This is a genomic window from Salmonella sp. NW884 (assembly GCF_051700745.1).
Taxonomy (GTDB): domain Bacteria; phylum Pseudomonadota; class Gammaproteobacteria; order Enterobacterales; family Enterobacteriaceae; genus Salmonella; species Salmonella enterica.
Map to the genome: position 1 here is coordinate 1 of NZ_JAMMDE010000014.1, position 86295 is coordinate 86295.

Annotated in this window: 74 protein-coding genes and 2 pseudogenes; 48 read left to right on the forward strand and 28 right to left on the reverse strand. The window is 52.3% G+C overall.

Going from position 1 to position 86295, the window contains the following annotated elements:
• The first annotated feature begins 201 nt into the window (after positions 1 to 201).
• Both NA197_RS21160 and mdtD read left to right on the forward strand, forming a co-directional pair.
• Positions 202 to 906 carry a FadR/GntR family transcriptional regulator gene (locus NA197_RS21160; protein ID WP_001131144.1) on the forward strand — a complete coding sequence of 235 codons (705 nt, stop codon included), beginning with the start codon at positions 202 to 204 and terminating at the stop codon, positions 904 to 906.
• Positions 907 to 917: 11 nt separating this feature from the next.
• Positions 918 to 2345 carry a multidrug transporter subunit MdtD gene (gene mdtD / locus NA197_RS21165; protein ID WP_000202071.1) on the forward strand — a complete coding sequence of 476 codons (1428 nt, stop codon included), beginning with the start codon at positions 918 to 920 and terminating at the stop codon, positions 2343 to 2345.
• Here mdtD and rbsR read toward each other — a convergent pair.
• The 7 genes from rbsR to kup form a co-directional block, all read right to left on the reverse strand.
• On the reverse strand, positions 2311 to 3309 hold the full coding sequence (gene rbsR / locus NA197_RS21170; protein ID WP_000224487.1) for a ribose operon transcriptional repressor RbsR: 999 nt from the start codon (positions 3307 to 3309) through the stop codon (positions 2311 to 2313). The two genes, mdtD and rbsR, sit on opposite strands and share 35 nt — an antisense overlap.
• Positions 3310 to 3312: 3 nt before the next feature.
• The gene (gene rbsK / locus NA197_RS21175; protein ID WP_000844730.1) at positions 3313 to 4242 is read right to left on the reverse strand and encodes a ribokinase; all 930 of its coding nucleotides are present in this window, start codon (positions 4240 to 4242) and stop codon (positions 3313 to 3315) included.
• A gap of 132 nt (positions 4243 to 4374) precedes the next feature.
• Complete coding sequence (gene rbsB / locus NA197_RS21180) at positions 4375 to 5265, reverse strand: ribose ABC transporter substrate-binding protein RbsB (RefSeq protein WP_001056260.1); 891 nt, start codon at positions 5263 to 5265, stop codon at positions 4375 to 4377.
• 24 nt (positions 5266 to 5289) lie between these two features.
• Positions 5290 to 6255 (reverse strand): ribose ABC transporter permease, encoded by a 966-nt coding sequence (gene rbsC / locus NA197_RS21185; protein ID WP_000211345.1) that lies wholly within the window; start codon positions 6253 to 6255, stop codon positions 5290 to 5292.
• 5 nt (positions 6256 to 6260) lie between these two features.
• Entirely contained in the window at positions 6261 to 7766 is a 1506-nt protein-coding gene (rbsA, locus tag NA197_RS21190; RefSeq protein WP_000339366.1) for a ribose ABC transporter ATP-binding protein RbsA, read from the reverse strand.
• A 7-nt stretch (positions 7767 to 7773) separates the two neighbouring features.
• Positions 7774 to 8193 (reverse strand): D-ribose pyranase, encoded by a 420-nt coding sequence (gene rbsD, locus NA197_RS21195; protein WP_000715944.1) that lies wholly within the window; start codon positions 8191 to 8193, stop codon positions 7774 to 7776.
• Positions 8194 to 8409: 216 nt separating this feature from the next.
• Positions 8410 to 10278 (reverse strand): low affinity potassium transporter Kup, encoded by a 1869-nt coding sequence (kup, locus tag NA197_RS21200; protein ID WP_000102338.1) that lies wholly within the window; start codon positions 10276 to 10278, stop codon positions 8410 to 8412.
• A 347-nt stretch (positions 10279 to 10625) separates the two neighbouring features.
• Here kup and ravA point away from each other — a divergent pair, with 347 nt between their 5' ends.
• Both ravA and viaA read left to right on the forward strand, forming a co-directional pair.
• Positions 10626 to 12122: an ATPase RavA gene (ravA, locus tag NA197_RS21205; RefSeq protein ID WP_000940975.1), complete on the forward strand. Its 1497-nt coding sequence runs from the start codon at positions 10626 to 10628 to the stop codon at positions 12120 to 12122.
• Positions 12116 to 13567: an ATPase RavA stimulator ViaA gene (gene viaA, locus NA197_RS21210; RefSeq protein WP_000956592.1), complete on the forward strand. Its 1452-nt coding sequence runs from the start codon at positions 12116 to 12118 to the stop codon at positions 13565 to 13567. Before ravA ends, viaA begins: the two co-directional genes overlap by 7 nt.
• A gap of 4 nt (positions 13568 to 13571) precedes the next feature.
• Here the strand turns inward: viaA and asnA are convergent, their stop codons facing one another.
• Complete coding sequence (asnA, locus tag NA197_RS21215; RefSeq protein WP_000845121.1) at positions 13572 to 14564, reverse strand: aspartate--ammonia ligase; 993 nt, start codon at positions 14562 to 14564, stop codon at positions 13572 to 13574.
• Positions 14565 to 14714: 150 nt separating this feature from the next.
• Between asnA and asnC the strand changes: the two genes are divergently transcribed.
• The 20 genes from asnC (at position 14715) to stgD (ending at position 36254) form a co-directional block, all read left to right on the forward strand.
• Entirely contained in the window at positions 14715 to 15173 is a 459-nt protein-coding gene (gene asnC / locus NA197_RS21220; RefSeq protein WP_000433018.1) for a transcriptional regulator AsnC, read from the forward strand.
• Between the two features lie 89 nt (positions 15174 to 15262).
• Positions 15263 to 15706, forward strand: coding sequence for an FMN-binding protein MioC (mioC, locus tag NA197_RS21225; RefSeq protein WP_000763722.1), 444 nt, complete (start codon positions 15263 to 15265; stop codon positions 15704 to 15706).
• Between the two features lie 378 nt (positions 15707 to 16084).
• Positions 16085 to 17974 (forward strand): tRNA uridine-5-carboxymethylaminomethyl(34) synthesis enzyme MnmG, encoded by a 1890-nt coding sequence (gene mnmG, locus NA197_RS21230; RefSeq protein ID WP_023234301.1) that lies wholly within the window; start codon positions 16085 to 16087, stop codon positions 17972 to 17974.
• 102 nt (positions 17975 to 18076) lie between these two features.
• On the forward strand, positions 18077 to 18700 hold the full coding sequence (rsmG, locus tag NA197_RS21235; protein WP_001528235.1) for a 16S rRNA (guanine(527)-N(7))-methyltransferase RsmG: 624 nt from the start codon (positions 18077 to 18079) through the stop codon (positions 18698 to 18700).
• A 615-nt stretch (positions 18701 to 19315) separates the two neighbouring features.
• Entirely contained in the window at positions 19316 to 19696 is a 381-nt protein-coding gene (gene atpI / locus NA197_RS21240; protein ID WP_000116685.1) for a F0F1 ATP synthase subunit I, read from the forward strand.
• An 8-nt stretch (positions 19697 to 19704) separates the two neighbouring features.
• Complete coding sequence (gene atpB, locus NA197_RS21245; RefSeq protein WP_000135632.1) at positions 19705 to 20520, forward strand: F0F1 ATP synthase subunit A; 816 nt, start codon at positions 19705 to 19707, stop codon at positions 20518 to 20520.
• 46 nt (positions 20521 to 20566) lie between these two features.
• Positions 20567 to 20806: a F0F1 ATP synthase subunit C gene (gene atpE, locus NA197_RS21250; RefSeq protein WP_000429386.1), complete on the forward strand. Its 240-nt coding sequence runs from the start codon at positions 20567 to 20569 to the stop codon at positions 20804 to 20806.
• Between the two features lie 59 nt (positions 20807 to 20865).
• Positions 20866 to 21336 carry a F0F1 ATP synthase subunit B gene (gene atpF / locus NA197_RS21255; protein ID WP_001052212.1) on the forward strand — a complete coding sequence of 157 codons (471 nt, stop codon included), beginning with the start codon at positions 20866 to 20868 and terminating at the stop codon, positions 21334 to 21336.
• Positions 21337 to 21350: 14 nt separating this feature from the next.
• Positions 21351 to 21884 carry a F0F1 ATP synthase subunit delta gene (gene atpH / locus NA197_RS21260; RefSeq protein ID WP_001288957.1) on the forward strand — a complete coding sequence of 178 codons (534 nt, stop codon included), beginning with the start codon at positions 21351 to 21353 and terminating at the stop codon, positions 21882 to 21884.
• Between the two features lie 12 nt (positions 21885 to 21896).
• A complete protein-coding gene (atpA, locus tag NA197_RS21265) occupies positions 21897 to 23438 on the forward strand; it encodes a F0F1 ATP synthase subunit alpha (RefSeq protein ID WP_001176751.1) in 1542 nt (513 codons plus the stop codon).
• Positions 23439 to 23488: 50 nt separating this feature from the next.
• Positions 23489 to 24352, forward strand: coding sequence for a F0F1 ATP synthase subunit gamma (atpG, locus tag NA197_RS21270; RefSeq protein ID WP_000896506.1), 864 nt, complete (start codon positions 23489 to 23491; stop codon positions 24350 to 24352).
• Positions 24353 to 24378: 26 nt separating this feature from the next.
• Positions 24379 to 25761: a F0F1 ATP synthase subunit beta gene (atpD, locus tag NA197_RS21275; protein WP_000190499.1), complete on the forward strand. Its 1383-nt coding sequence runs from the start codon at positions 24379 to 24381 to the stop codon at positions 25759 to 25761.
• Between the two features lie 20 nt (positions 25762 to 25781).
• On the forward strand, positions 25782 to 26201 hold the full coding sequence (locus tag NA197_RS21280; RefSeq protein WP_001251971.1) for a F0F1 ATP synthase subunit epsilon: 420 nt from the start codon (positions 25782 to 25784) through the stop codon (positions 26199 to 26201).
• 229 nt (positions 26202 to 26430) lie between these two features.
• Complete coding sequence (locus NA197_RS21285) at positions 26431 to 27129, forward strand: Bax inhibitor-1/YccA family protein (protein WP_000009904.1); 699 nt, start codon at positions 26431 to 26433, stop codon at positions 27127 to 27129.
• A gap of 319 nt (positions 27130 to 27448) precedes the next feature.
• The gene (gene glmU / locus NA197_RS21290; protein ID WP_058116066.1) at positions 27449 to 28819 is read left to right on the forward strand and encodes a bifunctional UDP-N-acetylglucosamine diphosphorylase/glucosamine-1-phosphate N-acetyltransferase GlmU; all 1371 of its coding nucleotides are present in this window, start codon (positions 27449 to 27451) and stop codon (positions 28817 to 28819) included.
• A 188-nt stretch (positions 28820 to 29007) separates the two neighbouring features.
• A complete protein-coding gene (gene glmS, locus NA197_RS21295) occupies positions 29008 to 30837 on the forward strand; it encodes a glutamine--fructose-6-phosphate transaminase (isomerizing) (RefSeq protein WP_000334058.1) in 1830 nt (609 codons plus the stop codon).
• Between the two features lie 410 nt (positions 30838 to 31247).
• Positions 31248 to 31823, forward strand: coding sequence for a Stg fimbria major subunit StgA (stgA, locus tag NA197_RS21300; protein ID WP_064043235.1), 576 nt, complete (start codon positions 31248 to 31250; stop codon positions 31821 to 31823).
• Between the two features lie 109 nt (positions 31824 to 31932).
• Positions 31933 to 32619 (forward strand): fimbrial chaperone, encoded by a 687-nt coding sequence (locus NA197_RS21305; protein ID WP_239698483.1) that lies wholly within the window; start codon positions 31933 to 31935, stop codon positions 32617 to 32619.
• Between the two features lie 21 nt (positions 32620 to 32640).
• Positions 32641 to 35175: a fimbria/pilus outer membrane usher protein gene (locus NA197_RS21310; protein ID WP_064043233.1), complete on the forward strand. Its 2535-nt coding sequence runs from the start codon at positions 32641 to 32643 to the stop codon at positions 35173 to 35175.
• Positions 35176 to 35222: 47 nt separating this feature from the next.
• Positions 35223 to 36254, forward strand: coding sequence for a fimbrial protein StgD (gene stgD, locus NA197_RS21315; RefSeq protein WP_243765094.1), 1032 nt, complete (start codon positions 35223 to 35225; stop codon positions 36252 to 36254).
• A 30-nt stretch (positions 36255 to 36284) separates the two neighbouring features.
• Here the strand turns inward: stgD and NA197_RS21320 are convergent, their stop codons facing one another.
• A complete protein-coding gene (locus tag NA197_RS21320; protein ID WP_064043231.1) occupies positions 36285 to 38042 on the reverse strand; it encodes an SgrR family transcriptional regulator in 1758 nt (585 codons plus the stop codon).
• Positions 38043 to 38136: 94 nt separating this feature from the next.
• On the opposite strand from NA197_RS21320, the gene NA197_RS21325 reads away from it, so the two are divergent.
• From NA197_RS21325 to phoU, 7 genes are all read left to right on the forward strand, one after another.
• Positions 38137 to 38955, forward strand: a complete 819-nt coding sequence (locus tag NA197_RS21325; RefSeq protein WP_000166716.1) for a shikimate 5-dehydrogenase — start codon at positions 38137 to 38139, stop codon at positions 38953 to 38955.
• A gap of 48 nt (positions 38956 to 39003) precedes the next feature.
• A complete protein-coding gene (locus NA197_RS21330; RefSeq protein ID WP_072103814.1) occupies positions 39004 to 40377 on the forward strand; it encodes a fructose-specific PTS transporter subunit EIIC in 1374 nt (457 codons plus the stop codon).
• A gap of 165 nt (positions 40378 to 40542) precedes the next feature.
• Positions 40543 to 41583: a phosphate ABC transporter substrate-binding protein PstS gene (pstS, locus tag NA197_RS21335; protein WP_000867131.1), complete on the forward strand. Its 1041-nt coding sequence runs from the start codon at positions 40543 to 40545 to the stop codon at positions 41581 to 41583.
• Between the two features lie 135 nt (positions 41584 to 41718).
• The gene (gene pstC / locus NA197_RS21340; RefSeq protein ID WP_000741630.1) at positions 41719 to 42678 is read left to right on the forward strand and encodes a phosphate ABC transporter permease PstC; all 960 of its coding nucleotides are present in this window, start codon (positions 41719 to 41721) and stop codon (positions 42676 to 42678) included.
• Positions 42678 to 43568, forward strand: coding sequence for a phosphate ABC transporter permease PstA (gene pstA, locus NA197_RS21345; RefSeq protein ID WP_064043230.1), 891 nt, complete (start codon positions 42678 to 42680; stop codon positions 43566 to 43568). The genes pstC and pstA overlap by 1 nt, the downstream gene beginning before the upstream one ends.
• Before the next feature lie 86 nt (positions 43569 to 43654).
• The gene (gene pstB / locus NA197_RS21350) at positions 43655 to 44428 is read left to right on the forward strand and encodes a phosphate ABC transporter ATP-binding protein PstB (RefSeq protein ID WP_000063118.1); all 774 of its coding nucleotides are present in this window, start codon (positions 43655 to 43657) and stop codon (positions 44426 to 44428) included.
• Positions 44429 to 44442: 14 nt separating this feature from the next.
• Entirely contained in the window at positions 44443 to 45168 is a 726-nt protein-coding gene (gene phoU / locus NA197_RS21355) for a phosphate signaling complex protein PhoU (RefSeq protein WP_000377800.1), read from the forward strand.
• Between the two features lie 94 nt (positions 45169 to 45262).
• Here the strand turns inward: phoU and yieH are convergent, their stop codons facing one another.
• The gene (gene yieH, locus NA197_RS21360; RefSeq protein ID WP_064043229.1) at positions 45263 to 45928 is read right to left on the reverse strand and encodes a 6-phosphogluconate phosphatase; all 666 of its coding nucleotides are present in this window, start codon (positions 45926 to 45928) and stop codon (positions 45263 to 45265) included.
• Between the two features lie 168 nt (positions 45929 to 46096).
• Here yieH and adeP point away from each other — a divergent pair, with 168 nt between their 5' ends.
• Positions 46097 to 47434 carry an adenine permease AdeP gene (gene adeP / locus NA197_RS21365; RefSeq protein ID WP_001519317.1) on the forward strand — a complete coding sequence of 446 codons (1338 nt, stop codon included), beginning with the start codon at positions 46097 to 46099 and terminating at the stop codon, positions 47432 to 47434.
• Positions 47435 to 47478: 44 nt separating this feature from the next.
• Here adeP and NA197_RS21370 read toward each other — a convergent pair whose 3' ends face one another.
• The 13 genes and pseudogenes from NA197_RS21370 to NA197_RS21430 form a co-directional block, all read right to left on the reverse strand.
• Positions 47479 to 48063 carry an NADPH-dependent FMN reductase gene (locus NA197_RS21370; protein ID WP_001575173.1) on the reverse strand — a complete coding sequence of 195 codons (585 nt, stop codon included), beginning with the start codon at positions 48061 to 48063 and terminating at the stop codon, positions 47479 to 47481.
• Entirely contained in the window at positions 48063 to 48818 is a 756-nt protein-coding gene (locus NA197_RS21375) for a 4'-phosphopantetheinyl transferase family protein (RefSeq protein WP_000190678.1), read from the reverse strand. The genes NA197_RS21370 and NA197_RS21375 overlap by 1 nt, the downstream gene beginning before the upstream one ends.
• A 157-nt stretch (positions 48819 to 48975) precedes the next feature.
• Positions 48976 to 49935, reverse strand: a complete 960-nt coding sequence (gene yidZ / locus NA197_RS21380; protein ID WP_064043228.1) for an HTH-type transcriptional regulator YidZ — start codon at positions 49933 to 49935, stop codon at positions 48976 to 48978.
• Positions 49904 to 51091 (reverse strand): MFS transporter, encoded by a 1188-nt coding sequence (locus tag NA197_RS21385; RefSeq protein ID WP_064043227.1) that lies wholly within the window; start codon positions 51089 to 51091, stop codon positions 49904 to 49906. Before NA197_RS21385 ends, yidZ begins: the two co-directional genes overlap by 32 nt.
• A gap of 801 nt (positions 51092 to 51892) precedes the next feature.
• Positions 51893 to 52828 (reverse strand): retron St85 family RNA-directed DNA polymerase, encoded by a 936-nt coding sequence (locus tag NA197_RS21390; protein ID WP_000353754.1) that lies wholly within the window; start codon positions 52826 to 52828, stop codon positions 51893 to 51895.
• A complete protein-coding gene (locus NA197_RS21395) occupies positions 52828 to 53790 on the reverse strand; it encodes a retron St85 family effector protein (protein ID WP_000461379.1) in 963 nt (320 codons plus the stop codon). Before NA197_RS21395 ends, NA197_RS21390 begins: the two co-directional genes overlap by 1 nt.
• 324 nt (positions 53791 to 54114) lie before the next feature.
• Positions 54115 to 54962 (reverse strand): annotated as a pseudogene (locus NA197_RS21400) (tyrosine-type recombinase/integrase).
• 255 nt (positions 54963 to 55217) lie between these two features.
• The gene (gene mnmE / locus NA197_RS21405; protein ID WP_000019081.1) at positions 55218 to 56582 is read right to left on the reverse strand and encodes a tRNA uridine-5-carboxymethylaminomethyl(34) synthesis GTPase MnmE; all 1365 of its coding nucleotides are present in this window, start codon (positions 56580 to 56582) and stop codon (positions 55218 to 55220) included.
• Between the two features lie 141 nt (positions 56583 to 56723).
• The gene (gene yidC / locus NA197_RS21410; RefSeq protein ID WP_000378278.1) at positions 56724 to 58370 is read right to left on the reverse strand and encodes a membrane protein insertase YidC; all 1647 of its coding nucleotides are present in this window, start codon (positions 58368 to 58370) and stop codon (positions 56724 to 56726) included.
• Between the two features lie 2 nt (positions 58371 to 58372).
• Positions 58373 to 58630, reverse strand: a complete 258-nt coding sequence (gene yidD, locus NA197_RS21415) for a membrane protein insertion efficiency factor YidD (protein WP_001307474.1) — start codon at positions 58628 to 58630, stop codon at positions 58373 to 58375.
• Positions 58594 to 58953, reverse strand: a complete 360-nt coding sequence (gene rnpA / locus NA197_RS21420) for a ribonuclease P protein component (RefSeq protein ID WP_000239725.1) — start codon at positions 58951 to 58953, stop codon at positions 58594 to 58596. The genes yidD and rnpA overlap by 37 nt, the downstream gene beginning before the upstream one ends.
• 16 nt (positions 58954 to 58969) lie before the next feature.
• The gene (rpmH, locus tag NA197_RS21425; protein ID WP_000831330.1) at positions 58970 to 59110 is read right to left on the reverse strand and encodes a 50S ribosomal protein L34; all 141 of its coding nucleotides are present in this window, start codon (positions 59108 to 59110) and stop codon (positions 58970 to 58972) included.
• 228 nt (positions 59111 to 59338) lie between these two features.
• The gene (locus tag NA197_RS21430) at positions 59339 to 59431 is read right to left on the reverse strand and encodes a hypothetical protein (protein ID WP_418142141.1); all 93 of its coding nucleotides are present in this window, start codon (positions 59429 to 59431) and stop codon (positions 59339 to 59341) included.
• A 339-nt stretch (positions 59432 to 59770) separates the two neighbouring features.
• On the opposite strand from NA197_RS21430, the gene dnaA reads away from it, so the two are divergent.
• From dnaA to gyrB, 4 genes are all read left to right on the forward strand, one after another.
• Positions 59771 to 61171, forward strand: a complete 1401-nt coding sequence (gene dnaA / locus NA197_RS21435; protein ID WP_000059093.1) for a chromosomal replication initiator protein DnaA — start codon at positions 59771 to 59773, stop codon at positions 61169 to 61171.
• Positions 61172 to 61175: 4 nt separating this feature from the next.
• Positions 61176 to 62276: a DNA polymerase III subunit beta gene (gene dnaN / locus NA197_RS21440; RefSeq protein ID WP_000673474.1), complete on the forward strand. Its 1101-nt coding sequence runs from the start codon at positions 61176 to 61178 to the stop codon at positions 62274 to 62276.
• Positions 62277 to 62423: 147 nt separating this feature from the next.
• The gene (recF, locus tag NA197_RS21445; protein WP_000060081.1) at positions 62424 to 63497 is read left to right on the forward strand and encodes a DNA replication/repair protein RecF; all 1074 of its coding nucleotides are present in this window, start codon (positions 62424 to 62426) and stop codon (positions 63495 to 63497) included.
• A 28-nt stretch (positions 63498 to 63525) separates the two neighbouring features.
• Positions 63526 to 65940 carry a DNA topoisomerase (ATP-hydrolyzing) subunit B gene (gene gyrB, locus NA197_RS21450; RefSeq protein ID WP_000072047.1) on the forward strand — a complete coding sequence of 805 codons (2415 nt, stop codon included), beginning with the start codon at positions 63526 to 63528 and terminating at the stop codon, positions 65938 to 65940.
• A gap of 6 nt (positions 65941 to 65946) precedes the next feature.
• Here gyrB and NA197_RS21455 read toward each other — a convergent pair whose 3' ends face one another.
• The 3 genes from NA197_RS21455 to NA197_RS21465 all read right to left on the reverse strand — a co-directional run bounded on the left by NA197_RS21455 (position 65947) and on the right by NA197_RS21465 (position 69439).
• Positions 65947 to 66855 carry a LysR family transcriptional regulator gene (locus tag NA197_RS21455; RefSeq protein WP_023243348.1) on the reverse strand — a complete coding sequence of 303 codons (909 nt, stop codon included), beginning with the start codon at positions 66853 to 66855 and terminating at the stop codon, positions 65947 to 65949.
• 114 nt (positions 66856 to 66969) lie between these two features.
• Complete coding sequence (locus NA197_RS21460) at positions 66970 to 68163, reverse strand: mandelate racemase/muconate lactonizing enzyme family protein (protein WP_000975828.1); 1194 nt, start codon at positions 68161 to 68163, stop codon at positions 66970 to 66972.
• 13 nt (positions 68164 to 68176) lie between these two features.
• Positions 68177 to 69439, reverse strand: coding sequence for an MFS transporter (locus NA197_RS21465; protein ID WP_000061246.1), 1263 nt, complete (start codon positions 69437 to 69439; stop codon positions 68177 to 68179).
• A gap of 288 nt (positions 69440 to 69727) precedes the next feature.
• On the opposite strand from NA197_RS21465, the gene yidA reads away from it, so the two are divergent.
• From yidA to NA197_RS21495, 6 genes are all read left to right on the forward strand, one after another.
• Positions 69728 to 70573: a sugar-phosphatase gene (yidA, locus tag NA197_RS21470; protein WP_000985570.1), complete on the forward strand. Its 846-nt coding sequence runs from the start codon at positions 69728 to 69730 to the stop codon at positions 70571 to 70573.
• 260 nt (positions 70574 to 70833) lie between these two features.
• The gene (gene dgoR, locus NA197_RS21475; RefSeq protein ID WP_000174317.1) at positions 70834 to 71523 is read left to right on the forward strand and encodes a D-galactonate utilization transcriptional regulator DgoR; all 690 of its coding nucleotides are present in this window, start codon (positions 70834 to 70836) and stop codon (positions 71521 to 71523) included.
• Positions 71520 to 72398, forward strand: coding sequence for a 2-dehydro-3-deoxygalactonokinase (locus NA197_RS21480; RefSeq protein ID WP_000127128.1), 879 nt, complete (start codon positions 71520 to 71522; stop codon positions 72396 to 72398). The genes dgoR and NA197_RS21480 overlap by 4 nt, the downstream gene beginning before the upstream one ends.
• Entirely contained in the window at positions 72382 to 72999 is a 618-nt protein-coding gene (locus NA197_RS21485) for a 2-dehydro-3-deoxy-6-phosphogalactonate aldolase (protein WP_001198744.1), read from the forward strand. Before NA197_RS21480 ends, NA197_RS21485 begins: the two co-directional genes overlap by 17 nt.
• Positions 72996 to 74144 (forward strand): galactonate dehydratase, encoded by a 1149-nt coding sequence (gene dgoD, locus NA197_RS21490; protein WP_000704735.1) that lies wholly within the window; start codon positions 72996 to 72998, stop codon positions 74142 to 74144. The genes NA197_RS21485 and dgoD overlap by 4 nt, the downstream gene beginning before the upstream one ends.
• A gap of 84 nt (positions 74145 to 74228) precedes the next feature.
• Complete coding sequence (locus NA197_RS21495; RefSeq protein ID WP_000253524.1) at positions 74229 to 75566, forward strand: MFS transporter; 1338 nt, start codon at positions 74229 to 74231, stop codon at positions 75564 to 75566.
• A 25-nt stretch (positions 75567 to 75591) separates the two neighbouring features.
• Here the strand turns inward: NA197_RS21495 and torS are convergent, their stop codons facing one another.
• On the reverse strand, positions 75592 to 78327 hold the full coding sequence (torS, locus tag NA197_RS21500) for a TMAO reductase system sensor histidine kinase/response regulator TorS (RefSeq protein ID WP_079849419.1): 2736 nt from the start codon (positions 78325 to 78327) through the stop codon (positions 75592 to 75594).
• 79 nt (positions 78328 to 78406) lie between these two features.
• On the opposite strand from torS, the gene torT reads away from it, so the two are divergent.
• Positions 78407 to 79447: a TMAO reductase system periplasmic protein TorT gene (gene torT / locus NA197_RS21505; protein ID WP_001202045.1), complete on the forward strand. Its 1041-nt coding sequence runs from the start codon at positions 78407 to 78409 to the stop codon at positions 79445 to 79447.
• On the opposite strand, the gene torR is transcribed toward torT, so the two are convergent.
• Positions 79420 to 80112, reverse strand: coding sequence for a two-component system response regulator TorR (gene torR, locus NA197_RS21510; RefSeq protein WP_001747553.1), 693 nt, complete (start codon positions 80110 to 80112; stop codon positions 79420 to 79422). The genes torT and torR overlap by 28 nt on opposite strands.
• Positions 80113 to 80241: 129 nt before the next feature.
• Here torR and torC point away from each other — a divergent pair, with 129 nt between their 5' ends.
• From torC to NA197_RS21535, 5 genes and pseudogenes are all read left to right on the forward strand, one after another.
• The gene (gene torC / locus NA197_RS21515) at positions 80242 to 81426 is read left to right on the forward strand and encodes a pentaheme c-type cytochrome TorC (RefSeq protein ID WP_001230254.1); all 1185 of its coding nucleotides are present in this window, start codon (positions 80242 to 80244) and stop codon (positions 81424 to 81426) included.
• Positions 81416 to 83968, forward strand: a complete 2553-nt coding sequence (torA, locus tag NA197_RS21520) for a trimethylamine-N-oxide reductase TorA (protein ID WP_064000774.1) — start codon at positions 81416 to 81418, stop codon at positions 83966 to 83968. Before torC ends, torA begins: the two co-directional genes overlap by 11 nt.
• Positions 83961 to 84593 carry a molecular chaperone TorD gene (torD, locus tag NA197_RS21525; protein WP_000595421.1) on the forward strand — a complete coding sequence of 211 codons (633 nt, stop codon included), beginning with the start codon at positions 83961 to 83963 and terminating at the stop codon, positions 84591 to 84593. Before torA ends, torD begins: the two co-directional genes overlap by 8 nt.
• 189 nt (positions 84594 to 84782) lie before the next feature.
• On the forward strand, positions 84783 to 86183 hold the full coding sequence (locus NA197_RS21530; protein ID WP_000724469.1) for a cytochrome-c peroxidase: 1401 nt from the start codon (positions 84783 to 84785) through the stop codon (positions 86181 to 86183).
• Positions 86184 to 86188: 5 nt separating this feature from the next.
• A pseudogene (locus NA197_RS21535) lies at positions 86189 to 86295 on the forward strand (cytochrome c biogenesis heme-transporting ATPase CcmA); the annotation flags it as partial.

The following is an 86295-nucleotide window of genomic DNA, read 5'->3' on the forward strand; positions in this document are numbered from 1 at the left end:
GTTCCGTGTCAGTGGTGGCGCATTATAGGGAGTTATTTCTGCCTGACAAGAGGAAATTTAAAATAATTTTCTGAGTGTCTCTTTTTTCATCAATAGCGTGCTTAACGTGCCATAAAATAAGCAAATTGCCGTTATTGCAACTGCAATCACACTTCCAGGTGGCATACTAATAACCAAACGAAAGAGAAAGGAAGAACATTCATGCCTTTAAGCGCACAACAATTAGCCGCACAGAAAAATCTATCCTATGTTCTGGCTGAAAAGCTGGCGCAGCGGATATTAAAGGGTGACTACGCCCCCGGTACGATTCTTCCCGGCGAAATAGAACTGGGCGAGCAGTACGGCGTAAGTCGAACGGCAGTTCGCGAAGCGGTGAAAACGTTGACGGCTAAAGGTATGGTGCTCCCCCGTCCGCGCATTGGTACGCGGGTGATGCCGCAGGGAAACTGGAACTTTCTGGATCAAGAGCTGCTGACCTGGTGGATGACGGAAGAAAATTTTCATCAGGTGGTAGATCATTTTCTGGTGATGCGTATTAGCCTGGAGCCGCAAGCCTGCCTGCTGGCGGCGACTCTTGGCACACCGGAGCAGAAAGCGCGGCTTAATGCCTTAATGGAAGAGATGGTCGCGCTGAAAAAGCATTTTAAGCGTGAACGCTGGATTGAAGTGGATATGGCGTGGCACGAGCATATCTACGAAATGAGCGCCAATCCCTTTCTAATCTCTTTTGCGACGCTATTTCATTCGGTTTATCACACTTACTTTACCTCAATCACCTATAACGAGGTGGTAAAGCTGGATTTGCACCAGGCCATTGTTGATGCCATCGCTGATGGCGACGGCGAACGCGCTTTCCAGGCCTGCCAGGCGTTGTTAATAGCGCCCAATGAGAGACCAGATAATTAACAGGATATTGAATGACCAGCAAAAAAGCGCGCAGTATGGCTGGCCTGCCGTGGATCGCGGCGATGGCCTTCTTTATGCAGGCGCTAGACGCCACCATTTTGAATACCGCTTTACCGGCTATTGCGCATAGTCTTAACCGTTCCCCACTCGCCATGCAGTCCGCTATTATCAGTTATACCCTGACAGTAGCCATGTTAATTCCGGTAAGCGGCTGGCTGGCTGACCGCTTCGGTACGCGTCGCGTCTTTATGGTTGCCGTAAGTCTGTTTACGTTAGGCTCGCTGGCCTGCGCGCTCTCCAGTTCACTATCTGAATTGGTTATTTTTCGCGTCGTACAAGGCGTCGGCGGAGCGATGATGATGCCAGTGGCGCGACTGGCGTTATTGCGAGCCTATCCGCGTAGTGAGCTGCTGCCCGTTCTTAACTTTGTCACTATGCCGGGGCTGGTAGGTCCGATTCTGGGGCCGGTATTAGGCGGCGTACTGGTGACCTGGGCAAGCTGGCACTGGATCTTCCTGATTAATATTCCCATTGGGGTTGCAGGCATTCTGTATGCCCGCAAATATATGCCCAACTTCACCACGCCGCGTCGCAAGTTTGACATGACCGGCTTCTTTCTTTTTGGGTTAAGTCTGGTTTTATTTTCCAGCGGAATGGAACTGTTTGGCGAAAAGATTGTGGCGACATGGATCGCATCCGCCATTATTTTTTGCAGTATCGTTCTACTATTGGCCTATATCCGCCACGCCCGCCGTCATCCGACACCGTTAATATCGCTATCGCTGTTTAAGACACGCACATTTTCCGTTGGCATTGCCGGCAACCTCGCCACACGTCTGGGGACAGGCTGCGTACCTTTTTTGATGCCGTTAATGCTACAGGTTGGTTTTGGCTACCCGGCTCTGATCGCCGGCTGCATGATGGCGCCGACGGCTTTGGGTTCTATTATCGCGAAATCGACCGTAACGCAGGTTTTACGACGTTTGGGATACCGGAAGACTCTGGTCGGCATTACGGTATTTATCGGTCTGATGATTGCCCAGTTTTCGTTTCAATCTCCCGCCATGCCGATCTGGATGCTCGTACTGCCGCTATTCATTCTTGGAATGGCGATGTCCACTCAATTTACGGCAATGAATACGATTACTCTTGCGGATCTGACGGACGATAACGCCAGCAGCGGCAACAGCGTTCTGGCGGTTACGCAGCAATTGTCTATCAGTTTAGGCGTGGCGATCAGCGCGGCGGTGTTACGTATTTATGAAGGTTTTGCGGGCACCAGTACCGTGGAACAGTTCCACTATACCTTTATCACGATGGGGGCGATCACTATCGTGTCCGCGCTGATGTTTATGCTGCTAAGAGCCAAAGACGGCAACAATCTGATTAAAGAACGGCATAAATCTAAACCGACCCACGCACCGTCAAAACCGGAGTAAGCTGAAGTCGCTGTTGTTGCAAGGCGGGCTGCGCCATCCGATGAATCAACACATCAATAGCCAGCTCGCCCAATTCATCTTTCGGCTGATGGATAGTCGTCAGCGGCGGCGTCATATAGCGCGCCAGCTCAATATCATCATAGCCAATGACCGCCATATCCTGCGGAATACGAAGCCCCGCCTGATATAGCGCCTGATAGGCGCCGACAGCCATCGCATCGTTTCCGGTAAAAACCGCTTGCGGTCGCTGTTGATGGGCGAGTAACGCCTGCATGGCGTCAAAGCCGCCGCCAAATTCAAAATCGCCGGTGATCTCATAGCCTTGCGGAATAGCCAGCCCTGCACGTTTCATCGCCGCCCGATACCCTTCCAGCCGCAAACGCGCAGGCGTTTTGTCCAGCGGGCCGGTAATACAGGCTATTCGGGTAAATCCTTTATCGATAAGGTGTTGGGTCGCAAGATCGCCGCCTAACAACGAGTTATCCTGAATGAGATCGCTATCGCCCTCACCATCAAACGGCGACCAGTCCATCATGACGGTAGGAATAGACGGATAACGTTCCATGATTTCACGAGAAGGCTGATGCGTTTCGGTACACAGCAGCAGTAAACCGTCTACCCGTTTTTGCATCAGCGTCTCCAGGTTGCGGTTCATCCGTTGCTCATCGCCTTCGGTATTACACAGCACCAGACTATAACCGCGCTCAAAACAGCTTCGCTCAACGCCGCGCACCAGTTCGGAATAAAAAGGGTTGGTACTGGCGGTAATCAGCATACCAATCGTGCGGGTCTGGTTTAACTTGAGGCTTCGCGCCAGCGCGGAAGGCGCATAGTTAAGTGATTTAATCGCCGCTTCAACTTTTTCAGTAATCGTCTCACTCACAAAGCGATCTTTGTTAATAACGTGAGAGACCGTCGATGTAGAGACTCCCGCCAGGCGGGCAACATCTTTCATAGTAGCCAAGCGTTACCCCTGCTGATGTAAAAACGCTTCTATCTCTTCGCGCCACGGAACGGAAGGTTGCGCGCCTTTACGCGTTACGGCAATCGCGGCGGCGGCATGGGCAAAGCGAATCGCTTCCGGCAACGGCGTCTCCTCCAGTATCGCGGTGATAAAGGCGCCGTTAAACGTATCTCCGGCGGCAATGGTATCGACAGCCTCAACGCTAAATCCAGGAACGCGGCGGCCCTCGCCGTTTACGCTGGCCCAGACGCCACGGCTTCCTAAGGTAATTAATACGGTTCGAATGCCTTTATCATGCAAAACCTGCGCAGCTTTCGCGGCATCGTCGTCATTTTCCACACGCACGCCCGTCAGCTTTTCAGCTTCCGTTTCATTTGGCGTGATGATGTCCACCAGCGCCAGCAGTTCATCCGGTAACTCACGGGCAGGCGCCGGGTTAAGCGCAACAGTAGTATGATGTTGATGGGCGATTTTCGCCGCCGCCAGTACGCTTTCCAGCGGCGATTCCAGCTGCATCAGTAACGCATCCGCCTGCGCGATACGTTCACGTTGCGCATCAACCAACGCCGGCGATAACGCGGCATTCGCTCCGGCATGAATACCGATGACGTTCTCGCCTTCGCCGTTAACGAAAATCAGCGCCACCCCGGTAGACTCGCCTTTAATGACGCTAACTGGCGCGATATCAATACGATCGCTGACTAATTGTTTACGAATACTGTCGCCAATATCGTCATCGCCCGTGCAGGCGATAAACGCAATATTTGCCCCGCTACGTCCCGCAGCAACCGCCTGATTCGCGCCTTTCCCGCCAAACGCGACCTGATAATGGCTACCGGTTACCGTTTCACCCGGGGTAGGGAAGGACTCAAGATTAAGGATATGATCGGCATTAATGCTGCCAAGGACGATGAGATTACCTGCGGTTTTCATATTCGGGGTTCCACGTCAAAGTGCGCCACCGGTTAGGGTGGCGCGTGCCCTGCTTTTCTTTTTTTACGTTCACCTCAGCGGAGGCTCGCGTATTTCTGTCGCCATCAGGCCATAGTTGACCCGTGTCGTTTATTACTGCTTGATGACCAGTTTCAGGTCAACCGGATATTTGGCCTGAACTTTTTCGCCTTTCAGCACCTTATCCGCCACTTCAACGCCTTTGGCGCCGATTTGATCCGGTAACTGAGCGATAGTCGCTGCCAGTTTGCCATCTTTTACGGCCTTTTCGCCATCCGGCGTACCGTCAAATCCAACCACCATCACATCTGCTTTACCGGCAGTTTGCAGCGCGCGCAGTGCGCCCAGCGCCATTTCATCATTCTGGGCGAAGACAGCCTGAACATCCGGATGCGCGGTCAGCAGGTTCTGCATGACGTTCAGACCCTTAGTACGGTCGAAATCAGCAGGCTGGCTGGCCAGGACATTAAATTTGTGGGCGGCTACCGCCTGCTGGAAACCTTCGCCACGCTCACGCGCCGCAGATGTTCCGGCAATGCCTTGCAACTCAATCACTTTGGCGCCTTCGCCAGCTTTTTTCGCGATATAGTCGCCAGCGATCTTACCGCCCAGCACGTTATCAGACGCGATATGGCTGACGACATCGCCTTTGGTTGCCTGGCGGTCAAGAGTGATAACCGGAATCTTCGCCTGGTTCGCCATCTTCACCGCGTTACCCACCGCATCGGAGTCAGTCGGGTTGATCAGCAGAATTTTGGTCCCGCGAACGGTTAAATCCTGCACGTTCGCCAGCTCTTTGGCAGGGTTGTTCTGGGAGTCCAGCACCACCAGGTTATAACCCAGTTTATCCGCCTCTTTTTGCGCCCCGTCTTTTAACGACACGAAGAAGGGATTATTGAGGGTAGAGATCACCAGCGCAATGGTGTCTTTCGCCATTGCATTCGCGCTCACGGTGGCGCTCAGCGCAACAGCAGATACCAGGGTAGCCAGTTTTTTCATGTTCATATTTCAGATGTCCTGTAGTCGTTGTTACTGCTTTTTGTTGTCTACCAGTACCGCCAGCAAAATCACCACCGCTTTGACGATCATCTGGTAATAGGAGGAAACACCTAACAAATTCAAACCATTATTAAGGAAGCCGAGAATCAATGCGCCGATCAATGTCCCAACAATGCGTCCTTTACCGCCTGCAAGGCTGGTGCCGCCCAGCACCACGGCGGCAATAGCATCCAGCTCATAGCCGGTACCCGCCGTCGGCTGCGCGGAAGAGAGGCGCGCCACTTCAATGATGCCCGCCAGCGACGCTGTCAGGCCGCAAAGTGAATAGACGATAATTTTCACTTTGCTCACGCTAATGCCAGACAGGCGCGTCGCCGCTTCGTTACCGCCCAGCGCGTAGATATAGCGTCCCAGACGGGTGTGATGCAGCATATACCAGGCGGCGATAAAGACGATAGCCATGATCCAGACCGGCGTAGGAACGCCCAGCGGACGGCCGATACCGAACCAGCCAAACAGATCGGCGTTATCGGTAAAGCCAGTGTTGACCGGGCTACCGTCGGTGTAAACCATCGTCACGCCGCGCAGTAGCAGCATCATCACCAGCGTAGCGATAAACGCCTGTACGCGGCCTTTCGCGACGATAACGCCAGTGACGGCGCCAATCGCAGCGCCCAGCGCCAGCGCGGCGGCAACCGCGACCAGCGCATTCACTTCAACGCCGACGATTGAAGCGGCAACCGCGCCGGTGAGCGCCAGCAGGGAACCGACGGACAGATCGATCCCCGATGTCAGAATCACCAACGTCATCCCCACCGCCATAATGGCGTTGACGGAGGTCTGTTGAAGAATATTGAACAGATTATTAACGGTAAAAAAGTTGGGGCTCAACGTCGAAACAATCGCGATCAGCACCAGCAGGGCAATGAGCGACTTCTGCTCAAGAAGCCACGCTTTAGTGAAATAACGGCGACCAGAAACAGCCTGGGTTGTCATCTTTTTTACTCCTGATTCACGCGATTAAGCTTGCCCACTGCGGCAGCCATTAACACTTCCTGGGTGGCCTGCTCGCGAGTAAATTCACCGCTGAGATGCCCTTCATGCATGACGATGATGCGATCGCTCATGCCTAATACTTCTGGCATCTCAGATGAGACCAGAATGATGCTCAGGCCGTCGGCCTTAAACTGGTTGATAAGCTGATAAATCTCTTTCTTGGCGCCGACGTCCACGCCGCGGGTCGGCTCGTCGAGAATGAGCACTTTCGGGCGCGTCATCAACCCGCGGGCAATCGCCACTTTTTGCTGATTACCGCCAGAAAGCAGGCCTATCGCCTGTTCCATTGACGGCGTCTTGACGTTGAACAGACGGATAAAATCCCCCACCGCCTGCTGCTCATCTTTGTGTTTCAGGCTTCCGCCAGCGCGGCTGAAATAGTCCAGCGCCGTCAGCGACATATTCTCTTTAACTGACATGCCGAGCACCAGTCCATCGCGCTTACGGTCTTCAGAGATATAAACGATGCCATTGGCCAGTCCGTCCTGCGGAGAACGCGTCACCACTTCGTGTCCATCAAGCGTCACATAACCGCTGGTTCGCGGCATCGCGCCGTACAATACTTTCATCAGCTCGGTGCGACCGGCGCCCATCAGGCCGGAGATGCCAAGAATCTCGCCTTTTCGCAGCACAAAAGAGACATCATTCACGCCCGGTCCGCACAGATTATCGACCTTCAGGCGAATCTCACCCGGCGCGTTATCCAGATGCGGGTACTGATCTTCCAGCTTACGTCCCACCATCATTTCGATAAGAGAATCTTCGGTCAACGTGGCCACTTCACGCTCGGCGATAAATTGCCCATCGCGGAAGACCGTCACGTCATCGCAAATTTCGAAGATCTCTTTCATACGGTGGGAGATATAGACAATGCCGCGCCCCTGCGATTTTAATTCGCGGATAACGCGGAACAGAGAGTCGGTTTCAGTGTCGGTCAGCGCATCGGTCGGTTCATCCATAATGATGACTTTGGATTCGAAGCTCAGCACTTTGGCGATTTCCACCATTTGCTGATCGCCGATAGAGAGTTCGCCCACCAGCTTATCGCTCTTAAAACGCAGATTGAGTTTGGCTAAGAGCTGGTCGGCTTCGGCATACATCTTTTTCCAGTCGATTTTGCCAAAGCGATTCACAAACTCACGGCCCAGGAAGATGTTTTCCGCAATGGTCAACTGCGGGATCAGGTTCAGTTCCTGATGAATAATGCCGATCCCGGCTTCCTGAGACGATTTAGGCCCATTAAAGGTGGTCTCTTTACCCAGCCATAACAACGATCCCGCATCTCGCGTATAGATGCCGGTTAATACTTTCATCATGGTGGATTTTCCGGCGCCGTTTTCCCCCACCAGCGCCATAACGCGGCCAGGATAAACGTTTAACGCGGCGCCGGAGAGAGCCTTCACGCCGGGGAACGCTTTATCGATCCCTTTGAGTTGCAGTAATGCGTCCATAGCGGCCTCAGAAAGTGACGCCAGCGCAAAGAATGACGTTCGCATACGGGGAACACTCCCCGCTGCGAATCACCGCCTGACTGTCTGCAGTCAATTTTTTGAATTGTTCGTGTGTCGTATAACTAATTTTTATGGTGTTTCCCTGGTGTTGCTGCAGTTGCTCAAGGTGAGTGAGCAACGTTTCGTGGAGCTGCGGATTCTGTTGTTTGATTTCCGTTGCAAGAATCGCCGCCTCAACCTGCATTTCCCGGGTCACGACATCCACCACCTGCATAAAAGAAGGTACGCCCTGGGTTAGTGCCATATCGATACGCGCGGTGCTATTCGGGATGGGTAAACCCGCATCACAGACCACCAGAGTATCAGTATGCCCCAGACGGGAAATGACCGACGAGATTTCAGAGTTGAGTACGGTGCCTTTCTTCATTTTTCTGCTCCACTAGCGAAACGTTTCGCTGGCCGCAGTGTAACCCTGGATGTGTTCATAAAACCATCATGACGTAACAGAATTGTGATCGCCGTCGAAACGTTTCGCTAGCGGAAATCAGGTGAAGATAATCGCCCAATGGCGATTATCTTGTGGGAATCTACGGATTGGCCAGGCCGGGTAAGCCAACGCGGCCCCCGGCATGTTGATGAGAGGTTAAATCTCGACCTGCGTACCTAACTCAATCACGCGGTTAGGCGGGATCTCGAACTGATCCGGCGCGCGCAGGGCGTTGCGTTGCAACAACAAATACAGCTTGCCGCGCAGACGCAAATACCACGGGCGTTTGCCGACAATCAACGACTCGTGCGACATAAAGAACGACGTTTCCATCATCCGACAGCTAAGGCCTTCCAGACCGCAGCGGTGGAACACCTCTTCAACGTTTGGCGTTTCGCGCCAGCCGTAGCTGGCCACCACGCGCCAGAATGTCGGAGACAACTGCTCAATCTGCACCCGGCGAACGTTATGCACATAAGGCGCATCTTCCGTACGCAACGTCAGTAAGATTACGCGCTCATGCAACACTTTGTTGTGCTTCAGGTTATGCAATAAAGCAAAAGGGATCACACTGAGCGCGCGCGACATGTATACGGCAGTACCCGGCACCCGAACCGGCGGTGACTTCTCCAGTGAAGCAATCATCGCTTCCAGCGAATTACCGTGTTCATGCATACGACGCAACAGACGGAAACGCTCGCTCTTCCAGGTGGTCATGATCGTGAACATGATCAGGCCCAGGCTCAGCGGCAGCCAACCGCCGGACAACAATTTATCGAGGTTAGCCGAGAACAGCGGGATATCCACGCACAGGAATGCGATGAGGATCAGCGCGACAAAATATTTGTTCCAGTGCCAGTTCTTACGCGCCACGGTCGTAGAAAGAATAGACGTCAGTACCATCGTGCCGGTCACGGCGATACCATAGGCCGCCGCCAGGTTGCTGGAGTGCTCAAAGCTAACGATAACAACCACGACCGCGAAATAAAGCAGCCAGTTAACGAAAGGGATGTAGATCTGACCGGACTCCATCTCGGAGGTATGGATAATGCGCATTGGCGACAAATAGCCAAGACGCACGGCCTGACGCGTCAGCGAAAAGACGCCAGAAATAACCGCCTGGGAGGCGATCACTGTCGCCAGCGCGGCCAGAATCAGCAGCGGAATTAACGCCCAGTCCGGCGCCAACAGGAAGAAGGGGTTTTTAATCGCTTCCGGATGCTTAAGTAGCAATGCGCCCTGACCAAAGTAGTTCAGTACTAACGACGGCAATACCACGGTAAACCACGCCAGGCGAATCGGGAACTTACCGAAGTGTCCCATATCGGCGTACAACGCCTCTACGCCGGTAATCGACAGCACCACCGCGCCCAACGCAATAAATGATACGGTTTTATATTCAAGGAAAAAACGTACCGCCCAGACAGGATTCAGCGCATGTAACACTTCGGGATTGGCGATAATACTGCGCAGGCCAAGTACCGCCAGGATTAAAAACCAGGTCAGCATGATCGGCGCAAAGAGTTTTCCTACCATTCCCGTACCGTGCTTCTGAATCATAAACAACAGAGTCAGCACAATAATGGAGAGCGGGACAATCCAGGTATCCAGCTGCGGCGCGACAATCTCCAGGCCTTCAATCGCCGACATCACCGAAATCGCCGGCGTAATGACCACTTCGCCATAGAAAAAGCTGCCGCCTATCAGTCCCATGATAACTAACATGGATGTGGTGCGCGCCGAGGTATTACGCCCGGCAAGCGACATCAGCGTCAAAATTCCACCTTCACCCGCGTTATCGGCGCGCATCACGAAGGTGAGATATTTGATGGAAACCACAAAGATGAGTAGCCAGAAGATCAGCGACAGAAAACCAAACACGGCATCTCGTTCAACGCCAAAACCAAACTGACCGGACAAACATTCACGAAGCGTATAAAGCGGGCTGGTACCAATATCACCGTAGACAACCCCAATAGCTGCGAGGGTAATCGCAGGCAACGATTGCTTATTATCAGTGCTCATAGACTCATCTTTCGTTTATACACGTCACCCTTCACGCTACCTCCTTGTCGGCTGCATTCGCTTACCCCAGTCACACGTTTAAGTCAGTGCCAGGGGATTCACTCCTTTGCCGCCTTGATGTAGTTTGAATGAATGAGTGTATAGATATGAAATGTGTGCTTAGTCCCTTGGCCCACAAAAAAGCGCACAGTATGCACGATTAATCATAAAATCGTACCCCTAAATGAAGCCAGATTAACCTGGCTCAAAGAAAAATAAACAGCGCGTCAGACGATTACAGCCCCGGTGGTGAAACGTCTATACTCGCAATTAGCATGATCCATTTGTCGAAAGGACGCCTCTTTATTATGGCTCACCCACATTTATTAGCGGAAAGAATTTCCCGTCTGAGCAGCGCCCTTGAGAAGGGGCTGTATGAACGTAGTCACGCCATACGCCTGTGCCTACTGGCGGCGTTAAGCGGTGAGAGCGTCTTTTTGTTGGGCCCGCCCGGTATCGCCAAGAGTCTGATTGCCCGCCGCCTGAAGTTTGCTTTCCAGCGCGCCCGCGCTTTTGAATATCTGATGACACGCTTTTCCACGCCGGAAGAGGTGTTTGGCCCGCTCTCTATTCAGGCGCTGAAAGATGAAGGTCGCTATGAACGCTTAACGACCGGCTACCTTCCCGAAGCCGAAATCGTTTTTCTGGATGAAATCTGGAAAGCCGGGCCCGCTATCCTGAACACATTGCTGACCGCCATTAACGAACGCCATTTCCGCAACGGCGCATTTGAGGAAAAAATTCCGATGCGGCTGCTGGTGGCGGCCTCTAACGAACTGCCCGAAGCGGACAGCAGCCTGGAAGCCTTGTACGACCGAATGTTGATTCGCCTGTGGCTGGATAAAGTTCAGGATAAAGCCAATTTCCGCTCCATGCTGATTAGTCAGCAGGATGAGAGTGATAACCCGGTCCCCGCCTCGTTACAGGTTAGCGACGAAGAATATCAACAGTGGCAAAAAGATATCGGCGCGATTTCACTGCCTGATCCGGTCTTTGAGCTGATATTTACTCTGCGCCAACAGCTGGATAATTTGCCGAATGCGCCTTATGTCTCCGACCGTCGCTGGAAGAAAGCCATCCGCCTGTTACAGGCCAGCGCCTTCTTTAGCGGACGCGACGCGGTTGCGCCGATTGACCTTATCCTGCTAAAAGATTGCTTGTGGTATGACGCGCAGAGTCTGAATCTCATGCAACAGCAACTGGAAATATTGATGACCGGACACGCCTGGCAGCAGCAGGCCATGCTGACTCGCCTCGGCGGTATCGTCCAGCGCCGCCTCCAGTTGCAGCAACAGCAAAGCGATAAAACCGCCTTCACCGTCATTAAAGAAGGCGGTATGTTCAGCCGTCGCCCGCATTACACTTTACCGCCGGAAGCCAGTGCGTCAACGTTGACGTTATTGCTACAAAAACCGCTAAAACTGCATGATATGGAAGTGATCCATATTACCTTTGACCGCAGCGCGCTGGAACTTTGGCTGACCAAAGGCGGCGAGATCCGCGGCAAACTGAACGGGATCGGCTTTGCCCAAACGCTGAATATGGAAGTCGATAACGCTCAACATCTGGTGGTGCGCGACATCAGTCTACAAGGTACCCGTCTGGCGTTACCGGGAGCGGCTGAAGACAGTATGCCTGCGGAGATCAAACAGCAGCTGGAAACGTTAGAAAACGACTGGCGCCAGCAGCATACCCGCTTCAGCGAGCAGCAACATTGCCTGTTTATTCACAGCGACTGGTTAGGGCGCATTGAGGCCAGCCTGCAGGATGTAGGAGAACAGATCCGCCAGGCGCAACAATGCTGACGCTGGATACGCTAAATACCATGCTGGCCGTCAGCGAAGAGGGAATGGTCGAAGAGATGATCCTCGCGCTACTGGCTTCCCCACAACTGGTCATTTTCTTTGAAAAGTTTCCGCGTTTAAAAAACGCCGTGACCGCCGATCTCCCGCGCTGGCGGGAAGCGCTACGCAGCCGTCTTAAAGACGCACGCGTTCCGCCGGAACTCACGGAAGAGGTCATGTGTTATCAGCAAAGCCAACTTCTCTCTACCCCACAGTTCATCGTGCAACTGCCGCAAATACTGGCGTTGCTTCACCGCCTGCATTCACCGTATGCCGCGCAGGCGAAGCAGTTGACGGAGAGCAACAGTACCTTTACCCCTGCGCTACACACGCTTTTTTTGCAACGCTGGCGGTTAAGTCTGGTCGTGCAGGCCACCACGTTAAACCAGCAACTACTGGAAGAAGAGCGCGAGCAGTTGCTGAGTGACGTACAGGAACGGATGACGCTGAGCGGGCAACTGGAACCGACGCTGGCGGAAAATGATAATGCCGCAGGCCGCCTGTGGGATATGAGCGCGGGCCAGCTTAAACGTGGTGATTATCAACTGATCGTAAAATACGGCGAATTTCTCGCCGCCCAGCCGGAACTAATGCAACTGGCGGAACAACTGGGACGTTCGCGGGAAGCCAAATCGGTACCGAAAAAAGACGCGCCGATGGAAACCTTTCGTACACTGGTGCGCGAACCCGCAACGGTGCCGGAGCAGGTTGACGGTATACAGCAAAGCGATGATATTCTGCGCCTGTTGCCGCCAGAGCTGGCGACGCTCGGCATCACCGAGCTGGAATATGAATTCTACCGCCGATTAGTGGAAAAACAGCTCCTCACCTATCGCCTGCATGGCGAAGCATGGCGTGAGAAAGTGACCGAACGGCCGGTAGTACACCAGGATGTCGACGAGCAGCCGCGCGGACCGTTTATTGTCTGCGTCGATACTTCAGGCTCGATGGGAGGATTTAACGAGCAGTGCGCAAAAGCGTTCTGCCTGGCGTTGATGCGCGTTGCGCTGGCGGATAACCGCCGCTGCTTTATTATGCTGTTTTCCACTGACGTTGTGCGTTATGAACTCTCCGGCCCGGAAGGTATTGAGCAGGCCATCCGCTTTTTAAGTCAACGTTTTCGCGGCGGCACGGATATCGCCAGCTGTTTTCGCGCCATTATTGAAAGAATGCAGGGACGGGAATGGTTTGATGCCGATGCGGTGGTCATTTCGGATTTTATCGCCCAGCGCTTGCCGGATGACGTGGTGAGCAAAGTGGGAGAGTTGCAGCGTCTTCACCAGCATCGATTCCATGCGGTGGCGATGTCGGCGCACGGCAAACCCGGCATCATGCGCATTTTCGATCATATCTGGCGCTTTGACACCGGGATGCGAAGCCGCCTGCTGAGACGCTGGCGGCGCTAACGGCTTATAAAATAGCAGGAATGCTTTCGCGAACCTGCGCGGGCCATACGCCGCACTGCACCTGACCAATATGCGGCAATTGCAGCAGCAACATCGTCAGACGCGACTGCCCAATCCCGCCGCCGATGGTCTGCGGCATTTCGCCGCGCAGCAGCGCCTGATGCCACTCCAGTTGCAGACGATCTTCATCACCGGTCAACGCCAGCTGGCGCATCAGCGTATCGGCATCTACGCGGATACCCATAGAGGAAAGCTCAAACGCATCTTCCAGCACCGGGTTCCACACCAGGATATCGCCGTTCAGACCGGCGTAGCCCAGCTCAGATGCGGAGCTCCAGTCATCATAATCCGGCGCGCGTACATCATGGCGGTGGCCATCGCTCAGTTTACCGCCGATCCCCACCAGGAAAACGGCGCCAAGTTCTTTGGCGATCGCGCGTTCGCGCCCTTTCGCATCCAGATCCGGGAAACGCGCCAGCAGTTCCTGACTGTGAACAAACTGAATTTGCTCTGGCAGGAACGGCGCCAGACCAAACTGTTTATGCACTTCTGCTTCCGTCGCCTTAATTCCTGCCCATATAGCCTCTACTGTGCTTTTCAGGGTGGAAAATTGGCGCTCGCCATCGCCCATGACACGCTCCCAGTCCCACTGATCCACATAGACCGAGTGGAGCGGAGAGAGTCGGTCTTCATCGGGGCGAAGGGCTTTCATGTGCGTGTACAGCCCTTCGCCCGCGCTGAAGTCATGTTGCCCCAGGGTTTGACGTTTCCACTTCGCCAGTGAATGCACCACTTCGAACTGGGCGTCAGGCAACGCTTTCACTTTTACCTGCACCGCTTTTTCACAGCCGGACAAATTATCCTGCGTACCATCCCCTACGCGACTCAGGATCGGCGCCTGGACCTCAATCAGACCCAGACGCTCCTCCAGCTGGCGAGAGAAATGTGATTTCACGAAGCTAATTTGACGTTGTTTGGCAATGTAAGCGGTTTTCATTTTTTTACTCCTGCGTCCTGTTGCCTATGATTAAGCAACAAAACGAGAGCACTATTCAATAATCAACAGATAAAAAGCTAACTTCGATTTTGATTCGTTAAAAATAATGGCTAAAATAGAGATAATCATTAATCTGCATAAGAAAAAGCGATGGAAAATTATCAGATCGACAATCTGGACCGCGGCATCCTTGACGCCTTAATGGGAAATGCCCGCACTGCCTACGCCGAACTGGCCAAACAATTTGGCGTTAGCCCTGGAACCATTCACGTTCGCGTCGAGAAAATGAAGCAGGCCGGGATCATTACGGGCGCACGGATTGACGTCAGCCCTAAACAGCTGGGCTACGATGTGGGCTGCTTTATTGGCATCATCCTCAAAAGCGCCAAAGACTATCCTTCCGCACTGGCCCGGCTGGAAAGCCTGGATGAGGTGACGGAAGCGTATTACACCACCGGTCACTACAGCATCTTTATAAAAGTGATGTGCAAATCAATCGACGCGCTTCAGCACGTACTTATCAACAAGATCCAAACAATTGATGAAATTCAGTCCACTGAGACACTGATCGTCTTGCAGAACCCGATCATGCGCACCATCAAGCCATGATCGGCTTTTTTAATCCCACATTTTTCCACAGGTAGATCCCAGCTCGTTCACAGAGTACAATGCAGCCTCTTTACCTGAGCGAGCGATCAATGGCAGACATTACTCTTATCAGCGGCAGCACCCTGGGCGGCGCCGAATACGTCGCGGAACATCTGGCGGAAAAGCTGGAAGCTGCCGGTTTTTCAACCGAAACGGTGCATGGTCCGTTATTAGAGGATCTGTCAACTTCCGGGATCTGGCTGATAATCAGCTCAACGCACGGCGCCGGAGACATTCCGGACAACCTGACCCCTTTCTATGAAGACCTTCAGACGCAGAAACCTGATCTTTCCGCGGTACGTTTCGGCGCAATTGGCATTGGCAGTCGAGAATACGACACGTTTTGCGGCGCGATTGAGAAAATAGAAGCGGAACTGAAAGGCGCTGGCGCAAAACAGGTTGGGGAAACACTGAAGATCAACATCCTTGAACATGAGATTCCGGAAGATCCAGCGGAGATTTGGCTCGGATCCTGGATTAATTTACTCAAATAAGTGTAAAGATCGTGCGATCCATTGTGGATAAATCTGGTGGAAAGCTTGGATCAACCGGTAGTTATCCAAAGAATAACCGTTGTTCACTTTTTGAGTTGTGTATAAGTACCCGTTTTGATCCCAGCTTATACGGGCCACGATCACCGATCATTCACAGCTAGTGATCCTTTCCAACGCATTGATCTTTATCACAGGATCCGGGTTATCCACAGCCTGGCGCGATCCTAATAAGAGATCACAATAGAACAGATCTCTAAATAAAAAGATCTTCTTTTTAATAGCCCGGATCCCGGGGCTTTCTCCATCGGCTAAAGTTGAGTAGAATCCACCGCCCGGGCTTCAATCCATTTTCACACCGCGTTATGCGAGGCAATTACCATGTTTTATCAGGATCCTTTTGACGTCATTATTATTGGCGGGGGTCATGCAGGCACTGAGGCCGCGATGGCCGCAGCGCGTATGGGTCAACAGACTCTGCTTTTGACACACAATATTGACACGTTGGGGCAGATGAGCTGCAACCCGGCGATCGGCGGTATTGGAAAGGGACATCTGGTAAAAGAGGTGGATGCGCTCGGTGGTCTGATGGCGAAAGCGATCGATCAGGCAGGTATTCAGTTTAGGATACTAAACGCCAGCAAAGGTCCGGCCGTTCGCGCTACCCGGGCTCAGGCGGATCGAGTCTTATATCGCCAGGCGGTGCGTACCGCGCTGGAGAATCAGCCGAATCTGATGATCTTCCAGCAAGCTGTTGAAGATCTGATTGTCGAAAACGATCGCGTTGTCGGCGCCGTGACCCAAATGGGGCTCAAATTCCGCGCGAAAGCGGTGGTACTGACCGTCGGGACCTTCCTGGACGGCAAAATTCATATTGGTCTGGATAACTACAGCGGCGGTCGTGCTGGCGATCCGCCATCTATCCCGCTGTCTCGCCGTCTGCGTGAGCTCCCGCTACGCGTCAGTCGCCTGAAAACCGGCACACCGCCGCGTATTGATGCGCGTACTATCGATTTCAGCGTGTTGGCTCAACAGCATGGCGATAACCCGATGCCGGTTTTCTCGTTTATGGGGAATACTTCTCAGCATCCGCAACAGGTGCCGTGTTACATCACGCATACCAATGAGAAAACCCATGACGTGATTCGTAATAACCTCGATCGTAGCCCAATGTACGCTGGCGTGATCGAAGGGATCGGCCCACGCTACTGTCCTTCGATCGAAGACAAGGTGATGCGTTTTGCCGATCGTAACCAGCATCAGATCTTCCTTGAGCCGGAAGGACTGACCTCTAACGAGATTTACCCTAACGGTATCTCCACCAGCCTGCCGTTTGACGTGCAGATGCAGATTGTCCGTTCCATGCAGGGCATGGAGAACGCGAAGATCGTTCGTCCTGGTTACGCGATTGAGTACGATTTCTTCGACCCTCGCGATCTGAAACCGACTCTGGAAAGTAAATTTATTCACGGCCTGTTCTTTGCTGGTCAAATCAACGGTACTACCGGCTATGAAGAGGCTGCGGCGCAGGGCTTGCTCGCTGGTCTGAATGCCGCGCGTCTTTCCGCCGACAAAGAGGGCTGGGCGCCTGCGCGTTCTCAGGCTTATCTCGGCGTGCTGGTGGACGATCTCTGTACGCTGGGCACCAAAGAGCCGTATCGCATGTTTACCTCCCGCGCCGAATATCGCCTGATGCTGCGTGAGGACAACGCCGATCTGCGTCTGACCGAAATGGGCCGCGAGCTGGGTCTGGTGGATGATGAACGCTGGGCGCGATTCAACGAGAAGCTGGAAAATATCGAACGCGAACGTCAGCGGCTGAAATCGACATGGGTAACGCCGTCTGCGGAATCCGCCGATGAAGTGAATGCGCATTTGACCACGCCTCTCTCCCGTGAGGCCAGCGGCGAAGATCTGTTGCGTCGTCCGGAAATGACCTACGCGCAGCTCACTTCGCTTGCCGCATTCGCGCCTGCGCTTGAAGATGAGCAAGCCGCTGAGCAGGTGGAAATCCAGGTCAAATACGAAGGGTATATCGCTCGCCAGCAGGATGAGATTGAAAAACAACTACGTAACGAGAATACGTTGCTGCCTGCCACGCTGGATTATCGTCAGGTTTCCGGTCTGTCGAACGAAGTTATCGCCAAGCTGAACGATCACAAACCGGCGTCTATCGGCCAGGCATCGCGTATCTCCGGCGTTACGCCAGCGGCAATCTCCATTCTGCTGGTATGGCTGAAAAAACAAGGTATGCTGCGTCGTAGCGCTTGATAACACTAATTTGGCGGGGGCGCTTCGCTTGCCCGCCCTACAAATTTGTAGGCCCGATAAGCGAAAGCGCATCGGGCATTTGATTATTAACAGGTAATGACCGTGCTCAACAAACTCTCTCGTCTGCTGGCTGATGCCGGTATTTCTCTTACCGATCACCAGAAAACGCTGCTGGTCGCCTACGTTGATATGCTGCACAAATGGAACAAAGCATACAACCTGACGTCAGTGCGGGATCCCAACGAAATGTTGGTACGCCATATTCTCGACAGCATAGTCGTTGCGCCGTATCTTCAGGGACAGCGTTTTATCGACGTAGGAACAGGACCGGGGCTGCCGGGCATCCCGCTGGCTATTGTTCTCCCTGACGCGCATTTCACCTTACTCGACAGCCTGGGCAAGCGGGTACGTTTTCTGCGTCAGGTCCAGCACGAACTGAAACTGGAAAACATCACGCCGGTTCAAAGCCGCGTTGAAGCCTATCCCTCCGAACCGCCGTTTGATGGCGTTATCAGCCGCGCTTTCGCATCGTTGAATGATATGGTGAGCTGGTGTCACCATCTGCCGGGAGAGAAAGGGCGTTTTTATGCCTTAAAAGGGCAATTGCCAGGGGATGAAATTGCCTCACTACCTGACGATTTTAGCGTCGAATCTGTTGAAAAATTACGCGTTCCGCAACTGGAAGGCGAGCGGCATCTGGTGATTATTAAGTCAAACAAAGTTTAATTTTTATCAAAAAAAATAGAAAAAAAACGACGCGGCTTGTGTTAAAAATCGACAGGTATAACGCATTTCAGCGTTGTTACATTTAACTCTGGATTTACGGTTTCGTTTCAACATGACAACGTCGCTTCTTTTGTTAAAACAGAGAGTAATCAACTTTGTAAATATCAGTCTGCTAAAAATCGAATCGAAAAATCACTTTTGCTTGTTAAATTTTTATTATAAATGTCAATGGGGCGTTTTTAAGGTGTAAGCTGGTATTTTTAAAACAGTACCTGGTTTTACGCTTAAATATCAAAAAGATGAAAAGGCATGAATTGACACGTAAATGAATTGCGTAAGCATGAATATGTTTAATGTGTGATCTGGTGCACGCTTTATCGCCAGTGTTTTCGCGCTATTTGCAGTTTTGTACGATCGTTCACACTTTGGCTAAAAGTTAAAAATGCGGGCCAGAGAAAAATATTTAAACATTTATTCACCTTTTGGCTACTTATTGTTTGAAATCACGGGGGCGCACCGTATAATTTGACCGCTTTTTGATGCTTGACTCTAAGTCTTAAAGAACGTTTTATACGACACGCGGCATACCTCGAAGTGAGCAGGAGTAAAAACGTGATGTCTGTGTCGCTCGTGAGTCGAAACGTTGCTCGTAAGCTTCTGTTCATTCAGTTTCTGGCGGTAATAGCAAGTGGATTGCTGTTTTGCCTCAAAGACCCCTTCTGGGGCATCTCCGCAGTATGTGGGGGATTGGCAGTGGCACTGCCTAATATGTTGTTTATGATATTTGCCTGGCGTCACCAGGCGCATACACCTGCTAAGGGCCGCGTGTCCTGGACTTTCGCCTTCGGTGAAGCCTTCAAGGTGTTAGCGATGCTGGTTTTACTGGTGGTGGCGTTGGCGGTTTTAAAGGCGGTGTTTTTGCCGCTGATCGTTACGTGGGTTTTGGTGCTGGTGGTTCAGATACTGGCGCCGGCTGTAATTAACAACAAAGGGTAAAAGGCATCATGGCTTCAGAAAATATGACGCCGCAGGAATACATAGGACACCATCTGAATAACCTTCAGCTGGACCTGCGTACTTTCTCGCTGGTGGATCCGCAGAACCCCCCAGCCACCTTCTGGACGCTCAATATTGACTCCATGTTCTTCTCGGTGGTGCTGGGTCTGTTGTTTCTGGTGATGTTCCGTAGCGTTGCTAAAAAAGCGACCAGCGGCGTGCCAGGCAAGTTTCAGACCGCGATTGAGCTGATAGTCGGCTTTGTGCATGGCAGCGTCAAAGACATGTACCATGGCAAAAGCAAGCTGATTGCGCCGCTGGCCCTGACGATTTTCGTCTGGGTATTCCTTATGAACCTGATGGACTTACTGCCTATCGACCTGCTGCCGTATATCGCTGAGCATTGGCTGGGTCTGCCGGCAACGCGCGTGGTGCCGTCTGCTGACGTCAACATCACCCTGTCGATGGCGCTGGGCGTATTCATCCTTATTCTGTTCTACAGCATCAAAATGAAAGGCATCGGCGGCTTCGCAAAAGAGTTGACGCTGCAGCCGTTCAATCACTGGGCGTTCATTCCTGTCAACTTAATCCTTGAAGGGGTAAGTCTGCTGTCCAAACCGGTTTCTCTCGGTCTGCGACTGTTCGGCAACATGTATGCCGGTGAGCTGATTTTCATTCTGATTGCTGGTCTGTTGCCGTGGTGGTCACAGTGGATTCTGAATGTGCCGTGGGCCATTTTCCACATCCTGATTATTACGCTGCAAGCCTTCATTTTCATGGTTCTGACGATTGTCTATCTGTCGATGGCGTCCGAAGAGCATTAATTTACCAACACTACTACGTTTTAACTGAAACAAACTGGAGACTGTCATGGAAAACCTGAATATGGATCTGCTGTACATGGCTGCCGCTGTGATGATGGGTCTGGCGGCAATCGGTGCTGCGATCGGTATCGGCATCCTCGGGGGTAAATTCCTGGAAGGCGCGGCGCGTCAACCTGATCTGATTCCTCTGCTGCGTACTCAGTTCTTTATCGTTATGGGTCTGGTGGATGCTATCCCGATGATCGCTGTAGGTCTGGGTCTGTACGTGATGTTCGCTGTCGCGTAGTAAGCGTTGCTTGAATTAAGAGCAATATCAGAAGGTTAACTAGATAGAGGCATTGTGCTGTGAATCTTAACGCAACAATCCTCGGCCAGGCCATCGCGTTTATTCTCTTTGTCTGGTTTTGCATGAAGTACGTATGGCCGCCGTTAATGGCAGCCATCGAGAAACGTCAGAAAGAAATTGCTGACGGTCTCGCTTCTGCTGAACGAGCACATAAGGATCTTGACCTTGCAAAGGCCAGCGCGACCGACCAGCTGAAAAAAGCGAAAGCGGAAGCTCAGGTAATCATTGAGCAGGCAAACAAACGCCGCGCTCAGATCCTGGACGAAGCCAAAACTGAAGCAGAGCAGGAACGTACTAAAATCGTGGCGCAGGCGCAGGCGGAAATTGAAGCCGAGCGTAAACGCGCCCGTGAAGAGCTGCGTAAGCAAGTTGCTATCCTGGCTGTTGCTGGCGCCGAGAAGATCATCGAACGTTCCGTGGATGAAGCTGCTAACAGCGACATCGTGGATAAACTTGTCGCTGAACTGTAAGGAGGGAGGGGCTGATGTCTGAATTTGTTACGGTAGCTCGCCCCTACGCCAAAGCAGCTTTTGACTTTGCCGTTGAACACCAAAGTGTAGAGCGCTGGCAGGATATGCTGGCGTTTGCCGCCGAGGTAACCAAGAACGAACAAATGGCAGAGCTTCTCTCTGGCGCGCTGGCGCCGGAAACGCTCGCTGAGTCGTTTATCGCAGTCTGCGGTGAGCAGTTAGACGAAAACGGTCAGAACCTGATTCGGGTGATGGCTGAAAATAATCGTCTGAACGCGCTCCCGGATGTTCTGGAGCAGTTTATTCATCTGCGTGCCGCCAGTGAAGCTACCTCCGAGGTAGAAGTTACGTCGGCAACCGCATTGAGTGAAGAGCAGCTTTCGAAAATCAGCGCCGCGATGGAAAAACGTCTGTCACGCAAAGTGAAGCTGAATTGCAAAATCGATAAGTCTGTAATGGCAGGCGTTATCATCCGGGCGGGTGATATGGTCATTGATGGCAGCGTACGCGGCCGTCTTGAGCGCCTTGCAGACGTCTTGCAGTCTTAAGGGGACTGGAGCATGCAACTGAATTCCACCGAAATCAGCGAACTGATCAAGCAGCGCATTGCTCAGTTCAATGTGGTGAGCGAAGCTCACAACGAAGGTACTATTGTTTCTGTCAGTGACGGTGTTATCCGCATTCACGGCCTGGCCGATTGTATGCAGGGTGAAATGATCTCCCTGCCGGGTAACCGTTACGCTATCGCATTGAACCTGGAGCGCGACTCCGTGGGTGCGGTAGTCATGGGTCCATACGCTGACCTTGCCGAAGGCATGAAGGTTAAATGTACGGGTCGTATCCTGGAAGTTCCGGTTGGCCGCGGCCTGCTGGGACGTGTGGTAAACACCCTGGGTGCGCCAATCGACGGTAAAGGTCCGGTTGATAATGACGGCTTCTCTGCCGTTGAAGCGATTGCGCCGGGCGTTATCGATCGTCAGTCTGTCGATCAGCCGGTGCAGACCGGCTATAAAGCCGTTGACTCCATGATCCCAATCGGTCGTGGTCAGCGTGAACTGATCATCGGTGACCGTCAGACCGGTAAAACCGCGCTGGCTATCGACGCCATCATCAACCAGCGCGACTCCGGCATCAAATGTATCTATGTCGCTATCGGCCAGAAAGCGTCCACCATCTCTAACGTGGTGCGTAAACTGGAAGAACATGGCGCGCTGGCTAACACCATTGTAGTGGTGGCAACCGCGTCCGAATCCGCTGCGCTGCAATATCTGGCGCCGTATGCCGGTTGCGCAATGGGCGAATACTTCCGTGACCGCGGCGAAGATGCGCTGATCATTTACGATGACCTGTCTAAACAGGCTGTTGCTTACCGTCAGATCTCCCTGCTGCTCCGTCGTCCGCCAGGACGTGAAGCATTCCCGGGCGACGTATTCTACCTCCACTCTCGTCTGCTGGAGCGTGCTGCGCGTGTTAACGCCGACTACGTCGAAGCTTTCACCAAAGGTGAAGTGAAAGGGAAAACCGGTTCACTGACCGCGCTGCCGATTATCGAAACGCAGGCAGGTGACGTTTCCGCGTTCGTTCCGACCAACGTAATTTCCATTACCGATGGTCAGATCTTCCTGGAATCTAACCTGTTTAACGCCGGTATTCGTCCTGCGGTTAACCCGGGTATCTCGGTATCCCGTGTAGGTGGTGCAGCCCAGACCAAGATCATGAAAAAACTGTCCGGTGGTATTCGTACCGCGCTGGCGCAGTATCGTGAACTGGCGGCGTTCTCTCAGTTTGCATCCGACCTTGACGATGCCACCCGTAAACAGCTTGACCACGGTCAGAAAGTGACCGAACTGCTGAAACAGAAACAGTATGCGCCGATGTCCGTCGCGCAGCAGTCTCTGGTTCTGTTCGCAGCAGAACGTGGTTATCTGGCGGATGTCGAACTGGCGAAAATCGGTAGCTTCGAAGCCGCACTGCTGGCTTACGTCGACCGTGATCACGCTCCACTGATGCAAGAGATCAACCAGTCCGGTGGCTATAACGACGAAATCGAAGGCAAGCTGAAAGGCATCCTCGATTCCTTCAAAGCAACCCAGTCCTGGTAACGTCTGGCGGCTTGCCTTAGGGCAGGCCGTAAGGCATTGAGGAGAAGCTCATGGCCGGCGCAAAAGAGATACGTAGTAAGATCGCAAGCGTCCAGAACACGCAAAAGATCACTAAAGCGATGGAGATGGTCGCCGCTTCCAAAATGCGTAAATCGCAGGATCGCATGGCGGCCAGCCGTCCTTATGCAGAGACCATGCGCAAAGTGATTGGTCACCTTGCGAACGGTAATCTGGAATATAAGCACCCCTACCTGGAAGAGCGCGACGTTAAACGCGTGGGCTACCTGGTAGTGTCGACCGACCGTGGTTTGTGCGGTGGCTTGAACATTAACCTGTTCAAAAAGCTGCTGGCGGATATGAAGGCATGGTCCGATAAAGGCGTTCAGTGCGAACTCGCAATGATCGGCTCTAAGGGCGTGTCATTCTTTAATTCCGTAGGCGGCAACGTTGTCGCTCAGGTGACAGGTATGGGGGATAACCCTTCTCTGTCCGAACTGATCGGTCCGGTTAAAGTGATGTTGCAGGCCTACGACGAAGGCCGTCTGGACAAGCTTTACATTGTCAGCAACAAATTTATTAACACCATGTCTCAGGTGCCGACGATCACTCAACTGCTGCCGCTGCCGGCGTCAGAAGATGATGATCTGAAGCGTAAAGCCTGGGATTACCTGTATGAACCAGACCCGAAAGCGCTGCTGGATACTCTCCTGCGTCGTTATGTGGAGTCTCAGGTTTATCAGGGCGTGGTAGAAAACCTGGCCAGCGAGCAGGCCGCACGAATGGTGGCGATGAAAGCCGCAACCGATAATGGCGGCAGCCTGATTAAAGAGCTGCAGTTGGTATACAACAAAGCTCGTCAGGCCAGCATTACTCAGGAACTCACCGAGATCGTCTCGGGGGCCGCCGCGGTTTAACCAGGTTATTTCGTAGAGGATTTAAGATGGCTACTGGAAAGATTGTCCAGGTAATCGGCGCCGTGGTCGACGTCGAGTTCCCTCAGGATGCCGTACCACGCGTGTACGATGCCCTTGAGGTGCAGAATGGTAATGAGAAGCTGGTGCTAGAAGTTCAGCAGCAGCTTGGCGGCGGTATTGTGCGTACCATCGCGATGGGGTCTTCTGACGGTCTGCGTCGCGGTCTGGATGTAAAAGATCTCGAACACCCGATCGAAGTCCCGGTAGGTAAAGCTACGCTGGGTCGTATCATGAACGTCCTGGGCGAACCGGTCGACATGAAAGGCGAGATCGGCGAAGAAGAGCGTTGGGCGATTCACCGCGCAGCGCCTTCCTACGAAGAGTTGTCAAACTCTCAGGAACTGCTGGAAACCGGTATCAAAGTTATCGACCTGATGTGTCCGTTCGCGAAGGGCGGTAAAGTCGGTCTGTTCGGTGGTGCGGGTGTAGGTAAAACCGTAAACATGATGGAGCTTATCCGTAACATCGCGATCGAGCACTCCGGTTACTCTGTGTTTGCGGGCGTAGGTGAACGTACTCGTGAGGGTAACGACTTCTACCATGAAATGACCGACTCCAACGTTATCGATAAAGTATCCCTGGTGTATGGCCAGATGAACGAGCCGCCGGGAAACCGTCTGCGCGTTGCATTGACCGGTCTGACCATGGCGGAGAAATTCCGTGACGAAGGTCGTGACGTACTGCTGTTCGTCGATAACATCTATCGTTACACCCTGGCCGGTACGGAAGTATCCGCACTGCTGGGTCGTATGCCTTCCGCGGTAGGTTACCAGCCGACTCTGGCGGAAGAGATGGGCGTTCTGCAGGAACGTATCACCTCCACCAAGACCGGTTCTATCACTTCCGTACAGGCGGTATACGTACCGGCGGATGACTTGACTGACCCGTCTCCAGCCACCACCTTTGCGCACTTAGATGCAACCGTGGTACTGAGCCGTCAGATCGCATCCCTGGGTATCTACCCGGCCGTTGACCCGCTGGACTCCACCAGCCGTCAGCTGGATCCGCTGGTTGTTGGTCAGGAACACTACGACACCGCGCGTGGCGTTCAGTCCATCCTGCAGCGTTATCAGGAACTGAAAGACATCATCGCCATCCTCGGTATGGATGAACTGTCTGAAGAAGATAAACTGGTGGTAGCACGCGCGCGTAAAATTCAGCGTTTCCTGTCCCAGCCGTTCTTCGTGGCGGAAGTATTTACCGGTTCTCCGGGCAAATACGTTTCCCTGAAAGACACCATCCGTGGCTTTAAAGGCATCATGGAAGGCGAATACGATCACCTGCCGGAGCAGGCGTTCTACATGGTCGGTTCCATCGACGAAGCCGTGGAAAAAGCCAAAAAACTTTAACGCCTTAATCGGAGGGTGATATGGCAATGACTTACCACCTGGATGTCGTCAGCGCGGAGCAACAAATGTTCTCCGGTCTGGTCGAGAAAATCCAGGTTACGGGTAGCGAAGGCGAACTGGGGATTTACCCGGGGCACGCGCCGCTGCTCACCGCCATTAAGCCTGGTATGATTCGCATCGTTAAGCAGCACGGTCACGAAGAGTTTATCTATCTGTCCGGCGGCATTCTGGAAGTGCAGCCTGGCAGCGTGACCGTTCTGGCGGATACCGCGATTCGCGGTCAGGATCTCGACGAAGCGCGAGCCCTGGAAGCGAAGCGTAAAGCCGAAGAGCACATTAAGAGCTCGCACGGTGACGTGGATTACGCTCAGGCGTCTGCGGAACTGGCCAAAGCGATCGCTAAACTGCGCGTTATCGAGTTGACCAAAAAAGCGATGTAACACCGGCTTGAAAGCATAAAACCAGTCTGATTGCGGACTGGTTTTTTTTTATCCTCTCAATTTTTATTCGATAAACTAGCAACGACAAAAACAAGCGGCTGAAGGCGACGCGTTTTCAGCGACAGCGCTGTTTTCATTAAATCCTTCTTTCTGTCATTGGCATCTGCACATTGTGCGAAGAAGGGAGGAATGGATGCGTTTTTATTGCATAAAATGAGGGATTATTACTATGTCATTTCAGCCATCCTTTGCGGGTCCACAACCCGACTCAAGGATTGATCGTACTACCTTTATTCGTCGTGCTTATCTTCATCTCGCCGTCGCCATCGTCGGTTTTATCGTATTGAGCGCGGCGTGGAGTTTTATAGGGGTCGGGGAGTATGCGCTTGATGTGCTGCTGGCTGGTGGAAGATATAGCTGGTTGGTTGTTCTCGGCGCTTTTATGCTGGTGGGAATGCTGGCGACCCGTCTGGCGGATAATGCGGGGAATAATCAAACGCAACTTATCGGGCTGGGGATTTATGTGTTGGCAGAATCCCTGATTTTTGCCCCCCTGTTAACGGTGGCGGCGTATATTAACCCGTCGAGCATTGGCGCGGCGGCAATAACGACTCTGTTGCTGGTCGGCGGCCTGACGTTTACCGCTTTTTCTATAAAAAAAGACTTTTCTTTTCTGCGCTCGTTTCTGACTATGGCTGGGTTCATTGCTTTTGGCGCGATTATTGCCAGCGTCATCTGCGGCTTCTCGCTGGGCGTCTGGTTTTCTGCGCTAATGGTACTACTGTGCGCCGGGTTTATACTTTACGATACTTCTAACATTATTCACCATTACCCTACCGATCGCCCTGCTGGCGCGGCATTACATCTGTTCGCTTCTATCGCGACCATGTTCTGGTATATTTTGCGGATTTTTATGTCGCGTAATTAAGTAAAAAATACGCGCAACGGAAAACCAGCGGCCTCTGTCGCTGGTTTTTGCTTTTCTGACTCCCCTGCGCTTTATTACGTTATCTTCTTTATTTATGGAGTAAAAAAACAGCAAAAACATCGGACTACGTTGCCAATACGCGGGTGTTTTTACTTTTCAGGAGACAAGAGGCGCGGTAATGAACGAAAATGATTCATTAGCAGGCGGGGATGTTATCCCGGTGAGCGTTTTATCCTTCTTCCATTTTACGATGAAAAAAATGTAGTATTTTCAACGTGAAACAGTATAAATTCGTTCTCAAATTACAGTCAGGACGCGTATGTTAAATAGTGCTATGAGCGTAGTGATCCTTGCCGCAGGTAAAGGCACGCGCATGTATTCCGATATTCCTAAAGTGCTGCACACGCTGGCGGGTAAACCCATGGTGCAGCATGTCATTGATGCAGCTACTAAATTAGGGGCCGCACAGGTTCATCTGGTCTATGGCCACGGTGGCGAGTTGTTAAAACAGACCCTGAAAGATGACAAGCTGAACTGGGTGCTTCAGGCGGAACAGTTGGGAACAGGTCACGCAATGCAGCAGGCCGCGCCCTTTTTTAGCGACGATGAAGATATTTTAATGCTTTACGGCGACGTGCCGCTGATTTCGGTTGAAACCTTACAGCACCTGCGCGATGCCAAACCGCAGGGTGGTATTGGGTTATTAACCGTGAAGCTGGACGATCCGAGCGGCTATGGCCGTATTACGCGTGAAAACGGTAAAGTGACCGGCATCGTTGAACATAAAGACGCCACTGATGAACAGCGTCAGATTCAGGAAATTAACACCGGTATTCTGATCGCCAACGGCGCGGACATGAAACGTTGGTTGTCTAAGCTGACTAACAATAATGCGCAGGGTGAATATTACATCACTGATATCATTGCGCTGGCTTATCAGGAAGGACGAGAAATCGCCGCGGTGCATCCGGCTCGCATCAGCGAAACGGACGGCGTGAATAACCGTCTACAGCTTTCTCGTCTGGAGCGTATTTACCAGGCCGAACAGGCGGAGAAACTGCTGTTATCCGGCGTTATGTTGCGCGATCCGGCACGTTTTGATCTCCGCGGCACCCTTCATTGTGGAATGGATGTCGAAATTGACGCTAACGTTATCATCGAAGGTTATGTAACGCTCGGTCACCGCGTGAAGATCGGCGCGGGCTGCATTATTAAAAACAGCGTTATTGGCGATGACTGCGAAATTAGCCCATACAGCGTGGTGGAAGATGCGCATCTGGAAGCGGCCTGCACCATCGGCCCGTTTGCTCGCCTGCGTCCCGGCGCTGAGCTGTTAGCGGGCGCTCACGTCGGCAATTTTGTTGAAATGAAAAAAGCGCGTCTCGGTAAAGGCTCGAAGGCCGGTCATCTGACCTACCTGGGCGATGCGGAAATTGGCGACAACGTGAATATCGGCGCGGGGACCATCACCTGTAACTATGATGGCGCGAACAAATTCAAAACGGTTATTGGCGACGATGTGTTTGTCGGCTCCGATACTCAACTGGTGGCGCCGGTTACTGTTGGTAAAGGGGCCACCATCGCCGCAGGGACTACTGTCACCCGTAATGTAGCCGACAATGAACTGGTATTAAGCCGCGTGCCGCAGGTGCATAAGCAAGGCTGGCAGCGTCCGGTGAAGAAAAAGTGATTTTGTAGGCCGGATAAGCGTCAGCGCCATCCGGCAGACCGGAGATAAGAGGATAAAATAATCCTCCGCTCCATGAGCAGTACTTATAAAAATAACCCCATTCTCTACAAGGCTCGGGGCGCCCGCAACGACGGGCATACAGGTCAGCGACAACGCATGGCGTAATGCCATAATCAGGAAATAAAACTATGTGTGGAATTGTTGGCGCTATCGCGCAGCGTGATGTAGCTGAAATCCTTCTCGAAGGTTTACGTCGTCTGGAATACCGCGGATATGACTCTGCCGGTCTGGCCGTGGTTGATGCAGAAGGTCATATGACCCGCCTGCGTCGCCTCGGTAAAGTCCAGATGCTGGCTCAGGCAGCGGAAGAACATCCTCTGCATGGCGGTACCGGTATTGCTCACACTCGTTGGGCGACGCACGGTGAACCTTCAGAAGCTAACGCGCATCCGCATGTTTCTGAACACATTGTGGTGGTGCATAACGGCATCATCGAAAACCATGAACCGCTGCGTGAAGCGTTAAAAGCGCGTGGCTATACCTTCGTTTCTGAAACCGACACCGAAGTGATTGCACACCTGGTAAACTGGGAACTGAAACAGGGAGGTACTCTGCGTGAGGCTGTTCTGCGTGCTATCCCGCAACTGCGTGGCGCATATGGTACGGTAATCATGGATACCCGTCACCCGGATACCCTACTGGCTGCACGTTCTGGTAGCCCGCTGGTGATTGGCCTGGGTATGGGCGAAAACTTTATCGCTTCTGACCAGCTGGCGCTGTTGCCAGTGACTCGTCGCTTTATCTTCCTTGAAGAGGGCGATATCGCTGAAATCACTCGCCGTTCGGTAAATATCTTCGATAACACCGGCGCGGAAGTAAAACGTCAGGATATCGAATCCAATCTGCAATATGACGCGGGCGATAAAGGTATTTACCGCCACTACATGCAGAAAGAGATCTACGAACAGCCGAACGCGATCAAAAACACCCTTACCGGGCGCATCAGCCACGGTCAGGTGGATTTAAGCGAGCTGGGACCGAACGCCGACGAACTGCTGTCGAAGGTTGAGCATATTCAGATCCTCGCCTGCGGTACGTCTTACAACTCCGGTATGGTTTCCCGTTACTGGTTTGAATCGCTGGCAGGTATTCCGTGCGACGTTGAAATCGCCTCTGAATTCCGCTATCGCAAATCTGCCGTGCGCCGTAACAGCCTGATGATTACCCTGTCACAGTCTGGCGAAACCGCAGATACCCTGGCTGGCCTGCGTCTGTCGAAAGAGCTGGGATATTTGGGCTCTCTGGCCATTTGTAACGTGCCGGGCTCTTCGCTGGTGCGTGAATCCGATCTGGCGCTGATGACCAACGCGGGTACGGAAATTGGCGTAGCATCTACCAAAGCCTTCACCACCCAGTTAACCGTGCTGTTGATGCTGGTGGCGAAACTGGCGCGTCTGAAAGGTCTGGATGCGTCCATTGAGCATGATATCGTGCATGGCCTACAGGCGCTGCCGAGCCGTATTGAGCAGATGCTGTCGCAGGACAAACGTATCGAAGCCCTGGCGGAAGATTTCTCTGACAAACACCATGCGCTGTTCCTGGGGCGTGGCGATCAATATCCGATTGCGCTCGAAGGCGCGCTGAAGCTGAAAGAGATCTCTTACATTCACGCGGAAGCCTATGCTGCAGGCGAGCTGAAACACGGGCCGTTGGCGCTGATTGACGCCGACATGCCGGTGATTGTGGTGGCGCCGAACAACGAACTGCTGGAGAAACTGAAATCCAACATCGAAGAAGTTCGCGCACGTGGCGGTCAGTTGTACGTCTTCGCCGATCAGGATGCGGGTTTCGTCAGCAACGACAACATGCACATCATTGAGATGCCGCATGTGGAAGAGGTCATTGCGCCTATCTTCTACACCGTTCCGCTGCAACTGCTGGCGTATCACGTGGCGCTGATTAAAGGCACCGACGTTGACCAGCCGCGTAACCTGGCGAAATCGGTGACGGTAGAGTAAGTCAAATGTTGTACCAAAAAAAAGGCTGTCGATAGACGGCCTTTTTTTATGAGTTTTTTGAACAAAAATAAAAAATATTTACGGGAGATGAGAATAACGGAATAGTGGTTGATAAATAAACAATTGTTTGATTGTTAAACTAAAAAATAAATTTTTTCCTAAAAATATGTATGTTAAATGTCTCTGACTTTAGTGTTTGTATATAATTATTTATATTCTTTGGTTTAGTAAAAATAAAATTTTAAAAAGATAATATTGCCTGTTATTTCACTCAAACAATTCCATTGTGTAAATTTGACTGCTTGATATTTATTTTCTCGGGAGTAGTATTCGCTTCCGTTGTAGACACATTGTGTTTTATTTATTTTTAAATGAAACATCGGGATATATAATATATCAATGGAGTTATAATGAAACTGAATTTAATTGCCAGCGCTCTGGTTCTGTCTTCTACTATGCTGACAGGTAATGCAATGGCATCTGATGGCACCGTTCACTTCCTTGGCGAAGTGGTTGACAGCACCTGCCAGGTCACGCCACAAACCGCTGATCAAAACGTTAATTTAGGCAAAGTTAACAAAACGGCATTTGCTGGCGTGGGAAGTACCGCTGCGCCTACCGAGTTCCATATCGACCTGACCGGGTGCCCGGCTACGTATACTAAGGCTGCCGTTCGTTTTGATGGTACCGAAGCTTCCAACAGCGATGGCGACCTGGCTATCGGCAACCCTGCTAATGGCGATGCCCCGGGTGATTACACCGGTGACGGCGCTGCCATTACAGCATCTGGCGTAGCGATCCGTATTTACAACCGCGCGGATAACTCACAAGTTAAACTGTACAACGATTCTGCGTATAGCACGATTGATACCACAGCGGGTACGGCTTCTATGGAGTTTATCGCGCGTTATATCGCCACTGACGCAACCGTCACTGCGGGTACTGCTAACGCAGATTCTCAGTTCACTGTCGAATACCAAAAATAAGATTCGCTCTTCTTAAACGTCTTTTATTAATTTATTGACGCCTGCCATTGTGAACAACTGTAGTTGTATAAATGCCCGGCGTCTTTTTTATCCAGGGATGAGTTTGTCTATGTTTGCTCGTGGAATAAAAATAGTTATTCTGGCACTCCTGTGCCTTAATCTTCCCTCTGCTTTTTCAGGTATTGTGGTCGGTGGAACTCGCGTCATTTTTCATGGCAACGATCCTGACTCTACTATTTCTATTTACAATAAAGAAGTTGATTTGCCTTATCTAATACAAGTATGGATTGATCCTTTCAGTAAGGATGATAAGAGCAAACCACCTTTTACCGTCATTCCGCCTGTTTCTCGTCTTGAGCCGAGTCAGGAAAAAGTGCTGCGCATTATTAAAACAGCGGGTGAGTTGCCAAAGGATCGTGAATCTGTTTTTTGGTTTAACGTGAAAAACATTCCGCCATCCAGTAAAAATAAAGATAGCAGTACGCTTGAGATCGCAATTAAAACGCGTATCAAGTTATTCTGGCGCCCGGCCTCTATTACGCTTATCCCGGAAAAGGCGGTAGCTAAAGTCAAATGGTATCGGCAGGGAAATAAACTGGTTGTAGAAAATAATAGTCCTATTCATATGAATATCATGGATGTCTCTGTAGACGGTAAAGATGTTCCATTGAATATGATAAAGCCTTTTGAAAAATTAACGCTGGATTTACCTGCTGGTGTTACGGGGCACGCTTTAGCCTGGCGTTTTATTAATGATTACGGCGCGATTAGTAGCCCTGTTAAGCAAGCGCTTTAGTTTTGCGATAAGGATATCTTGATGATTCACCCCCGTCTTTGCCTCGTCTTGATTTCAGGTGCTTATCTGAGTATCGCTTTCCCGACAATGGCCAGGGAAACGCTGTTTAACCCTGGTTTGCTGGAAATCGATCACCCCGTGGACGTGGATATTCATCAGTTTAACCGTTCCAACGCGTTGCCGCCGGGCGATTATAAGGTCGATATCGTCATTAACGGGAAACTGTTTGAACGACGGGATGTGACCTTTGTGCAGGATCAACCGGATGCCGAATTGCATCCCTGCTTTGTCGCGGTTAAGGAGGTATTGTCGTCGTATGGTGTTAAGGTTGATGCGGTGAAAGGCTTGCAGGATGTCGATAATACAGCCTGCGTGAATCCCGTTCCGTTAATTGATGGTTCTATCTGGTCATTAGATGCAAATAAGCTGGCGTTAAATATATCTGTTCCACAGATCTATCTGAACACGGCGGCCTATGACTATATCAGCCCGTCACGCTGGGATGAGGGCATCAATGCGATGATGGTCAATTATGATTTTTCCGGATCGCACACGGTAAAGTCTAATTACGACAATGGAAACGATGACTCTTATTATCTGAACCTGCGTAACGGAATTAACCTGGGGGCGTGGCGGTTGCGTAATTACAGTACGCTAAGCGCCACCGGCAGCGACACGGAATATCACTCCATCAGTAGCTATATCCAGCGCGATATCGCCGCGCTGCGTAGCCAGATTATGGTCGGCGACACCTGGACGGCGAGTGATGTCTTTGATAGCGCCCAGATCCGCGGCGTCAGACTCTATACCGACGATGACATGCTACCGTCGAGCCAGAACGGGTTTGCGCCAGTGGTTCGCGGGGTGGCGAAAAGTAACGCCACCGTTATCATCCGGCAGAATAAATATGTCATTTATCAGTCAGCCGTGCCGCAGGGCGCTTTCGAGATCACCGATCTGAACACCACCAGCGGCGGTGGCGATCTTGATGTCACCATTAAAGAAGAAGACGGCAGCGAGCAGCACTTTACCCAGCCGTACGCGTCGCTGGCGATACTGAAGCGTGAAGGCCAGACCGATTTTGATATTAGCGTCGGTGAAATGCGCGATGAAAGCGGATTTACCCCTAACGTTGTTCAGGCGCAGGTGCTGCATGGCCTGCCATGGGGATTAACGCTCTATGGCGGCACGCAGGTTGCGGACGATTATGCTTCCGCCGCGCTTGGTATGGGTAAAGATATGGGGTCGATCGGGGCCGTATCGTTTGATGTGACCCACGCCCGTTCACACTTTGACGATGGTGATAATGAAAGCGGTCAGTCTTACCGTTTTCTCTATTCCAAACGCTTTGAGGATACCGACACCAGTTTCCGTCTGGTGGGGTACCGTTATTCCACGGAAGGCTATTACACCCTCGGCGAGTGGGCATCGCGGCAGGACAACAACTCTGATTTCTGGGAGACGGGCAACCGCCGTAGCCGCGTGGAAGGAACCTGGACGCAATCATTTGGCCCCGGTTTTGGCAATATTTATCTGACATTAAGCCGTCAGCAATACTGGCAAACGGATGAAGTCGAGCGCCTGGTGCAGTTTGGCTATAGCAATAGCTGGCGGCGAATTTCGTGGAACGCGTCGTGGAACTATACCGACTCTGCGAATCGTTCTTCCGGTAGCAATAATAAAAACGACAACGATGACAGCGATCACGAACAGATATTCATGCTGACGGTTTCCATCCCGCTTTCAGGGGCGATGGAGAGCAGCTACGTTAACTACTCGATGACGCAAAATAATCATAACGACAGCACTATGCAGGCTGGCGTTGGCGGCACGTTGCTGGAAGGTCACAATCTTTCCTATAACGTGCAGGAATCCTGGACCAGTACGCCGGAGGATACCTATGGTGGTAACGCCAGCATGGGGTATGACGGTACTTATGGTTCAGTAAACGGCGGTTATGCCTGGAGCCGTGATTCACAGACGCTGAACTATGGTGCGCGCGGCGGCATCCTGGTTCACAGCGGCGGTGTGACCTTCTCGCAGGAGTTGGGGGAAACCGTCGCGCTGGTAGAAGCGCCGGGCGCTGATGGTCTTACCGTAGAAAACACGACCGGGGTTGCTACAGACTGGCGAGGCTATACGGTGAAAACGCAGCTTAACCCGTACGATGAAAACCGCGTGGCGATTGACAGCAACTATTTTGCTAAAGCCAATATTGAGCTGGATAACACGGTAGTCAATCTGGTGCCAACGCGCGGCGCCGTGGTGAAGGCGGCATTTGTGACGCATGTCGGTTATCGCGTGTTGTTTAATGTGATGCAGGCGAATGGCAAACCTGCGCCGTTTGGCGCGATGGCGTCGGCGGAGCTGGATTCCGGAACGGTAACCGGGATTGTCGGCGATAACGGCGAACTCTATTTATCGGGGATGCCGGAAAACGGTCGTTTCACTCTGGGTTGGGGCGGTGATGAATCAACAACATGTGCCGTTAATTATACGTTAGGTCATAAACCAGAGAATGCTGAACTGGTGCAGCAAGCCGTCACTTGCCAATAAGGAATTTAATTATGCGCTTATGGACAATAATATTATTTTCATGCTTTATGGTTCTTATTTCGCCTGTTTGCCGGGCTGGCGATGGCATTTGTCATGCGGTTAAAGGGACTTATATTTATAACCTTAATCTCAATGACGCCCGGATTCCCGCAGAAAAAAATAAAGCCGGAACAGAGGTTAGGGATCTGGAGACATTAACATCGTCAGAATCATATAAAGTTGGCTGTAGCTGTCTGACCCATTTTTCATCGACGTTTCGTGAAGTCTATTATACCGCTCGTTCGCCGCTGAGTATTGATACCACCAGAAATGGTTACACCTACTATACGCTTAACGATAACCTGAGTATTGCAACGTCGATTACTGTTCTTGGACGAGGCTTTATTGCGGTTCCCTTTGAGGCTGAACCTAATGTAGTAAAAGATGGGATGAATTGTTATACCGATACCGTTGAGGGCAATCTCGCAACGTTATATACCGGGTCGGAGGTCAAGGTCTCTTTCCTTATCAATAAACCGTTTGTCGGTCAGGTTGCCATTCCTGGCACGATTGTGGCTAATTTATACGGGGGGCTTGATGCCAGCTCCTCGACTGCCAGTACCGACAAATTGGCGGAAGTCAGAATTGTTGGCGATATCGTGGCGCCGCAGAGCTGTGAAATTGATTCCGGCCAGGTGATAGAGGTGAATTTCGGTAAGATCCCGGTTGCGGATTTCTCGACAACGCAAGGCACCGCTGCTGCGGGTCATAAAGTGACTAAAGCGGTACAGGTGAAATGTACCGGAATGTTGGATGAGAATATCGTCTATTCGACATTTAATGCTGACCCCGTTGATTCCAGCGCAAATATGATGAAAGTTCTGGGTAATGATGATGTCGGAATTATGATTTATGACAAATGGGATCAGATGGTTAAGGTGACAGGCGGAAAAATGGATATGGATATGGGCGTCAATAATGGCGGCGCCGAGACTAACTCATTGACTTTTTCTGCCGCGCCTGCCAGCGCGACGGGAGCACGGCCTCAACCTGGTACATTTGAAGCTTACGCCACGATCACGCTGGAAATAACGAACTAATCTAATTACAAAATAAGTCATATCAATGAACTACGGCCCTGGCTCAATCCAGGTGGATCGGAAATCAAACCACCCCAGGTTATTCAGGTGGATCCCCCTGGCCCGGTCTGGGCTTTTGAGTCGCATCCAGTGGTGAAAAAGCGGTTGTAGCCAGCCTGAACGGGTGGTTTCCCTGACCAGTTGTTCCGCGCTGATGGTTTCGGCATGCCACTGGGTTTCCCATTGGGCCAGCAGCGCATCATCCCCACCACTGATGGCGTGGCGCAGTAAAGGGGAGCCCAGTAGCCATGTACCGACGTTCCACTCTTCGGGAATGGGGAAATTGACCGTCCCCAGCCAGAGATCCACATTGGTTTTGCCATTCGCCCAGTCATCATAATTCAGCTCAACGCCCTCAAGTAAAATGCCCTGCTGGCGCATGATCTCTTGCATGATATCCAGGAGCATTGGAAATTCAGGGTGCTGATCGTGATAGGCCAGACGCAGTTTTGCGTAGGGCGACGACGAGATAAAAGGTGAACAGGCCGGGCCCGCCTCAATAGTATGAAACCAGGAGGACAGCAGGCTGCCGCCCGGTACCCAGAAGGGGCGAATTGCCTCACTCAGATGCTGGAGTATGGCGTAAGGGCTGAGTGTTTCCCGTAGCCAGCGGCGATGTTCGGCGGTATGCCAGTGCGGGGAGCGGCTGTCGCATAATAAAAAATATCCTCCACGCTCAAGAAACATCTCGCGCAGGTTGTCAGAAGGTTTGCCTGATACCTGGCTAAGCCGTCCGGAAACGTAATCCTCATCGCTCAGGCTGGAGCTGAGCCAGGCTGCCGTGTCGTTATCCGACAGCGATTCCGCCAGGTTGTCTGTCTCCGTTAAATTCGGCCAGATAAAGACCTCCACTTCATCCAGCAGCCCGCGCAGACCGAAATAGTGGTCAAAGGCCTTCATTTGCAGATGAAAGCCATTGTTTTCCACCACCTCATAAGGGCCAGTCCCCACAGGATGTGCCGGGAAATCAGCGCGTTGTGTATGGTCAGGCGGTAGGATCATGGCATCAATATGGCTGAGCAGCAGCGGCAGTCGGTTATCCGGGTGCGCCAGCGTAATTTCAAGGCTCAGCGGCCCGGTGGCCTGAATGGTCTGCAAGTGCGAGAACAACGGCAGCTTAGCGCTGCGGGTCAGTGAAGCGATAACCGCGTCGATCGTCAGCTCCTGACCATCATGCCAGAGGACGGCGGGGCGCAGATAAAAACGCCAGCGCAGTGGATCAATCTGCCGCCAGTGGTGGGCAAGATCGGCTTCGACTTCACCTTTTTCCTCATTTATGCGCGTCAGGCCGCTAAAAATCTGCCTGACCAGATGCTGCTCAGAGCGACGCAACGGTATGCCGGGGCACAGCGACGGCATTGTCCGGTAATAGGGGATGCACAGCCGCTGATAGTCTGCCCGCACGCTATAGCCCAGCTTTGAACGCAACAGTTGCGCCACCTGGTGCTTATTTTTACCCAGCAGTTGAATGGCCTGATCAACATGACCAGACTCCAGTAACTGCTCCGCCTTTTCGCTTAACAGCTGTTCTGGTTTATAGCGCAGGTGAAGCCGGGCGCGATGCCCACGTCCGGCCTGTGATTGCCAGATGAGCCACTTTGCCTCCTGCATCTGAAGCAACAGATTACGCATATGCCGCCGGGTGCAGAACAACACATCCGCGAGCTCCTGTAGCGTCACGCTAACGGGCTTGTCGCCATAGTGCTGGAGTAGCTTTAAGTATTTTTGTTCAGTGTGCCGGGTTGTCATAAAAGGTGAAATTTCCCGAACGGGAATGAGCAATTTTTAATATCCCCTTTTTAGCCGATGATTTTCTTTATCGCAACTTCTATGAGGATTCATCATGACAAAGCGCATTAATAAAGATACTCAGGTCTGCATGTCCCTGGCGGCACGCCCAAGTAACTTCGGTACACGCTTTCACAACTATCTGTACGAAGCGCTGGATCTCAATTATCTCTACAAAGCTTTCTCGCCGACCGATCTTACGCAGGCCATTAGCGGCGTGCGCGGTCTGGGGATCCGTGGGTGCGCGATCTCTATGCCATTTAAGGAAGCCTGCATTCCGCTGGTGGATGAACTGGATGCTTCCGCTCAGGCCATTCACTCAGTTAATACCATTGTGAATACCAATGGCCATCTGAAGGCGTACAACACCGATTACATTGCAATAGCTCGCTTGCTGGCGAGTTACAAGGTCTCTCCCGACCTGGTGTTTGCTTTGCGTGGCAGCGGTGGTATGGCAAAGGCGGTGGCCTGCGCGCTGAAGGATGCGGGGTTTACCCGTGGTTATATTGTCGCGATTGATGAAGCGTCAGGTAAACAACTGGCCGAACTCTATGGCTATGAATGGCGCCCGGATACCGACGGTATTGAAGCCGATTTGTTAATTAACGCCACGCCTATCGGAATGGCTGGCGGTAATGATGCCGACAAACTTTCTTATTCCGAACAGGAAGTGGATAAGGCGAGCGTTATCTTTGATGTGGTGGCGCTACCGCCCGTCACGCCGCTAATCCGCTACGCCCGTGAACGCGGTAAAACCGTGATTACCGGTTCCGAAGTGTTTGCTATTCAGGCCGTGGAGCAATTTGTCCTTTATACCGGGATTCGCCCGGATGACGCGCTGTTCCAGAAAGCAGCGGCTTGGTCACGCCTGTAACATTTTTTCCCGCTTTTTCTTTAAATTAAAAGAACAGGGTACCCTACTATGACTAAAAAAATTGTTGCTGTGACGGCCTGTCCGACGGGCGTCGCCCATACCTTTATGGCGGCAGAAGCGCTGGAAATTGAAGCCCGCAAGCGTGGTGACTGGATCAAGGTTGAAACCCGCGGTTCCGTCGGGGCGAAGAACACGCTGACCGCGGAAGAGATAGCGCAAGCGGATGTGGTGATTATCGCGGCGGATATTGAGCTGGATCTGTCAGGCTTTGTTGGCAAAAGACTCTATCGCACCAGTACCGGCGCGGCGCTAAAAAAGAGTGCGCAGGAAATGGATAATGCTTTCAATAGCGCCGAGGTCTATCAGGGGAATGCCGGGCGCTCTTCTTCAGCTGGTAAAACAGAGCTACCCGGCGTTTATAAGCATTTAATGACCGGCGTATCCCATATGCTTCCTTTGGTGGTGGCGGGAGGATTGTGTATCGCGCTCTCTTTTGTCTTCGGTATCCAGGCCTTCAACGAGCCGGGCACGCTGGCGGCTGCGCTATTTCAAATTGGTGGTAAGGCGGCCTTTGCGCTGATGGTGCCGGTACTGGCTGGGTTTATTGCCTTCTCAATTGCCGATCGTCCGGGTCTGGCCCCGGGGCTTATTGGCGGGATGTTGGCCAGCCTGTGCGGTGCTGGTTTCCTGGGAGGGATTGTGGCCGGTTTTCTGGCTGGTTACAGCGTACGGTTTCTGGCGCAAAATATTAAGCTGCCGGCGTCAATGGAAGCACTTAAGCCTGTGCTGGTTCTGCCGCTACTGTCTACGCTGATTACCGGCCTTATCATGATTTACGTGGTGGGTGGCCCCGTTTCTGCGGTGATGGAAGGGCTGACGACGTTCCTGGGGAATATGACCTCTACGAATGCTATCTTGCTGGGAATGTTGCTGGGCGCAATGCAAGGTTTTGACCTTGGCGGGCCGGTGAATAAAGCTGCGTATACCTTCGGCGTCGGTTTGCTGGCTTCTCATTCGTATATGCCGATGGCGGCCATTATGGCGGCAGGGATGGTACCGGCATTAGGAATGGGCGTCGCAACCTGGGCGGCCAGAGCGAAATTCAATGCCGCTGAGCATGAAGCGGGTAATGCATCTTTTATCCTGGGGCTGTGCTTTATCTCTGAAGGGGCGATTCCCTTCGCCGCGCGTGACCCGATGCGCGTCATCCCTTCCACGATGGTCGGTGGCGCAATCGCCGGGGGACTATCGATGTATTTCGGTTGTACACTGATGGCGCCACACGGCGGCCTCTTTGTCCTGGCGATCCCACATGCGGTAGAACATGTGATGCAGTACCTGCTCTCAATTGCCCTGGGCACGATTGTCTGCGGCCTGATGTACGCGCTGTTGAAACCGTCTGCGGTTGCGCAAACAGTTTAATTCATCTCCCCCTGCAGGCTGGTCTGGTGTCTCCCCGGGCCAGCTTTTTTATTTCCATTGTCATCAAACCGTCATAATCAAGACATATAACTGTCATCAATTTGTCCTATTTTGCTCATCGTAGCAACTCAAACAACGATTTACCGAAACCGTGCAGGAGACATTATGAAAGTTATGCGTACCACTGTCGCAACTGTTGTCGCCGCGACCTTATCGATGAGCGCGTTCTCTGCCTTTGCAGCAGCAAGCCTGACAGGTGCCGGTGCAACGTTTCCTGCGCCGGTGTATGCCAAATGGGCGGATACCTACCAGAAAGAAACCGGTAACAAAGTCAATTACCAGGGGATAGGCTCTTCCGGCGGCGTGAAACAAATCACCGCGAATACCGTTGATTTCGGCGCTTCCGATGCGCCGCTGTCTGACGAAAAATTGAATCAGGAAGGCCTGTTCCAGTTCCCGACGGTGATCGGCGGCGTGGTGCTGGCGGTGAATATTCCAGGCCTCAAATCCGGTGAACTGGTGCTGGATGGTAAAACGCTGGGTGACATCTACCTCGGTAAAATCAAGAAGTGGGATGATGAAGCCATCACCAAACTGAACCCAGGCGTGAAGCTGCCTTCTCAGAACATCGCTGTGGTGCGTCGCGCTGACGGTTCCGGTACCTCCTTCGTGTTCACCAGTTACCTGGCGAAAGTCAACGACGAGTGGAAATCGAAAGTGGGCGCGGGTTCTACCGTGAACTGGCCAACCGGCCTGGGCGGTAAAGGTAACGACGGCATCGCGGCATTTGTACAGCGTCTGCCAGGCGCTATTGGCTACGTTGAGTATGCGTATGCCAAGCAGAACAACCTGGCCTACACCAAACTGGTTTCTGCCGACGGCAAACCGGTAAGCCCGACGGAAGAGAGCTTCTCTAATGCGGCGAAAGGCGCAGACTGGAGCAAAACCTTCGCGCAGGATCTGACCAACCAGAAAGGTGACGATGTGTGGCCAATCACCTCCACCACCTTTATCCTGGTCCACAAAGCGCAGAAGAAACCTGAGCAGGGTGCTGAAGTGTTGAAGTTCTTCGACTGGGCCTACAAAAATGGCGCTAAGCAGGCGAATGATCTGGACTACGCCAGCCTGCCGGATAACGTTGTCGAGCAGGTTCGTACCGCCTGGAAGACCAGTATAAAAGACAGCAACGGTAAGGCGCTGTATTAATTAACGAATTGGCGGATGGCGCTACGCTTATCCGCCCTACGGTTTCGACCGCAGGCCCACGTTGTAGGCCGGATAAGCGTAGCGCCATCCGGCAGGGGCAACGTCGTAAAACGCGTTTAATGGAAAGAGTAATTTATGGCTGCAACCAAGCCTGCTTTTAACCCGCCGGGTAAAAAAGGCGACATGATTTTCAGCGCGCTGGTAAAACTGGCTGCGCTGATTGTGCTATTGATGTTGGGCGGTATTATCGTCTCATTGATCATCTCCTCCTGGCCAAGTATTCAGAAATTTGGTTTCTCATTTCTTTGGACTAAGGAATGGGACGCGCCAAACGATATCTACGGCGCGCTGGTGCCCATTTACGGCACGCTGGTGACCTCCTTTATCGCACTGCTGATCGCTGTTCCGGTCAGTTTCGGCATTGCCCTGTTTTTAACCGAGCTGGCGCCAGGCTGGCTAAAGCGTCCGCTCGGCATCGCCATTGAACTGCTGGCGGCAATTCCCAGTATCGTGTACGGCATGTGGGGGCTGTTTATCTTCGCGCCGCTGTTTGCGACGTACTTCCAGGAGCCGGTCGGCAATATTCTTTCCAACATTCCGTTTGTCGGCGCGCTGTTCTCCGGCCCGGCATTTGGTATCGGCATTCTGGCGGCGGGCGTCATCCTCGCCATCATGATCATCCCCTACATTGCGGCGGTTATGCGCGACGTCTTCGAGCAAACGCCGGTAATGATGAAAGAGTCCGCTTACGGTATCGGCTGCACTACCTGGGAAGTTATCTGGCGCATCGTGCTACCGTTCACCAAAAATGGCGTGATCGGCGGCATTATGCTGGGGCTGGGCCGTGCTCTGGGTGAAACGATGGCGGTCACTTTTATCATCGGTAATACCTACCAGCTCGACAGCGCGTCGCTGTATATGCCGGGCAACAGCATCACTTCCGCGCTGGCGAACGAATTCGCTGAGGCGGAATCGGGTCTGCACGTGGCAGCGTTGATGGAGCTGGGGCTGATTTTGTTTGTGATCACCTTTATCGTCCTGGCGGCGTCTAAGTTCATGATTATGCGTCTGGCGAAGAACGAGGGAGCACGTTAATGGCTACGCTTGATATGCAGAACACCGCGCAGCTCGCGGAATCCCGCCGCAAGATGCAGGCGCGTCGACGCATGAAGAACCGCATTGCGCTGACGCTGTCGATGGCCACCATGATTTTCGGTCTGTTCTGGTTGGTGTGGATCCTGATGTCCACCGTGACCCGTGGTATCGACGGTATGTCGCTGGCGCTGTTTACTGAAATGACACCGCCGCCAAACACGGCGGGTGGTGGTCTGGCTAACGCCCTGGCGGGCAGCGGACTGCTGATCTTGTGGGCGACCGTTATCGGTACCCCGCTGGGAATTATGGCGGGTATTTACCTGGCCGAGTATGGCCGTAAATCCTGGCTCGCCGAAGTCATTCGCTTTATTAACGACATTCTGCTTTCCGCGCCGTCAATTGTTGTGGGGCTGTTTGTTTACACCATCGTGGTGGCGCAGATGCAGCACTTCTCCGGTTGGGCTGGGGTGATTGCGCTGGCGCTGTTGCAGGTACCGATCGTTATCCGTACCACTGAAAACATGCTCAAATTGGTGCCGGATAGCCTGCGTGAAGCCGCTTATGCGCTGGGTACGCCGAAGTGGAAGATGATCTCCGCGATTACGCTGAAAGCCTCTATCTCCGGCATTATGACCGGTATCCTGCTGGCTATTGCGCGTATCGCCGGCGAAACGGCGCCATTGTTGTTTACCGCGCTCTCGAACCAGTTCTGGAGCACCGACATGATGCAGCCGATCGCCAACCTGCCGGTGACCATCTTTAAATTCGCGATGAGCCCGTTTGCCGAATGGCAACAATTAGCCTGGGCGGGCGTGCTGATTATTACCCTGTGCGTACTGCTGCTGAATATTCTGGCGCGTGTTGTTTTCGCGAAGAAAAAACACGGTTAAAGACATTGTAGGCCTGATAAGCGTAGCGCCATCAGGCATTATTTTACGGCGTGGCGGATGCGGCGCTGGATGAGGAAAAGAGTGAAATGAGTATGGTTGAAACTGCCCCGAGTAAGATTCAGGTTCGTGATTTGAACTTCTACTACGGCAAATTCCATGCCCTGAAGAACATTAATCTGGATATCGCGAAGAATCAGGTAACGGCATTTATCGGGCCATCCGGCTGTGGTAAATCAACGCTACTGCGTACCTTCAATAAAATGTATTCGCTTTATCCGGAGCAGCGCGCGGAAGGTGAAATTCTGCTGGATGGCGACAATATTCTCACCAACACCCAGGATATCGCGCTACTGCGCGCAAAAGTGGGGATGGTATTCCAGAAGCCGACGCCGTTCCCGATGTCCATCTATGACAATATCGCCTTTGGCGTGCGTCTGTTTGAGAAGCTGTCTCGCGCCGATATGGACGAGCGCGTGCAGTGGGCGTTGACCAAAGCCGCATTATGGAACGAAACCAAAGATAAATTGCACCAGAGCGGGTACTCTCTCTCCGGTGGTCAGCAGCAGCGCCTGTGCATTGCGCGCGGTATCGCCATTCGCCCGGAAGTGCTGCTGCTGGATGAGCCATGCTCAGCTCTGGACCCGATCTCTACCGGGCGTATTGAAGAGCTGATCACCGAGCTGAAACAGGATTACACCGTGGTGATCGTGACCCACAACATGCAGCAGGCGGCACGTTGCTCCGATCATACGGCGTTTATGTACCTGGGCGAGTTGATTGAGTTCAGCAACACGGACGATCTGTTCACCAAGCCCGCGAAGAAACAAACAGAAGACTATATCACCGGTCGTTACGGTTAATTCAGGAGTGCGTAATGGACAGTCTGAACCTTAATAAACATATTTCCGGCCAGTTCAATGCCGAACTGGAAAGCATCCGCACTCAGGTAATGACCATGGGCGGCATGGTGGAGCAGCAGCTTTCTGACGCTATCACCGCCATGCACAACCAGGACAGCGAGCTGGCGAAGCGCGTGGTAGAAGGCGATCATCAGGTTAATATGATGGAAGTCGCCATCGATGAAGCCTGTGTGCGTATTATCGCCAAGCGCCAGCCGACGGCGAGCGATCTGCGTCTGGTAATGGCGATTATCAAAACCATCGCCGAACTGGAGCGCATTGGCGACGTGGCGGATAAAATCTGCCGTACCGCGCTGGAGAAATTCTCCCAGCAGCACCAGCCGCTGTTGGTGAGTCTGGAGTCGCTGGGCCGCCACACCGTGCAGATGCTGCACGACGTGCTGGATGCGTTCGCGCGCATGGATCTCGACGAAGCGGTGCGTATCTACCGTGAAGACAAGAAAGTTGACCAGGAGTACGAAGGTATCGTGCGTCAGCTGATGACCTACATGATGGAAGACTCGCGCACCATTCCCAGCGTGCTGACCGCGTTATTCTGCGCTCGTTCTATCGAGCGTATCGGTGACCGTTGCCAGAATATCTGCGAATACATCTTCTACTTCGTGAAGGGGCAAGATTTCCGTCACGTGGGCGGCGATGAGCTGGATAAGCTGCTGGCGGGGAAAGACCCAAAAGAGTAAATCTCATTCTTTTGCCCGGTGGCGCTGCGCTTACCGGGCCTACAGGTACAGATGCTGTAGGCCGGATAAGCGTTAGCGCCATCCGGCATTTCAGTTAACGCGTAATCTCCCACCCGCGCGCTTTCCACAATCCCGGCAACTGCGCCAAATCGGTAAAAGTCGTCACGTTAGGGTGATCGATCGGCTTGTTATGCGGATCGGCGCAGAAATAAAACACTTCCATTCCCGCCGCAATTCCTGACTGCGCGCCTGCGCTGGAATCATCCACCAGAATACACTTCTCAACATTGACCTTCATGGCGTTCGCCGCATGGAGCATCAGCGCCGGATCGGGCTTCCAGCGTTGAATATCGTAACCGCTAAACAGCAAATCGGGAAAATGATGCAACATGCCCAGTTTACCCAGCGAATGCTGCATCTTACTGACCGGCCCGTTGGATACCACGCACATGGGCGTCTTAATGCTGTCCAGCAGGGTATTTGCGCCCGCGATCGCTTCCAGTTCGGTATCGAACAGACGCGCCACTTCCGCGCGGTATACCGGCTCCAGCTCCGCCTTTGCCAGCGCAACGCCATACTCTTTACTGATGGTATCGATAATTTCGTAGAGCTTTACGCCTTTAAAGCGTCTGAATACTTCCGTGAGCTCAAGCGTAATGCCGAACTGCCGGAACATAGTGACATAGGCGCGCGAGCAAATTACTTCACTGTCGACCAGCGTGCCGTCACAGTCAAAAAACACCGCTTCGATTTGGGACATGTCATTTCCATTTTAACAAGTTTAACGTTTACGTAATGCTGAATGAGGGGACGCAATCGTTGCCGTACTAACAAATTGAGTGAAAAAAATTACCACACAACTGCGCCAGGTGTCGCATTTTGGTATAGGATAACGGCGAATTTTCCCTCCTTTCTCCGGAAATTGATAATGAGTCAACAACACACCACCCAAGCTTCTGGTCAGGGTATGCTGGAACGCGTGTTTAAACTGCGCGAACATGGCACGACGGCACGAACCGAAGTGATCGCCGGTTTTACCACTTTCCTGACGATGGTTTATATCGTTTTTGTTAACCCGCAAATTCTGGGCGTAGCTGGCATGGACACCAGCGCCGTCTTTGTGACCACCTGTCTGATTGCGGCCTTTGGCAGTATTTTGATGGGCCTGTTCGCTAACCTGCCGGTGGCGCTGGCGCCCGCGATGGGGCTGAATGCGTTCTTTGCCTTCGTGGTTGTGCAGGCAATGGGACTGCCGTGGCAGGTAGGCATGGGCGCCATTTTCTGGGGCGCTGTTGGACTTTTATTGCTGACTATCTTCCGCGTGCGTTACTGGATGATCGCCAACATTCCGGTCAGCCTGCGCGTGGGCATCACCAGCGGCATCGGCCTGTTTATCGGCATGATGGGGCTGAAAAACGCCGGCGTGATCGTCGCTAACCCGGAAACGCTGGTCAGCATCGGCAACCTGACCTCGCACAGCGTGCTGCTGGGGGTTCTCGGATTCTTTATTATTGCGATTCTCGCTTCGCGCAACATTCATGCGGCGGTGCTGGTGTCCATCATCGTCACGACGCTGCTTGGCTGGATGATGGGCGATGTACATTACAACGGCATTGTCTCCGCGCCGCCAAGCGTCACCAGCGTGGTAGGGCATGTCGATTTGGCAGGCTCGTTCAATCTTGGCCTGGCGGGGGTTATTTTCTCCTTCATGCTGGTAAACCTGTTTGACTCCTCCGGTACGCTGATTGGCGTGACCGATAAAGCCGGGCTGGCGGATGAGAAAGGCAAATTCCCGCGCATGAAGCAGGCGCTGTTTGTTGATAGTATCTCTTCCGTCACTGGCGCATTTGTCGGAACGTCTTCTGTGACCGCTTATATTGAATCGTCTTCCGGCGTTTCGGTGGGCGGTCGCACCGGTTTGACGGCGGTGGTGGTCGGTATTTTGTTCCTGCTGGTTATCTTCCTGTCGCCGCTGGCGGGCATGGTGCCGCCTTACGCGGCGGCGGGCGCGCTGATTTACGTCGGCGTGCTGATGACCTCCAGCCTGGCGCGGGTAAACTGGCAGGATTTAACCGAATCGGTCCCAGCATTTATTACGGCGGTAATGATGCCGTTTAGCTTCTCGATCACCGAAGGTATCGCGCTGGGCTTTATCTCTTACTGCGTGATGAAAATCGGTACCGGTCGCCTGCGCGACCTTAGCCCGTGCGTAGTGATTGTCGCGCTGTTATTTGTGCTGAAGATTGTGTTTATTGACGCACACTGATGAAATGAACCCTCGCCCCATCGGGGGGAGGGTTTTTAAATAACTTACGCTTTAACGCGCTGAATATACTCGCCAAATGCGGTCAGCTGACCGGTCAAATGATCTAACGTTCCCTGATCCACCACTTCTCCAGTCTGCGGGTCGACTTTGTTCTGAATCACGCCGCCCATAAACTCCGGTTTATTCATCACCATCGCATCAAGGAACACCAGAATCTGGCGCAGATGATACTGGCAGCGCGCGCCGCCAATCGCCCCCATTGAACTGGTCTGGATAAGAACGGGCTTACCCGCCAGCGGCTGCTCAGGCAGACGGGATAGCCAGTCGATGGCATTTTTCAGGCCGCCGGGAACGGAATAGTTATATTCCGGCGTCACAATGACGACGCCGTCGGCGTTGCGAATCTGCTCCGCCAGCGCCTCTACGCTGGCTGGAAATCCCTCTTCCTGCTGGATATCGGCGTCATACAGCGGAATATCCCCGATCGAAGGCAGCGGCGATACTGTCATTCCTGCCGGCGCGACTTTAGGCAGCGTACGCGCCACCATTCCGTTAAAGGAACCTTTGCGTAAACTTCCCAGCAATGTAACCACATTCAGCGTTTCAGACATACGTGCCCCTTTTTTCATTATGAACGATTAAGCGTATACGATTTGGCGGCGGGGAGTTGGGCGAATCGCATCAGACGGCCGGTTGGCTCATTGGCGCGCGTCTGGATATCGGGCAGGCTTTTCCAGCCTAGTTTGCCATCGAACTCCCACACTTTTAATTTTTCTATCGCTGGCGTAACGGTTACGGACCATACCAGTACATCTTCCGCATCGCACACGGCTTCAAGCTGCGTGACATGCGCGCACTTCAGGCGTCCGGCAACGGGTAAAAGTTGCAGCTCCCGCGGATCGTCATTCATGACATCGCCGGTGAGTTTTAACACGCTCTGGCGCAATGTAATGAGTTGCGCTCGCGCTTCGTTGGGATCGTTTTGATTGGCTACCCATAAGTTTTCATTACGGGAGAAAGGGTGGCGTTCGAGCGAATGCGGATGGTGAAAGCCGCGGGAGGTGCGCTGTAATTCCATATCCAGCCCGCACTCTCCTTCGGTGGTCAACGCCACGCCAACCATATTTCCGGCGTAGGAGATAGAAAAGCCTGGCAGATTTTTGTCACGAAACGCGGGTTTACCTTTCGCCTGAATAATGATTTCCGGCAGCTCGCTAATTCCGTACAGCATAAACATCAGTTCGGCAAGAAGGCCTCTGGAGGCGAGAAAACGCGTTCGTCGGTGAGCAGGCAGGTTTCTGGCTTCAATATGGCAAGACGAAGAGAGACGAATTGAAACCAACTGTCCCTCCGTAAGTATCCCTCTGGCAAAGTGAGTCGCCATTTTTCGCTCCGTGATTAATGGGCCGTGATAATGACGAGAGTAACATTAACGTAAATTATGGACAGGTTTTACGCGCTAAAAATTCAATTTCAGAAGGTTCTTTAATCAGACGGTGACATTTCTGGTAAAAGGAAGGTGAATTTATCAACGCAGGTGGTCAGATAAGGCGACGGCAGAGCGTGTTGATAGCCTGTCGTAGCCACACAATCTTGGGATTATGACTATTACGTTTGTGCCATAATAGGGTAAACGGCACCATCAGCTTTTCCCGCTGTTGCGCATCAAAAGGCAGGGGGCGCGCCACTAACGGTAGCTGGTGGAGCTGATTGTAGTGCTGGCAATAGCGCGGCGCGGTTGCTATCAGGGTGTGATCCGGCTGGGCGGCCATAAAGAGCGACTGCTCGAACCCCGGCAGGCTCAACGCAATATGGCGTTTGCGTCCCATTTCTTGCAGGACATCATCCAGCGCCCAGGTATCGCTTTGCTCCCAGCAAATACTGATATGCGGGTAGCGCAGAAAAGTGTCCAGATCCCACGCTTCGCGCAGCGCCGGATGATCTTCCCGCAGCCAGACCCACGGTAAATCGCTAAACAGTACCTCAAAATCAATCGCGAGCGGTAACAGACTGAGCAATTCTCGCGAGCGGGGATGGCTTTCGCGTCCGGTAAATCCGATATCGACTTCCCCACGCGTAATCGCCTCCAGCGAGTCATAATCCCAGTTGCGAACCTTAATGGTAGCCTGCGGATAGCGCTGATAAATCTGCTGCGACAGTGAATTAAACATAATCATCATCAGCGGCGACTCTGCCGCCAACTCAAATTTTAAACCGCGTGGCGTTTGATGATGCGGCTTATCAAGCAGTTGGTTCCCCATCTGCATCCAGTCCGCCAGACTTTGCTCCATACTGACCATCAGCGGCGTCGGCGCCAGGCCCAGCGGCGTATTGACTAACAGCGGATCGTCAAACCATGCCCGGAGTTTCGCCAGCGATTTGCTGACCGCAGAGGGCGTTACGTTCATCCGTTTTGCAGCTTTAGTGACGCTGCGCTCCTGCATGAGTAACTGTAGGCATAACAGCAGATTAAGATCGAGACTGGTAAGGGATTTCTTCATGCTCGGCTACGGACCTGTTGGGCGCGACGGAGAAGATCAGCAGAATACTCACTATGCTACAACCAATCAGAATCCCGATCAGCATATTCATCGCGCTGATACCGAGTATTGCCGCCAGCCAAATCCACAGTGATGAACCGCAAACCTGAGCGATACCCAGCGTGGAACTGGCCACTCCGGCGCGCAGCGAAAACGGCCCCAGCGCCTGGCTCATCGCGACGCCAAAACCAACCGAGAATCCGGCGCAGATAAGCGTCAGGCCAAAGAGCGTGACGGTATTGGTATGAGCAAGGCTTAACGTCACGCCAGCCGTCAAAAACAGCCCCTGTGAGACGAGCATTAAGGTTCGCGGCTTAAATAACCCAAGCGCAAAAGGGGTAGAAAAAGAGACGACCATGCTGACGCCTGCGGTGAGCGCCATGGTAATGGCATAGTCGCCACGGCTAAATCCCATCACCTCCATCAGCAGCACTGGAGAGGCATTGACGAAGGTCAGGATCACCGACACGCTAAGGGTGGTGATCGCTAGTCGACTAACGAAAAAACGGTTAACCAGCGACTCGGCGGCGGACGACGATGGTGATAAATCGCGTGGAGCCAGCCTTGCCGGGCGCGTCTCGCGCAGGATGAACAGTGATAACAGGCCCACAATAATGCCCATCGCGGACATCGTATAGAACAGACTTTGCCAGGGGAAACGCAGCATAATCAAATGCCCCACCACCGGGGCGAGTACCGGCACAATACAGGTAATCCCATTCAATAATGACAGCACTTTCGCCCGGCGATGCTCGTCGAGCGTGTCGCGCAGAATGGCGAACGCCACCACATAGCAGCCGCCTGCGCCTACTCCCTGAAGAAAACGCCCACTCAGAAATAGCGAGCCTTCCGACGCCCGTGAACAAAGCAGTGAGGCCATCATAAAGACGAGCGCGCCGACGATCGCGACCGGCTTGCGGCCTGACTGGTCGGCTATCTTCCCGGCAAACAGCATGGCCGTCGCCATTCCGGCCAGGTAAACGGAGAAGGCGATATGCAACTGCGACTCACTGGCGTTCAGATCGACGGCTATACGCGGTAAACCGACCAGATACATATCAATACCAGCAGGATAGAGTAAAACCAGGGCAAAACTACACAGTAGAAAACGTTTCATAGCGGCCTCACGAAAAGTGTGGCGCTAAGAATACGGGGCGACGTTGCGCGAGACGAGTTGCCATTTGGACAACAGTGATTTCCTATGAGGCAATGAGATATCACCCCGGCAGTGACGTAAGCCGGATGGCGTCAGCCGTCACCCGACACCAATACAGAAACTGGAAAATCTAGATAATTCGTTGATATATAATCTATAATTTGCCTTGAAAACATGGCTATGGGCACATTAAAGGACACAAAAACCAAGTAGCTGGTGAAACTGTAAATAGACCCGTTTTAGTTCCATGCATTTTTTGAGATCCCGGCCAGATTGACCCTGGTAAGTGAATTTCTGACATCTGTTTGAGTGTCAGCCAGTTTGTTGCAGTGGATTTGCAGGCAGTAGCCGGGTTGAAGCTGATCTGCGCGCTGGCGTCACTTTCACTCTCTTACGCTCTTAAAAGTGACGCCGCGTTTTGCACATTCAGCAGGAAGTACGGACGGAAAGCCTTCGGCAATGCCGTCCGACTTCTCTACAGCGTTCTGTCTGCCGCTACGCTTGCAACAGGGTAGCGATAAAGGGTGTGGTCACCTGTATCGAGACAGGAGGTCAGTTTCAGGCCACGCTTCGTTCCCTGGTTGACCGGGGGCGTAGGGAAGCTGTGGGGAATTGTTTATGGGATTTGAAAAATTTATTTTTCTGGAAAATCTATGATTAAGTTAGGCCAAGCGTATAATGTAATACGCTTAGGAAAACTTATTCCAAGTTGTTCTGGGCATAATCAACAAAACACTGGTGTCTATAAAAGTGCAGCAGAAATTATTTGTCTTTTTGTTTTTGTAATTTATAAATATTATCAGATCCATATTTAATGACCATGCTTTTATAAAACGAAGGCTCAATATTTTTAGCAAATGCAAGTAGCCCGACTAATTTATTGCATTCGTCAGTAGATAATTTCCCATTTATAAAATGATGGATCATGGCAGAGATTTTTCTTTTCCTTTCTCTACCTATGGATAATTTGTTATCGTTTGTTAGAGTTATACCAGTAACGTGACGGTTATGTCCTTTTGAAGAAAACACTGTTTTTTCATGATTGATTCTAATCCTACCTAAAGAATATTTAGGCAGTACGTTTTCAAGCATGTCAGGTATATCAAACAAAACATCTTTATTATTTGTTGAAAAGGTTAAATCATCAGCATAACGAGTATAGTTAACGCCTATTTTAGAGCATATCTCTTGAACCTCAATATCCCAAAAGTACATCACAAAATTTGATATTAAAGGTGAGCTTGGTGCTCCAATACTTAATCTTAAATTACTATTTCTCTTGGATTTGAAGAATAATATATTCTCAAGTAGTACTTTATCATCTGCAGTTAAATCAATATTTGCAAGTCGTAACTTTGAGAAAAATAGACGTGGTGTTATGCTAGGGAAAAAATTCTCAAAATCCATCTTCAACAAGTATTTTGTATGAAGATGAACTTGAGCGTTGGTCTTAATGCTACTGCCCTTTTTATATGCAAATGCGCATTCATGAACGGGTAATTTATCGGTTAAATACTCAGTAATTTCACGTTGTATAAATTTTAGTTCTTTCGAAGGATGAGCAATAGTTCTCTTCTTATCTGAGTTTCTTTTTGCAATTTTATATATTTTATAGCGATAAGGTGCCGTCAATGAAAAGGAAATGATTTCACTTTTCTTGGTTAATAGTAAATCTGAAATATGCTGTAATATGTCCATTAATTAATCTCCTCAGCCATTTCTTTTTTTGCTATTATTTGACGCAGCGCTGTAATTCTTCGTTTTGATAATGGATCGGTTAATGTTACAAAAGATTGTCTAACCTTCATTTTTAATTGTTGATTATCTATGAGTTTATTATCTTTAGTTTTACCAAATTTTACCCATTTGCGCTCTTTTAATGGAAAGTAATATTTGTTTGAGCTATATGATAAAACGTCTATAAAACCAACTTTCTGAAGTAAATAAATTGATCTGTTAATAATTTTTGTTGAAATATTAATCCCTAATGAGTTTAGGGCTGATTCTATTTCACTAAGTTGTATTGGGGCGCAAAGAGATATAATTTCAGTAATTAGAAGTGCTATATGTCCAGAATTATCCTTACTGAATTGTTCTGTTTTTGGGATTGATGAAAGTTTTTCTTTTATATTTACACATAAATCATCAAGAAAATCATTATCGTATTTTAAGACTTCAGGATCCGGCCAAGGATAGATTACAACAGAGGATGAGACTTTCTTCTTAATATACTCTAGTGGGCCTAAATAAATGAATGAGTCCTCACCGTATACTTCTTCCGCTGAAGCAACAATCAGTATTTTTTTAAATAGTTCTGATTTGTTGCAAAATATACCTAACTCAACTAATGATCCTGGGCTTTCTAAAAAAATGATAATAAGAGATGAAATACTGGCTATATCATCTTCAAACACCAGAAGGTCCGGATAGGCATTCTCTTTAAAATAATCCTTGAATGTCTCAGCTAGAATGAAATGTTCGTGAAGTTCAGAGGCATGTTTTGCTGTGTAAGTGAGTAGTCTATCCCTAAAACTGGGGGGAATTGGTGCACGTACATCGACTTTGCCACCACACACGAAAAGGAGACGATGAGATATATCAACATTGAAGTTACTTATGTCTAACAATTCAAATTGTTTTTTAATAGTTTCTTCAAACATTGATTTAAACGTTATGTATTTTTGATTTGTCTTCCGTTGATGAAAAAAACGAGCAATGTTTTTTGCTCGTTTTTTACTCTTTACTAGAGGAGGCGCTAGAAAGTTTTCTACCGATCCTAGAGACTTCTAGGATCGGTAGAAAACTTTCTAGCGCAACCCTAAAAGTACTCAATAAGTTAGTGTCTGGCGAAACGCTCGACAAGGCTATAAATCAAAGCCTAACGCTAAAGAGTGATGTTATTATGGTTGAGAAGTGCATCTTTTTCAACCGGTTAGATAGTATATTCTAATCAGAAACTATTATTGTTATATTTTCCATATTATTCATACGGTTACATTGTAAGACTTCCCGAATTGTCCAATGATAACCTTCCTTCCAGTCTCAATCTGCGCATCAACAAAATCAGCCCAAGACTGAAGCATCTCCCGGCGCCGATTTAGGTACTCCGCACGGTTGTAGACACCGTGAACGCCGCCGATCTTATGCGCTAGGTATTTCTCTATCCAATCCGAGTTGTAGCCCTGCTCATGTAGCAATGTGCTGGCAGTACGCCGGAAGTCATGAATAACAAAATCCCTGACGTTCAGATCCAGCGTACGCACCGCACAGTTCAACGTTGTTTTGGAGATCGGACGTCGGTAGCCGTGTCGGCTGGGGAAGACATAAGGGGAATCTCCGGCCAGAAATTTTAGCTCTTCGAACATCGCCAGCGCTTGTTTTGATAGCGGAAGCAGGTTATCCATCTTCATTCTTTCGCCGGGTATACGCCATTCCAGCGAATTGAAGTTAACTTCACTCCATGTTGCTTCAATCAGTTCTGATTTACGCACCATGCAGATAATTAGCAGGTGCAGAGCCAGCGTTTGGCGAATGTTTTGGCTGCCGTTGGGTCTTTGTGTTTAAGCTTTTCTTCCTGCTTTTTCTGCGCGGGATTGATGCCATGGGCAACCAGTGAGCGGCACTTTTCACGCCAGAGCCGCGCTTCTGCAAGTGAGAAAGCTGGGTATTCGCCCAGCGTGATCTGTTACGATTTGTTGTCAAAGCGGTAGCGGAAACGCCAGATTTTTCCTCCGGTGGGAAGAACTTCAATCACCAACCCGTCATGATCGGCAAGTTGCCAGGGGCGGTTTCTGGGAGCAAGTGTGCGTAATTTGGTATCTGAAAGTGCCATATCTCACCTCTATAGTGTGTCCATGAGAAGGGATATTTGAGCGTTTTTTATACCGTTTTTTGTGTTCATTTGATGTAATTTTTAGATCAAAAAGTAAACAATGGTACACGAGGGATTTAAAGATGGGGACAATTCAGGACACAAAAATCGCGGATGAACCCGCACGACTATGGACGAGTATGGAAAGTAAAAACCCGCATTAACAGGCAGTTAATGCGGGTTAGTGAACGTTCACGGACGAGGATGGACTAAAACTTACTTACCAATACAGAAGCTGGAGAAAATCCGTCCCAGCAGGTCGTCGGAGGTAAACTCGCCGGTAATCTCGCTTAAACTTTGCTGCGCCAGGCGCAACTCTTCCGCCAGCAGTTCCCCCGCCCATGCGCCTAATAACTGCGCTTTGCCCTGCTCAAGATGTTCAGCGGCTTCCGCCAGCGCCTGTAGGTGACGGCGGCGGGCCAGGAAGCCGCCTTCCATATTGGTATCAAACCCCATGCTCTGCTTGAGGTGGTTACGCAACACGTCGACGCCTTCGCCGGTACGCGCCGAGAGGCGAACCAGTGAGTGACCGTTTACTTCACTAATACCCAGCGTTTCGCCGGTGATATCCGCCTTGTTACGTACCACGGTAATCGGTAGATTTTTGGGCAGACGGGCGATAAAGTCCGGCCAGATGTCGGCAGGGTCAACGGCGTCTGTCGTGGTGCCATCCACCATAAACAGCACGCGATCGGCCTGTTCAATCTCCTGCCAGGCGCGTTCGATGCCGATACGCTCAACTTCGTCGCTGGCGTCGCGCAGTCCGGCGGTATCGATGATATGCAGCGGCATCCCGTCGATGTGAATATGCTCGCGCAACACGTCGCGCGTGGTACCGGCGATATCGGTGACAATGGCCGCTTCACGGCCTGCCAGCGCATTCAGCAGGCTGGATTTCCCGGCATTCGGGCGTCCGGCAATCACTACCTTCATCCCTTCGCGCAGCAGGCTGCCCTGGCGCGCTTCGGTGCGCACGGCGTCAAGATCGGCGATGACGCCATTGAGCTGCGCTTCGATTTTGCCGTCAGAGAGAAAGTCGATCTCCTCATCCGGAAAATCAATAGCCGCTTCGACGTAGATTCGCAGGTGAGTAAGTGCTTCCACAAGGTGGTTAACGCGGGCGGAAAATGCCCCCTGTAACGAGTTTAGCGCCGAACGCGCCGCCTGTTCGGAACTGGCATCGATCAGGTCGGCAATGGCTTCCGCCTGGGCTAAATCGAGCTTATCGTTGAGGAACGCTCGCTCGGAGAACTCGCCCGGTCGGGCAATGCGCACGCCTGGAAGCGTCAGGATACGTTTTAACAGCAGGTCCAGGATCACCGGACCGCCGTGCCCTTGTAGCTCCAGCACATCTTCACCGGTGAAGGAGTTCGGGCCGGGGAACCACAGCGCAATACCCTGATCCAGCGCGCTGCCGTCAACGTCTTTAAACGGCAGGTAGTCGGCATAGCGCGGCTTCGGCAGTTTGCCCAGCACCTCTTGCGCAACGTCGCGCGCCTTCAGACCAGAGATACGCAGGATACCCACGCCACCGCGTCCCGGTGGGGTTGCCTGGGCGACGATAGTGTCGTTATGGCTCATGGTTAGTCTCAACTTTGTTGCAATAAAAAAAGGCGGTCATATGACCGCCTTTTGATTGTAGGCCTGATAAGCGTTAGCGCCATCAGGCTGACCGGCGCGCCTTGCCGGATGGCGGCTTCGCCTTATCCGGCCTACACCGAATCAGGATTTTTTCTTCTCGCGGCTATGCAGGCCACGCTTCTCCAGACCACGGTAAATCAGCTGCTGCTGAATGATGGTGACCAGGTTGCTGACGATATAGTACAACACCAGACCTGACGGGAACCACAGGAAGAACACCGTAAAGATGACCGGCATAAAGGTCATGATCTTCTGCTGCATCGGGTCGGTCACGGTGGTCGGCGACATCTTCTGAATGAAGAACATCGTTACGCCCATCAGGATCGGCAGAATGTAGTACGGGTCCTGTGCGGACAGGTCATGAATCCACAGCGCGAACGGCGCATGACGCAGTTCAATGGAACCCATCAGCATGTAGTACAACGCCAGGAAGATAGGCATCTGGATGATCAGCGGGAAGCAGCCGCCCAGCGGGTTAACCTTCTCCGCTTTGTACAGGGCCATCATCTCCTGGCTTTGGCGCTGTTTATCATCGCCAAGACGTTCGCGCATCGCCTGAATTTTCGGCTGCAGCATACGCATCTTCGCCATTGACGTGTACTGCGCTTTGGTCAGCGGGTACATGATACCGCGAACGATAAAGGTAATGATGATAATGGAGAAGCCCCAGTTGCCCACAAAGCTGTGGATCCACTTCAGCAACTTGAACAGCGGCTGAGAGATGAACCACAACCAGCCGTAGTCCACGGTCAAATCCAGGTGCGGTGCAACAGCCGCCATTTTATCCTGAATTTCCGGGCCGACCCACAGGGTGCTGGTCATCGCGCCAGTCTGGCCTGGCTGTACCAGTACCGGCTGCGCTTTATAGCCGATAGCGACAATGCCGTTACCCAGATTGGCGGTGTAGAAATTGTTGGTGCCGTCGTTACGCGGAATCCATGCGGTAGCGAAATACTGCTGCAACATTGCCACCCAACCGCCTTTGGAGCTGACGTTGAGGTTTTCGTTATCGGCAATGGTGTCGAATTTGTATTTCTCATACTTCTCATCCGGCGTGGAGTACGCTGCGCCGCGGAACGTATGCAGCGCAAAGTTGCTGCTGCCGGTGTCGCGATGAGGAGGCAGGTTGACGGATTGTTTTAACTGACCAAAGGTGGAGACTTCCAGCGGTTTTTCGCCGGTGTTCTGCACGCTATAGTTCACGTTAACCGCATAATCGCCACGCTTAAAGACAAACGTTTTGGTAAACGTGTTGCCTGCGGCGTCAGTATAAGTCATCGGAACCTGCAGTTCGTTCTGACCGTCGGCCAGTACAAACGCATCTTTCTCGACGTTGTACAGCGGACGCGGGCCGTTCGCCGGGTTATCCGGGCCGTCGCGGCCTGTCAGGCCGCTTTGCGCCTGATAGATAAACTGCGGGGTGGTTTCCAGCAGCTGGAACGGTTCGTTGGAACCCAGTTCTTTCGGGTAAGCCGGGAGCAAGGCCTGCTCGACATCACCACCACGGGTGTTGATAGTCAAATCAAGCACATCGGTTTTCACCGTAATCATTTTCCCCTGGCCACTGGCTGGTACGCCCTGGTCGGCGGCGCTACCCGCTGCGGTGGTCGTTGTCTGCGTGGTCTGTTGAGTCTGAGGTTGCGGATTTTTATCCTGCTCCCAGGCTTGCCAGATCATGAAAGACACGAACAGCAAAGCGATGACTAAAAGATTGCGTTGCGAATCCATCGTTAGTGTTCTCTGGTATCAAATGGTCCGGGCGGGACGGGATCGTCACCACCAGGGTGTAAAGGGTGGCATTTTAATACGCGTTTCACCGTCAACCAACTGCCTTTTATCACTCCAAACCTGCGCAATGCCTCAATTCCGTAGCTTGAGCACGTTGGCGTGAAACGACAATGCGGCCCAAGCAGCGGACTGATCAGGCGTTGATAGACCCGAATAAGGGCTATCAGGACCCGCGAGCCAGGCGACAGTGGCGGCGCCATAATTTTTCCAACGCTTCCGAGAGAGCACGGTTATCGAGGTCGGCAACCCCTTTTTTCGCCACCACCACGAAATCCATTGCAGGAAGTTCATGCTGGCGCAGACGGAAGCTTTCACGCGTCAGACGTTTAATCCGGTTGCGTTCATGCGCACGTCGAACGTTTTTCTTGGCGACGGTAAGACCGATACGGGGATGCCCCAGCGAATTCAGGCGGCCGAGGATGGTGATTTGCGGCGTGCCAGCCCGTTGAGGTTGCTGGAAGACGAATGTGAAATGAGCGGGAGTTAACAAACGTAACTCCCTGGGAAATGCGAGCTTAACCACTCAGGGGTTAGCTTTATTACTTGGAAACGGTCAGACGAGCGCGGCCTTTAGCACGACGACGTGCCAGAACCTGACGACCATTTTTAGTAGCCATACGAGCACGGAAGCCGTGAGAACGGTTGCGCTTCAGTACAGACGGTTGAAAAGTGCGTTTCATGGCGATTTCTACCTAAACTTGAATAAATTCACTGACTTTTGCGTATACCCGAACAAACTTTGAACGACTTACGCCACAGTGTGGGTGATTAAAGAGGCCGGATTGTAATAATTGTACACTCCGGAGTCAATTCTCTTTCCTTATTTTCCCGCGATTTTCCACGCCTTTTTGTGCGGAAAATAAGCAGCGTTGACGCCATATGACGGGCATTGCGCGACGGGTGGAGAATTATACGGACTGCCAGGTAAAGCGCAAGGATCGCCCTGGATCTTTATGCGATCTTTTAGGCGTCTGCTCACCTTTACCTATTAATTTTTTCAATATGCGCGCGAAAGCGTACAGGAGTTCCCCAGGATCGATTACACTTATCCTTTCCTGGAAAGTCCTGTGGATAAATCGGGAAGAATCTGTGAGAAACAGAAGATCTCTTGCTCAGTTTAGGCTATGATCCGCGGTCCTGATCGTTTCAAACGATCCTGGTCAGGCATGAACACGAAATCTTTCAGACTGCGTGAAGTCGCGATCGTTTGAAAGATCCGTGAAAACCGCAGACAGCGGTTCGTGCGTCACCCTTCATGCAGGGTCTTATCGACGTGCGCCAACAATCATTAATGTATCAGCCTTTGTCATTTATCGACTTTTGTTCGAGTGGAGTCCGCCGTGTCACTTTCGCTTTGGCAGCAGTGTCTTGCCCGATTGCAGGATGAGTTACCAGCCACAGAATTCAGTATGTGGATACGCCCGTTGCAGGCGGAACTGAGCGATAACACGCTGGCTTTGTATGCGCCAAACCGTTTTGTGCTCGATTGGGTAAGAGATAAGTACCTCAACAATATCAATGGATTACTCAACACATTCTGCGGCGCGGATGCCCCACAACTGCGTTTTGAAGTGGGAACAAAGCCCGTTACGCAAACGCTAAAAACGCCTGTGCATAACGTTGTCGCGCCTGCGCAGACAACGACGGCGCAGCCGCAGCGCGTAGCGCCTGCGGCCCGTTCGGGCTGGGATAACGTACCAGCGCCGGCGGAGCCGACCTACCGCTCCAACGTCAATGTAAAACATACATTTGATAACTTCGTCGAAGGTAAATCCAACCAACTGGCGCGCGCGGCGGCACGTCAGGTGGCGGATAATCCTGGCGGCGCTTATAACCCGTTATTCCTCTATGGCGGCACCGGTCTGGGTAAAACTCACCTGCTGCACGCGGTGGGTAACGGCATTATGGCGCGTAAACCCAACGCGAAAGTCGTGTATATGCACTCCGAGCGCTTTGTGCAGGACATGGTAAAAGCCCTGCAAAATAACGCCATCGAAGAGTTTAAACGCTACTACCGCTCCGTTGACGCATTGCTGATCGACGATATTCAATTCTTCGCCAATAAAGAACGATCCCAGGAAGAGTTTTTCCACACCTTTAACGCTCTGCTGGAAGGCAATCAGCAGATCATTTTGACGTCGGATCGCTATCCGAAAGAGATCAACGGCGTTGAGGATCGTCTCAAGTCCCGCTTTGGTTGGGGGCTAACAGTGGCGATCGAACCGCCAGAACTGGAAACCCGCGTGGCGATCCTGATGAAAAAAGCGGACGAAAATGATATTCGTCTGCCAGGCGAAGTAGCGTTCTTTATCGCCAAGCGTCTACGCTCTAACGTACGTGAACTGGAAGGCGCGCTGAACCGGGTGATCGCCAATGCCAACTTTACCGGCCGGGCGATTACTATCGACTTTGTGCGCGAAGCGCTGCGCGATTTACTGGCGTTGCAGGAAAAACTGGTCACCATCGACAATATTCAGAAGACGGTGGCCGAGTATTACAAAATCAAAATTGCGGATCTGCTTTCTAAGCGTCGATCTCGCTCGGTAGCACGTCCGCGCCAGATGGCTATGGCGCTGGCAAAAGAGCTCACCAACCACAGTCTGCCGGAAATCGGCGATGCGTTTGGCGGGCGCGACCACACTACCGTACTTCATGCCTGTCGTAAAATTGAGCAACTGCGTGAAGAAAGCCACGATATCAAAGAAGATTTTTCGAATTTAATCAGAACATTGTCGTCGTGATCCTATGAAATTTACCGTTGAACGTGAACATTTATTAAAACCGCTTCAGCAGGTCAGCGGCCCGCTGGGCGGTCGTCCTACGCTGCCGATTCTCGGTAACCTGCTCCTCCAGGTAGCGGACGGTACGCTTTCTCTGACCGGCACCGATCTTGAAATGGAGATGGTCGCGCGCGTTACGCTTTCTCAGCCGCATGAGCCAGGCGCCACTACCGTGCCGGCGCGGAAATTCTTTGATATCTGCCGCGGCCTGCCGGAGGGCGCGGAGATTGCCGTTCAGTTGGAAGGCGATCGGATGCTGGTGCGTTCTGGCCGTAGCCGCTTCTCGCTGTCTACGCTGCCTGCCGCCGATTTCCCGAATCTTGACGACTGGCAAAGCGAAGTTGAATTTACGCTGCCGCAGGCCACGATGAAGCGCCTGATTGAAGCGACCCAGTTTTCGATGGCCCATCAGGATGTGCGCTACTACTTAAACGGTATGCTGTTTGAAACGGAAGGTAGCGAACTGCGCACTGTCGCGACCGACGGCCACCGCCTGGCGGTGTGCTCAATGCCGCTGGAAGCGTCTTTACCCAGCCACTCGGTGATTGTGCCGCGTAAAGGCGTGATTGAACTGATGCGTATGCTCGACGGCGGCGAAAACCCGCTGCGCGTGCAGATCGGCAGTAATAATATCCGCGCGCACGTCGGCGACTTTATCTTTACCTCGAAGCTGGTGGATGGTCGCTTCCCGGATTACCGTCGCGTTCTGCCGAAGAATCCGGATAAACATCTGGAAGCGGGCTGCGATATCCTCAAGCAGGCGTTTGCCCGCGCGGCAATCCTCTCGAATGAGAAATTCCGCGGCGTGCGTCTGTACGTCAGTGAGAATCAGCTCAAAATCACCGCCAATAACCCGGAGCAGGAAGAAGCGGAAGAGATTCTGGACGTGAGCTACGGCGGGACGGAGATGGAAATCGGCTTTAACGTTAGCTATGTGCTGGACGTGCTCAATGCGCTGAAGTGCGAAACCGTGCGCATTATGCTGACGGATTCCGTATCCAGCGTACAGATTGAGGATGCGGCGTCACAGAGTGCTGCCTACGTTGTTATGCCAATGAGGCTGTAGAATCTGAAAAGGGGCTGGTTTACTTGCCATTTCGCCTCCCGGCAGTGCTCGAAATGCTCACGTACTTCGTGTACGCTCCGCTTTCTGCGCGCTGGCGGTAGACGAACTGGCTGCGACACACACGCCCCTGGACGAATGTACTAATATATGTCACTGACGCGCCTTTTAATCAAAGACTTCCGCAACATAGAAAATGCGGATCTCGCTTTATCCCCCGGCTTTAATTTCCTGGTTGGCGCCAACGGTAGCGGCAAAACCAGCGTGCTGGAAGCTATTTATACGCTTGGCCACGGTCGGGCGTTTCGCAGTTTGCAGCCTGGCCGCGTGATTCGTCATGAGCAGGAAGCGTTTGTTCTTCACGGGCGCCTGCAGGGCGAAGAGCGTGAGACGTCGATTGGCTTAACCAAAGATAAGCAGGGCGACAGCAAAGTCCGTATCGATGGTACCGACGGTCACAAGATCGCGGAGCTGGCGCATTTAATGCCGATGCAGTTGATTACGCCGGAGGGGTTTACTTTACTCAACGGCGGCCCCAAATACAGAAGAGCGTTCCTTGACTGGGGATGCTTTCACAACGAAGCCGGATTCTTCACCGCCTGGAGCAACCTGAAACGATTGCTGAAACAGCGTAATGCTGCGCTGCGCCAGGTGAGTCGTTATGAGCAATTGCGCCCGTGGGATAAAGAGCTGATTCCGCTGGCGGAACAAATTAGTACCTGGCGGGCGGAGTACAGTAGCGCTATCGCACAGGACATGGCGGATACCTGTCAGCAGTTTTTACCTGAATTTTCCCTGACGTTCTCTTTCCAGCGCGGCTGGGAGAAAGAGACAGACTATGCGGACGTGCTGGAGCGAAGCTTTGAGCGTGACCGTATGTTGACCTACACCGCGCACGGGCCGCATAAAGCGGACTTTCGCATTCGCGCCGACGGCGCGCCGGTGGAAGATACCCTGTCGCGCGGGCAGCTAAAGTTATTGATGTGCGCCTTACGTCTGGCGCAGGGCGAGTTCCTCACCCGCGAAAGCGGGCGGCGCTGCCTGTACCTGATAGATGATTTTGCCTCTGAACTTGACGATGCGCGTCGCGGACTGCTGGCCAGCCGCTTAAAAGCCACGCAATCGCAGGTCTTTGTCAGCGCAATTAGCGCTGAACACGTGATAGACATGTCGGATGAAAATTCGAAGATGTTTACCGTGGAAAAGGGTAAAATAACGGATTAACCCAAGATTAAATGAGCGAGAAACGTTGATGTCGAATTCTTATGACTCCTCCAGTATCAAAGTCCTGAAAGGGCTGGATGCGGTGCGTAAGCGCCCGGGTATGTATATCGGCGACACGGATGACGGCACCGGTCTGCACCACATGGTATTCGAGGTGGTAGATAACGCTATCGACGAAGCGCTCGCAGGTCACTGTAAAGATATCGTCGTGACTATTCACGCCGATAACTCCGTGTCCGTAACGGATGATGGCCGTGGCATTCCGACCGGGATTCACCCGGAAGAAGGCGTCTCGGCGGCGGAAGTGATCATGACCGTTCTGCACGCGGGCGGTAAATTTGACGATAACTCCTATAAAGTCTCCGGCGGTCTGCACGGCGTGGGCGTCTCGGTAGTCAACGCTCTGTCGCAAAAACTGGAACTGGTTATCCAGCGAGATGGCAAAATTCACCGTCAGATCTACGAGCACGGCGTGCCGCAGGCACCCCTGGCCGTCACTGGCGATACCGATAAAACCGGCACGATGGTACGTTTCTGGCCGAGCCACGAAACCTTCACTAACGTCACTGAATTTGAATATGAGATCCTGGCGAAACGCCTGCGTGAACTGTCATTCCTGAACTCAGGCGTCTCCATCCGCCTGCGCGACAAGCGCGATGGCAAAGAAGATCATTTCCACTACGAAGGCGGTATCAAGGCGTTTGTTGAATATCTCAACAAGAATAAAACGCCGATTCACCCGAATATCTTCTACTTCTCCACCGAAAAAGACGGTATCGGAGTCGAAGTAGCGCTGCAGTGGAACGATGGTTTCCAGGAAAACATCTACTGCTTTACCAACAACATTCCGCAGCGCGACGGCGGTACTCACCTGGCAGGCTTCCGTGCGGCGATGACCCGTACGCTGAACGCCTACATGGACAAAGAAGGCTACAGCAAAAAAGCCAAAGTCAGCGCCACCGGCGACGATGCCCGTGAAGGTCTGATTGCGGTGGTTTCCGTAAAAGTACCGGATCCGAAATTCTCCTCACAGACCAAAGATAAGCTGGTCTCTTCCGAGGTGAAATCGGCGGTAGAACAGCAGATGAACGAACTGCTGAGCGAATACCTGCTGGAAAACCCATCTGACGCGAAAATTGTCGTCGGCAAAATTATCGACGCCGCGCGTGCGCGTGAAGCGGCGCGTCGCGCCCGTGAAATGACCCGTCGTAAAGGCGCGCTCGATTTAGCCGGTCTGCCGGGCAAACTGGCGGACTGTCAGGAACGCGACCCGGCGCTGTCCGAACTGTACCTGGTGGAAGGGGACTCCGCGGGCGGCTCTGCGAAGCAGGGGCGTAACCGCAAGAACCAGGCGATTCTGCCGCTGAAAGGTAAAATCCTTAACGTCGAGAAAGCGCGCTTCGACAAGATGCTTTCCTCCCAGGAAGTGGCGACGCTGATCACCGCGCTGGGCTGCGGTATCGGTCGCGACGAGTACAACCCGGACAAGCTGCGCTATCACAGCATCATCATCATGACCGATGCGGACGTCGACGGCTCGCACATCCGTACGCTGCTGTTGACCTTCTTCTATCGTCAGATGCCGGAAATCGTCGAGCGCGGCCACGTCTACATTGCCCAGCCGCCGCTGTACAAAGTGAAGAAAGGCAAGCAGGAACAGTACATCAAAGACGACGAAGCGATGGATCAGTACCAGATTTCCATCGCGCTTGACGGTGCGACTCTGCACGCGAACGCTCATGCGCCAGCGCTATCCGGCGAAGCGTTAGAAAAACTGGTCTCTGAATATAACGCCACGCAGAAAATGATTGGTCGTATGGAGCGTCGCTTCCCGAAAGCGCTGCTCAAAGAGCTGGTGTATCAGCCAACTCTGACCGAAGCCGATCTTTCTGATGAGCAGACTGTAACGCGTTGGGTGAATGCGCTGATTACCGAGCTGAATGAGAAAGAGCAGCACGGCAGTCAGTGGAAGTTCGATGTTCATACTAATACGGAACAGAATCTGTTCGAGCCGATCGTTCGCGTGCGTACGCATGGCGTGGATACCGATTATCCGTTGGATCACGAGTTTGTGACCGGCGCGGAATATCGTCGTATCTGCACGCTGGGCGAGAAGCTGCGCGGTCTGATTGAAGAGGACGCGTTTATTGAACGCGGCGAGCGTCGCCAGCCGGTAACCAGCTTCGAGCAGGCGCTGGAGTGGCTGGTGAAAGAATCACGTCGCGGTCTGGCTATCCAGCGTTATAAAGGTCTGGGTGAAATGAACCCGGATCAGCTGTGGGAAACCACCATGGACCCGGAAAGCCGCCGTATGCTGCGCGTGACCGTCAAAGATGCGATTGCTGCCGACCAGCTGTTCACTACGCTGATGGGCGATGCCGTTGAACCGCGTCGCGCATTTATCGAAGAGAACGCCCTGAAAGCGGCGAACATCGATATTTAACCTGCCTTAATCCCCGGCCCGCCGCTGGCTGGCCGGGGCATCATGATGTTCATCCATATATCTGAATAGAAACTCTTTAAAGCGCTGCGTGGCGGGCGTTTGCGCGCGCCACGCATGGAAATAAAGGTTCATATTGCGCCGCAGCGGAGGCGTGAGCGAACAGGTCGCTAATTGATAGCTTTTGGCGTAATGGCGGGAAAAGGTTCCGGCGATCACCACGCCTTCACACTGCGCCGCCAGCGACATGGCGGTCGCCATATGTTCCACCGTCATTTTGGGCTTAATGCGCACGCCAGCGGTCGCGGAGATCATCGGAATGGATTCGTTGCCTACGGCAATCAGCTCTTCGCTCTGAATCTCTTCCCAACGCACCGTTTTTTTATGCAGCCGATAGTCCGGATGGCAGTACAGGGCGATTTCCGTTGTGAACAGCGTTTGTTTGTCGATTTCCGGCTCCAGCGGCCGCTCCGGGCCGATACCAAAATCGGCTTCTCCCAACATAATGCTCTTTTGCAATTGCGACATGGGCTTATCAATAAGCTGTACGTGGGTATGCGGATGCTGCCGCTTAAAGGCATGGATGATTTGCGGCAGAAAAGCACAGGCGATCAGCGGCGCGCCAACAACCCGCACCAGGGATTTTTTGATCTCTTTCAGGTCGCGGGCATAATTTTCGGCCCGTTGAAACTCTTCAACAACCCGCATGGCGGCGGGTAAAAACTTTTCGCCGTCGGGCGATAGCTTCACCACGCGCGAAGTGCGGTCGAAAAGGGAAACCTCCATCTGGCTTTCCATTTCGTTGATTAAACCACTAACAGCTCCCTGCGTGATGCACAGATATTTGCTGGCGGCGGTAAAACTACGCAAATCCGCGACGGCCAGAAACGCGCGAAATTGCCGGATAGTTAAATTCATTTGCCACCTGTGTTACCCCTTTACTGAGAGGATTTTATCTCAGGCTGGATAAGGTCGCGTTGATACGACTCGCAAATACAGGGTGTCTGCCTGCGGCGCAGGCAGACAGTTGGCTTATTTTACGGTAATGGTCGGCGACTTTTTCATGGTTTCTTCGGTCAGCTCCTGGCCGATGCCGGGAAGCTCCGGAACGTCGTACATGCCGTTTTTCGGCAGGTAGTTGTACTTACAGGTTTGCGTATTCGGCTCCAGCAGCGCATACCGGTGCAGTTCGTGGATGACGAAGTTAGGGATCGCGGTTTCCATATGCAGCGCCACTGCTGTGGAAATCGGCCCGCCGCAAACGTGGATTTGCACCGTTTTGTCATAAACATGCGCCATATCGCAGATTTTCTTCACTTCGGTGATGCCGCCGCAGGTGCAAATATCTGGCTGAATAACGCTCAGGCTGCCGTTTTCCAGGAAAGGACGGTATCCCCAGCGCCAGTATATACGTTCGCCAGCCGCCAGCGGAATATTGACCTTATCGGCAACCTGCTTCATCTGCGCGGGGTTCAACGGCATGACCGGCTCTTCGTAGTAGAAGATGCCCAGTTCTTCGATCATGCGGCCAAACTGAATCGCCGAGGTGGTATCCGTAAAGGCATGCATTTCGGCGATGATATCCACGTCCGGGCCGACTGCATCGCGAATGGCGGCCATACGGTCGTAGCCCAGACGCAGGATTTTATCGGTGAGAGGCCCGTTGAGGTTTTGCTGGTTCCAGTTGCCGTGGCGATCCATTGCGACGGTATCCACTTTTATCGCGTCATAGCCTTCGCTGACGGCGGTCAGCGCCGCCTGTGCATACTGCTCCGGCTCGGTCAGCATATCTTTATCGCTGCCGTCCCCCCAACCAAACTGTAACTGACTGGCGTAGGTTCTGATTTTCTCGCGGCTTTTGCCGCCAAGCATTTTATACAGCGGCACGCCCCACGCTTTGCCTTTGATATCCCACAGCGCGATATCGATACCGCTCATTGCTGCGGAAAAGATGCCGCCGCCGCCTTGTCCCCAGAAGGTTTTTTTGAGCATTTTTTCCCAGATAGCTTCGTTATTCATCGGGTCCATGCCGATGATAATGGCGGCTAAATCTTTTGCCATGCCGATGCCTGCGGAGGCGCCGACGCCGTAGGCCAACCCGACTTCGCCAAAACCGGAAATGCCCTCGTCGGTATTAATTTTTACCACCACCGGACGCCATTTGCTGGTGGCGGATGCAAAATCATTAGCAACATCAATAATATCAATGCTGGTAATTTTCATCATTTACTCCTTGTGATTAATATTTTTTAATCGTTAAAACGAATGCAGATACCACGGCGATAGCGCTGATGAAAACCAGACATAATAAGCCGCCGGTATAGGTTCCTGTAATAGAGATAAATAAACCGATAAATACTGGTGATAATGATGACAGGCCGTTCGCGACGCCGTTCATTACGCCGCTGGCGGCGGAAATAGATTTCCCGGACACCATCCCTTGTAATAATGTCCACGCAACAGGCGTACCCATCGTGCAAAAAGCGACGGCGAAGGAGAGTAGTACCGCTGACATATATTTGTGTTCGGTTATTGTGCCGAAATAGATACTGATACCGGCGAAAAACATTAACACCATTAATATGGGGGCGCTGCGTCCTATTTTATCGACGAAGACGCCCGCGGCGGCTTTGGAAAATATCGACAAGACAAACGGCAGCGACGCCAGCCAGCCCATTTCTGCCCAGCTAAATCCTCTGGCTGATTTAAGATAGGTTGGCAGCCAGGTAATCATCCCCCAGTACAGGCATTGCAGACACAGGTACCATAGCACCAGCAACCAGTAGCAATAGTTGGTAATCACCGGTTTTACCCGCAACATAAAACTTTCGCTGCTGCTTGCGCTTTCCGTTTCCTGCCCGGCTTTGATATAAGCCAGTTCCTGCTCGCTGATACCTTTAAGTTGTTCTGGTTTATCAGCAACATATCGCCATAGCAGCCAGAGTGGAATTAACCCGAGAGCGGCGCATAAAAAGAAGTTGGAACGCCAGCCGTGGGTGCCTATCCACCAGGTGAAAAAAGGCATCGCAATGGCGGGCGCGACCGACTGGCCGACGATCCACGCTGCGTTTGCCCGGCCACGCTCCTGCTTCGGAAACCAGTTTTTAATAAATACGCTTTGCAGCGGATAATAAAAACCCTCTCCGATACCCAGTAATATGCGGCAAATAATAATTAATGCAAACGATGTCGCAACTCCGCCAATAATTAAGGCGATGGTCCAGATTAGGATACAAAGCATCATCGCTTTTCTCGGGCCAAGGTAGTCGCCAAGTGGTGATAATACAACATTAGCGATACCATAAGCGGCAAGAAAAACGGTCATCATCATGCCAATTTGCAATGGCATGCCTTCAATACCCATATAGGCTAAGAAGGGTTCGTTTGCGGCTAATACCGAAACATTAACGCGGTCGAGATAGGCAATAAATATTCCAATAAATAAACAGGCAACGATTAAAAATCTTTTCCTGCCAGGCGGGGCGGTAAGGGCCATCGACATTTGGCGATCTCCTTTAATTAAATTAACATCATTTTTGTTTATTTTTACAATAGGGTGATTTATGACCAGGGTAACAATATCGATGAGATTAGAAAAACGGTATTTTCTGTTTGATTAATGAGGTTATCTAATAAATGTGAGTATTCACTGCACAAAACTCGCCTTCTGTACTGAGCAAAAGAGGAAGGTTTGTCTTATTCTTTAGCCCCGTTTATCCCTGACTCTTTTGCTGTTTTTTGAGCGGAATCGCGTTAGCATGAGTCAGGACTCATTTAATGCGGGGATTTCATGGCTATTAAACTCATTGCTATCGACATGGATGGCACCCTTTTGCTGCCCGATCACACCATTTCTCCGGCGGTTAAAAACGCGATTGCCGCTGCGCGTGAAAAAGGGGTAAACGTGGTGCTGACCACAGGCCGTCCGTATGCGGGTGTGCACAGCTATCTGAAAGAACTTCATATGGAACAACCCGGCGACTACTGCATCACCTACAACGGGGCGCTGGTGCAGAAAGCAGGGGATGGCAGTACGGTGGCGCAAACGGCGCTCAGCTATGATGACTACCGTTATCTGGAAAAACTATCCCGTGAGGTGGGTTCTCACTTTCACGCATTAGACCGAAATACGCTTTATACCGCTAACCGCGATATCAGCTACTACACGGTGCATGAGTCGTATGTGGCGACCATTCCGCTGGTATTTTGTGAAGCGGAGAAGATGGACCCGAACACCCAGTTCCTGAAAGTTATGATGATCGATGAGCCTGCCGTTCTCGACCGAGCGATTGCGCGTATACCGGCAGAGGTGAAGGAAAAGTATACCGTGCTGAAAAGTGCGCCGTACTTCCTTGAAATCCTCGATAAACGGGTTAATAAAGGCACCGGCGTAAAATCACTGGCCGAGGCGCTGGGAATTAAGCCAGAGGAGGTGATGGCGATTGGCGATCAGGAAAACGACATTGCGATGATCGAATACGCCGGTATGGGCGTGGCAATGGACAACGCCATTCCGTCGGTCAAAGAGGTGGCTAACTTTGTGACTAAATCGAACCTTGAAGATGGTGTTGCCTGGGCGATTGAAAAATTTGTGCTGAACCCCGATCACTCATCCGGCCATTTCCCCGCCCGATAAGGCATAGTCGCCATCGGGCAAATACGCGCTTAACGACCCGCACTTGCTGCGGGTTTTTTTATGTCTTTCGTTTACGTCTTATAACGTTTCCATAACCAATTGTCGTTTTTGTGATCTAAATTGTAGTACAACATAATTGTGTTGTACTACATTAATGACATGATAACGACGGTTGATATCACGCTAGTACTACAAAATTGCGGCGTAATTCAGCTATCGCGGTAAAGTAAGAGAGTTCACATCGAGCACAAGGACTCTCTATGACTCTCAATAAAACCGATCGCATCGTTATCACGCTGGGCAAACAGATTGTCAGCGGTAAATACGTACCCGGTTCGGCGCTGCCAGCGGAAGCGGATCTGTGCGAGGAGTTTGAAACGTCGCGCAACATCATTCGCGAAGTGTTTCGTTCGCTTATGGCGAAGCGGCTAATTGAAATGAAGCGCTATCGCGGCGCGTTTATCGCACCGCGTAACCAGTGGAATTATCTCGATACCGACGTGCTGCAATGGGTGCTGGAAAATGACTACGACCCGAGGCTTATCAGCGCGATGAGCGAAATACGAAACCTGGTGGAGCCAGCAATAGCACGCTGGGCGGCGGAACGGGCAACATCAAGCGATCTGGCTGAAATTGAGTCGGCGCTAAACGACATGATTGCCAACAACCAGGACCGGGAAGCGTTTAACGAGGCGGATATTCGCTATCACGAGGCAGTGTTGCAGTCGGTGCATAACCCGGTGTTGCAACAGTTAAATGTAGCGATCAGCTCGCTACAGCGAGCGGTATTTGAACGGACCTGGATGGGCGATGCGGCCAACATGCCGAAAACGCTCCAGGAACATAAGGCGCTATTCGATGCGATACGGCATCAGGATGGCGATGCGGCAGAGCAGGCGGCATTAACCATGATCGCCAGCTCGACACGAAGGTTAAAGGAAATCACATGACAGCTCGCTACATCGCAATTGACTGGGGATCGACCAATCTGCGCGCCTGGCTTTACCAGGGCGACAAATGCCTGGAGAGCAGGCAATCAGAAGCAGGCGTTACACGCCTGAACGGTAAATCTCCTGACGCGGTGTTAGCAGAAGTCACAACACACTGGCGCGACAGCGCCACCCCCGTGGTAATGGCGGGCATGATCGGCAGTAACGTAGGCTGGCAAAATGCGCCTTATCTGCCGGTTCCCGCCCTGTTCTCCGCTATTGGCGAACAGTTAACCGCCGTTGGCGACAACATCTGGATCATCCCCGGATTGTGTGTCTCACGCGAGGATAACCACAACGTGATGCGCGGCGAAGAGACGCAACTGCTTGGCGCCCGCGAACTTTCTCCTTCTTCTGTCTATGTCATGCCCGGCACGCATTGCAAATGGGTACAGACTGATACGCAACAAATTCATGATTTTCGTACTGTGATGACAGGCGAACTCCATCACTTGTTGCTGCGTCACTCGCTGGTCGGGGCTGGTTTGCCGGAACAGGAAGCTTCTGGCGACGCCTATGCCGCGGGGCTGGAGCGCGGTCTTAATTCTCCTGCCGTCCTGCCTTCTCTTTTTGAGGTTCGCGCCTCGCACGTGTTGGGGCATCTTGCGCGTGAGCAGGTCAGCGACTTCCTCTCCGGCCTGTTGATTGGTGCGGAAGTCGCCAGCATGAGCGAATCCTTCGCGGCGCAACAGGCTATCACTCTCGTCGCTGGACCCGCGCTGATCTTACGTTACCAACAGGCGTTTCGTGCTATTGGGCGTGATGTTTCAACCGTGGATGGCGATATGGCATTTCAGGCTGGAATAAGGAGCATCGCTCATGCAGTGGCAAACTAATCTCCCTCTCATCGCTATCTTACGCGGTATTACGCCCGATGATGCCCTGGCGCACGTTGGCGCGGTGGTGGATGCGGGATTTGACGCTATAGAAATTCCGCTTAACTCCCCACAGTGGGAAAAAAGCATTTCTTCCGTGGTGAAGGCGTATGGCGGCAGGGCGCTTATTGGCGCTGGTACCGTACTGAAACCGGAACAGGTAGACCAGCTTGCCGGGATGGGCTGCAAGCTGGTCGTCACGCCAAATATCCAACCGGAGGTGATCCGTCGGGCAGTGAGCTATGGCATGACCGTGTGTCCGGGCTGCGCCACGGCAACGGAAGCCTTTGCTGCGCTGGATGCAGGCGCACAGGCGTTAAAAATTTTCCCATCATCGGCGTTTGGTCCGGGCTACATCAGCGCGCTGAAAGCGGTACTTCCGCCGGATGTTCCGCTATTTGCCGTCGGCGGCGTGACGCCGGAAAACCTGGCGCAATGGATTAAAGCCGGCTGTGTGGGCGCGGGACTGGGTAGCGATCTCTATCGCGCCGGGCAATCCGTTGAACGCACCGCGCAGCAGGCTGCGGCATTTGTTAATGCGTATCGAGAGGCAGTGAAATGAAAATAACTCACATCACCACGTACCGTTTACCTCCACGTTGGATGTTCCTGAAAATAGAAACGGATGAAGGCGTGGTTGGCTGGGGAGAGCCGGTCATTGAAGGTCGGGCACGTACTGTAGAGGCGGCAGTACATGAGTTTGCCGACTACCTGATAGGGAAAGATCCGGCGCGTATCAACGACCTGTGGCAGGTAATGTACCGGGCCGGTTTTTATCGCGGCGGCCCGATTATGATGAGCGCCATCGCCGGTATTGACCAGGCATTGTGGGATATCAAAGGCAAGGTGTTGAATGCGCCGGTCTGGCAGCTCATGGGCGGCCTGGTGCGCGACAAAATCAAGGCCTATAGCTGGGTGGGCGGCGATCGTCCGGCAGACGTCATTGACGGTATTGAAAAATTGCGCGGTATTGGTTTTGACACCTTCAAGCTGAACGGCTGTGAAGAGATGGGCGTGATTGATAACTCTCGTGCGGTGGATGCGGCGGTCAATACCGTGGCGCAAATCCGCGAAGCTTTCGGCAGTGAAATTGAGTTTGGGCTCGATTTCCACGGTCGCGTTAGCGCGCCGATGGCGAAGGTGCTGATTAAAGAACTGGAACCCTATCGTCCGCTGTTTATTGAAGAGCCGGTGCTGGCGGAACAGGCGGAATATTATCCGCGCCTGGCAGCGCAAACGCATATTCCGATTGCCGCAGGCGAACGTATGTTCTCGCGTTTTGAATTTAAACGCGTGCTGGACGCGGGCGGGTTGGCGATTCTACAGCCGGATTTATCCCACGCGGGCGGCATTACCGAATGCTATAAAATCGCCGGAATGGCGGAAGCATATGATGTGGCGCTGGCGCCGCATTGCCCGCTGGGTCCAATCGCCCTGGCTGCCTGCCTGCATATCGATTTTGTTTCGCGCAACGCGGTATTCCAGGAGCAGAGCATGGGCATTCACTATAACAAGGGCGCGGAGCTGCTCGACTTTGTGAAAAACAAAGAAGACTTCAGCATGGACGGCGGCTTCTTTAAACCCTTAACCAAACCGGGTCTTGGCGTAGACATTGACGAGGCCAGGGTGATTGAACTTAGCAAAAGCGCGCCGGACTGGCGTAATCCGTTGTGGCGGCACGCTGACGGATCGGTAGCCGAGTGGTGATCGCCACGCAGTAGGCTCAACAAACGTCGCCCTCCGGGCAACCCAATTTAAATATAAAAACACACCCTCTGTAATTTACAGGGCATGGTGAGCGGCCTCGCTATGCCCAGAATCTGGAGACAGATGACGATGGATATTTCAGTTACAGCAGCACAGCCGGGGCGTCGCCGCTATCTGACGCTGGTGATGATCTTTATTACCGTGGTGATTTGCTACGTCGATCGCGCCAACCTTGCCGTGGCTTCCATGCATATTCAAAAAGAATTCGGCATTACCAAAGCGGAAATGGGCTATGTCTTCTCCGCTTTTGCCTGGCTCTATACGTTATGCCAGATCCCCGGCGGCTGGTTTCTCGACCGTATTGGGTCCCGGCTGACCTATTTTATCGCTATCTTCGGCTGGTCAGTCGCGACGCTATTGCAGGGGTTTGCGACGGGACTATTGTCGCTTATCGGCCTGCGCGCTATTACCGGGATTTTCGAGGCACCAGCCTTTCCGGCAAATAACCGGATGGTCACTAGCTGGTTTCCGGAGCATGAGCGCGCATCCGCAGTCGGGTTCTACACCTCCGGACAGTTCGTCGGACTGGCATTCCTTACGCCGCTGCTGATCTGGATTCAGGAAATGCTGAGCTGGCACTGGGTCTTTATCGTCACCGGCGGTATCGGGATTATCTGGTCATTGGTCTGGTTTAAGGTTTACCAACCGCCGCGTTTGACGAAAAGCCTTAGCCAGGCTGAGCTGGAGTATATTCGCGATGGCGGCGGTCTGGTGGATGGCGATGCGCCAGCGAAAAAAGAGGCCCGCCAGCCGCTGACGAAAGCCGACTGGAAACTGGTGTTTCATCGTAAGCTGGTGGGCGTCTACCTCGGTCAGTTCGCCGTAAACTCTACGCTATGGTTCTTTCTGACCTGGTTCCCTAATTATCTGACCCAGGAAAAAGGCATTACCGCGCTAAAAGCGGGCTTTATGACGACCGTACCGTTTCTGGCTGCCTTTTTTGGCGTACTGCTCTCCGGCTGGCTGGCGGATAAACTGGTGAAAAAAGGCTTCTCGCTGGGCGTGGCGCGCAAAACGCCGATTATTTGCGGTTTGCTCATCTCCACATGCATTATGGGCGCTAACTACACTAACGATCCGTTGTGGATTATGGCGTTGATGGCGATAGCTTTCTTCGGCAACGGATTTGCGTCCATTACCTGGTCGTTAATCTCTTCGCTTGCGCCGATGCGGTTGATTGGCCTTACCGGCGGTATGTTTAACTTTATCGGCGGGTTGGGCGGGATTAGCGTACCGTTAGTGATTGGTTATCTGGCGCAAAGCTACGGTTTTGCTCCGGCGCTGGTCTATATCTCCGTTGTGGCCCTGCTGGGCGCGCTGTCTTACATCCTGTTAGTGGGCGATGTGAAACGCGTCGGATAAGTTGGCCGTGGCGAGCCGGAAGTCATTATGGCGAAGGATGATCGGCTATCCATGCGTCGAGCGCCGTCACTCCCTGCGTCACGATAGTTTTAATATCTATATCGCTAAGCGGTTGCAACTCCAGTTCCCGACAGGCTTCGGTTGCCTGCGTCATCCCCAGGCTGGCGCAGCCGCTTTTTAATTTATGCGCCAGCCGCTTAATGTTAACGTCGTCATTCATGGCGCGCGCCGCCTCGATCTCCTCGACTAAAGGCAGCGCGCTGTCTTTGAATAAGGCGACCCATTGCTGGAGTTTTTCCGGGCCGACAGACGCCATATCGCCGGCAAGCTGATGTTCATTCAACATCGCCCGCGCGTTGTGAGATTTGCCCTGTAAATAGTGCGCTATCATGCGGTAAAGCTCCTCGCGGGGAACGGGCTTTTGAATAATCCCGCAGAAAAGACCGGCGGTACGCTGACGAAGATTATCGTCTATCACATGCGCGCTAAAACCAATGCGTTTCATGGCGGGATACTGACTCATCAACTGCTGCGCCAGGGTTAAGCCGTCATAATCCGGTAAATCAAAATCCACCAGCGCCACATCAAAGGACTCGCCTTCGGCTAAACAGCGTAGCGCGTCATTCGCGCTTTCAGCTACTGAGACCTTCACCCCTTTACCCGTGAGCATTTCAGCGGTAATACGCTGCGTTAGCATATTATCTTCAATCAGCAACAGGCGTAGTCCGTTAAGATTTATCGGTTCCCTGAACGCATTTTTGCTTGCGGGTTTGGGGTGGCGAACCGGCAGTTGTAAGCGAAAACAACTGCCAACATGAAGCGTACTGGTGACGGTTAGCGTCCCGCCCATCGCCTCTGCCAGGCTGGCGCTGATAGCCAGCCCCAGGCCCGTCCCGCCCCGGCGTCCAGTCGCCTGCACAAACGGTTTGAAAATAGCCGTCAGCTTTGCTTCAGGGATACCGCATCCGGTATCTTCAACCTCAATAAACCAGCTCTGATCGTCGCAAAACGTGCGCAGCACTATGCTGCCGCGATCGGTAAATTTCGCCGCATTACTTAAAAGATTAATCACAATTTGACGTATCCGGCGCGGATCGCCTTGTAGCGTGGAAGGGAGTTGCTCGCTAAAGTCGGTGATGAGCGCCACCTGCACGCGGCTGTGCATTAAATGCAGCGCGCTATTCAACAATTGTCGCGGTTCAAACGGTTCCTCGCTAATGGAAACGTTGGTGCCGCCTACTTCAATCGCTGAGTAATCAAGAATATCGTTAAGAATCGCCAGTAGCGATTCGCCTGAATCATTAATGGCCTGTAAGTCGTCGCGGTAGTTTGCCATGAGCGGTTTATCGGCCAGCAATTGTACCGTACCGAGAATGCCGTAAAGCGGCGTGCGAATTTCATGGCTCATGGCGGCAAGGAACGTCGATTTTGCCTCGTTGGCCTTTTCCGCTTCGGCGCGCGCCTGCCGGTGTTCCAGCACCAGCGCATGAAGCTCCGCCGTTTGCGAACGCACCTGTTCCGCCAAATCCTCACGATGGCGGTTCAATTTGCGCACGTTGGCGCGAAACGCTTCCATCAGACGGCTGATGGTATCCAGTTCGCTGACGCCAGCCGCCTCCGGAAACGGCGAATCAATATCGCCCTCCAGTAGCCGCTGTAAGGCCTGAGTTTGTTGCGCCAGCGGGCGGGATACGGAACGGTAAACCACTCGCCAAAGAATAAAACTTAATGAGCACAGCGCCAGGATGCCTAAGATCACTAACCCTATTTGCCCACGCTGACTGGCGTGTGTAAGACGCGCTAACCCAGCCTCGTTTCGTTTTTCGATGGCGTTCACCAACTGCGACACTTCCGTACTGAAGCGGGTAAACTGAAAGAGGTTATTGGCCATAAGCGTTTGAAGCTGGTCGCGGATGGCGTTTTCCTTACGAAACAGGGTAACCAGTGTGGTGTACTGGTTTATTTTCTCCAGCGCGTCGGCGATTTGGGCGCGAACGGTAGGATCTTCTATACGCTGCTGGCGGCGGGATAAAATTTTAACCAACTGATTAAGTTTTTCATCGGTTTCCTCGGCATCGCTCAGCCCTTGCGCGTCTTTTAAGGTCACAATGAGTTGCTTAAACCGCAGGGCATTGACCCGCAACTCATTCATCTGATTCACATACTCAAGGTCGATATCAATCAGCCGGTCAAGCGCGCGTTCAGCCTGATCCCCTTTACCGCTTTCGATAAGATCGTAAATACCGGCCTGGGTGGCGCCCGCAGATGTCGCTGCATTATTGGCTTGACCGTGAGCCTGGGCGGCAATGCTTTCCGCCGCCTCCGCAATCTGGCGGCTTAACTGCTGTTGCTGTGCGCGCAGCGTGAGAATTTCACCGACCAGCGTTCCCTGCTGCCCAAGCGTTTGCGCAATCTCTTTTTCTTGCCGGGCGATGGCCGAGGTATTAAACCCCTGCTCGCTTAATGCCTGCAAAAGATGGTTAATTTTAAGGCTTTGCGCTTTCAGCATCTTCCCCTGCGCCAGCCAAACGCCCTCGCTGTCGGCATTGGTCAGATTTTGCGCGGAAAAGAGCTCGTAAGCGCTGGCTTCGCTTAACTGCCTGGCCATATTCATCGTGGGGAGCAGCGCTTGCGTATTGGTTTGCTCCACCTGACTAATGACGCGCAGGCTTATCCAGCCGATCACGGTGCTGAGCAGGGTAAGTGCCGCCATCAGGGCGAAGGCCAGCCATAATCTGCGGGTCAGTGAAGGCGTTGACATTTATGCGCCGCGGGTGAAATGGGTTGAGTTGCCGCCGGAAAAACCATTAGGATAAAACCTTGTTGCTGGTGGGGCTATCATGCGCGCGCTTATTTCGTTCTTTTTTTTGATAATCATCGTCTCGAATGTAGAAACGGCGTCAGCCGAAACCGGGTTGCTACACTGGACGCGCGCCGATCGGGCGATTCCCTGGCGGCAAACGTCAGTCAATGCGAGTAAACCCTGGAAACTGTGCGCATTATACCCCAGCCTGAAAGATTCTTACTGGTTGTCCGTCAACTACGGGATGCAAAAAGCGGCCAAATTGTATGGCGTTGATTTAAAAGTGCTGGAAGCGAATGGCTATCGGCAACTGGCGACGCAACAACAGCAAATGACGCAGTGCCGGGAGTGGGGCGCCGACGCTATTCTGCTTGGCAGCAGTACCGATCGTTTCCCGGAGCTGGAACGATATGCCGGTAATGTGCCGGTTATTGAACTGGTGAACATGATTCACGATGCCAGCGTCGCAACCCGCATTGGTCTGCCGTGGTTTCAGATGGGGTATCTGCCGGGACGTTTCCTGGTGCAGTGGAGCAAAGGAAAAGCGCTTAACGTTTTACTCTTCCCGGGGCCGGAAGAAGCCGGCGGCAGTCAGGAGATGGTGGCGGGTTTTCGTCAGGCAATTAAAGGCAGCGCCATCAACATTGTGGATATCGCCTGGGGCGATAACGACATTGAAGTGCAGCGAAACTTACTCCAGGAAATGCTGGAGCGTCATCCGGACGCCAATGTGGTCGCCGGGTCGGCGATAGCGGCGGAGGCGGCGATGGGCGAAGGGCGAAATTTGACGACTCCGCTCACGATTGTCTCATTTTATCTGACGCATCAGGTTTATCGCGGTTTAAAACGCGGCCATATCCTGATGGCGCTCAGCGATCAGATGGCCTGGCAGGGAGAATTAGCGATAACGCAGTCGATTAAGGTCTTACAGGGGCAACCGGTACCTGAAAATATCAGCCCGCCGGTGCTTATTTTGACGCATAACAACGCTGACAGCGCGCGCGTTCGTCGTTCGCTATCGCCTCCGGGATTTCGGCCCGTCTATCTGTATCAATACACCTCCGAGGCTAAAAAGTAGCCTTCGCCATGCTGTGTGACCAACAGTTCCGGCGTAATTTTATGGCGTAAGCGGCGAACCAGGACATCAATCGTGCGGAGATCCGGAGTCTCTACGCGGCGGGCGGAAAGCATTCGCAGCAGGCGTTCACGATGCAGCACTTTGCCTGGGTTGGTCACAAAGGCCAGCAGTAGCTCGTACTCCGCGCGCGTAAGCTTAATGGCTTCACCGTTGTACTCCAGCGTGTGATTCATCACGTTCAGGCAGTAGCCGGAAAACATATAGCAGTTTTCACTGGCATTTTGCGGCGTGGGGCGGGCCAGATCGATGCGCCACAAAAGATTTTTCACCCGCACTACCAGCTCGCGCAGTTCCAGCGGCTTGGTGACGTAGTCGTCCGCGCCCATCTCCAGTCCGACGATGCGGTCGATTTGGTCGCAACGCCCCGTCACCAGAATAATGCCCACCGTGGAGCGTTCGCGTAGCGCCCTGGTCAGCATCAACCCGTTTTCATCGGGGAGGTTGATATCCAGCAGGATCAGCGAAACGTGCTCATGCTCCATGATGTCACGCAGGCCCGCGCCGCTGTCGGTCACCGAAACGCGATACCCCTCCTGCTCAAAATAGGCCTGTAATCTGGCCTGAGTAACAGGTTCATCCTCAACAATAACAATGTGATGTGACATCCTGCGCGCGGTCTCTTTCTGTTCATATCTGTTCATATATTGCCGTATCCCGTTCATCCTGACCAGTGACGCTGTTCATATTTGCGGAATAAGATCTGCGCATTAAACCATATAATTATAGGGGCTATTATGCGAAAACTCTGGAGAGCGCTACTCAGGCCAAGCGCCCGTTGGTCGATACTGGCGCTGGTCATTGTCGGGATTGTGATCGGCGTTGCGCTGATCGTGTTACCTCACGTCGGTATCAAACTGACCAGTACGACAGAGTTTTGCGTCAGCTGCCATAGTATGCAGCCGGTGTATCAGGAATATAAACAGTCCGTACATTTCCAGAACGCTTCCGGCGTACGCGCGGAATGCCACGATTGCCATATCCCCCCTGATATTCCAGGCATGGTGAAACGTAAGCTGGAAGCCAGCAACGATCTTTACCAGACATTTATTGCCCACTCGATTGATACCCCGGAAAAATTTGAAGCCAAACGCGCCGAGCTTGCCGAGCGTGAATGGGCGCGCATGAAAGAGAATAATTCCGCGACCTGTCGTTCCTGCCATAACTACGATGCGATGGATCACGCGAAACAGAACCCGGAAGCGGCGCGGCAAATGAAAATCGCCGCGAAAGAAAATCAATCCTGCATCGACTGTCATAAAGGGATTGCCCACCAGCTACCGGATATGAGCAGCGGTTTCCGCAAACAGTTTGATGAACTGCGCGCCAGCGCCAGTACGCATAATGACGGCGATACGCTCTATTCGCTGGATATCAAGCCGATTTACGCCGCTAAAGGCGATAAAGAACCGGCAGGTTCGCTGTTACCTGCTTCTGAAGTGAAAGTCCTTAAACGGGACGGTGACTGGTTGCAAGTGCAAATCGAAGGCTGGACGGAGACGGACGGTCGCCAGCGCGTGCTGACGCAGTTGCCCGGTAAACGTATTTTTGTCGCCTCGATTCGCGGCGATGTGCAACAGCATGTGAAAACGCTGGAAGAGACCACCGTCGCGGCGACCAATACTCAGTGGAGCAAATTACAGGCAACTGCGTGGATGCAAAAAGGCGACATGGTAAATGACATTAAACCGATTTGGGCCTATGCCGACTCCCTCTATAACGGCACCTGTAATCAGTGTCACGGCGCGCCGGACAAAGCGCACTTTGACGCTAACGGCTGGATCGGCACGCTCAACGGCATGATCGGTTTCACCAGTCTGGATAAGCGTGAAGAACGTACCTTGTTGAAATATCTCCAGATGAATGCGTCTGATACCACCAACACGCCGCACAGTGATAAGGGAGAACACAATGAAAAATAAGGACACGCTACACGTCTCTCGTCGACGTTTTCTGGCGCAGCTTGGCGGCTTGACGGTGGCAGGAATGCTGGGGCCGTCACTGCTGACGCCCCGTAGCGCCCGCGCAGCGGATGCCGTTGCGCCAGGCGCCGCGACGAAAGAGGGTATCCTGACCGGTTCTCACTGGGGGGCGATTCGCGCCACGGTGGTTGACGGTCGATTTGTGGCGGCAAAACCGTTTGAACAGGATAAATACCCGTCCAAAATGATCGCCGGTCTGCCCGATCACGTCCACAACGCGGCGCGTATCCGTTATCCGATGGTGCGTGTCGACTGGATGCGCAAAGGTCATCAAAGCGACACCTCGCAGCGCGGCGATAATCGTTTTGTGCGCGTCTCCTGGGATGAAGCGCTGGATCTGTTCTATCAGGAACTGGAGCGGGTGCAAAAAACCTACGGGCCGAGCGCGCTACTGACGGCGAGCGGCTGGCAATCTACCGGCATGTTCCATAACGCCTCCGGGATGCTGGCGCGCGCGATTGCGCTACATGGCAATAGCGTTAGCACGGGAGGGGACTATTCGACCGGCGCGGCGCAGGTGATTCTGCCGCGCGTGGTGGGTTCAATGGAAGTGTACGAGCAGCAAACGTCATGGCCTCTGGTTTTACAGAACAGTAAAACGATTGTGCTATGGGGTTCTGATATGGTGAAAAACCAGCAGGCAAACTGGTGGTGCCCGGATCACGATGTCTATCAGTACTATGAACAATTAAAAGAGAAAGTTGCCAGCGGCGCTATCTCGGTCATCAGCATCGACCCGGTCGTCACCTCCACGCACGATTATCTGGGGCGCGATAAGGTCAAACATATCGCCATTAACCCGCAGACGGATGTCCCGTTACAACTGGCGCTGGCGCATACCCTGTACAGCGAGAAACTGTACGATAAAAATTTCCTCGATAACTATTGTGTCGGTTTTGACCAGTTCCTCCCCTATTTGCTGGGCGAAAAAGATGGACAGCCCAAAGATGCCGCCTGGGCGGAAAAACTGTGCGGTATTGACGCCGACACTATCCGCGCGTTGGCGCGGCAGATGGCGGGCGACAGAACGCAAATCATCGCTGGCTGGTGCGTGCAACGTATGCAGCATGGCGAACAGTGGTCATGGATGGTCGTCGTGCTGGCGGCAATGCTGGGACAGATTGGTTTACCGGGCGGCGGCTTTGGTTTTGGCTGGCACTACAACGGCGCCGGGACGCCTGGCCGTAAAGGGATCATTTTAAGCGGCTTTTCCGGTTCGACGACCGTTCCGCCAGTGCACGACAGCACGGATTACAAAGGCTACAGCAGCACCATTCCTATTGCGCGTTTTATGGATGCCATCCTTGAACCGGGCAAGGTCATTAACTGGAACGGCAAATCGGTTAAATTACCGCCGCTGAAGATGTGCGTGTTCGCCGGAACCAACCCGTTCCACCGACACCAACAAATTAACCGCATAATTGAAGGCTGGCGCAAGCTGGAAACGGTCATCGCTATTGATAACCAGTGGACGTCGACCTGCCGCTTTGCGGATATCGTTTTGCCGGCTACCACCCAATTTGAGCGTAACGACCTCGATCAATTCGGCAACCACTCTAACCGCGGTATTATCGCCATGAAACAGGTGGTGTCGCCGCAGTTTGAAGCGCGTAACGACTTTGATATTTTCCGCGATCTCTGCCGACGCTTTAACCGTGAAGCGGCATTTACGGAAGGCCTTGATGAAATGGGCTGGCTGAAACGCATCTGGCAGGAAGGGAGCCAGCAGGGAAAAGGTCGCGGTATCCACTTACCGACTTTCGAGGTGTTCTGGAATCAACAGGAGTACATCGAGTTTGATCATCCGCAGATGTTTGTGCGCCATCAGGCTTTCCGTGAAGATCCGGACCTGGAGCCGTTGGGCACGCCAAGCGGCTTGATCGAGATTTATTCCAAAACGATCGCCGACATGCAATACGACGATTGTCAGGGCCATCCCATGTGGTTCGAAAAAATCGAACGCTCGCATGGCGGGCCGGGATCGCAGCGCTGGCCGCTGCACTTACAGTCCGTCCACCCTGATTTCCGTCTGCATTCCCAACTGTGCGAGTCGGAAACGCTGCGTCAGCAATATGCCGTTGGCGGCAAGGAGCCGGTCTTTATTAACCCACAGGATGCCAGCGCGCGCGGGATCCGCAACGGTGACATCGTGCGGGTATTCAATGCACGCGGGCAGGTACTGGCGGGAGCGGTAGTTTCCGATCGCTATGCGCCGGGCGTGGCGCGAATTCATGAAGGCGCCTGGTACGATCCTGATAAAGGCGGCGATCTCAACGCGTTGTGTAAGTACGGCAACCCTAACGTATTAACGCTGGATATCGGTACATCACAGCTTGCGCAGGCGACCAGCGCGCATACGACGCTGGTGGAAATTGAAAAATATACCGGCCCTATTGATAACGTCACGGCGTTTAACGGTCCGGTCGAGATGGTCGCGCAGTGTGAATATGTACCCGCATCGCAGGGGAATCCGCATGATTAAGCAGCCAGCGCTTGCTCAGGAACAGTACGCCTGCGTATATGCATGGCTGGCGTTACTCTTTTTCCGGGAAGTGGATGATGAAGGGTTAATACAATTACAGTCCGCGGAGATCGCGGACTGGCTGGCGCTGTTAAAGCGTCAGCCTGCGCTGGCGGCGTCGGTGGCGTTACTCGAACAAAAAATTGCCGCGCTTAGCCTGCGCCAGGATGCGCAGCTGGAGCTGGCCGCAGATTTTTGCGGATTGTTCCTGATGACGGATAAAAAATCGGCCTTGCCCTACGCCTCGCAATACCCGCAGCAGGAACCCGGCATGATTAAACATTTATTGCTTGAAGCCGGGATGGAAGTCAACGACGATTTTAAAGAGCCGACCGACCACCTGGCGATTTATCTGGAATTACTCAGCCATTTACATTTTTCATTGGGTGAATCGTTCCAACAACGGAGAATGAATAAATTACGCCAGAAAACATTGTCGTCATTACTGGAATGGCTTCCGGAATTTACAAATAATTGCCTTAAGCATGATCCCTATGGTTTTTATGCTGCGTTAAGTCAATTATTGTTGGCTATCGTTCGTTTTGATGACGGAAAAGAGGATTTATCCATTGTTGCGGCTGAATAAACCCTGTGACGGGCATCGCAAAATAAATCTTACGATAGTCGGGGGTTATCATATCTATAGGTTTAGCCAATTGTAATTATTGATACCAATCAATATCCATGATGGGTTTGTATTTAGTATTGACGGGCCTCATGAGTAAAAAAATAAAATTTAATTAATCATGCCGCAATACCCCATAAGGATAGTGATATGAAAAAAATTACCCTCTATGCGACAACGGTTATCACCGTTGGGCTGTTATGTTATTTAGGTTTGTCCGGGTATGTATGGTATTACGACAAACAGCGCAGTAAAAAAAGCGATGTGCAGGCCTCGGTTGTGGGTGAAAATAATAAAATACTGGGTTATTTCAGGGAGAAAGGATGTGATTATTGTCATACGCCTTCCGCTGAATTGCCTTTTTATTCCTCTTTTCCGGTGGCAAAGCAGCTAATGGATTACGATATCCAGCTCGGCTACAAATCGTTTAACCTGGAGGCGGTACGGGCCGCCCTGATTGCGGATACGCCGGTGCCGCAAAGCGAACTGAATAAAATTGAATGGGTTATGCAACATCAGACCATGCCGCCAACCCGCTATGTCGCGCTGCACTGGGCGGGGGGCGTCAGCGATAAAGAGCGTACTGACATCCTGAACTGGATAGCCGATCAGCGTGAGCGCAACTATGCCAGCGCCGATACCGACGCCGCGCACCGGAATGAACCCGTTCAGCCTATTCCGCGCAATATTCCCGTCGATGCGAAAAAAGTCGACTTAGGTTTCCGCCTTTATCATGATGAACGTTTATCCGGCGACAGCACAATATCCTGTGCGCATTGTCACGCGTTAAATGCGGGCGGTGTCGATGGCAGAAAAACCTCAATTGGCGTTGGCGGTGCGGTAGGACCAATAAATGCGCCGACGGTATTCAACTCCGTATTTAATATCGAACAATTTTGGGATGGCCGTGCTGCAACCCTGCAGGAGCAAGCAGGCGGACCGCCGTTAAATCCTATTGAAATGGCTTCTAAATCCTGGGATGAAATTATTAGCAAGCTTGATAAAGATCCTGTCCTGAAAAAAGATTTCCAGGCGGTTTATCCGCAAGGATTTACCGGGGAAAATATTACTGATGCGATCGCCGAATTCGAAAAAACGTTGATAACGCCGGATTCCGCCTTTGATAAATGGCTACGTGGAGATGAAAATGCGCTGACCGCGCAACAGAAACACGGTTATCAATTATTTAAAGAGAATAAATGTGCAACCTGTCACGGCGGTATCATTTTAGGCGGGCGCTCTTTTGAACCATTGGGATTAAAGCGAGACTTTAATTTTGGCGAAATTACCGCAGCGGATATTGGTCGTATGAACGTCACCAAAGAGGTTCGCGATAAATTACGGCAAAAAGTCCCGGGCTTACGCAACGTCGCGTTAACAGCGCCTTATTTCCATCGGGGCGACGTACCGACGCTGGATGGCGCGGTAAAACTGATGCTGCGTTATCAGGTTGGCACCGATCTGCCGCAAAACGATATTGACGATATCGTCGCCTTCCTGGAAAGCCTGACCGGTGTTTATACGCCATATCAACCTGAATATGCGCAATGACAATGATGCTTGAAGCCAGAGATCTGTACTGCGAGCGGGACGAGAGGACGCTGTTTCGCGGGCTGTCGTTCACCGTGGACGCCGGGGAGTGGGTGCAGGTCACCGGCGGCAA

What these genes read in the sequence shown, in the direction of transcription:
- mnmG (WP_023234301.1), top strand. Translation starts at nt 16,085, where the DNA reads ATGTTTTATCAGGATCCTTTTGACGTCATTATTATTGGCGGGGGTCAT.
- yidZ (WP_064043228.1), bottom strand. Translation starts at nt 49,935, where the DNA reads ATGAAGAAATCCCTTACCAGTCTCGATCTTAATCTGCTGTTATGCCTA.
- dgoD (WP_000704735.1), top strand. Translation starts at nt 72,996, where the DNA reads ATGAAAATAACTCACATCACCACGTACCGTTTACCTCCACGTTGGATG.
- NA197_RS21495 (WP_000253524.1), top strand. Translation starts at nt 74,229, where the DNA reads ATGGTGAGCGGCCTCGCTATGCCCAGAATCTGGAGACAGATGACGATG.
- atpE (WP_000429386.1), top strand. Translation starts at nt 20,567, where the DNA reads ATGGAAAACCTGAATATGGATCTGCTGTACATGGCTGCCGCTGTGATG.
- stgD (WP_243765094.1), top strand. Translation starts at nt 35,223, where the DNA reads ATGGTTCTTATTTCGCCTGTTTGCCGGGCTGGCGATGGCATTTGTCAT.
- dnaN (WP_000673474.1), top strand. Translation starts at nt 61,176, where the DNA reads ATGAAATTTACCGTTGAACGTGAACATTTATTAAAACCGCTTCAGCAG.
- ravA (WP_000940975.1), top strand. Translation starts at nt 10,626, where the DNA reads ATGGCTCACCCACATTTATTAGCGGAAAGAATTTCCCGTCTGAGCAGC.
- NA197_RS21325 (WP_000166716.1), top strand. Translation starts at nt 38,137, where the DNA reads ATGACAAAGCGCATTAATAAAGATACTCAGGTCTGCATGTCCCTGGCG.
- atpA (WP_001176751.1), top strand. Translation starts at nt 21,897, where the DNA reads ATGCAACTGAATTCCACCGAAATCAGCGAACTGATCAAGCAGCGCATT.
- NA197_RS21310 (WP_064043233.1), top strand. Translation starts at nt 32,641, where the DNA reads ATGATTCACCCCCGTCTTTGCCTCGTCTTGATTTCAGGTGCTTATCTG.
- gyrB (WP_000072047.1), top strand. Translation starts at nt 63,526, where the DNA reads ATGTCGAATTCTTATGACTCCTCCAGTATCAAAGTCCTGAAAGGGCTG.
- NA197_RS21465 (WP_000061246.1), bottom strand. Translation starts at nt 69,439, where the DNA reads ATGTCGATGGCCCTTACCGCCCCGCCTGGCAGGAAAAGATTTTTAATC.
- phoU (WP_000377800.1), top strand. Translation starts at nt 44,443, where the DNA reads ATGGACAGTCTGAACCTTAATAAACATATTTCCGGCCAGTTCAATGCC.
- torT (WP_001202045.1), top strand. Translation starts at nt 78,407, where the DNA reads ATGCGCGCGCTTATTTCGTTCTTTTTTTTGATAATCATCGTCTCGAAT.
- mnmE (WP_000019081.1), bottom strand. Translation starts at nt 56,582, where the DNA reads ATGAGCCATAACGACACTATCGTCGCCCAGGCAACCCCACCGGGACGC.
- atpH (WP_001288957.1), top strand. Translation starts at nt 21,351, where the DNA reads ATGTCTGAATTTGTTACGGTAGCTCGCCCCTACGCCAAAGCAGCTTTT.
- NA197_RS21280 (WP_001251971.1), top strand. Translation starts at nt 25,782, where the DNA reads ATGGCAATGACTTACCACCTGGATGTCGTCAGCGCGGAGCAACAAATG.
- pstC (WP_000741630.1), top strand. Translation starts at nt 41,719, where the DNA reads ATGGCTGCAACCAAGCCTGCTTTTAACCCGCCGGGTAAAAAAGGCGAC.
- torD (WP_000595421.1), top strand. Translation starts at nt 83,961, where the DNA reads ATGATTAAGCAGCCAGCGCTTGCTCAGGAACAGTACGCCTGCGTATAT.
- NA197_RS21160 (WP_001131144.1), top strand. Translation starts at nt 202, where the DNA reads ATGCCTTTAAGCGCACAACAATTAGCCGCACAGAAAAATCTATCCTAT.
- NA197_RS21375 (WP_000190678.1), bottom strand. Translation starts at nt 48,818, where the DNA reads ATGGCGACTCACTTTGCCAGAGGGATACTTACGGAGGGACAGTTGGTT.
- atpI (WP_000116685.1), top strand. Translation starts at nt 19,316, where the DNA reads ATGTCTGTGTCGCTCGTGAGTCGAAACGTTGCTCGTAAGCTTCTGTTC.
- asnC (WP_000433018.1), top strand. Translation starts at nt 14,715, where the DNA reads ATGGAAAATTATCAGATCGACAATCTGGACCGCGGCATCCTTGACGCC.
- torS (WP_079849419.1), bottom strand. Translation starts at nt 78,327, where the DNA reads ATGTCAACGCCTTCACTGACCCGCAGATTATGGCTGGCCTTCGCCCTG.
- NA197_RS21530 (WP_000724469.1), top strand. Translation starts at nt 84,783, where the DNA reads ATGAAAAAAATTACCCTCTATGCGACAACGGTTATCACCGTTGGGCTG.
- NA197_RS21305 (WP_239698483.1), top strand. Translation starts at nt 31,933, where the DNA reads ATGTTTGCTCGTGGAATAAAAATAGTTATTCTGGCACTCCTGTGCCTT.
- rbsK (WP_000844730.1), bottom strand. Translation starts at nt 4,242, where the DNA reads ATGAAAACCGCAGGTAATCTCATCGTCCTTGGCAGCATTAATGCCGAT.
- yidC (WP_000378278.1), bottom strand. Translation starts at nt 58,370, where the DNA reads ATGGATTCGCAACGCAATCTTTTAGTCATCGCTTTGCTGTTCGTGTCT.
- mdtD (WP_000202071.1), top strand. Translation starts at nt 918, where the DNA reads ATGACCAGCAAAAAAGCGCGCAGTATGGCTGGCCTGCCGTGGATCGCG.
- viaA (WP_000956592.1), top strand. Translation starts at nt 12,116, where the DNA reads ATGCTGACGCTGGATACGCTAAATACCATGCTGGCCGTCAGCGAAGAG.
- atpD (WP_000190499.1), top strand. Translation starts at nt 24,379, where the DNA reads ATGGCTACTGGAAAGATTGTCCAGGTAATCGGCGCCGTGGTCGACGTC.
- pstS (WP_000867131.1), top strand. Translation starts at nt 40,543, where the DNA reads ATGAAAGTTATGCGTACCACTGTCGCAACTGTTGTCGCCGCGACCTTA.
- NA197_RS21485 (WP_001198744.1), top strand. Translation starts at nt 72,382, where the DNA reads ATGCAGTGGCAAACTAATCTCCCTCTCATCGCTATCTTACGCGGTATT.
- NA197_RS21455 (WP_023243348.1), bottom strand. Translation starts at nt 66,855, where the DNA reads ATGAATTTAACTATCCGGCAATTTCGCGCGTTTCTGGCCGTCGCGGAT.
- NA197_RS21285 (WP_000009904.1), top strand. Translation starts at nt 26,431, where the DNA reads ATGTCATTTCAGCCATCCTTTGCGGGTCCACAACCCGACTCAAGGATT.
- NA197_RS21390 (WP_000353754.1), bottom strand. Translation starts at nt 52,828, where the DNA reads ATGGACATATTACAGCATATTTCAGATTTACTATTAACCAAGAAAAGT.
- yidD (WP_001307474.1), bottom strand. Translation starts at nt 58,630, where the DNA reads ATGGCGCCGCCACTGTCGCCTGGCTCGCGGGTCCTGATAGCCCTTATT.
- NA197_RS21370 (WP_001575173.1), bottom strand. Translation starts at nt 48,063, where the DNA reads ATGAAAAAAGGGGCACGTATGTCTGAAACGCTGAATGTGGTTACATTG.
- NA197_RS21320 (WP_064043231.1), bottom strand. Translation starts at nt 38,042, where the DNA reads ATGACAACCCGGCACACTGAACAAAAATACTTAAAGCTACTCCAGCAC.
- torR (WP_001747553.1), bottom strand. Translation starts at nt 80,112, where the DNA reads ATGTCACATCACATTGTTATTGTTGAGGATGAACCTGTTACTCAGGCC.
- torC (WP_001230254.1), top strand. Translation starts at nt 80,242, where the DNA reads ATGCGAAAACTCTGGAGAGCGCTACTCAGGCCAAGCGCCCGTTGGTCG.
- rbsD (WP_000715944.1), bottom strand. Translation starts at nt 8,193, where the DNA reads ATGAAGAAAGGCACCGTACTCAACTCTGAAATCTCGTCGGTCATTTCC.
- atpG (WP_000896506.1), top strand. Translation starts at nt 23,489, where the DNA reads ATGGCCGGCGCAAAAGAGATACGTAGTAAGATCGCAAGCGTCCAGAAC.
- kup (WP_000102338.1), bottom strand. Translation starts at nt 10,278, where the DNA reads ATGAGCACTGATAATAAGCAATCGTTGCCTGCGATTACCCTCGCAGCT.
- NA197_RS21330 (WP_072103814.1), top strand. Translation starts at nt 39,004, where the DNA reads ATGACTAAAAAAATTGTTGCTGTGACGGCCTGTCCGACGGGCGTCGCC.
- yidA (WP_000985570.1), top strand. Translation starts at nt 69,728, where the DNA reads ATGGCTATTAAACTCATTGCTATCGACATGGATGGCACCCTTTTGCTG.
- pstA (WP_064043230.1), top strand. Translation starts at nt 42,678, where the DNA reads ATGGCTACGCTTGATATGCAGAACACCGCGCAGCTCGCGGAATCCCGC.
- pstB (WP_000063118.1), top strand. Translation starts at nt 43,655, where the DNA reads ATGAGTATGGTTGAAACTGCCCCGAGTAAGATTCAGGTTCGTGATTTG.
- NA197_RS21460 (WP_000975828.1), bottom strand. Translation starts at nt 68,163, where the DNA reads ATGATGAAAATTACCAGCATTGATATTATTGATGTTGCTAATGATTTT.
- rbsA (WP_000339366.1), bottom strand. Translation starts at nt 7,766, where the DNA reads ATGGACGCATTACTGCAACTCAAAGGGATCGATAAAGCGTTCCCCGGC.
- recF (WP_000060081.1), top strand. Translation starts at nt 62,424, where the DNA reads ATGTCACTGACGCGCCTTTTAATCAAAGACTTCCGCAACATAGAAAAT.
- atpB (WP_000135632.1), top strand. Translation starts at nt 19,705, where the DNA reads ATGGCTTCAGAAAATATGACGCCGCAGGAATACATAGGACACCATCTG.
- adeP (WP_001519317.1), top strand. Translation starts at nt 46,097, where the DNA reads ATGAGTCAACAACACACCACCCAAGCTTCTGGTCAGGGTATGCTGGAA.
- mioC (WP_000763722.1), top strand. Translation starts at nt 15,263, where the DNA reads ATGGCAGACATTACTCTTATCAGCGGCAGCACCCTGGGCGGCGCCGAA.
- glmU (WP_058116066.1), top strand. Translation starts at nt 27,449, where the DNA reads ATGTTAAATAGTGCTATGAGCGTAGTGATCCTTGCCGCAGGTAAAGGC.
- NA197_RS21385 (WP_064043227.1), bottom strand. Translation starts at nt 51,091, where the DNA reads ATGAAACGTTTTCTACTGTGTAGTTTTGCCCTGGTTTTACTCTATCCT.
- dgoR (WP_000174317.1), top strand. Translation starts at nt 70,834, where the DNA reads ATGACTCTCAATAAAACCGATCGCATCGTTATCACGCTGGGCAAACAG.
- stgA (WP_064043235.1), top strand. Translation starts at nt 31,248, where the DNA reads ATGAAACTGAATTTAATTGCCAGCGCTCTGGTTCTGTCTTCTACTATG.
- asnA (WP_000845121.1), bottom strand. Translation starts at nt 14,564, where the DNA reads ATGAAAACCGCTTACATTGCCAAACAACGTCAAATTAGCTTCGTGAAA.
- NA197_RS21395 (WP_000461379.1), bottom strand. Translation starts at nt 53,790, where the DNA reads ATGTTTGAAGAAACTATTAAAAAACAATTTGAATTGTTAGACATAAGT.
- rpmH (WP_000831330.1), bottom strand. Translation starts at nt 59,110, where the DNA reads ATGAAACGCACTTTTCAACCGTCTGTACTGAAGCGCAACCGTTCTCAC.
- rbsC (WP_000211345.1), bottom strand. Translation starts at nt 6,255, where the DNA reads ATGACAACCCAGGCTGTTTCTGGTCGCCGTTATTTCACTAAAGCGTGG.
- yieH (WP_064043229.1), bottom strand. Translation starts at nt 45,928, where the DNA reads ATGTCCCAAATCGAAGCGGTGTTTTTTGACTGTGACGGCACGCTGGTC.
- torA (WP_064000774.1), top strand. Translation starts at nt 81,416, where the DNA reads ATGAAAAATAAGGACACGCTACACGTCTCTCGTCGACGTTTTCTGGCG.
- glmS (WP_000334058.1), top strand. Translation starts at nt 29,008, where the DNA reads ATGTGTGGAATTGTTGGCGCTATCGCGCAGCGTGATGTAGCTGAAATC.
- NA197_RS21480 (WP_000127128.1), top strand. Translation starts at nt 71,520, where the DNA reads ATGACAGCTCGCTACATCGCAATTGACTGGGGATCGACCAATCTGCGC.
- rbsB (WP_001056260.1), bottom strand. Translation starts at nt 5,265, where the DNA reads ATGAACATGAAAAAACTGGCTACCCTGGTATCTGCTGTTGCGCTGAGC.